Annotated in this window: 73 protein-coding genes and 2 pseudogenes (1 of these 75 only partly in view); 37 read left to right on the forward strand and 38 right to left on the reverse strand. The window is 58.5% G+C overall.

The features are described from left to right. From GJR96_RS16450 to GJR96_RS16475, 6 genes are all read right to left on the reverse strand, one after another. Nucleotides 1-540: the 5' end (the start) of an aldehyde dehydrogenase family protein gene (locus tag GJR96_RS16450; RefSeq protein WP_151164531.1), read on the reverse strand. The gene continues 987 nt to the left of window position 1, outside the view; the window shows 540 of its 1,527 coding nt (coding positions 1-540); its start codon is at nucleotides 538-540; its stop codon lies beyond the left edge, outside the window. 150 nt (nucleotides 541-690) lie between these two features. Next, complete coding sequence (locus tag GJR96_RS16455; RefSeq protein WP_151164533.1) at nucleotides 691-1,110, reverse strand: Zn-ribbon domain-containing OB-fold protein; 420 nt, start codon at nucleotides 1,108-1,110, stop codon at nucleotides 691-693. Further along, nucleotides 1,110-2,084 (reverse strand): 3-oxoacyl-[acyl-carrier-protein] synthase III C-terminal domain-containing protein, encoded by a 975-nt coding sequence (locus GJR96_RS16460; RefSeq protein WP_151164535.1) that lies wholly within the window; start codon nucleotides 2,082-2,084, stop codon nucleotides 1,110-1,112. The genes GJR96_RS16455 and GJR96_RS16460 overlap by 1 nt, the downstream gene beginning before the upstream one ends. Next, nucleotides 2,081-3,244 carry a thiolase domain-containing protein gene (locus GJR96_RS16465; protein ID WP_151164537.1) on the reverse strand — a complete coding sequence of 388 codons (1,164 nt, stop codon included), beginning with the start codon at nucleotides 3,242-3,244 and terminating at the stop codon, nucleotides 2,081-2,083. Before GJR96_RS16465 ends, GJR96_RS16460 begins: the two co-directional genes overlap by 4 nt. Continuing rightward, nucleotides 3,244-4,017 carry a CoA-transferase subunit beta gene (locus tag GJR96_RS16470; RefSeq protein ID WP_151164539.1) on the reverse strand — a complete coding sequence of 258 codons (774 nt, stop codon included), beginning with the start codon at nucleotides 4,015-4,017 and terminating at the stop codon, nucleotides 3,244-3,246. Before GJR96_RS16470 ends, GJR96_RS16465 begins: the two co-directional genes overlap by 1 nt. Continuing rightward, entirely contained in the window at nucleotides 4,014-4,931 is a 918-nt protein-coding gene (locus tag GJR96_RS16475; protein ID WP_191965915.1) for a CoA transferase subunit A, read from the reverse strand. Before GJR96_RS16475 ends, GJR96_RS16470 begins: the two co-directional genes overlap by 4 nt. Before the next feature lie 147 nt (nucleotides 4,932-5,078). Between GJR96_RS16475 and GJR96_RS16480 the strand changes: the two genes are divergently transcribed. Continuing rightward, a complete protein-coding gene (locus GJR96_RS16480) occupies nucleotides 5,079-5,345 on the forward strand; it encodes a ubiquitin-like small modifier protein 1 (protein ID WP_151164540.1) in 267 nt (88 codons plus the stop codon). A gap of 14 nt (nucleotides 5,346-5,359) precedes the next feature. On the opposite strand, the gene GJR96_RS16485 is transcribed toward GJR96_RS16480, so the two are convergent. Continuing rightward, the gene (locus tag GJR96_RS16485) at nucleotides 5,360-5,854 is read right to left on the reverse strand and encodes an Lrp/AsnC family transcriptional regulator (RefSeq protein WP_151164541.1); all 495 of its coding nucleotides are present in this window, start codon (nucleotides 5,852-5,854) and stop codon (nucleotides 5,360-5,362) included. Nucleotides 5,855-6,149: 295 nt separating this feature from the next. Between GJR96_RS16485 and GJR96_RS16490 the strand changes: the two are divergent. The 8 genes and pseudogenes from GJR96_RS16490 (at nucleotide 6,150) to GJR96_RS16525 (ending at nucleotide 15,623) form a co-directional block, all read left to right on the forward strand. Continuing rightward, nucleotides 6,150-8,044 (forward strand): annotated as a pseudogene (locus GJR96_RS16490) (aldehyde ferredoxin oxidoreductase family protein). 119 nt (nucleotides 8,045-8,163) lie between these two features. Then, nucleotides 8,164-9,444, forward strand: a complete 1,281-nt coding sequence (locus GJR96_RS16495) for an ABC transporter substrate-binding protein (protein WP_151164543.1) — start codon at nucleotides 8,164-8,166, stop codon at nucleotides 9,442-9,444. A gap of 53 nt (nucleotides 9,445-9,497) precedes the next feature. After that, on the forward strand, nucleotides 9,498-10,382 hold the full coding sequence (locus tag GJR96_RS16500; protein WP_151164545.1) for a branched-chain amino acid ABC transporter permease: 885 nt from the start codon (nucleotides 9,498-9,500) through the stop codon (nucleotides 10,380-10,382). Continuing rightward, nucleotides 10,379-11,437: a branched-chain amino acid ABC transporter permease gene (locus GJR96_RS16505; RefSeq protein ID WP_151164547.1), complete on the forward strand. Its 1,059-nt coding sequence runs from the start codon at nucleotides 10,379-10,381 to the stop codon at nucleotides 11,435-11,437. Before GJR96_RS16500 ends, GJR96_RS16505 begins: the two co-directional genes overlap by 4 nt. Next, nucleotides 11,434-12,231 (forward strand): ABC transporter ATP-binding protein, encoded by a 798-nt coding sequence (locus GJR96_RS16510; protein ID WP_151164549.1) that lies wholly within the window; start codon nucleotides 11,434-11,436, stop codon nucleotides 12,229-12,231. The genes GJR96_RS16505 and GJR96_RS16510 overlap by 4 nt, the downstream gene beginning before the upstream one ends. Then, nucleotides 12,231-12,935, forward strand: a complete 705-nt coding sequence (locus GJR96_RS16515) for an ABC transporter ATP-binding protein (RefSeq protein ID WP_151164551.1) — start codon at nucleotides 12,231-12,233, stop codon at nucleotides 12,933-12,935. The genes GJR96_RS16510 and GJR96_RS16515 overlap by 1 nt, the downstream gene beginning before the upstream one ends. 102 nt (nucleotides 12,936-13,037) lie before the next feature. Then, on the forward strand, nucleotides 13,038-14,375 hold the full coding sequence (locus GJR96_RS16520; RefSeq protein WP_154326379.1) for an acetyl ornithine aminotransferase family protein: 1,338 nt from the start codon (nucleotides 13,038-13,040) through the stop codon (nucleotides 14,373-14,375). 18 nt (nucleotides 14,376-14,393) lie between these two features. Continuing rightward, the gene (locus GJR96_RS16525; RefSeq protein WP_151164553.1) at nucleotides 14,394-15,623 is read left to right on the forward strand and encodes a M20 family metallopeptidase; all 1,230 of its coding nucleotides are present in this window, start codon (nucleotides 14,394-14,396) and stop codon (nucleotides 15,621-15,623) included. Between the two features lie 27 nt (nucleotides 15,624-15,650). On the opposite strand, the gene GJR96_RS16530 is transcribed toward GJR96_RS16525, so the two are convergent. Beyond that, nucleotides 15,651-16,823 (reverse strand): NAD(P)/FAD-dependent oxidoreductase, encoded by a 1,173-nt coding sequence (locus tag GJR96_RS16530; RefSeq protein ID WP_151164555.1) that lies wholly within the window; start codon nucleotides 16,821-16,823, stop codon nucleotides 15,651-15,653. A 171-nt stretch (nucleotides 16,824-16,994) separates the two neighbouring features. On the opposite strand from GJR96_RS16530, the gene GJR96_RS16540 reads away from it, so the two are divergent. The 8 genes from GJR96_RS16540 to GJR96_RS16570 all read left to right on the forward strand — a co-directional run bounded on the left by GJR96_RS16540 (nucleotide 16,995) and on the right by GJR96_RS16570 (nucleotide 23,960). Beyond that, nucleotides 16,995-18,164, forward strand: a complete 1,170-nt coding sequence (locus GJR96_RS16540; RefSeq protein ID WP_151164557.1) for an NAD(P)/FAD-dependent oxidoreductase — start codon at nucleotides 16,995-16,997, stop codon at nucleotides 18,162-18,164. A gap of 145 nt (nucleotides 18,165-18,309) precedes the next feature. Then, entirely contained in the window at nucleotides 18,310-19,506 is a 1,197-nt protein-coding gene (locus GJR96_RS16545; protein WP_151164559.1) for an ABC transporter substrate-binding protein, read from the forward strand. A 48-nt stretch (nucleotides 19,507-19,554) separates the two neighbouring features. Continuing rightward, nucleotides 19,555-20,643 carry an ABC transporter ATP-binding protein gene (locus tag GJR96_RS16550; RefSeq protein ID WP_151164561.1) on the forward strand — a complete coding sequence of 363 codons (1,089 nt, stop codon included), beginning with the start codon at nucleotides 19,555-19,557 and terminating at the stop codon, nucleotides 20,641-20,643. Further along, complete coding sequence (locus tag GJR96_RS16555; protein ID WP_151164562.1) at nucleotides 20,640-21,665, forward strand: ABC transporter permease; 1,026 nt, start codon at nucleotides 20,640-20,642, stop codon at nucleotides 21,663-21,665. The genes GJR96_RS16550 and GJR96_RS16555 overlap by 4 nt, the downstream gene beginning before the upstream one ends. After that, a complete protein-coding gene (locus tag GJR96_RS18340; RefSeq protein WP_225317774.1) occupies nucleotides 21,662-21,805 on the forward strand; it encodes a hypothetical protein in 144 nt (47 codons plus the stop codon). Before GJR96_RS16555 ends, GJR96_RS18340 begins: the two co-directional genes overlap by 4 nt. 38 nt (nucleotides 21,806-21,843) lie before the next feature. Continuing rightward, on the forward strand, nucleotides 21,844-22,467 hold the full coding sequence (locus tag GJR96_RS16560) for an ABC transporter permease (RefSeq protein ID WP_225317775.1): 624 nt from the start codon (nucleotides 21,844-21,846) through the stop codon (nucleotides 22,465-22,467). A gap of 111 nt (nucleotides 22,468-22,578) precedes the next feature. Next, complete coding sequence (locus tag GJR96_RS16565; RefSeq protein WP_151164564.1) at nucleotides 22,579-23,415, forward strand: hypothetical protein; 837 nt, start codon at nucleotides 22,579-22,581, stop codon at nucleotides 23,413-23,415. A gap of 179 nt (nucleotides 23,416-23,594) precedes the next feature. Beyond that, nucleotides 23,595-23,960 carry a thermonuclease family protein gene (locus GJR96_RS16570; protein WP_151164566.1) on the forward strand — a complete coding sequence of 122 codons (366 nt, stop codon included), beginning with the start codon at nucleotides 23,595-23,597 and terminating at the stop codon, nucleotides 23,958-23,960. A 113-nt stretch (nucleotides 23,961-24,073) separates the two neighbouring features. Here the strand turns inward: GJR96_RS16570 and GJR96_RS16575 are convergent, their stop codons facing one another. Both GJR96_RS16575 and GJR96_RS16580 read right to left on the reverse strand, forming a co-directional pair. Further along, nucleotides 24,074-24,412: a hypothetical protein gene (locus GJR96_RS16575; RefSeq protein WP_151164568.1), complete on the reverse strand. Its 339-nt coding sequence runs from the start codon at nucleotides 24,410-24,412 to the stop codon at nucleotides 24,074-24,076. 110 nt (nucleotides 24,413-24,522) lie between these two features. After that, a complete protein-coding gene (locus GJR96_RS16580; protein ID WP_225317776.1) occupies nucleotides 24,523-25,077 on the reverse strand; it encodes a hypothetical protein in 555 nt (184 codons plus the stop codon). 698 nt (nucleotides 25,078-25,775) lie between these two features. On the opposite strand from GJR96_RS16580, the gene GJR96_RS16585 reads away from it, so the two are divergent. Then, nucleotides 25,776-26,960, forward strand: a complete 1,185-nt coding sequence (locus GJR96_RS16585; RefSeq protein ID WP_151164570.1) for an AI-2E family transporter — start codon at nucleotides 25,776-25,778, stop codon at nucleotides 26,958-26,960. 135 nt (nucleotides 26,961-27,095) lie between these two features. Continuing rightward, nucleotides 27,096-28,493 (forward strand): metallophosphoesterase, encoded by a 1,398-nt coding sequence (locus tag GJR96_RS16590; protein WP_151164572.1) that lies wholly within the window; start codon nucleotides 27,096-27,098, stop codon nucleotides 28,491-28,493. 81 nt (nucleotides 28,494-28,574) lie between these two features. Here GJR96_RS16590 and GJR96_RS16595 read toward each other — a convergent pair whose 3' ends face one another. Then, entirely contained in the window at nucleotides 28,575-29,549 is a 975-nt protein-coding gene (locus GJR96_RS16595) for a formylglycine-generating enzyme family protein (RefSeq protein ID WP_225317777.1), read from the reverse strand. A 142-nt stretch (nucleotides 29,550-29,691) separates the two neighbouring features. Continuing rightward, nucleotides 29,692-30,924 carry a bactofilin family protein gene (locus GJR96_RS16600; protein WP_151164574.1) on the reverse strand — a complete coding sequence of 411 codons (1,233 nt, stop codon included), beginning with the start codon at nucleotides 30,922-30,924 and terminating at the stop codon, nucleotides 29,692-29,694. Between the two features lie 408 nt (nucleotides 30,925-31,332). Between GJR96_RS16600 and GJR96_RS16605 the strand changes: the two genes are divergently transcribed. The 3 genes from GJR96_RS16605 to GJR96_RS16615 all read left to right on the forward strand — a co-directional run bounded on the left by GJR96_RS16605 (nucleotide 31,333) and on the right by GJR96_RS16615 (nucleotide 35,143). Then, nucleotides 31,333-31,935 carry a hypothetical protein gene (locus tag GJR96_RS16605; protein WP_154326380.1) on the forward strand — a complete coding sequence of 201 codons (603 nt, stop codon included), beginning with the start codon at nucleotides 31,333-31,335 and terminating at the stop codon, nucleotides 31,933-31,935. After that, a complete protein-coding gene (locus GJR96_RS16610) occupies nucleotides 31,932-32,600 on the forward strand; it encodes a hypothetical protein (RefSeq protein ID WP_151164575.1) in 669 nt (222 codons plus the stop codon). Before GJR96_RS16605 ends, GJR96_RS16610 begins: the two co-directional genes overlap by 4 nt. 224 nt (nucleotides 32,601-32,824) lie before the next feature. Next, a complete protein-coding gene (locus GJR96_RS16615) occupies nucleotides 32,825-35,143 on the forward strand; it encodes an arylsulfatase (protein ID WP_151164577.1) in 2,319 nt (772 codons plus the stop codon). A 129-nt stretch (nucleotides 35,144-35,272) separates the two neighbouring features. Here GJR96_RS16615 and GJR96_RS16620 read toward each other — a convergent pair whose 3' ends face one another. From GJR96_RS16620 to GJR96_RS16630, 3 genes are all read right to left on the reverse strand, one after another. Then, nucleotides 35,273-35,620 carry a DUF7344 domain-containing protein gene (locus tag GJR96_RS16620; RefSeq protein ID WP_151164579.1) on the reverse strand — a complete coding sequence of 116 codons (348 nt, stop codon included), beginning with the start codon at nucleotides 35,618-35,620 and terminating at the stop codon, nucleotides 35,273-35,275. An 83-nt stretch (nucleotides 35,621-35,703) separates the two neighbouring features. Continuing rightward, the gene (locus GJR96_RS16625) at nucleotides 35,704-36,363 is read right to left on the reverse strand and encodes a helix-turn-helix domain-containing protein (protein ID WP_151164581.1); all 660 of its coding nucleotides are present in this window, start codon (nucleotides 36,361-36,363) and stop codon (nucleotides 35,704-35,706) included. A gap of 84 nt (nucleotides 36,364-36,447) precedes the next feature. Continuing rightward, on the reverse strand, nucleotides 36,448-37,650 hold the full coding sequence (locus GJR96_RS16630) for an AI-2E family transporter (RefSeq protein ID WP_151164583.1): 1,203 nt from the start codon (nucleotides 37,648-37,650) through the stop codon (nucleotides 36,448-36,450). Between the two features lie 132 nt (nucleotides 37,651-37,782). Between GJR96_RS16630 and GJR96_RS16635 the strand changes: the two genes are divergently transcribed. Next, nucleotides 37,783-39,522, forward strand: a complete 1,740-nt coding sequence (locus tag GJR96_RS16635; RefSeq protein WP_151164584.1) for a cation:proton antiporter — start codon at nucleotides 37,783-37,785, stop codon at nucleotides 39,520-39,522. A 65-nt stretch (nucleotides 39,523-39,587) separates the two neighbouring features. Here the strand turns inward: GJR96_RS16635 and GJR96_RS16640 are convergent, their stop codons facing one another. Both GJR96_RS16640 and GJR96_RS16645 read right to left on the reverse strand, forming a co-directional pair. After that, nucleotides 39,588-40,487, reverse strand: coding sequence for a bile acid:sodium symporter family protein (locus GJR96_RS16640; protein WP_151164586.1), 900 nt, complete (start codon nucleotides 40,485-40,487; stop codon nucleotides 39,588-39,590). A 2-nt stretch (nucleotides 40,488-40,489) separates the two neighbouring features. Continuing rightward, complete coding sequence (locus tag GJR96_RS16645; RefSeq protein ID WP_151164588.1) at nucleotides 40,490-40,732, reverse strand: hypothetical protein; 243 nt, start codon at nucleotides 40,730-40,732, stop codon at nucleotides 40,490-40,492. 439 nt (nucleotides 40,733-41,171) lie between these two features. Here GJR96_RS16645 and GJR96_RS16650 point away from each other — a divergent pair, with 439 nt between their 5' ends. Next, entirely contained in the window at nucleotides 41,172-43,571 is a 2,400-nt protein-coding gene (locus tag GJR96_RS16650) for a PGF-pre-PGF domain-containing protein (protein ID WP_225317778.1), read from the forward strand. 82 nt (nucleotides 43,572-43,653) lie between these two features. On the opposite strand, the gene GJR96_RS16655 is transcribed toward GJR96_RS16650, so the two are convergent. Next, the gene (locus GJR96_RS16655) at nucleotides 43,654-46,989 is read right to left on the reverse strand and encodes an HsdM family class I SAM-dependent methyltransferase (protein ID WP_151164590.1); all 3,336 of its coding nucleotides are present in this window, start codon (nucleotides 46,987-46,989) and stop codon (nucleotides 43,654-43,656) included. 190 nt (nucleotides 46,990-47,179) lie between these two features. Between GJR96_RS16655 and GJR96_RS16660 the strand changes: the two genes are divergently transcribed. Continuing rightward, nucleotides 47,180-49,900 (forward strand): cation-translocating P-type ATPase, encoded by a 2,721-nt coding sequence (locus tag GJR96_RS16660; RefSeq protein ID WP_151164592.1) that lies wholly within the window; start codon nucleotides 47,180-47,182, stop codon nucleotides 49,898-49,900. Between the two features lie 184 nt (nucleotides 49,901-50,084). Here the strand turns inward: GJR96_RS16660 and GJR96_RS18565 are convergent. Next, nucleotides 50,085-50,225: pseudogene (locus GJR96_RS18565) on the reverse strand (DUF2267 domain-containing protein); the annotation flags it as partial. Between the two features lie 378 nt (nucleotides 50,226-50,603). Between GJR96_RS18565 and GJR96_RS16670 the strand changes: the two are divergent. Then, entirely contained in the window at nucleotides 50,604-51,824 is a 1,221-nt protein-coding gene (locus GJR96_RS16670; RefSeq protein WP_151164594.1) for a CBS domain-containing protein, read from the forward strand. A gap of 373 nt (nucleotides 51,825-52,197) precedes the next feature. Here GJR96_RS16670 and GJR96_RS16680 read toward each other — a convergent pair whose 3' ends face one another. From GJR96_RS16680 to sod, 4 genes are all read right to left on the reverse strand, one after another. Beyond that, entirely contained in the window at nucleotides 52,198-53,076 is an 879-nt protein-coding gene (locus tag GJR96_RS16680) for a universal stress protein (RefSeq protein ID WP_151164597.1), read from the reverse strand. Nucleotides 53,077-53,231: 155 nt separating this feature from the next. Next, nucleotides 53,232-54,308, reverse strand: a complete 1,077-nt coding sequence (locus GJR96_RS16685) for a 2,3-butanediol dehydrogenase (protein WP_151164598.1) — start codon at nucleotides 54,306-54,308, stop codon at nucleotides 53,232-53,234. A 149-nt stretch (nucleotides 54,309-54,457) separates the two neighbouring features. Then, on the reverse strand, nucleotides 54,458-55,135 hold the full coding sequence (locus GJR96_RS16690) for an MBL fold metallo-hydrolase (RefSeq protein ID WP_151164599.1): 678 nt from the start codon (nucleotides 55,133-55,135) through the stop codon (nucleotides 54,458-54,460). Nucleotides 55,136-55,314: 179 nt separating this feature from the next. Beyond that, complete coding sequence (gene sod, locus GJR96_RS16695) at nucleotides 55,315-55,917, reverse strand: superoxide dismutase (protein ID WP_151164601.1); 603 nt, start codon at nucleotides 55,915-55,917, stop codon at nucleotides 55,315-55,317. 165 nt (nucleotides 55,918-56,082) lie between these two features. Here sod and GJR96_RS16700 point away from each other — a divergent pair, with 165 nt between their 5' ends. Further along, a complete protein-coding gene (locus GJR96_RS16700; protein WP_191965916.1) occupies nucleotides 56,083-56,835 on the forward strand; it encodes a pirin family protein in 753 nt (250 codons plus the stop codon). A 79-nt stretch (nucleotides 56,836-56,914) separates the two neighbouring features. Here GJR96_RS16700 and GJR96_RS16705 read toward each other — a convergent pair whose 3' ends face one another. Together GJR96_RS16705 and GJR96_RS16710 are read right to left on the reverse strand one after the other, a co-directional pair. Further along, a complete protein-coding gene (locus tag GJR96_RS16705; RefSeq protein WP_151164603.1) occupies nucleotides 56,915-57,952 on the reverse strand; it encodes a sodium:calcium antiporter in 1,038 nt (345 codons plus the stop codon). Between the two features lie 199 nt (nucleotides 57,953-58,151). Further along, a complete protein-coding gene (locus tag GJR96_RS16710) occupies nucleotides 58,152-58,583 on the reverse strand; it encodes a molybdopterin-dependent oxidoreductase (protein ID WP_151164605.1) in 432 nt (143 codons plus the stop codon). A 908-nt stretch (nucleotides 58,584-59,491) separates the two neighbouring features. Between GJR96_RS16710 and GJR96_RS16715 the strand changes: the two genes are divergently transcribed. Both GJR96_RS16715 and GJR96_RS16720 read left to right on the forward strand, forming a co-directional pair. Further along, complete coding sequence (locus GJR96_RS16715; RefSeq protein WP_151164607.1) at nucleotides 59,492-61,015, forward strand: helix-turn-helix transcriptional regulator; 1,524 nt, start codon at nucleotides 59,492-59,494, stop codon at nucleotides 61,013-61,015. Nucleotides 61,016-61,063: 48 nt separating this feature from the next. Beyond that, on the forward strand, nucleotides 61,064-61,456 hold the full coding sequence (locus GJR96_RS16720) for a tautomerase family protein (protein WP_151164609.1): 393 nt from the start codon (nucleotides 61,064-61,066) through the stop codon (nucleotides 61,454-61,456). Nucleotides 61,457-61,751: 295 nt separating this feature from the next. On the opposite strand, the gene GJR96_RS16725 is transcribed toward GJR96_RS16720, so the two are convergent. Next, nucleotides 61,752-62,246 (reverse strand): TRAM domain-containing protein, encoded by a 495-nt coding sequence (locus GJR96_RS16725; RefSeq protein WP_151164611.1) that lies wholly within the window; start codon nucleotides 62,244-62,246, stop codon nucleotides 61,752-61,754. Nucleotides 62,247-62,607: 361 nt separating this feature from the next. Between GJR96_RS16725 and GJR96_RS16730 the strand changes: the two genes are divergently transcribed. Together GJR96_RS16730 and GJR96_RS16735 are read left to right on the forward strand one after the other, a co-directional pair. Beyond that, entirely contained in the window at nucleotides 62,608-63,471 is an 864-nt protein-coding gene (locus tag GJR96_RS16730) for a ParA family protein (RefSeq protein ID WP_151164613.1), read from the forward strand. Continuing rightward, nucleotides 63,468-63,860 carry a hypothetical protein gene (locus GJR96_RS16735; RefSeq protein WP_151164615.1) on the forward strand — a complete coding sequence of 131 codons (393 nt, stop codon included), beginning with the start codon at nucleotides 63,468-63,470 and terminating at the stop codon, nucleotides 63,858-63,860. The genes GJR96_RS16730 and GJR96_RS16735 overlap by 4 nt, the downstream gene beginning before the upstream one ends. Before the next feature lie 818 nt (nucleotides 63,861-64,678). Here GJR96_RS16735 and GJR96_RS16740 read toward each other — a convergent pair. From GJR96_RS16740 to GJR96_RS16760, 5 genes are all read right to left on the reverse strand, one after another. Continuing rightward, nucleotides 64,679-65,911 carry a Cdc6/Cdc18 family protein gene (locus tag GJR96_RS16740; protein WP_151164616.1) on the reverse strand — a complete coding sequence of 411 codons (1,233 nt, stop codon included), beginning with the start codon at nucleotides 65,909-65,911 and terminating at the stop codon, nucleotides 64,679-64,681. 732 nt (nucleotides 65,912-66,643) lie between these two features. Then, on the reverse strand, nucleotides 66,644-67,210 hold the full coding sequence (locus GJR96_RS16745) for a TATA-box-binding protein (RefSeq protein ID WP_151164618.1): 567 nt from the start codon (nucleotides 67,208-67,210) through the stop codon (nucleotides 66,644-66,646). A gap of 133 nt (nucleotides 67,211-67,343) precedes the next feature. Then, complete coding sequence (locus GJR96_RS16750) at nucleotides 67,344-67,697, reverse strand: hypothetical protein (protein ID WP_151164620.1); 354 nt, start codon at nucleotides 67,695-67,697, stop codon at nucleotides 67,344-67,346. A 140-nt stretch (nucleotides 67,698-67,837) separates the two neighbouring features. Further along, nucleotides 67,838-68,230, reverse strand: coding sequence for a pyridoxamine 5'-phosphate oxidase family protein (locus tag GJR96_RS16755; protein WP_151164622.1), 393 nt, complete (start codon nucleotides 68,228-68,230; stop codon nucleotides 67,838-67,840). Between the two features lie 146 nt (nucleotides 68,231-68,376). Continuing rightward, nucleotides 68,377-69,198, reverse strand: coding sequence for a carbon-nitrogen hydrolase family protein (locus tag GJR96_RS16760; protein ID WP_151164624.1), 822 nt, complete (start codon nucleotides 69,196-69,198; stop codon nucleotides 68,377-68,379). A gap of 143 nt (nucleotides 69,199-69,341) precedes the next feature. Between GJR96_RS16760 and lrp the strand changes: the two genes are divergently transcribed. Next, nucleotides 69,342-69,800 carry an HTH-type transcriptional regulator Lrp gene (gene lrp / locus GJR96_RS16765; RefSeq protein WP_151164626.1) on the forward strand — a complete coding sequence of 153 codons (459 nt, stop codon included), beginning with the start codon at nucleotides 69,342-69,344 and terminating at the stop codon, nucleotides 69,798-69,800. Between the two features lie 20 nt (nucleotides 69,801-69,820). On the opposite strand, the gene GJR96_RS16770 is transcribed toward lrp, so the two are convergent. Next, nucleotides 69,821-70,612, reverse strand: a complete 792-nt coding sequence (locus tag GJR96_RS16770) for a helix-turn-helix transcriptional regulator (RefSeq protein ID WP_151164628.1) — start codon at nucleotides 70,610-70,612, stop codon at nucleotides 69,821-69,823. A gap of 211 nt (nucleotides 70,613-70,823) precedes the next feature. Between GJR96_RS16770 and GJR96_RS16775 the strand changes: the two genes are divergently transcribed. Then, nucleotides 70,824-81,029, forward strand: a complete 10,206-nt coding sequence (locus GJR96_RS16775; protein ID WP_191965917.1) for an Ig-like domain-containing protein — start codon at nucleotides 70,824-70,826, stop codon at nucleotides 81,027-81,029. Nucleotides 81,030-81,066: 37 nt separating this feature from the next. On the opposite strand, the gene GJR96_RS16780 is transcribed toward GJR96_RS16775, so the two are convergent. Continuing rightward, nucleotides 81,067-81,669, reverse strand: coding sequence for a transcriptional regulator FilR1 domain-containing protein (locus GJR96_RS16780; RefSeq protein ID WP_151164632.1), 603 nt, complete (start codon nucleotides 81,667-81,669; stop codon nucleotides 81,067-81,069). A gap of 4 nt (nucleotides 81,670-81,673) precedes the next feature. On the opposite strand from GJR96_RS16780, the gene GJR96_RS16785 reads away from it, so the two are divergent. Together GJR96_RS16785 and GJR96_RS16790 are read left to right on the forward strand one after the other, a co-directional pair. Continuing rightward, nucleotides 81,674-82,123 carry a DUF5367 domain-containing protein gene (locus GJR96_RS16785; protein ID WP_225317779.1) on the forward strand — a complete coding sequence of 150 codons (450 nt, stop codon included), beginning with the start codon at nucleotides 81,674-81,676 and terminating at the stop codon, nucleotides 82,121-82,123. A 252-nt stretch (nucleotides 82,124-82,375) separates the two neighbouring features. Then, nucleotides 82,376-83,221: a CPBP family intramembrane glutamic endopeptidase gene (locus GJR96_RS16790; protein ID WP_151164634.1), complete on the forward strand. Its 846-nt coding sequence runs from the start codon at nucleotides 82,376-82,378 to the stop codon at nucleotides 83,219-83,221. Between the two features lie 149 nt (nucleotides 83,222-83,370). On the opposite strand, the gene GJR96_RS16795 is transcribed toward GJR96_RS16790, so the two are convergent. From GJR96_RS16795 to GJR96_RS16810, 4 genes are all read right to left on the reverse strand, one after another. Beyond that, a complete protein-coding gene (locus tag GJR96_RS16795) occupies nucleotides 83,371-84,381 on the reverse strand; it encodes an aldo/keto reductase (RefSeq protein WP_154326383.1) in 1,011 nt (336 codons plus the stop codon). A gap of 115 nt (nucleotides 84,382-84,496) precedes the next feature. Continuing rightward, entirely contained in the window at nucleotides 84,497-86,191 is a 1,695-nt protein-coding gene (locus GJR96_RS16800) for a sensor histidine kinase (RefSeq protein WP_225317780.1), read from the reverse strand. Between the two features lie 117 nt (nucleotides 86,192-86,308). Further along, nucleotides 86,309-87,253, reverse strand: coding sequence for a UbiA family prenyltransferase (locus GJR96_RS16805; RefSeq protein ID WP_151164636.1), 945 nt, complete (start codon nucleotides 87,251-87,253; stop codon nucleotides 86,309-86,311). A 272-nt stretch (nucleotides 87,254-87,525) separates the two neighbouring features. Continuing rightward, nucleotides 87,526-88,683: a multicopper oxidase domain-containing protein gene (locus GJR96_RS16810; RefSeq protein ID WP_151164638.1), complete on the reverse strand. Its 1,158-nt coding sequence runs from the start codon at nucleotides 88,681-88,683 to the stop codon at nucleotides 87,526-87,528. A gap of 271 nt (nucleotides 88,684-88,954) precedes the next feature. Between GJR96_RS16810 and GJR96_RS16815 the strand changes: the two genes are divergently transcribed. Continuing rightward, nucleotides 88,955-89,329 carry a winged helix-turn-helix domain-containing protein gene (locus GJR96_RS16815; RefSeq protein ID WP_151164639.1) on the forward strand — a complete coding sequence of 125 codons (375 nt, stop codon included), beginning with the start codon at nucleotides 88,955-88,957 and terminating at the stop codon, nucleotides 89,327-89,329. A 32-nt stretch (nucleotides 89,330-89,361) separates the two neighbouring features. Here GJR96_RS16815 and GJR96_RS16820 read toward each other — a convergent pair whose 3' ends face one another. After that, entirely contained in the window at nucleotides 89,362-90,003 is a 642-nt protein-coding gene (locus tag GJR96_RS16820) for a helix-turn-helix domain-containing protein (protein WP_151164641.1), read from the reverse strand. Nucleotides 90,004-90,162: 159 nt separating this feature from the next. On the opposite strand from GJR96_RS16820, the gene GJR96_RS16825 reads away from it, so the two are divergent. Beyond that, on the forward strand, nucleotides 90,163-91,230 hold the full coding sequence (locus GJR96_RS16825) for a halocyanin domain-containing protein (protein WP_151164643.1): 1,068 nt from the start codon (nucleotides 90,163-90,165) through the stop codon (nucleotides 91,228-91,230). Nucleotides 91,231-91,396: the final 166 nt, after the last annotated feature.

Consider the following 91,396-nt stretch of genomic DNA (forward strand, 5'->3'; position numbering starts at 1 on the left):
CGACGTGAGGACAAGGGGATAGTTCCACGGCGTGACACAACCGACGACGCCGTATGGCTCACGTCGGGTGTAGATGTGGGCGTCGTTCGCTGCCGCAATCTGCTTTCCTCCTTCGGCCCGGCAGATGTTCGCGTAGTATTCGATGAAGTCGAGTCCCTTCGTCACCTCTCCTTCGGCGTAGGCGAGTGGCTTCCCGGTGTCGAGACTTTCGAGCAGCGCAAGTTCGTCGAGGTTGTCTCGGAGGACACCAACCCACTCTTGGAGTGTCCGCGAGCGTTCCGCGGGCGTCGTCTCGCCCCACTCACCGTCGTAGGCGTTCCACGCTGCTTCGACAGCGGCGTCCACGTCTTCGTGGTCACATCGGGGAACTGAGAGAATGGGTTCGTCGACGACTGGGTCGCGAGTCTCGAACGTCTCGCCACTCGCGGCGGCGCGCGATTCGCCGTCGACCCATGCCTCGAACGTCCCGAGGGAACCGGCCTCCTCGATTGCTTGCTGGTGGTTCTCCTGAACCGAGTCTGTGTAGTGTTCTACTTCCATGGAGTCTGTCCTCGTCTACCACACACCACAAAATAATGGCTAATAAACCTAACTACAGAGCAATATTAGGACCCATATTTTGTAACTGCTACAATATTTTGACCTCAAAATACGAACGAGGGAAATCGAACGTCCGCGGTCGAAGGTCTGTCAGTCCGAGGTGGGGACGAACTTGAACCCGTACCGGACGACGCCTTCTTCCTCGTAGATGCGACGAATCTGTCCCGTGACCGGCATGCCGATATCGACCGATTCGGGGTCGACATCCGTCACCTGCGCAGTGATACGCGGCCCTTCGTCTAACTCGACGATAGCGACGACGTATCGTCCCTCTGCGCGTGCCTGACCGGCGAACTCCGGCGGCGCACCACCGGGTGAGAGGACCGTGTACGAGTAGATGGTCCCGTCACCCGAGAGGTCGACCGTCTCGAACTCGGTGTTTCGGCAGTCGGGACAGGCACCTTTGGGCGGGAACGCGATAGTTCCGCACTCGGCACAGCGCTCTCCTTCGAACGCCAATCGTTGCCCGACCGTCCGTTCGTACATCGGTATCGAGATGTGTGCACCCATCAGTTGGACACCTCCTGCAATCGCGTATACTCTGCGTACCTCAGCGGTTCAGTCGAGTTCAATTTCTCATCGACACCAGCGTGAGTGTCGTCGAGTGCAGGGGTCGTTTCGAGAACGAACGCACTCGCGCCGTGACCGTAGCCGTATCCAGTGACGAGGATACGCGAACCCGGGTCTGCCTCGTCGAGTGCGGCAGCGAGACCAACGAGAGGCGACGCAGTGCCCGCAAAGCCCATCCGTTTGACGACGAACCCAGCACCCATCTGGTCGGCGTCGAACCCGAGTCGACCGCCACCACGCCACGACATCTTCACGTCGTCCTGTGGGAAGACGGCGTAGTCGATATCGTCGGTGGTGCACCCTGCGTCGCCGAGGGCGTCGGCAACGACTGCCGAGAGTGCTTCGACGAACCCTTCCGTGGTGTAGCCACCGAGTGAGAGGTCGGTCACGTTCCCGTCTGTTTGGAACTTCGCCGGGAGGTACGCATCGACGTAGTGCGCGCTCCCTTCGACTGTCGCGAGTGGGTCCTCAGTACCGACGGCGAACGCCGCCGCCCCTGCTCCGAGGATGTGTTCTGTGTCTTCGTCGCGTGGTGCGTCGGGAGCGTCGGACGCGACGACGAGGCCCGACCCGAACGAGAGTGCCGTGTCGAGCGCTTCGAGGCCTGCCTTCCACGAACTTCCGAACTCGACCGTTCGTCGAGCGCCGTCGAGGCCGAGCGTTCGTGAGAGCGGACCGCTGACGAGCGTTCCCACTTGCGGGTTAGCCGTCGTCGCGACGGCGAGTGTCTCCACGTCGTCAGCCTCGACGGTTCGTGCCGCGTCAGTCGCCATCGTGAGGGCATCTTCGTCGTACGCGAGGACGGTCTTTCGGTCGATTCGGGCGGCGAACCGGCCCCAGACCTGCTCGTACTCGTCTGCCGTGACGTGGTACGACGGCAGCGAGACGCCGTAGTCGGTGATACCGACGGTCATGCGTCCACCTCGTAGATGAAGACGGTCGCTGCACCGCCGGACCCTCCGACGTTGTGCGAGAGAGCCACGGTCCCGTCGACTTGCCGTTCGCCCGCGTCACCGCGGAGTTGGTCGAACACTTCGACGACTTGGCCGATACCAGTCGCACCCAGCGGGTGGCCTTTCGCCTTCAACCCACCACTGGTGTTGATTGGGATGTCGCCGTCTCGGCGCGTCCGTCCTTCTTCGATGAGTCGCCAACCCTCACCACGCTCGGCGAAGCCGAGGTCCTCGTACGCGAGGAGTTCCGCGATGGTAAAGCAGTCGTGCACTTCGGCGAAATCGATGTCGTCAGGGGTTCGGCCTGCTCGGTCATATGCACTCTCTGCCGCCTCGCGGACCGCCGAGAGCGACGTGATAGTGTCTCGGTCGTGGAGGGCAAGGTGGTCGCTTCCCCCGCCGAATCCCGTGATGTACACCGGGTCGTCCGTGTACTCGTGTGCCTCGTCTGCGGGAACGACCAGTGCGCACGCCGCCCCGTCAGTCGTCGGGCAGGCGTCGAAGAGGTTCAGTGGGTCGGCAATCTCGGGTGCGTTCGTCGCTTTCTCCAGCGACACTTCTCGCTGAAATTGCGCCTTGGGGTTGACCGCGCCGTTCTCGTGGTTCTTCACCGCGACTTTCGAGAGGTGTTCGTGTTCGGCGTCGGTCTCTGCGAGGTACCGCTGTGCAGCGATTGCGTAGACACCCGCGAACGTCATGCCCGCGAGTCGTTCGTACTCCGTATCACCGCTCACGCCGAGCCAATACTTCGACCGGTCACCGCTGAGGTCGAGCATCTTCTCGACGCCCGCCGCGAGGACCGCATCGCTCGCGCCAGACCCGACGGCGTGAACAGCGTCGAGGAGCGCGAACCCACCGGACGCACAAGCGTTTTCGACCCGCTGGACTGGGAGGCCAGTCAGACCGAGGTGGGAGGTGAGCGACGCCCCGGTGATGCCGAGTTGGTATCCGCCGACGCCGAGACTGCCGACGTACGCGGCGTCCAGTTCGTCGGCGTCGTAGCCGTCGTCCACGGAGTCGACCATCGACTCGTATGCCGTCGCGAACAGTTCCTTGACGCCCGCGTCGGCGTGTTCCCCGTACGGACTCTGTCCCGCACCGACGATGGCGACGTCACGCACTAGTCGCCACCCCCGGTGTAGATGCCGTCGGGGTCGAGTTCCTCACGGATGAGTCGAATCTCGTCTTCGTCTGGCGTCGGCGTGGGAGTCACGTCGTCGGCGAACTGAATCTCCCACCCTGTCGCCTCTTGGACTTCCTCTCGGGTGACGCCGGGGTGAAGCGTCTCGACGTACATCTCTCCGTTCTCGTCGAACTCCATGACGGCTTTGTCGGTGATGACTGCCTCTGGACCACCGCGGAGACCGAGTTCGTCGCGTCCCTCTCGTCCGTCGACGTAGCCCGGAGAGGTGATGAAGTCGACTTCTTCGGGGAAGCGACGCTTTTGATGCGGTGCGATGATGAGGGTTCGGTGAGCGTTACTGGAGATTTCACACGCGCCACCACTCCCCGGAAGTCGGACTTTCGGGTCGTCGTAGTCACCGATGACCGTCGAATTGATGTTCCCCTGTTTGTCTATCTGCGCACCGCCGAGGAATCCCACGTCGATGCGGCCACCCTGCAAGTACCGGCTGAAGCCCTCGTACATCGGAACGATGCTCCGCGCACCGGTTGCGAGGACAGGGTCTCCAATAGAGAGTGGAAGCGCGTCCGGGTTCGAATCGACCGTTCCCGACTCGTAGACCATCTGGAGGTCGGGTGCGTGCGTTCGCTTCGCCAAGTTACACGCGAGGTTCGGCACACCGACACCGACGAGGACGGTGTCGTCGTTCTGGAGTTCGAGTGCCGCCCGCGTAATCATCAGTTCCGTATCCGTGTACTCCCGGTTGCTCATGCGTATCGCCCCATGTCGATTGGTTCGGCGTAGTCGTGCGTCGGTTCGAGGTCCAGCAGTCGTTCGACGCCGAGTTTTTCGACGTACTCGCGCCGGTTTTCGACGCCATAGACCCACTCGTCGAGCCATTCCTGTGTGGACTCGTGTGTCTCAGATACCTCGTTCCAGTCGAGGTAGGCCGTGTTGTCACGCCCGTAGTAACCCTGCGTGTACGACGGATGCGACCCGTACGGTTCTTCGACGACGTAATCGACGACCGTTCCGGGGATTTCGGTCCGGTTCGGGTCGCTTCGGAGCGTCTCCGTGTCCACGATTTCTTCGACGGCGAGGACAACTGTGTCGGCGGCGAACGCCGCGTCGACCACGTCGCCCGAGATTCCCCAGATGTGTGCGTCACCTTCGGGACTCGCTCGCTGCGCCCGGACGATTGAAACGTCGGGCGTGAGCGGTGGGACGACACAGACCTCTTCGTCCGGGTCGAAGGGGTTCTGGACCGTTCGGATGTTCTCGTTGTGTTCCGGAAGGCTCGACCCGACGAGACTCCGGAGTGGCACGAACGGCATGTCCCGTGCGCCCGCGAACAGACGCGAGACGAGGCCGAAGTGCGAGTATTCGTCGATGGAAATCTCGTTTGGAACACCGTCTTCGACGGCCCGTCGGAAGGCACGAAGACTGCCGACGCCGGGGTTCCCTGCCCACGAGAACGTCACCGACGACGCGCACCCTGCGGCGACCATCTGGTCGAAGATGAGGTCCGGCGTGGCTCGAATGAGGTGGAGGTCCTCGTACTCCTGTCTAATCATCTCGTGGCCCGCAGCGAACGGGATGAGGTGGGTGAATCCACCGAGGTAGACGCTGTCCCCGTCGTCTACGGCGGACGAGATGGCATTCGTCATGTCTGTTACCTTCGTCATCGAGCGCATGGTTTGTAGTAATCCTATTTTTATCTTCCTCTCACGATAGTGATTCCAATTTGACTCACTGATTTTTGGTCTCAGTTGAGATAGTAGAGAACTCCCGTCGTCCCAAGAGGTAAAGAGGACGTATCGCCGAGTGAGCGCATGGTCACGGTTACCCTGTACGGACCAGTGAGGGACGCAGTCGGTGAGAAACGACTCTCTGCGGAGGGAGAGACCGTCGGTGACGTACTCGAGACACTCACCTCGGACTATCCGACGGTAGGAGAGCGAGTCCTCGCAGACGGCGAAGTTCGAGGGCAGGTACAAATCTTCGTCGACGGACGAAAAATCGGACCACTCGGGGGGTTAGAGACGCCGCTCGACGGCGTGGACACTGTTCAGATTACCGAGGCGATGAGCGGCGGGTAGCGTGCGCCCGAAAGTCAGGACCGAAGCGCTTCGAGGTCTTCGTCCTCGTAGTTGACGAGTAACCGCGGTTCGTCCTTGAACGTCTTCAGGACGATGTGCGTCGCCGAGTGCGAGACGCCCTCGGTGTGGATGATGTCGTCGATAAACTTCTGGAGGTGGTCGTGGTCCCTGAGGTGCGCGATGAGGATGAACGACTTCTCTCCGACCATGAAGTACGCAGTCTGGACGCCGGAGATGTTGGAGAGTCGTTCTCCGATTTCGTCGTATCCGGGACCGTACTCACTCTTGATTTCGCTGATGGCAGTGAGGTTCAGCCCGAGTTTTTTCTGGTCTAACTGTGGAACTTTGCCGTTGATAATCCCCTGTTCGCGGTACTTTTCCATCCGGTAGTACACCGTCGACGGACTGATACCGAGTTGGTCGCTCAACTCGTCGACGTCTACGTCGCCTTCGCTGTCCAACCACCGGAGAATCTCGAAGTCTTTCTCGTCGAGATTGACATCGGCCATGGTTGTAAATAGAAGAATTAGATATATAAATGCTTTCTAAAATGTAGAATTACCGCCGACAACTATCGAAGAACAGCCCGTGTCTGGTGGTCGTGTCTGGAATTCACACGTCTAACGTTCGGTCCCGACGACACAGGATTTGTCGTCCCGGGTGTGTTTTGGAATTATTTTTATCACGTAGTTAGAAATCGTTGGGACTCCAGTTTTCGTCTCATATTCCCCATTTCACTCGCAATATAGTCATCCATCAGTCATAATGCTTAATGGGGATTGTATTGAGTGTTCGGGTAATTACATGCCAGCTTTCGGAACCGCCCTTCGAGTCGACCTCGAAGCAGAGTCAGTATCGGTAGAAGAACTTCCGGACCGATGGATTACTCGGTACCTCGGTGGCACCGGGTTGGCTGCGCGACTGCTGTACGAGGAACTCGAACCGGGAGTCGACCCACTCGGTCCAGAGAACAAACTCGTCTTCGCGACGGGTCCAATCACCGGGACGCGCGCACCGACGAGCGGCCGACATTCGGTGAGTGCGAAGAGTCCGCTCACGGGCCTGCTCGGTGAGGCGACGAGTGGCGGTGACTGGGGGACCGTCCTCCGACGTGCTGGATTCGACGTCGTCGTCGTCGAGGGGCAGGCGGACGAACCCGTCTATCTCCACGTCGAAGACGGTGAGTTCGAACTCCGCGACGCGTCGGACATCTGGGGAGCAGACGTCCCGGAAGCGACCGAGAAGATTCAGGCCGAAGTCGGGGAAGACGCCGTCGTGAGTACCATCGGTCGAGCAGGAGAGAATCAGGTCCGCTTCGCCTCGGTGATGAACGACATCAAGCGTGCCGCTGGTCGGACCGGGATGGGCGCTGTGATGGGGTCGAAGAACCTCAAGGCAATCAGCGTCATCGGAACAGGCGACGCCCACCGTCACATTCCCGACTTCGAGGCGTACAAACAGTTGACGCTCGAACTTACGCAGACAGTCACCCAGACGCCGAGTACGAAGACGCGGCGTGACCACGGAACCGCCGCGGCAATCGAAGAAGAGTCCGAGGTGTTCCAGAACCTCCCGACCAAGTACTTCGAAGAGTCCGCATTCGACGGCGCGTGGGACATCAGCGGTCCACGGATGTCACAGGACTACCTGACCTCGACCTACGCGTGTGGCCAGTGTCCCATCGCCTGTGGCCGCATCGTCTCCATGGAGAGCGACAAATACGGGTCCCTCTCGGACCAGGGTGGCCCCGAGTACGAGACGCTCGCGTCGTTCGGAAGTCTGAGCAAGAACGACAACTTCGAAAGTATCGCCCGAGCGAACGAACTCTGTAACCGGTACGGTCTCGACACGATAAGCGCAGGACACGTCGTCGCCTTCGCCATCGCCATGCAGGACCGTGGGTTCCTCGAAGACGAAGACGTCAACCTCGACTTGGACTGGGGGAACGACGAGGCAATCGTCGAACTCGTCCACAGAATCGCAGACCGTGACGGCCTCGGTGAGATTCTCGCGGACGGCGTCCTCCGCGCTGCCGAGTCGCTCGACGCCGCCGAACACGCGGTCCACGTGAAGGGTCTCGAAGTTCCGATGCACGAACCACGTGCCCAGAAGACCATGGGACTCACCTACGCCACGTCGAACCGGGGCGCGTGTCACATGCGGGCGTTCACGGGGTACGTCGATATCTACGGATACGATATCACCGACCTCGAAATCTACTCGGACGACTACCCGCGGCACGCAACCGAAGGCAAGGCCGAATTGGAAGTCGTCATGCAGAACCTCTTCAGCGTCTACGACTCGATGTGCGGGTGTAAGTTCTCGTACCCACCGGGAACCGAGAATATCGAGGTCGCACAAGTTGGCAAACTCCTCGGATTGGCCCTCGGGACCGAGGTCGACACGGAAGACGTGCTGTCGTTCGGTGAGCGCATCTTCAACATGAAACGCCTGTTCAACGTCCGCGAGGGCGCATCCCGTGCAGACGACTCGCTTCCGAGTATCTTCACCGACGTCGCCTTCGAAGACGGGTCGAACGCGGGGAGGTTGTCGAACTCGACGAGATGCTCGAAGAGTACTACGACCTGCGCGGGTGGGGCGACGATGGCCGTCCGTCGCCCACTCGTCTCACCGAATTGGGCATGACCGACGTCGCAGAACCCGGTATCACCGACGGCGGAGTCGACAGAACGGAATAGCCTGTTTCGGTATTTCTCGTAAAAACGAGATTCGTTTTTACATCTGCTGTAGTCAATGGCATCTTCTATTGTAATTGTCCGTAATTCCTATATACCATTAGTAATACTGAATGTGATGTATGAGAACACCTATCACTCGCAGGGATGCGATGAAGGCGCTCGGTGCATCGGGAACGTTCGCGCTCGCCGGTTGTATCGGTGAGACTGGCGGCGGAGAGAACCAGACCGTCCTCCTCGGACAACCAACCGTCTCGACTAGCAAGTGGGACTTCCTGCAACCAGCGGTGACTGCGGCGACGGAGATGACCATTCAAGAGGTCAACGACGCCGGCGGTCCACTCGGAAACGACATGGAGTTCAAGCAACGCGAGACGGCACTGAAGCCACAACAGGCGCGCACCGTCGTCCAGCAGTTCAAGAACAACGACGGCGCGACGGTCATCGGGGGGCTCTTGTCGAGTGAAGTGACGCCGCTCGTCGACTTCCTCACGAGTCAGGAGATTCCAATCGTCTCGAACTGGCTTGGTACGACGGCAGTCGACACTCGCGGCGGCGACCACGGCACGCCCGACGACGTCAGCGACGACGAGTGGGTCTGGCGGACACAGATTAGTGATAGTATCCACACCGCCGGCGCGGCACAGAAGATGGTGTCCGAAGGATACGAGAACGTCGCAATCCTGAACGGTACTGCACAGGGCGAACGGTCGTGGGCGGACGCCTTCGAGAAGTGGTTCACCAACGGCGGTGGTGAAGTCGTCAACCGCATCGAAGTCGAAGAAGGCAAGTCGACGTACAAGGCCGAACTCGACCGCCTCTTCGAAGCAGACTTCGACGCGTGGGGCCTCGCAACCGGCCTGAACGACGTGGTCACCATCCTTCGTGAGTGGTCCAACGCCGGATACGGTGGACAGTTGATTCTCGAAGACGCGCTGCGTGACGAGGCACTCATCGAGAACGCCGGCGAACAAGCGGAGGGGGCGTGGATTGCCTCCCCGACTGGGCAAGGCCCCGCCTACGACGCGTTCGAAGAGAAGTACAAGTCGTTCAAATCCGACCCGCCGGCGCTCCACGCGTGGGCAGTCACCTGTTACGACATGGTGAATGTCGTCGCGTTGGCGGCCCATAGAGCAGGGAGCGCCGACCCGACAGAAGTCGAAAAGAACCTCGGGCCTGTGACGCGGCAAGGTGGCACGACGGTGTCGAACTTCGCCGACGGGAAGGAGGCACTCGACAACGGAGACGAAGTGCAATATCAGGGTGCGGCGACGCCGTGTACATTCACCGAGTACGGCAACGTCCTCGGCAACGTCGCCATCGAACGCGTCACGCCGAGTGCCTTCGAACAGGTGGACGTGATTCCGGCATCGGACCTCGAAAATGTGCTCGACGAGTACTGAATCAGGTGGTCGGGAGGGCAACCGAACGAGTGACGAGGAGGGAGAGCACTGAGATGGGCATTGCACAAAACGTCATCTTTGGACTGATAACAGGGTCCTACATCGCAATCGCCGCCGTGGGGTTCACGCTGATTTACGGCCTCATCAACATGATAAACTTCGCGTACGGTGAGTACATCACCATCGGAGGATACGTCGGGTTCGTCCTCGCGTCGGTGGCAGACCTGCAGATTCCTCTGGTCATCGTGCTCGCGGTTCCGCTGACTGCCGTCATCGGGTGGACCCTCTCACGGGCGTTCTTCACACCGATTCGCGAGACGGGACCGATACCACTCCTGTTGACTTCGATTGGCCTCGGTCTCATCCTCCGAAACGGTGTCCGGATGGTCGCCGGTGCGAAGCGCCGGTTCTTCGAGTTCCAGCAAGCGACTGTCTTCCAGTTCGACGTGCTCGGCGGCCTGCAGTTCAACACGTCGAGTCTCTCGGTGTTCGCCGTGGCAGTCGCCGTGTTCGTCCTCGTCCACGTCCTCTTGACGCGGACCCGCACTGGCATCGCGATGCGCGCGATGGGTGACGACGAGACACTCGCCGAAGTCGCGGGTATCGACACCAGCACGATTCGGAGTCGCGTCTGGTTGCTCGCGTCGGGCCTCGCAGGTCTCGCCGGTGTGCTCCTCGGCGTCCAGAACTCTGTCGGGCCGTTCCTCGGCTACGACCAGTTGCTGGTCGTCCTCGCTGCCGCCGTTCTCGGTGGCGCAGGGAGTGCCTACGGAGCAATCGTCGGGGCGTACATCCTCGGTATCGCGATGGCACTCACGGTCGGTATCCTTCCGACGTGGGCCTCGGAGTTCGGGACGACTGTCGCGTTCGTCGTCCTCATCGGCGTCTTGCTCGTCCGACCCGAAGGTATCGCAGGGAAAGAGGTGCGTCGCGCATGAGTCTCGACGCCATCACGTCCCTGAACCCGACCGATTCCGACAGTGGCATGCTGTGGCTTGGCGTCGTCTTGTCACTGGTTGGTGCGGTAATCGCCGTCTCGCCAGTTCCACTCGTCGTCCCGAACCAATCGCTCGTCTTCTTCGAGGTGGGCATCACCTTCCTCCTGTGGGGACTGTTGGTTCTGGGCCTCAACCTCCAGTACGGCTTTACTGGGTTAGTTAACTTCGGCCACGTCGCGTTCTTCGCAGTCGGCGCGTACGCGACTGCCATGCTCACGGCAACGGAGACGTTCAAAGGTATCGCACTCGGTCTCCCGTGGCCTGTCGGCGTGGCCGCGTCGGTCATCGTAGCGAGTCTTCTCGGCGGCCTCATCGGCCTCACAACGCTCCGACTCCGTGAAGACTTCCTCGCCGTTGCGACGCTGGCGACTGCCGAAATCGTCCACAGACTGCTCAGTAGTTTCCCGTCTGTAACCGGTGGCTCAGTCGGCCTGACCGGAATCCCGCAACCGATATTCGACCTCACGGGACAGTCTCCGAACACCTCGATGCTGGCGACGGCAGTCGTCTTCGCTGGTGTCCTCGCCGTGTTCTACGCGCTGTTAGTCCGAATCACCGACGCACCGTATGGTCGCGTCCTCCGGGCTATCCGCGCCGACGACCTCGTGACGAAGTCGCTCGGGAAGGATGTCTTCCAGTACCGGATGCAGTCGTTCGTCCTCGGGGCCGCGTTGGCCGGACTCGCCGGGTCCCTCTTCTCGCTCTACAACGGTGCCGTCTCACCGGGGTTCTTCACCCTCAACGTCACCGTCCTCGTGTGGGTCGGGATGCTCGTCGGCGGTCCCGGGAACCACCGCGGCGTCCTCGGTGGACTCGCGTTCATCCTTGGCTTCCGGTTACTCACCCGGTTCGCGAACAGTGCGATGTCGTCAGTAGCAATCGACTTCGCGTCGCTCCGACTCGTCGTCGTCGGTGCACTCCTCGTGGCAATCGTCCGCTACCGTCCGCAAGGACTGTGGGGTAACGCCGACGAACTGGGGGTGAACCGCGAATGACGCTGTTCGAGACGCGCGGGTTGCGGAAGGCCTTCGGTGGCCTCGTCGCCCTCGACGAACCCGACATCACCATCGAGTCCGGTGAGTTAGTGGGCATCATCGGCCCGAACGGCGCCGGCAAGACGACGTTCTTCAACTGTATCACCGGTGTCCTCGAACCCGACTCTGGAACCGTCTCTTTCGCAGGCGAAGACGTGACCGGCGAACCGATTCACGCCATCGCCCAACGGGGACTCGTCCGAACGTACCAGCACACGCGCGAACTCACCACGATGTCCGTCAAAGAGAACCTCAAACTCGCCGCCCCGGACCATCCGGGTGAACGACTCGGTCAGGCGATTCGTCGTCCCGACTCGGTTGCCGACCACGAAGCGGCAGTGGAGCGACGGGCGGACGACTTACTGGAGCAGTTCGACCTCACGCACGTTGCAGACCACTACGCAGGTGAACTGTCCGGTGGACAGCGAAAACTCCTCGAAATCGCGAGGGCGCTCATGTTGGACCCGGAGATGTTGCTCCTCGACGAACCACTCGCGGGCGTCAACCCGACGCTCGGACAGGAAATCGTCGAGTACATAGACGCGTTGAACGACGAGGGAACGACGTTCCTCGTCATCGAACACGAGATTCAGACCCTCGCCGAACTCGTAGACCGCCTCATCGTCCTCAACGAGGGGTCGGTGCTCGCCGATGGCGACCCAGAGACAGTCCTCGACGACGACGAGGTCATCGCCGCCTATCTCGGTGGGACGGGCGACGACGGAGTGACGACACCGCTGGGAGGCGAGTCCTGATGGCGCTTCTGGAAGCCGACGACGTCGTCTCGGGATACGGGGACGTCGAAATCATCCACGGTGTCTCGCTGGAGGTTCACGAAGGCGAAGTTGTCACCGTCATCGGTCCGAACGGGGCGGGAAAGTCGACGCTCATGAAGACACTCTTCGGCCTCGTCGACTGCTGGAGTGGGTCGGTCACGTTCGACGGCGTCGACTTGACGTCACTCGAACCGAACGAGATGACCGAACACAATCTCTCGTTCGTTCCGCAGAGCGACAACGTCTTTCCGTCGCTCACCATCGAGGAGAATCTCCGCCTGGGCGCGCCCTCGGACGACGAGTTCACACCCGAGCGATTGGCGTCGGTCTTCGAACACTTCCCTATCCTCGAAGAACGAAAAGCACAGAAAGCAGGGACGCTCAGTGGCGGACAACGGCAGATGCTCGCGATGGCGCGAGCGCTCATGGTCGACCCCGAACTCCTGTTACTCGACGAACCCAGCGCAGGACTCTCGCCCGACATGGTGGAACTCGTGTTCGAGAAAGTCGCGGCGATTGGGGCGACAGGGACGGCGGTCTTGATGATAGAACAGAACGCGAAACGAGCACTCGAACACTCGGACCGTGGCTACGTCCTCGACATGGGCGAGAACCGAATCGAGGCCGCCGCAGACGAGATACTCACCGACGACGAAGTGGTCGAACTGTATCTCGGCGGCTGAGCCACTGCGTGGCTGCTTTCTAACCAATTTACTCACCAACATATTCCACCCGTTCCAATTTTTTCCCCATAATTTAATACATAGTGCAACAGTGGCCGTGTCATGAGCAAGCAAGACAACCTGTCGGCCGATGGGCCGAACATCGTGACGGACTTACCCGGTCCCAAGGCGAAAGAACTCGTCGAGGCAGACGGCGAGGTCATCTCACCGAGTTCACCCCGCGCCTATCCACTCGCCGTGGAGAGTGCACAGGGACTGACCGTGACGGACGTCGACGGAAACACGTTCTGGGACTTCGCCAGCGGTATCGCCGTAACGAACGTCGGCCACCGCCACCCGAAAGTCGCCGAGGCGGCGCAGGACCAACTCGACTCGCTCATCCACCCCGCGTTCTGTGACTACTACTCGCCGGAACCGACGCGCCTCGCAGAGCGTCTCGAAGCCATCGCGCCGGGCGACTCTCCGAAGAAGGTCTTCTTCGGGAACAGTGGAGCAGAGGCCGTCGAAGCGGGGATGAAACTCGCACGGCACCACACGGGTCGTCACCGCTTCATCGCCTTCGAAGGCGCGTTCCACGGACGGACGATGGGCGCCCTCTCGCTCACCGCGAGTAAGACGAAATACAAACGCGGGTTCGGTCCCCTCGTCCCCGGCGTCGACCACATTCCGTTCCCGAAACCGTCGCGCTACGGGAGCGAGGAAGCGGCGATGGACGCGACGTTCGACGCGCTAGAGGACCTGCTTCGGACACGCGTCCCCGTGGACGAAATCGCCGGTATCGTCGTCGAACCGGTGCAGGGCGAAGGTGGATACGTCGTGCCGCCGGAAGGATTCCACCAGAAGCTTCGTGACTTCGCGGACGACCACGGCATCCTCCTCATCGCCGACGAAGTGCAAGCCGGGTTCGGACGGACGGGCGAGTGGTTCGGCATGGACAACTGGGACGTCGAACCCGACATCACCCTGATGGGCAAAGGCATCGCCAACGGTCTGCCGATGTCTGCGATGGTCGCCAAAGAAGACGTGATGACGTGGGGGGCGGGCACGCACGCGAGCACCTACCACGGCAATCCCGTCGCTGCCGCCGCGTCGAACGCCGTCATCGACGTCATCGAAGAAGAGAACCTCCTCGAAAACGCGAAAGAAGTGGGTGACCACCTGCAGGCCGAACTCAGAGCACTCGCCGAAGAGTACCCACAAATCGCCGACGTGCGTGGTCTCGGCCTGATGATTGGTGCAGAGTTCGTCGACCCAGAGACGGGCGAGAACGACGGGGACCTCTCAGAGGCAGTCATGCACACCGCGTGGGAACACGGCCTGATGATTCTCCCCTGTGGACAGAGCACCGTCCGGTTCGCACCGCCACTCACGATAACGAAAGCACAGGCGACCAAAGGTGTCGAAATCTTCGGCGACGCCCTCGCGGACGCACTGAAGTAATCCTCGCACACACATTCTATGTCTTCTGATACGACGACCGAAACAGACGCGGGTGTCGCCAGCGCGATCGACCCAGACGAGACCATCGAGGTCCTCCAGGACCTCGTCCAGATTCCTAGTCCCTTCTTCGAAGAAGAAGCGATTGCGACCTACATCTACGACTGGTTGGACGAACGCGGCCTCGACCCGGAGTACCACACCGTCTCGGAACCAGCTATCACTGGGTTCGAAGGAGACAACGTCGTCGCCCGTATCGAAGGGTCTGACCCCGAGGCACCCACTGTCCTCTTGAACGGGCACATGGACACCGTCCAGCACGTCGAGGGGTGGGACGAAGACCCCACGTCCGGACGAATCGAAGACGGCAAACTGTACGGACAGGGCGCGTGCGACATGAAAGGCGGTCTGGCCGCGATTCTCGTCGCATTCGAGGCACTCGCCGAACGTGACCTCGACGGAGACGTGCTCTTGACGGCCGTCGTCGACGAAGAGGGGCCCTTCGGACTCGGTACCGATGCGACGATTCGCGACGGAGTCACCACCGACTGTGACGTGGCTATCGTCACGGAACCGGCACCGACGATTACGCAACAGGACATCGAGAATCCCGCCATCGTCCTCGGTGCGCGCGGTCGGTTCCTCTACGAGATAACCGTCACCGGAAAAGCCGCACACGGCTCCCAACCGGACATGGGCGTCAACGCGGCACTCGACGCCGCTCGAATCGCAGACGCGATTTCCGAGATGGACCTCGGCCACCACGAAAAACTCGGGTCCGGGTCCGTTTGCCTCCTCTCCATCGAGGGGGGCGGTGAACCACTCTCCGTCCCCGACCAGTGTGAGCTTGAAATCGACCGTCACGTCGTCCCCGGAGAGACTGCAGAATCCGTTCTCGAAGACGCACAGCGGGTCGTCGACTCGCTCGACCTAGAGAGTGACGTCGATATCTCGCTCCGTGAGACGCCCGAACCGGACATGTACTTCCAACCGTACGTGACCGATGAGAACGACCCACTCGTGACGCCGTTCTTCGACAGTATCCGCGAGTTGTTCGACACCGAACCCGACGTGGGGTACTTCTCCAGTATCGGCGACTTCAATCACCTCGGTGGCCGTGCCGAGATTCCGACTGTCATCGTCGGCCCCGACGGGGCCAACGTTCACGGCACCGGCGAGTACGTCTACGTAGACGAAGTCGTCGAGACGGCACAACTCGTCGCCGACGCTACCAGTCGGTTGGTCGAGTAAACGGGGAGAAACCGTTCACTCTGGCATTCATTTCTCCCACGTTCTGAAGACGTCAGTGTATCCGTCGAACCGTGAGAGTCGAACGGCATCGTAGTATTCAGTCGGATTCCCTCGAACGAGTTGCTCGGCCACGACGTATCCGATGACAGGGGCGAGTTGGATACCCGCGGCGTTGAACCCAGTTGCATAGAATCCATCTACGCTCGTCCATCCCGCGATGGCGCCAGCATCGGGTGTCAGCGACCGAACGCCGACCCACTCGTCGGCGACAGGGGCCCCCTCGACCCACGGGAAGTACGCTTCGACCACGTCTCGGATTTTCGTCCGGAGGTCTGTTGGTACTGTCTGGGATACGTCGTCAGGGTCGATAGCACGTCCCGCGTCGTCATACCCACCCGGGTAGTGGCCCGCAAAGACAGTACCGTCTGGTTGCTGTCGGAAGTAGACGCCGGACTCGACGTGCTTGACACTGAACGTGTCGTACGGAACCGGTTCGTCGGGTTCGAAGACCAGAATCGGGCCGAGCGTGTGGCGTATCGGAAGGGCGAGTCCGACAGACTCAGCGAGGTGTGTGTTCCACGGTCCCGCCGCGGCGACGACAGCGTCGAACGGGCGCAGGTCGCCATCCACGACGATACCGGTCACTGACCTGTCGTCTGTCGTCACGTCTTCGACAGTGGTCCCCGTCTCGAACGTCACGCCGCGGTCCCTCGCTCTGTGGACGAATTCGGCCGCGAGTTCAGTCGCGTCGAGGAAGCCGAGGTTCGGCCGGTACACTGCTGCCTCGACGTTCGCGGTATCGAGTCCGGGATGCAGGAGTTCCGCACCGAGACGTTCACCGGGAACGTATTCGACGTTCCCGCGGACGCTCGCCCGCGAGGCGACTGCGGCCCGTAGTTTCGCCGCCCCCTCGGGTGTAGACGCGATTCCCAGACGCGGTGCGAGCGTGTACGACGAGTTTGCTCGTGGGGCAGACAAAAACTCGTTGTAGAGGCGAACGCCGTACTCCTTGAGTCTGCGGTACGCCGGGGGTTCGTCGCCCCAGAGTCCGACGAACGCGCCGGAAGCAGCAGTCGTCTCACCGGCAAGTTCGCCTCGTTCGAATACGGTTACGTCTATCTCAGGGTCGTCACCGAGGTGGTACGCGACACTCGACCCGACGATTCCGCCGCCAATGACTGCAACTCGTCTCGTATTCATCGAATGAAAGAACGCGAGGTCGTCTCCGCCTCGCCGTTCGTCTGTGCTGGACTCTCCGAGGCACCGTCGTTAATAATTACTCCCGATTCCACCGCGCGAGATAAGACAATACATAAATAGGTTGTGTGAAAATACGACGAACCGTCAAATATCGGGTTGACAGGGGCACTCATGACACACGCGACGATAATCGGGGCGGGCGCGGTTGGTGTGAGCGCCGCGCACCACCTCGCAGAACGGGGTATCGAGGTGACGCTGGTCGACAAAGGACACGCGGCAGGTGAGACCACCGGAAAAGCGGGCGGACTCGTGTTCTGCCAACTGCACGAGCCAGCGGACGTTCGCGCGATGGGGTACAGTATCGACTTCTTCCGTGACCTCTCGGCGGCAGAGAATCACTTCACCTACCACGAGGTGGGCTTTCTCCGCACCGGAACCGAGCGTGAACACTCGGCGTTCGAGCGAGAGGTGTCGATGCAACAGAACGAAGGTGCGAACGTTCGATTAGTCGACCCGCCGGAGATTAGTGAGATTTACCCGACGCTGTCACTCGACGGTGTAACAGTTGGAACGTACGCACCCGGAGACGGGTACGCAGACCCACACACGTTCACGACTACGCTTCTCGACGAAGCACGAGCGAAGGGGGTGACCTACAGGCCGGGAACGAAGGTGACGGATATCGACGTGTCCGACACACCGACTGTCGAAACCGAGGCGGGTCCGATTCAGACCGACACTGTCGTCATCGCCGCCGGGCCGTGGTCTCGCCGCGTTGCTGCTCTCACAGGTGTCGACTTGCCGGTGAAACCCTACCGAGCGCAGGCACTCGTCACGACGCCCGTCGCGTTCGATATCGGAACAGTCTACGACGCACACGAGGGCGTTTACTTCCGGTCAGAACAACGTGGGGGCCTCCTCGTTGGAGATGGTACAGAAGAGGTCGAGTCAGACCCAGACGGCTACACACAGACCGCAGACTTCGATTTCCTCGTCGAGACGAGTGACGTCGTCGAACGATGTCTCCCTGTCGACGACGTTGGGATTCAAAACGCATGGGCAGGGCTCTGCACCGCGACGCCCGACGGTCGTCCACTCGTTGGAAGGCCTGTATACGAACCCGGAAGCGACGGTGGACCGGACGACGTCGTCGTCGCTGCCGGATTGCAGGGTCACGGGTTCATGCGCTCACCAGCAGTCGGGCACGCAGTCGCGGACATCGTCTGTGACGGAGAGTCCGAGTATCCAGAGTGGCGACCAGACAGATTCGACGAACATCCCGGGGATTTCGATATCGAAGAGATGCTCAAGTTGGACGGCAAACACCCAGGCCTGCAATGAGTCGTATGAGGGAGGAGAGATTCAACCGACTCCATTAATCTGCATTCATTTTTAGAATTCAAACTAATTCGAGACCATAATATTCTACTGGGTCCATCGTAGCGCGAAAATTTTAAGTGGCATCGATGGGATTGCCGCACGTAGCATGATAGAGAAACTCAATCGCCGTTCGTTCCTCAAGGCCACGGGGGCAACTGCAACGGTCGGTTCGGCGGCACTGGCGGGGTGCACAGGGAGTAGTGGCAGCGATTCTACCGAGACCACGGCGTCGGGTGGCGACGACTCGGGAGACGCAGAGACGACGGAGGCAGAGACCACGTCGGAGAGCGAAGAGCTGTCTGACACCCTGAAGTTCTACTCGTGGGGTGGGTCGACCCAGGAAGCGCTCACGAAGCACGTCATCGAGCCGTTCGAAGAAGAGTACGGCGTGACGGTCGAACAGTCCAGTTTCGGTGGTCAGGACAAGATGCTGGCCAACGTTCGGTCCAGTCCCGAAGGGTCGTACGACATCATCATGCCGTCGACGTCGACGGCCTACGCGGCGTCGAAGCAGGGACTCGTCGAGCCCCTGCGTCTCGACAACATCGAGACGTGGTCGAACCTCCTGCCGGTGTTCCAGGACTTCAACATCGACCCCGGACAAAAAGCGCACGTCGCACCGCTGTACTACGGGACCATCGGGATGGGCTACAACAAAGACTACGTCGACGCCTCGAACGGCCTGTCGTGGGACATGACGTTCGACGACGAGTTCGAAGGTAAAGTCGCCATCGAGGGCGTCCCGTACGTCCGCGTGTTCACGACTGCGCTCAAACTGGGTATGAACCCGAACAAGATGGTCGGTGACGCCGGTTCGTACGAAGAAGGCGTCAAGAAGGTGTACGACGCGATGGCAGAACAGCACCCCCTCGTCAAGAAGTACTGGACGAGCGGCCAGGAGCTGACGTCGCTGTTCTCCAACGAGTCGGCCTACGTCGGAGAAGCGTGGGGCGGTCGTATCCTCTCGCTGCAGGACGAAGGCTTCGACAACCTCGGATACGGTATCCCGGAGGAAGGTGCCTACGGGTTCACCGACACGCTGGCGGTCGCGAAGGGCTCGAAGAACCGGTACACTGCAGAGAAGTTCATCGAGTTCGCCTATCAGGACGACATCATCAAGAAACTCGCACCCGACATCGGCTACCCGCCGGCGACGAAGGCGACGTCGAGCGACGTCAAGGCGCTTCCGGACTTCGACCCGTCGGGCGGTGAGCGGCTGATGTTCCAGGACCAGGAGTTCAAGAACGAACACAACCAAGAGTGGTCGCAAACCTTCGAGCAAATCAAGCTCGGGAACTACTGAGCTGTCGACGACAGCAGTTTATTTCAATACAATATACCCAATATAATAATGAGCTACGTACAAATCTCCGGTGTCACGAAGTCGTTTGGTGACGTCCTCGCTGTCGACGACGTCAGTTTCGAAGCAGAGCGCGGTGAGTTCGTGTCGCTTCTCGGCCCATCGGGGTGTGGGAAGACGACGACGCTCCGAATGATTGCCGGACTCGAAACGCCGACATCTGGAACTATCGAAATTGGTGGTGAGGTAGTGACGGAACAACCTCCTTACGAGCGCGACATCGGGATGGTGTTCCAGCACTACGCGTTGTTCCCGCACAAGACGGTGGGAGAGAACGTCGGGTTCCCGCTCAAGATGCGCGGTGTCGGGAAAGAAGAACGCCGCGAACGGGTCGCTGACGCGCTCGAGATGGTCCGGCTTCCGGGGATGATGGACCGTTCACCGACCGAACTCTCCGGTGGACAACAGCAGCGTGTCGCCCTCGCGCGTGCACTCGTCTTCGAGCCAAACGTCCTCCTGATGGACGAACCGCTTTCGGCACTCGACCGTGTCCTCAGACAGAAGATGCGTATCGAGTTAGAACGCATCCAAGAGGAGATTGGTATCACGACGATTTACGTCACGCACGACCAGATGGAGGCGTTCTCGCTTTCGGACCGGGTCATCGTCCTCGACCAAGGTGAACTCTCGCAGCAAGGGAGTCCCCTCGACATTTACGAGAACCCGCAGTCAGAGTTCGTCGGCGAGTTCATCGGGCAGTCGACGAAGCTCTCCGGAACAGTCGCCTCCGCCGACGACGGTGTCGCGCTCGAAACCGACTCCGGACTACTGCTGGAATCGACCGCTCGTGACCTCCCCGTGAATTCGTCAGCGCTCGCGTTCCTCCGCGCAGAGAAACTCAGTATTTCGAAAGAACCGACGGGAGTGGCAAACGAACTGAAAGCGACAGTGACGACGGTCAGTTACCTCGGTGAGAAGACGCTGTTCTTCTGTACGCTTTCGACTGGCGAGGAGATTACCGTCGCCGAACACGGGTTCACTGGCGTCGACAAGTACGAATCCGGTGACGAAGTGTACGTGACCATTCCGGCTGAGAAACTCCTCCTCGTCGAAGACGGACCCGACGGAGGGCCAAGATGAGCGGCGAACAGAAGTCATCGAGCACGGACCTGTGGTCGTCCTCGTTCGAGGCAGAGGACATGCGTGAGCGAGTCTTCGGACTCCGGACCGCGCTGCTTCGGTCGTCACCGGTCATGGGCGTATTCGACCGCATCAAGCGTAACGAGCGTATCCTCGCCACCGCGCAGGCAGGGTTCGGTCTCGGCTGGATGCTCTTTTTCCTGTTCGCACCGCTCCTGTACATCGTGACGCTGTCGTTTTGGCAGCGTGGTGCAGGTGGTGTCATCATCCAAGAGTTCACGCTCAGCAATTACGAGTTCATCTTGACCCAGAACGTCGAACTCGCCTCGTTGACGTTCAAGAACCTGTACTTGACCATCCTCTTCCAGTCCGTCAAGTACGGTGTGTTCGTCACGATTGGAACGCTGCTTCTCGGGTACGTCCCGGCGTACTTCCTCGGGCGGACCGTCTCGAAGTGGAAGGCAGCATTCCTCTTGTTAGTCGTCTTGCCGTTCTGGGTACCGCTCATCATCCGCTACTACGCGTGGATTCTCGTCCTCGGTAACAAGGGACTCCTCGTGTCGATGCTCGGGTGGTTCGGCATCGAGATTGGGGGGTTCCTCTACACGGAGATGGCCGTCATTTCGGGACTCACGCAGGCGTTACTGCCCTTCATGATTCTCCCGATATACAACAGCGTCAACGAAATCGATAGCTCGCTCATCGAGAGCGCGAAGACCATGGGTGCGACGCCCCTTCGGACGTTCTACGAGGTGACGCTCCCACTGACGATGCCCGGTATCAGTGCCGGCGTGATTCTCGTGTTCATCCTCTCTGTCGGGAGTTACATGGCACCGGCACTGCTCGGTGCGCCGTCGAACACGATGGTCGCGAACCTCATCGAGTCTACCTTCGGTCAGAACCTCAACTGGCCGCTGGCGAGTGCGATGGGCGTCGTCTACCTGCTCGTGTTGTTCACCATCATCAGCGTGTTCAACCGCTTCGTTGGCCTCGACGATGTCTTCGGAGGTGACGCAGAATGAGCAGTCGCGACCAACTCGGCTGGTCGGCAATCAAGGGGACGACGGGACTCGTGTACCTGTTCCTCTTGTTCCCACTGCTCGCCGTCGTCATCATCTCGTTCCAACCGTCGAAGTATCCGACGTTCCCCCCGAAGGGCTGAGTCTCACGTGGTACGAGTCGTTCATCAACAGCGACCGGATGCTGTCGGCGCTCAAGAACAGTTTCATCGTCGCACTCGGTGCGTCGGTGTGTGCAGGCATCGTCGGGACGATTACCGCACTCGGGTTCGTCCGTCGGTCCTTCCCCGGGAAGAACGTGCTTTCGAGCGTCCTCTTCCTGCCGATGATTATCAGTCCGGTCGTCATCGGTGTCGCCTTGACCGCCTTCCTCACGAAGATGGGGTTCGAAAAGAACTACCTGTTCCTCATCGCGGGCCACACCACGCTCGTGCTCCCCTACATCTTCGTCACGGTCCGGGCGCAACTGTACGGGTTCGACCGGGCAGTCGAGGAAGCAGCCATGACGCTCGGGGCGAACGAATTGGAGACGTTCTTCGAGGTGACGCTCCCCCTCATCACGCCGGGACTCGCCGCAGGGATGCTCCTCGCGTTCGTCATTAGCTTCGGTGAGTTCACGGCCACCCAGTTCTGGGTCCAACCCGCGACCACTACCGCGCCAATCGAAATCTACACCATGGTCCGCACGAGCATCACGCCGATGATCAATGCGATGGCGACAGTGTTGATGCTCATCACCGTCGCTGTGCCACTCGCACTGGACGTTCTCCTCGGCAAGAACCTCATCCTCAAATCGGGGCTCTGAGGAGACCGGTCGCATTTTCTGAACTACATTTTAGGTAGCTGACGACAAATAGTGTCAACGTGATAATAAATGGCGAGCGAGGTCAGTGACTACCTACGAGGAGTCAATAGCGTGTTCAGGTACATCCCGACGTGGACACCGGGACGTAATCGACAGTTAGGGGATATCGGCTATTTCGACCGCGGTGTATTCGAGCGTCGAACGTCGCTCGACGATTTCGATATCGGCTTCACTATCCGCACAGACCCTGCACCGGCCGACTACATCACTCAAGCGAGTCGTGGTGTGGATATCAAATTCTCTGCCAAGGGCGAACTAGACGAGAGTTTTCAAGCGATCACGAAAGCAGAAGCAGGCGCTCGAATCGAATTCTCACGGAGGAACGCGTTTGTCTTCTCTGCACCAAACTGCCACGAACACGAAATCGAGAATAAGACACAGGTGAAACGAGAACTCCTCAGAATCCTCGAAGCAGGAGAGGGAGACTGGGACGAAAATTATGCAGTCGTCACCGATTTAGTACAGGCAGCGTCAGCGACCATCATTATCTCGGGATCGTCGAATAGCGCCATCGAACTCCGGGCGACGGGTGACGTCGGTCAAGACTGGTACAGTCTGGCGGGAATCAGTGCCAACGCTGAGATGGCATGGTCGAGAGGGAGTCTGACGAAGGTCATCACAAGCGAGGGAATCACACCACTGTTTCAACCAATTCGCGTGAAGAAGCACTTCCTCTCTCGATTGTTCGAGTTGTGGCGGACCGACCGCCCCAGCGTGGATGAATACGAGGGGCGCGATGGTATCGGAGGGGTCGAGACTGGAATAGATACCTACGGGTGGTACGAGGAGGATGCCGGAGACTTGTTCGAGTGGGCGTACGAAGACGAGGAGATGACCGCCGACCTGTTCGAAGAACTGTCCATCGACGACATTCTCGAATCTCACTAGGTCTGCCTTCTTCTGGTTCTCTCGTTCATACTGGACTACTCACCCCGTTGCAGTCCGTGGATTTCTGCGGCCTCCCCAAAACGTCGTGGCCTCCACCACTGAATTCTCGCCGCAAACCACTCGAAAAGCGCCAACCTGACACTCAGGTACTTAGTTTTCGATGACATATGTGAACCGAGATGTACGAATACCAAGCACGTTTGATGAACGTCGTCGACGGCGATACGTTCGACGTGACAGTCGACCTCGGGTTCCGAATCCACCGTGAAATCCGGCTTCGGTTAGGTGGTATCGACACCCACGAAACACACGGTGTCCCGAAGGATTCCGAAGAGTACCAGAAAGGGATGGAAGAAAAACAATTCGTCGAAACCTGGTTCGAGAACGTCGGTCCCGACGAACAAGAGTGGCCGTTCGTGATTCGAACCGAGAAGACTGGAAAATTCGGGCGATACATCGCAGAAGTCGAACGAAAGGCCGACGGGGGTATCCTCAACGATGACCTCGTTACCGAGTTCGGCGACGAAATCCGCTATCCGGAGTGACACGAGAGTCCGGGCGGTGGGGCGACAGACGGCCCACGGTTCGCCGGTGACTTTTTCGAGGTAGTGGTGGGTTCCACGAGTCCAGAAATAGAACTGAACATCGGCCTGACCAATCAACGAAGTGGTGTTGCGATGACCTCCTGCGGCGTCACGAGGAAGTGAACGCCCCAGATCAAAAACGAAATCTGGAGGTGGTCATCTGTCCGGCACCCAACCGACCCACTCAGCGCCTCCAACGCTTCTGCGTCGAGGACGTCGTAGAGTGGGGTCGACTCTTCATCTGGCTCGATTCCCAGTTCGACCGCTGATTCGATGAGTGTCTCGACGATTCGCCCGACACCGCTTCGTACGCTATCGTTCGAGCCCGCATCGAATCTGTGTGTAATCTTCTTCAGTAGGACGGAGTTCGTGAGAATACGTACGGGCGTATTCTCGCATAGAAGACACGCCAAGATACCATATAGTTACACTCCATCAGAGTATCAGTTACCGAACTTTATTCCCGCAGCCAGAACGTCTCTACAACAATTAACACGGGAGTGTGATTGATTATGCGGCAATTTCACACCGAGAGCATCGCTCTGAATCCTCCGACGACGATTCGGTCGAGTGCGCGGACAGCACCTCCGAAGGTGATGAAAAAGATGACCATCACGACGAACTCGACTGGGTCGAATAGCGTACCGTCGAGAGTGCCAGCGATACGAATCATCGTAATTCCGGCGTCGACGGCGCGTTCGAACGTCCACGCTGCGACGACACCACCGACGACGACTACCGCGGCGTAGACGACAAACAACGGTGTGTCTGGCACACTCCGTCTGTGGAAGTTCTGTTCAGACTCACCGGTCGGGCGACTGGCGAGTGCCTCGTATTGACGACGGGCCATATCGACGAGTGTCACCACGAAGATGAACCAGAGCATCGCGGCGATGGCGAATCCGACACCAGAGGGAGATACCGCCGGGATGGCATCTGTAATCACGTCCACGATGGTCGGCGTCGCGCGGCCGACGAAGACGTAGAACATCGCGAAACTGAGGAGCGAATCGACCGGGCCGTATGCTGGAAACGGTTCTTGTTCGCTAGTCGAACCGGTGTCGGCATAATACCCCATATGCGACTAAACGCGCCAAAGTGTCATCAACTGATATTCTGATTGTCACGTGCCGAGAGACAGACGAGTCTACTCGGCTGAAAATCTGGTATAGCGTACTTGACAGTAGAGTCGATAGTACAATAATCTAGAGAAATCCGACTGACACAACAAGTACGCAGATGGAGTCTGTTTGTTTATTATTGGCCCCGGTTTGTCAGGATTCTACACTCCGGTATCGGTCAGTCTGACGGAAAGTTTCTGTATTCAGTTACTCCAAAGCACGCTCGACTGTGCGCCCCGTGTTCTCCCCAGGTGTGTCAGTGTTGCAGATATTACACAATTTCGAACAAGTGTACACTCGGATGAGTGTCTCTCTTCCTCCTCAGACGACTGGGACGTCTCTCGGTACGTCCTACAATTTCACGACGAGTTCGTGCAGTCGCGGCGACGCCCAACTACTGTTCACCGGCGTCGACTAGTCAGCGTTCGCATTATTTTGTGCTAACATATATCGACATTCTGGATTTACCATTACACGCGTACATCCGTAATAATTGATTGTCTGACGTTTCAGAAGCGAGTTGACACTTGGTGTCCAATATCCACCGCTTGGACTAGGTCAGTACGTTGGTAAATCGGGGGTGTGGGCAGGTAACAGAGCAACCAGTCTGATTTCCTCAACTAATCGTTATGCTTTGACACCTCGTACTTCGAACATGCAATTCAGTTCGTCTTCCGACTCGTGGAGTAGCGGCGCCCTTTCACGCTCGACAATCGGGTGGATTGCCGTTGGACTCCTGCTGTTAGGGGTCGTTGCGTGGGTTGCGTACTCTTATCTCGGGTGGGTTTTGTTCGGTCTGTTCACCTACTACGTTGGTCGACCCATCACGCGCCGTCTTAGCCGGTGGATTTCGTCACGGTCACTCGCCGCAGGTCTCACTCTCACGTTCATCATCGTTCCAATCTTACTGTTCATCGCTGCCTTCCTCTCAGTTGCCCTCGGACAAGCGCTCACGTTTCTCTCGTCCGATGCGGTTGCGACGGTCGTAGCCAACCTCCCAATTTCGACTACCGGCCTTCCCGAAGACCCCGTCGAACTCGTGGTCGCATTGTCCCAGAGCACGGACGTGTCATCAGCACTTGGGCAGTTTGGGGTCGCAGTCGGTGCGTTCGCGGCGACACTGTTCAACGTGTTTTTGATGCTCCTCTTTGCATTCTTCCTGCTCATCGAAGACCAAAAACTGTCGCGCTGGTTCCAGACGAACGTCCTTGGAACCGATTCGCTCGCCACCGATTACCTCCGCCGTGTGGACCGTGGCCTCACTTCCGTCTTCTTCGGATACACGCTCACAATCTTCGTCATCATCGTCCTCGCGGCCATCATCTACAGCGTGTTCAATTTCCTCTCACCTGCGAATCTCGACATCCCATCGGTGATGCTACTCGCCGTCGTCACCGGCGTGTTTACTCTGATTCCACTCGTCGGGCGGTCGGTCGTGTATGCGTTCATCGTTGGGATACTCGCAATCGATGCGCTTCAGATTAACCCAGCCTTGCTCTGGATACCCATCGTGTTCTTCCTTCTCATGGTCCTCGTCTTCGATAACGTGGTCAGGACCTACATCCGACCGTACCTCTCTGGAAAAACGTACGACATGGGACTCGTCATGTTCGCGTACCTCGTTGGGCCAGCACTCTTCGGGTGGTACGGTATCTTCATGGGGCCCCTCGTGATGGTTGTCGTCGTCGAGTTCATCGTCAACGTCTTACCACGGTTTGCAAACGTCGAACCTGAGGAGGGAGACAGTGTCGACGATGAACCACTGGACCACGAACTCGGTGGCGGTGCAGTCGAGTACGACGAGTCTCCCGATTCAGAAGGAGGTGTCTCTCCCAGCTAACGACTCCCGACCTCTCGGTCGTTCGAATACCATATCCAATCATATCCTCACGTGACGTATCTCGAATCAGGAATAGTTCGCCTCGACCCCGTCAGAACCAGTACATCGAGCGAGACGAACGAAGAGATGTCGACTATGTCCCAACACACGACTGGACGAGACGAACCGCGGTACTACTTCATCAGCGACTTGCACATCGGTGGCGACGAGCAACTGCAGAACGTCGAGTTCAAAGACGAACTCCTCGCGTTTCTTCGGACACTCGAAGCGGCCGACGAGAACGCAGAACTCATCGTCAACGGCGATGCGTTCGGGTTGTGGGAGTTCACCGAACTCGAAGGACTCGAGAAATTCGACGCACTGGTCGACCGATATCCAGACCTCTTCGAACAGTTTCGAGCCACCGGAGCGCAAATCCCAATCACGTTCATCCCCGGAAACCACGATTACGAACTGGCGTGTTACGCAGAGTACGTCGACAGACTCGCCGAGTACAACATCACCCTCGAACAGGAAGTCGTCATCACGCGCCCCGTCGGTGGCCGGACCATCTGGGTCGAACACGGCCAACAACGAGACCCGAACAACAAAAGCCCAGATTTCGGAAACCCGTACGCCAATCCACCGGGCTACTTCGTGAACCGCCACATCACGAGTCGCGCCGGGAAGCTATCGGGGCGCGGGAAGTTCAATTGGCTCAAAGACATCCAGTCGGTGACGCCGATGACCCAGATACCCGAGTGGATGATTTCGAAGTACTTCTACCGCGAGATGAGTCCGTTTCTCCGGTACGCGTCGCTCCCGTTTCTCCTCTTGTTCAACGTGAGTGTCCTGTACCTCGTCGCGTTCTTGCTCTCTCTGTTCGGAATCTGGTCAGAACCGTTGTCTATCGTGGATTCGTTTATCAGGTTCATCGGATTCGCCGGCGTGCTCATCGATATCGTTCTCGTCGTGAACATCGTCGTCATCGTGATTCTGCTGTTACTCTCGGTTCCACTCTTCTTCGTCGTGAGAGATATCCGAAAGACACTCCAGCGATTTGGGTTGGTAGAGGAAGCCGACCCACAGGACGTTTCGGACGCGTACATCGAAGGTGCACGAGAAGTGTTCGAGGAGAATCCCGACGTCGCGGTGTTCGTATACGGACACACCCACCGCGCCTCGCTCAACGAAGTCGACGATAGGGCAGTCGTCAACACCGGGACATGGTTGAAACGATTGCACCGAAAGTCTGTCCTGCTCGGAATCCTCCCATTGGTGTTCTACTCGTCGTTTCGCCTCAACTACTTCGTGATATCACCAGCAGACGGTGCAGTCGCCATCGAATATCATCGCATCGAAAAGGAAGACCCAAGAGACCTGACCCTGCTCGAAAAACTACTCACGCGAAAGCCGAAAATCGAGGATTCGATTCCGAAGCGGACCCTCGTCGGGACTGAATGGGAATCGGGGGCAGAACTCGAGACACAACCGACGCACCAAATGTCGGCAGACGGCCGCCGACCGACGGGTGAGACAACACCTGACGAATAGTGAACAGGGGATAGTCGCGCCTGTGACGTCCCCTCGTCCATCGAAAACACCATCCGTGCGGCGGGACACCCGAGTCCTCGGTCAGACCTCGGCGATGCATCTGAAACTCACGTGGTTAGTCGAGGTGTCGATGGGTTCAGGATAGCGCGCCGCCGGACGATATCTGAAGCAATAGTTCGGCGCACAGAGATGCGAACCGCCTTTGAGCACCTTTCGGGGGACCCTCGTTGGGTCCTGTGGGTGGATGCTCTGTTCTTCGGTGACCCCCCGCGGGTTCGTCGGCGTACAGCACGTCGGTGTCGCTGACGAACCCGCAGTCGGGTCGTCGCTGTACCAGTCACGGGTCCACTGCCACGCGTTCCCAGCCATGTCGTAGAGTCCGTACTCGTTCGGAGGGAATGCCCCGACTGGTGACGTCCGTTCGTAGCCGTCGAGTTTCTGATTCTCGTACGGGAACTGTCCTTGCCACGTATTCGCCATCAACTGTCCGTCGACGACGTGGTCGTCGCCCCAGACGAACCGCTTTTGTTCCAACCCCCCGCGTGCGGCGCGTTCCCACTGCGCTTCGGTCGGGAGCGTCTTGCCAGCCCACTCTGCGTAGGCGACAGCATCCTCGTACGCGACGTGGACGACAGGGTGGTCCATCATATCCTCGATAGAACTGTCCGGGCCGAGAGGGTGCCGCCAGTCGGCATCGGGGACGTACTCCCACCACTGGTTGGGGTTCTGAAGGTCGACGGGGTGATTCGGTTTCGTGAACACGGCGGACCCGGCCACGAGATTGTCCGGGTCAACGTCGGGGTAGTCGTCAGGGTTCGGCGGACGTTCAGCGAACGTGGTATAGCCGGTGTCGTCGACGAATGCCGAAAACTCCGCGTTCGTCACGTGGTGTCTCTCCATCCAGAACCCATCGACACTGACCTCACGAGTCGGGCTTTCCTCCGGGTAGAATTCGTCAGACCCCATCGTAAACGTGCCACCGGGAATCCAGACCATGTTCTCCTGAGGTGGGTCGGTCGGTGCGTCGTCGCTCTGTTGGTCGGGTTCGTGACTCATTGTGAAGGTTGAGGTGTGCGGTAGTCGGAAACGCTCATGATTGCCTGCGTGGAGACTGGTCGCTCGTGAGCAGCTACGTCAATTGTATAACACGTGGAGAGATAAATTTCCCCCCACCGTCCGATTCCTACGTCGTGGTGAGTCAGTCCTCTCCAAGCGGTTCCGAGGCATCCGTCTCCAGTCGTTCGGTCCGCTCGGTTCGGGCGTACGCGTCGTACACCAGTCGAGCGATTGCGCCGACTCCCAACACGGCGATAGCCGTGTCGACGACCGGTCCTATAACTGGAATCGACACGAGTATCCCCACGACGAAGACACCGACGAGGAGACTCACCCAGCGGTTCTCGATTGGTTCACGGTCGACGTCAGCGTACGCGAGCACTCGCGGGACTGCTTCGAGAAGCCACACACCGACGGCGAACCTGCCGTAGACTGCACCGACCCACCAGAGGACGAGGAAGATGGCCCCGCCGGCGAGTGCCAGTGGAAGACCGAAGAGACTGACACCTAACAACACGAGGGCGATTGGGGTGAGGATGGCCGTCGCCAGTCCGAACCCAGCGGTTCGAACCGGGTCTCGAACGACGTTCGACGCGACCCGGTCCGAGAATCTCGGCAGCAACCCGACCAACAAGATGCCGAGGAGCAGGGTGACGAAGAAACCGTACGCGTCGAGGAACGAGATACCGAAGGGAAGTATCTGCGCAGGAATCGGGACGAAAGCCGACACGAGCAGGAACGGGAGTTGGACCGAAGACTGCCAGCGAGACACTGCCACCGGTTCACTCGTCGGTCCTGGTGTCGGTTCGGTCACACCGGGAGAATCCGACAGACCAACCAGTGATTGGTTCGATGTCCTTCCTTCCCCACCGAGCACTGTCCCATTGACTTGCGTTCTGACCGCTGTCGTCCGCAGTTGACCGTCGACTCTCGCGTCGTCCTCGACGGTGACCAAGATACTGATGGTATCGACGGTTCCCGCAACGTCACCGGAGACAGTCAAGGCACCACCAATTGCGTCGATACCATCACCGACAGTCCCTGCGGCGGTTGTGACACCGCTAAAGGCGGTGACTTTTCCACCGACCTGACCGGTGACATCGACGCGCCCTGCGAGTGCGGTTACGTCCCCAGTGACTTCACCGGAGACGACGACGTCACCCGCAAGTGCAGTTACGTCGCCGTCGACCGTTCCCAGAATAATCACCGTTCCACCGGCGGTGGTCAGGTCGTCGCTGAGTGTCTCACCTCGTTCCACCACGACTGTTGGACCAACCTCTGTCTTGGCGACAGCAACCCCAGGGATTGTGGAGAGGAGAACTATCGCCACTAGAATAGACGCGAGTGCCCAGTGTGAAGACCCGTTACGTTGCATACACGGACCTCCGGGAGGTGACGCTGTTCGAAATCGGTACTCCTCTCATTGGCTTCATCTCGTGTCTCATCGTCGTTCACTGCAGTACACTGCTGTGAGCACAGGTCAACCACTCAGATGGTGCTGAATTTCCGCTGGTTGGGCACCAACCAGTTCCGTTCAGGCGTCGACGAGAGCGTTCGCTCTCGCACGGTACACGTCCCAACGAGTGTTCAGCTATCAAGCTAGATAACAGTCTGGCAGGGAATAAATATATGTTACAAATTCCAGCACATTCTGGACAATCAAACGATTATTAGATGTTCAAATCAATATGTGTACCAATCTTTATCTTAATGTGGAACAACTAGTATCATATTCCAGTCGGTGCCCTATCGACGCACTGGCGGGTGAACACGGAGTGTCATCATGAGTCAGCAGTTACCCGAAGAGTGGTTCGTTCGTGACAAAAAGATAAACGCCACCATCGCGTGGGTAATTACTGCGGTTCTGGTCATCCTCGCAGTGCTCGGCTTTTTCGCAGGGTTGCTCGTCTTCATGACGATTGCTGCAGTCGCGGCGTTCGTTGCTATCACACCAGCAGTCGTCAACCGGTCGTGGACGCGAACCGTCTCGTGGCCACTCTTACTCCTCGCATCGATTCCACTCGTGCTCGGTGTCGGTCGCCCATCGTTCTTCAGCGACGTCGTCACGAGTCTCAGCATCGCGATGCTCGCGATGCTCGTCGTCGTCGCGTTGCAGATGACGACGACAGTCCGGATGACGCCACGGTTCGCTATCTTCTTCGTCGCCCTCTCGACCATGGCGTTCGCGGGGTTCTGGGCCGTCGGGTCGGCCATCTCGGCCCGATACCTCGGGACCGACTTCGTCGAGACGAACGAAGAACTGATGATTGTCTTCACCGCAGCGGCACTCGCTGGAATCGCCGGCGGGGTCATCTTCCGGTGGTACTTCAGAGGACAACTCAAGGCGAACGTCGAGGCACAACCCGACGTCGAGGTGGTAGCATGATGTCCGAAACGGAGGTTCAGAAGTCAGGGCGAGTCGAGCGAACAGTCGTCCGCGTCCTCCAAGTGTTGATGCTCGTCATCTTCGGCCTCGGGGTGTACTACGGGAATAGCGGCGTCTTTGTCAATGCCGGCGTCGGACTTCTCGTGACCTTGCTCCCGGGTGTCCTCAAGCGTCGCTACGACTTCACGATGAACGTCGGTATCGTCCTCTGGATATCCGTCGCGATGTTCTTGCACGCCTTCGGCACACTCCCACTCCCGGGCCTCGACTTCCTGAGCCCCTACAAGGCCGTCTGGTGGTGGGACCACATGACGCACGCACTATCGTCGTCACTGGTCGCCGGTGCCGCGTACGCGGTGACTCGGGCATTGATGGAACACACCGAGTACATCAACATGCCACCACGGTTCATGTTCGCCTATCTCCTCGTCTTCGTGATGGCGTTCGGCGTACTGTGGGAACTCCTCGAGTTCTACATCGGCGTGGTTTCGCAACTGCTCGGCGCTGAAGAGGTTCTCACTCAGTACGGACTCGATGACACCGTTCTCGACTTGATGTACAACACCCTCGGTGGTTTGTTGGTCGCTATCTTCGGAACAGCACACCTGACTGGCATCTCCGACCAACTCCGTGGGAGACTGGAGGGGACGTCTACCGACCGGTGAGCGAGAACTACGGTAACACATCACCTCTATCTAACTATCTCGGTTTTCGTATTTATCTGTCGCCAGTACACTCCAGCAACACGTGAAAAACCATTATTATTTTTCCAGTTGATATTCCGCTTAACCCACACACCGAGAAAGGTGGTGAGCAAACGAACTCTCGTCGACTTCGAGAGGGTTCACTCTGTTGACAGCGCTCTCGGTTGCGGGGGAGAACGACGACAATGTCCAACCGAGAGTTCCACGGTCAAATCGGCCGTACGTACGACGAATCAGAACCCTGGTGGCCCGAAGAGACACGCGCCCCAGAAGATGCACCGAACGTCTTGATGGTGGTGTTAGACGACGTTGGCTTCGGCCAACTCGGCTGTTATGGTGGCCTCGTCGACACCCCGAACATCGACCGCCTCGCAGACAACGGCCTCCGATACAACAACTTCCACACGACGGCGCTCTGCTCGCCGACGCGGAGTTGTTTACTCACCGGCCGGAATCACCACTCGAACGGGATGGCAGGAATCACCGAGATATCGACCGGCTTCCCCGGATACAACGGCCACATTCCCCACGAAAACGGGTTCCTCTCTGAGATACTCGTCGGAGAGGGATTCAACACGTTTGCGATGGGGAAGTGGCACCTCGCACCGGCCGAGTCGACGAGTGCTGCTGGACCGTACGATGGATGGCCACTCGGACGTGGGTTCGAGCGATTCTACGGCTTCCTCGGTGGTGACACCGACCAGTACACGCCCACACTCGTGCACGACAACCATCAAACCGAGCCACCGGCGACCCCCGAAGAAGGGTACCACTTCACAGAAGACCTGGCCACTCGTACCATCGAATTCATCGGCGACGCAAAACAGGTCGACCCCGACAAACCGTTCTTCACGTACTTCGCACCGGGGGCGTGCCACGCGCCCCACCAGGTTCCACAAGAGTGGGCGGACAAGTACGAAGGCAAGTTCGATATGGGATGGGACGAAGCCCGAGAGAAGATTCTCGAACGACAGAAGAAGATGGGAATCGTCCCGGAGAATACCGCCCTCTCGCCACAGAACCCTGACGTGAACCGATGGGATTCGCTCTCGGAGGACGAACAACGACTTTACGCGCGGATGATGGAAGTGTTCGCGGGCTTCCTCGAACACACCGACGCCCAGATTGGAAAAGTTCTGGACTACCTCGACGAACTCGGTGAACTCGACAACACGCTCGTGATGCTCGTCTCGGATAACGGCGCGAGCGCCGAGGGAGGACACTCCGGGTCAGTCAACGAGAACCGTTTCTTCAACAACGTCCCTGAATCCCTCGAAGAGAACCTCGAGGCGATGGACGAACTCGGCGGCCCGAAGTACTTCAATCACTACCCGTGGGGCTGGACGTGGGCCGGCGACACGCCGTTCCAGCGCTGGAAGCGCGAGACCCACCGCGGCGGCACGTCGGACCCACTCGTGGTCTCGTGGCCCGATGGTATCGACACTCGTGGCGAGATTCGCGACCAGTTCGTCCACGCTATCGACCTCGTACCGACCATCCTCGAGACGGTCGGTATCGACGCCCCAGACGAAGTGAAAGGCTACTCACAATCACCTATCGAAGGCACGAGCTTCGTCTACTCGTTCGACGAACCCGACGCACCAGAGCAACACACGACGCAGTACTTCGAGATGCTCGGCACTCGTGCCATCTACCACGATGGCTGGCGTGCCGTCCGCCCGTGGCCGTTCGGCAAACCCATGACTGCCGAAGACCTCTCGGCGACCACGCTCGAAGAGTCCGGATGGGAACTCTACCACCTCGAAGAGGACTTCTCGGAAGCGCACGACGTCGCATCCGAGCACCCCGAGAAGGTACTCGAACTCGCACAGTTGTGGTGGACCGAAGCAGGCAAGTACGACGTGTTACCGCTCGATGGCCGTGGCATCCAGCGGTTCGCCGAAACGCGACCACAACCCGGGAAGGCCCGTGAGAAGTACGTCTACTATCCAGGCACCCAGCACGTCCCAGAGAACGCGGCGGTGAAAGTATTCAACCGGGACCACAGTATCACAGCTGACATCACCGTCCCAGAAGGAGGTGCCGAAGGTGTCCTGCTCGCTCACGGTGCCCGTTCTGGTGGCTACTCGCTGTACGTCGAAGACAATCACCTTCGCTACGTCCACAACTACGTCGGTATCGAAGAGTTCGAAATCGCCGCCGACGACCCGATACCGGAAGGTGAGGTTTCGGTTCGGATGGAGTTCGAGGTGACCGGAGAACCCGACATGAGTGAGGGGAAGGGAGCCCCGGGTACCGTCCGGCTCTACTACGGCGACGAGCAGGTCGGTGAGGGGGAAGTACCGATGACCATCCCGATTACGATGGGACTCACCGCTGGACTGAGTTGTGGCCGAGACGCCGTCAACGCCGTCAGCGACACCTACCGCGACCGGACTCCCTTCGCGTTCACCGGTGACATCACTCGCGTGACTGTCGACGTCAGCGGCGAACCCTTCGTCCACGAAGAAGCCGAGATGGACCAGATTATGGCGAGAGAATAGGTCACTCAGAACAGTTTCACATTCTTTCTTTGCAAGGGCTGGTCTCCGGACGTGGGACCGGACATCGAAACCACTGTCACTCGAACGAGAACACGTCCATCACAAGCACCGACGTCCCGCAAATCTGCTTCACAACACCCCTTCGGGGAATCGCTCCTCGTTCTCCCGAATCACGTCGAGAACCGGAGCGACGTCGTTCCACCCGTCACCGGTGCAAATCTGTCCGTTTTCGCGGTCCCAACGTATGAACCCAAACTCGTCGAGTTTTGGGAGGTGGACGTGGTACAATCCGATCTGGGTTCGTTCAGGTATGTCCACCTCGCCGTCCGAGGTGAGGAGTTCCGCCGGGTCGAGAGTCTCGTCATCCACTGGATTCGCATCGGCGAGCGCAAAGAGTAACTCGCGCTGGGCAGGGTTCGCGAGTGCTTCGAAGACGCCACCAGCGTCCGTCTCTTGGCCTCCCATTTCACGTGCCATTCTCACACGTCTCATTGTAGGATACGTATCCACACCTGTTGAGGTTCAAGGTTGACTCGTCAATTCGCTTAAGTCGGTGACAACTATTCGGTATCTGTCGACGAGGAGAGGAGCGTCCCGTAGAGGACTTTTTCGTTGCCGAGTCGAATTCGGTTCGAGAGTGCTTGCCGAGTGATTTCGAGTTCGTCGGCAAGTTCGTCGAGACTCACCTTACTCGGTGTCTCGAAATAGCCCCGCCGAAGTGCGAGGACGAGCGCCTCACGTTGTTCGTCCGTGAGACCGAATCTGTAGCCGTGTTCCCGGGATTTCGTCGACGTGAAGGTCCGTTCGACGGTGATGGGGATGTCGTGTTCCATGACGTAGGCGTGAAACGCCGAGAGCGTGTCTTGGTTAGGGAACCGAAGCCGGAAGAGCCAGTCTCTGTTACCGCGGGCCTCGAGGACAGTCGCATCTGACGCGACGATGATGTCGATGAGACGTGTGGCATCTTCGTTCCATTCGATACGGTAGAGTTGGCTGTCTTCGACCGAATCGAGGACGGTCACCCCTCTCACCGCTGGGTTCGCTCGCACGTTCTCTGTGAACTCGTCGTGGTCGTCACCGGTTGCCCACACGAATGGCAACACCATATTCCCCGTCGGAACGACCCGTTCTATTTCGAGATGCATCCCGGGGGGTCGCATCAACACCTGACCGAGTTCGAAGTCTGAGGCAGCAATCGAGAACTCCAATATGACACTCATACTCGTAGATACGGCGGCAGAATATGTAGACTTGTCACCTACGTTTCTGAACGTCCATGTGCGAACGGGTCTGCTCGACAGAACTCAGTCAGATGCCCCTGCCGGTTCGTCGATATCAGCACGAACCTCGTCGAGTCGCGTCTGGTCCTCGTCGAGTCTCAAGTCCTCACTCACTCCCACTCGGCGTAATGGCCCGTCGTCGGCAGTAGGGTGAAGCATTCTGGGGAACTTCAACTGTAAGAACAGCACGACGACCACCATGAGGAACGGCCCGTAGAAGATACCGTACCATCCGAACAGTGGTGGACCGACGAGATAGGCGAAGACGATGAGGCCCATCGGGAATAACCGACCAGAGAGTGCCGGTCGGATGTAGATTCGGATGAGGTTGTCGAACGGCAGTTCCATCACGGCGAGAAAGGCGAGGGGGAACCAGAGAGCCGATGGATTGGTCTGCAGGGCGACGAGAGCGAGGTACGCAGTGACGACGGCGTAGACGATACTCCGCCCGACGAGGGGAACAATCGTGAACAGTCCAGTGACGACCGCTAACGTGACTGGGGCCGGAATTTCGAGCCCCGACGGCGCAACGAAGTTGAATAGAGTGTAGACGATTGCTGCGAGGACGATGACGACGAAGATGGTGATAGTGTAGCCGAAGTAGACCGACTCTAGGCCCTCGTCGACTGCACGGAGGTACTGGACGAGGTCAGAGTCGTCGTCTGCGATGTTCCTGTGGAACCAGGAAGCTAGTCGGTCATCTTCTCGAAGGAGGAAGAACGCGAAGAGGAGTGAGAGGAACGCGTTGAACAACGCAGACGCGACAGACCCGACCGTTCTCGACACCGACCCGAAAACGTCCTGTATCGCACCGCCACTAACAACTTCGCCCAGTCCGCGTACGAGTTCAGTCGGGTCCTGTGGCAGTGCGTCGATTGCGAGAGGAAGGACAGCATTGATTCGCACGACGACTTCGTCTGTGAAGAACGAACTGAGTTCGGCGATGGTGACGAGAATCGCCCCACCCAGAATGGCGACGATGGGGACGACGACGAGAAGTAGCGTCACGACAGCCGAGATATTCTTCGACGGGAGTCGCCGCTCGAGGCGTCTCTGAATCGGACGGGCGACGTAGTAGATGAACAATCCGAAGACGACCCAAGGGAGGTACACCCAACCGACGAATGCGATTACAGCACCGACGACGAGTGCGAATATCCACCACCCAACCTCGAGTTGACCGAAAACGCGACGAATCCTGTCAGCGGCACCGCTCGCTCGGTTCATGCGACTGTAGTACGTCGTCCGAGGAAATAGCCGTATCCCCAGTCACAGACGGGGATGATGGTCTGGTTGAAAACCGTCGTCGAACGGTGAGAGTGGAAGAGTCTTTATCCAGATGTATGAGGTATAGTAGATATGTCCGGCGTCGAAGAGCAACTGCTCGTTCTTCTGTATCTCTTCACGATAGCCGCAGTCGTCGGTATCCTCACCACGAGATACTCCCGGGTGCAGTACACGACCGGACTCCTCGTCGCTGGATTACTCATCTCTCTTATCGGGTCACCGGTCGACGTCCCACTCACGTCTGACCTCATTCTGCTGGCGTTGCTCCCGGCACTCGTGTTCGACGACGCCCTCAACATCGACGTCAGGTCGTTCCGCGAAAACATCGTCCCTATCCTCACACTCTCAGTCGTCGGGTTACTCGTCTCGATTGGCCTCATCGCCCTCGTTGGAGGGACCGTCTTCGGCTTTTCGCTCGCAATCGCGGTGCTCTTCGGGGCGATTATCATGCCGACCGACCCGGTATCGGTCCTCTCCGTGTTCGAGGAACTGGGTGTCCCGAAGCGACTCAACACACTCGTCGAAGGCGAGAGTCTCCTGAACGATGGCGTCTCTATCGTCGTCTACTCGTCAGCGCTCGCTGTCATCGTCGAGGCAGAGACACAGGGAGTCGACCCGAGTGACTTCGTTACCCCATCGGTGTTCCTCGCCGACGTCGGTATCGGCATCTTCGAGGCACTCGTCGGTGGTGCAGTGGTCGGTGGTGCAGTCGGATACGCCGCGTACGAGGTCATCTCGCGGGTCGACGACGAATTAACTGCCGTCGTCATCTCGTTCATCGCTGCGTACGGCGTCTACCTCTTCTTGGACCTGTTGGGAAGCAGCGGTGTCATCGGAACCCTCGTCGCCGGTATCTTCCTCGCGGCCCGTCCGAGTCGCACAGAAATATCCCCGGCGACGAGTTTTACTGTCGAAGCAATCTGGGGATACGCAGCTTTCATCGCAAATACGCTCGTCTTCGTCACACTCGGAGTCGTCACGCCTTTCGACCTTCTCCTCGAATACGCCCCCCAAATCGTCGCCGCCATCGTTGTCGTCTTCGTCGCTCGTGCCATCGTCATCTATCCACTGGTCAGCCTCCTCAATCGGTGGTTGGACAGACCAATCTCCCGAGCGTACCAACACGTACTCTCGTGGAGCGGCATCCACGCGTCTGTCTCCATCGCGCTCGTACTTGGGTTCGCAGAGTCGTTCTCTGGACCCCTCACAGAGCAACTGTCTGCCCTCGTCTTCGGCGTCGCGGCCTTCACGCTTCTCTTCAACGGCACCACGATGGGACGAGTCGTCGACAGGGTTGGAATCAGCAAGCAGCGACCACCGGAACGGCTCTACGAGGCACTACTCGGTAGACTCAACGGTGTGGACGCTGCACTCGAAACTGCGGAACGACTCCTCGAAGATGACGAAATCCCGACGAGTGTCTTCGAAAACATCACTACGGTCTACAGACGTGAGCGTGCCGAACTCGACACCGCAATCGAGCGCCTCCTCGATATGCACCCCGACATCCGCGAACACGAAGAACGACTCGGCCAACACCGAATTCTCATCGCAGAATACGAGGCCATCAGTGAAGCGATGCAACGTGGGGAAATCAGTGACGACGTGGGAGAACGCCTCCTCGACGACGTGAAAGTCGAACTCGACCGTGTCTTGTCCGACGAGTGGACGATAGAAGACCCAACACCAGACGGATTCACACCCTACTGGCGACGGGAGTTGAACCGAGTGGGCGTCGAAGTCAGACGCGACGACCACGAGACAACCGGGGACGACGACGTTGCTGGAGGTACCGACCGGTCAGCGAAGTGAGATGCTGTCCAGTGGGGCCGCTTCGAGCCACGTCCACTCGCATCAACTATCACACCTGTGCACTCTTATTCTGGGGTCACCTGCTGGTCTCCGCGTTCTCCCGTGAGCCCACCGGTTTTGCTGGGGGCCTCACTGCGTCTTCCGAGTTCGCCCCCTGCGACCATGAGGACGACGAGCATCACCAAGGCACCGACGAGTAAGATGGTTACTACGTCCGGGTCCTGAAAGTTCTGTGCGGCGACGACGAGTGCAGCAGAGATGTTGCGTTGCCCAGTCCCGAGCCCAAGTACTGACTTGTTGTCCGCGACGGGTCCACCGAGTACGTATCCAACCGCGAACGAGACGGCGACGAACACAAACAAGGCGAGTATCACACCCGTCCCAACGACACTGACGAGGTTATCGAAGTTCAGCACCAACATCAGCACAGTCAGGAAGACTAACGCCGTCGTGGACGTCTGGGACATCACGGGTTCTACCGAAGTAGCGATGCCGTCGTACCGAGCCTTCACGACGAGGCCAATTGCCAGTGGAATCAACATCAAGACGACGAGTGAACTGGCGATGTCGAGTGGGTTCACCTGAACACCCGGCAGTAACAGTGGAAGGACGAGTGGTACGTAGACGACAGTCGCCACCATCAAGAGCACCATCAACCCGACACCGAACGCGATGCTCCCCTTCGCAACTTCGACGAGTTTCGGCAGGAACGGTGCGCCAGCGGCCGTCGCGAGAAGGATAATCCCGATGGATTGGCCTTCAGACAACGGGAAGACCAAGACGAGAGCGTACGCGACGGTCGGAATCAATACGAAGTTAGCGACCAGCGCTTTCGCGACCAGACTCGCGTCTCTCAAGGGGTCGAGAATCTGCGAGACAGTCAGGCTCAATCCCATCGAGAGCATACTCGTTACGACAAACACGAGGACCGACAGCGTGGCCAGCGATTCGAGGACGACAGCCACGGCTATTCACCCCCTCGCCGGGTGACAAGAGACATGCGGTACGAACAATTAGCGAGCGACTGGTACGAGGCGTCGGACCGCGATGTGAAACAGACGCCACCACGCGAGACTGCCAGCCAGTTCTTCGCTTCGTTGGAGTCTGTCTGTCTGTCGTCCTGTTTGTCGTTGGTGCCCTGCTGGAGGCCGTAGACGGACACGTCTTCTGCGATCGATTCCACTTCGCTGGTGAAATTGGTGGTTGCCATGGGGTCACTCTCCAAGCCGCGTGGTTCAGACACGTCTATAGACGAGGTGTTCGCTCATAATTCACTATTCTCAGATGACAGAAGAACTGGGAACGAGATATATTGCAGTTCACCGTTCGCCCACACCGAACCATTCAGTACTGCGATTTATCCCTTCCTACCGGAGACTGTCGATTGTCGAACCCAACTATTCAGCCACCAGCTACATTATGTCGTGAATAACCGATATTCTTCGGAAGAGAACTGTGGTTCTTCCGTCCATAACGGACTCTCTGCCAGCCCATAACCAAATTCCTCCAGACCTATCACTCAACAAGAATTCGGCTATGAATCCCTCGAGTCACTCCTCCGCCAAATCTTGTCCCCCGATTCAGTCCGTGGGACCAACCGGTTCAGACCGGGAATCGATGACGATTGCCACGGTTACTGCGAAAGGACAGTGACCCCCACGAAGCGGTTCCTCGTGGTCAGCATGGTCCTGATGCTCGTCCTCCCGACAGGGATGACTGGCGCCCTCGCACAACACGGCGAGGAGTCAGTCTACTCCATCGAGCAAGGCGGCATGTGTTACACCGCCGAAGCTCTCGGAGACGGAAACACATCTGTCGAATCGTTCTACGAATACCGAAACAACGAGACATCTCCATCCGGGATTTACTCGTCGTACGGCACGGGCTACCTCCAAGAGAACCAAGTGAGTAGTATCTTCTTCTACCATGGTTCGCAGGGAGTCAGCCTCGTCTTCCTCCACGACGAACTCGGTGAAGCGCCGTACGGTGGGACAGCGACGTTCACTATCCAGGGACTGCCTGCAGGTGGCGACTGGGCCGTCCAAGACGACTACTACGACGATGGAAACCAGGACGACGACTGGGAGCTCTCAGGGTCGTCTGCAAAAATCGACTGGAAGTGGGCACCAAATCGAACCGATGGTGGGGCGTACCGCGGATTCGAAAACCTCCAGTCAGGCGATACCGTCTCGATCACGCCAGCATTCAACGAAGACGCAGACCACTGGGGCGACTGGCTATGGTCCGAAGGGAACAACCGAATCAGCGAGTTCCAACTCATCTACGCGGATGGCACTACTGAGACACTCGACATGAGCGAACAGGTCACGATATCCGCAGGTCCATGTGAGGAACCAACGCCAACGCCAACTCCGACTCCAACGCCAACGCCGACGCCAACTCCAACCCCGACGACCACGTCTACCCCAACTCCGACTCCAACGCCAACGCCGACGCCAACTCCAACCACAACGCCAACGCCAACTCCAACGCCAACCACAACGCCAACTCCAACGCCAACCACAACGCCAACGCCAACTCCAACGCCAACCACAACGCCAACGCCAACTCCAACGCCGACGCCAACTCCAACCACAACGCCGACGCCAACTCCAACCACAACGCCAACGCCAACTCCAACGCCAACCACAACGCCAGAACCAACGCCCACGTCTACCCCGACACCAACGCCAGAACCAACGCCCACGTCTACCCCGACGCCAACGCCAACACCAACACCAGAACCAACACCCACGTCTACCCCGACGCCCAAACCGAGCCGTAACAGCGGCGGCAGTGGTGGAGGCGGTGGCGGCGGTGGTGGAAGCGGAAGTAGCAGCGGAAGCTCCGGCTCGTACGAACCGTCAGCGAAGACCAGAGCGACGGAAGTGACAGAGACGCAGGTGCAGTTCGACGTGTTCGGTGCCAAAGAGGGAGTGCCTGTCAAATTCCGCCCGCCGGCATCGATAGCCGGAGAATCCGGCACAGAAGTCCGTGAAATCTCAGTCACGTTGAACAAGTCTGCGAGCACGTTCCGCATGGAGATGCGGAAGTTCACGGAGAAACCCAGAGACATCGACGACGTTGCCGACGCCGACGACACCATGCTCTATCTCGAGATAGAGGGTGACGAGACGATGAAACAGTCTCTCGAGGAAGCCAGAATCAGGTTTACCGTCTCGAAAGACGACCTCGAGTCGAGGGGAACGACTCCCGGGAACGTCGCACTCTATCGGTTCCACAACGGTACGTGGGAGAAACTCGATACCAGGGTGGTTCAAGAGCGGGACGGCCAGTACCTGATGGAGGCGACGACACCGGGAACGTCGTACTTCGCAGTCGGCGTCCGACAACCAGTTGCGACTATCTCGAACATCACACCATCGACGACCGCAGTGGTCGACGAGCCGACGAACCTCACTGCCGAAGTTACCAACACGGGACGCGTCGACGGGAATATCACAGTCGACCTGACCGTCGATGGGACGGTCGTATCCAACCAGACGGTGGCGATACCGTCCGGTGAGACGGAAACCGTCGCGTTCGACTACCAGTTCAACAGGACCGGAACGTACCTCGTCACCATCGGCGGCGAGAGTCGAGAACTCCTCGTCGAAGAGCCAAGAACGGCACTCGGCCTCGCAGATGTCAAAGCAGATGCGACCACCATTGCACCGGGTGAAAGCGTCACACTCATCGCGACTGTCACCAACACCGGGAACCAAGATGGAACGGTCACCCTCACCTACGAGGCGTTCGGAACCGTTATCGAACAGCGAAATGTCTCTGTCTCCGGTGGCCAGACAGAAGTCGTCACGTTCGAACAGACCATCGAGTCACCCGGTGAGTACACCCTCAAAGTGAACGACCAGGTCATTACCGTGACCGTCGAAGAAGGACAATCGAAGTTCGGTACCTCAGTGACCGAACAGCCTAACCAATCTGAGTCAGGTCAGACTGGCGGGCTAAACTACGGTCTCATGGCTATCGTGTGGATTGCAGTGATTGCCGTCATCGCGGCCATCGGTATCCGCGCACGCACGCGGTAGTCAGGGCCTTCCGCTGGAATTTCTCGCCAGAGAGTCGGTGAACGTCGTCTTCCATCGGCACTTCCATTCGCGTCGTGTTGACTCACAGACTCCGAGACTTGGTAATTCGAGTATTGACCGTCTCCAGAATCGCGCGGTAGAGAGGAACCTGTTCACTGGGGGCCACATCGAGGTACGGTTCGAACAGTTCGCAGTCTATCGCGCGACGGTCGGAGACGACTGCGTCGAGGTCGAACTGCTCCGCCGTGGTGGCACCGAGTTCGTCGTGTAGCGAACCCATGGGTCGGTTGGCCATCCGACGGAAGGCACTACGAATGGTCTCCAGACTCGATTCCGAAAGCTTGGCAGGGTCGACAACGGGAATTTGGTCTAGAGTTCTCCCAGTGACGTCGAGGACACCTAACCCGAGTCCAGTGCTCGCCAGTACCTCTGTGAAGAGTGCTGTTGGTGAGAAGTTCAACAGTGCCGCTAACTCTTCGGAAGTCACGTCTACGCCGTCGTGGGGGTCGAGTCGGTAGAACCGATGGGTCACCGTCCGGTTCGGATTGTAGGCGACGAAGTGCCGGTTGTGCTGCCGATTCGGCCAGACGACGTTCGTATTCGTCTCGCCACGTGTTCCAATCGCCCACCACTCGCGTTTCCCTCGTCGACCCGACGCAGTGTGATACGTCCCCCGGCGTTCACCCCACGCGATGTACCGCCGAACGTGCGTGTCCGAGAGGTCCGTTCCCCGCGGAATCGAGACGAGATAGCTCTCGAACTCGTCGTTCGAGAGGTCGATGTTGGTGACTTGCTGAGGGGATTCGACGAACGGGACGACGAACGCTGACTCGACGGTGAACGTCTCGTCTGTCTCTCGGTTCCGAATCGTCACGTGTCGGTCAGTCCGTGGGTCGCCTTCTTCCAGTGCGACAAAAAAGAACCCATCTGCACCCCCGGTGTTCAGATACGAACCGACCGAGGCAATCGTCGAAAGCGGCGTGAAGATATCTGCACCTGCTTCCAAGACGTCGAAGTACGCCGACGGAGCACGGAGGAATTGACCCCACGAGTTCCCCGTGTAGGTTCCACCCGGGAGTGCAGGTGTGGACGCAGGGGACGACTCCGTTTCTCGCTCCCGACGGTGCTGTGTCGTTCCTCCACCAAGTCGCCAGAGCGCAGATTCTTCGAGCCAAACGACGCGGCCAGCGTCGAATCGTCGAATGCGTCCCCGTTCGCTCCCAAGTGCAAACTCGTCTGTTCTATCGTCTTCCCAACTGTCGACGAGGATGTCGGCCATCGTCGGTGGAGAGACCACACGTTCGTACGGTTCACTCAGTGCAACGAATTTGACGTCGCCAGCTAGTGACCGTTGTGACGTTCGATTTGCGACGGTGAGGGCAGTATTGATACTCGCCCCAGCGAAGCTTCGCTTCTTCCGATTGTCCACGATACACTCGATATCGGTGAGTTCGAGCAACCCTTGCTGGAGTCGCTTTCCGTACGCGGTGTCCAGCCACGTGTTGGACGTGAGGAACAGCAACGTCCCACCATCACGAAGCAGGTCGATTGCTCTGAAGAAGAAGTAGAGGTACAAATCGCTGCTTCGGTACGGCTTGATTCCGAACGTCTCCTGCACGTAGGTCACGAGGGCAGTCTTGTACGCCGCCTTACTCGAACGAACGTCGGCAGGGAGCATCTGACCTGCACCTGACTGTGTGCGGTTCTGTTGGGCGATGTGCTGATGGTCGACGTATGGTGGATTCGTTATCACGACGTCGAATCCACCTTCCCGTACGGCATCGAGGCCGTCTCCTTCCCGACCGACGACGCTGTCCCCCGTGTAGAGGTTGAACGAGAAGTCGAAGGGTGCAGACCCCTCAGTTGGGATTTCGGATTCGTTTTCGGCGAACCAGAGCCACAATCGGAACGCCGCGACACGAACGGCCCACGGTTTGATATCGGCACCGTAGAGAGCTCCGTCGAGAATCTGGGATTTCTGCTCGGCGTCGACAGTCCGACCCACCTTCTCGAAGAGTTCAGTCAGTACCTGTCCCATTCCGACGAGGTACGCACCGCTCCCACACGCAGGGTCCACGATACGGAGATTCCGAAGGATTCCTTCGAGTTCGTCGTCGAAGTCGCTTTTCGTTCGGTCCCACTCGTTCGGCGTACTGAAGAGAAACGCGACGAGTGCCCGCTTACGTGCAGTTTCGAGCGGGCCCATCTGGTCACAGAACTGCTCGTAGAGGGCTAGCCGGCACATCAAGTCGACTTCGACACGCGGTGTGTAGAAGATACCCGCCTCGTCGCGGTCTTCTTCGGTGATGAACGATTCGTAAATCTTCCCGAGCATCGAGGGGTCGACTGCGACGTCGACGTCGTACGAACTCGCTTCGGAGATGGTGTAGTTATACTGTTCGAGGAAGTCGAAGATGACCGAGGCCAGTGCAGAATCGGAGAAGTACCACTCACTCCGGTCGGCATCTGTCGGCTGGAAGAGTCCGTCGTTCATCGGTGGACAGTCGGTGAGGGCCGCCTCAACTTCGTCCGGGAGGGACGTGAATGGAGACGTACCTTCCGGGAGGTCCGATTCACAAAAGAACAGTGCCGAGAGCCACGTTTCGTGAAACTGCTCGTCCTCGCCGGACGCCCGATACTTGTCGTGGAACCAGCGAACAAAGTCCGTTCGTCCACCTGTCCAGCCTCGCCGTTGAAGATAGTAGAAACACAGCAATCGGGTGAGCGTGACGTGGGCGTACTGGTGGACGTCTTCGGTATCGACGCCGCTCTCACGAATGTCGTCCGAAAGCGTCTCGAACGCCCACTTGTAGTCGTCGTAGAACTCCTCGGTGAGAGTGTCGACCTGAAAGGCCTCGTCGATACGGTCAGCGAGTTGCCCATCGTGCACTCCGATTTTCGCCAGTGCATCCGAGACGTGGTGGTGTGTCTGTCCTTCGCCGAGTGTATAGCGTCGAAGAACTGGACGGCCAGTTCTGCCGTCGTCGACACCCGTTCGGAACGGTGTGACGAGGTGCCAAACGGTGCTATCGGGGGCGTGAAAGACAGCGATGAACGTGCCTTCGGTAGCCCAGTCCATCCCAAGACCAGTGTGTGTGAGACGCTGAACGAAGTCTCGTTCTGCAGTGCGAGTCAGCGCCGGGAGTTCGACGTAGAGAACACGGAAGTCGCCCGCCCGTGCGAGTAATCGGGCAGACACCTCCTCAGATACGTCCGATAGCGACTTCCTTTCGAGTTCCACCCACCCGGAGCAACCCTGCGATGATGCCGACGCCTCGAATCCGAGTACGTGAACGAAGAGGTGGTGAAAGAAGGCCGCCGCACCGGTCTCTGGAGACTGGTCGCACCCGGTAAACTCGTCCAGCGACAGTTCGTCGTCGAGCAGGTGGCGTATCTCTTCTGTCCTGTCGTCGTTCATGAGTGGAAGAGCGGAGACGAGTCCCCACCGATGCTGCAACCAGCCATGGTTGGTAATGACTCTCGAGAAGCGTAAACGTTAGGCTGGTTGACGTTATTGGCGGGGCATCGTGTCAATCGAGTTCGTGTCAGTAAGTGCTAATTTTAAAGTCGTCTGAAACGAAACAGTGACAGTATCGTCACCCGAGAATATGAGTTCCGCCATACAAAACCGACGTTCCACGGACAAGCAGAAGTGGCACACACGCTCGGTCGACCAGACACTCGCGGAACTCGAAACAGACGAGGAGGGCCTGTCACAGACAGAAGCAGCGAACCGACTCACAGAGTACGGGCCGAACGAAATCCAGAGAGAAGACGAGATTTCACCCCTCGAAATCTTCATTTCCCAGTTCGAAGACTTCCTCATCTACCTCTTGTTTTTCGCCGCTGGCCTCTCGTTGGCGGTCGGTCTACTCCCCGGAGAAGAACCCAACTACGTCGATGCAGGCCTCATTCTCGTGATATTGCTTGGAAACGGGATATTCGGGTTCGTCCAAGACTACCGTGCCGAGAAGGCCATGGAGGAGTTACGGGAACTATCGTCTCCAGACGCGACGGTGTTACGAGACGGTGAGAAGCGAACCGTCGCCGCGGAAAACGTCGTTCCCGGTGACGTGGTCGTCATAGAACAGGGTAGCGCGATTCCAGCAGATGCTCGACTTATCGAGGTTACGAACCTCGAGACGTTGGAAGCGCCGTTGACAGGTGAGAGCGCCGGCGTCAGCAAGACCACAGACGCACTCGATTCGGAGACACCGTTGGCCGAACGATCGAACATGGTCTACATGAATACGGACGCGGTCAAAGGCCGGGGCAAAGCCGTCGTCGTCGAGACGGGGATGCGTACCGAAGTTGGAGGAATCGCGACGCAGATTCACGAAGCAGACGAGGGCCAGACACCCTTCCAAGAAGAGGTGGACGAACTCGGGCGTCGAATCGGCTACGGTATCGTGGGACTAATCGCCCTCGTCGTCGTCGTGCAGTTACTCTTCACGCAAGCGAGTACCATCGCCGTTCTGTTGACGGCCATCACACTCGCTGTGGCCGCCGTCCCAGAGGGTCTGCCCGCCGTGGTGACGTTGACACTGGCGATTGGCGCACGGAAGATGGTCGACAAAAACGCACTCGTCCGTCGTCTTCCAGTCGTCGAGAGCCTCGGTTCTGTCGACGTGATTCTCACCGACAAGACCGGAACGTTGACCGAAAACCAGATGACTGTCACGCGCGTCGCGTTCGGGTCCGACGTGTACGAGGTGACGGGTACCGGCCTCGACACCGAGGGCGAATTCTTGCACGACGAAACGCACGTCGACCCAGACGTACTCGACCCCGTGTTGCGGTGCGGGTTGCTCTGCAACAACGCTGAGAAAGCCCCAGCATCTGAGGACAGAGAATACTACGGCGACCCGACAGAGGTTGCGTTACTCGTGTCTGCGAAAAAGGCCGGCATCGAGCACGACGCTGAACGGGTCCGCGAGATACCCTTCTCCTCAGAACGAAAGCGGATGACCGTCTTGGTCGCGGAAGGCGAGGTGCACACCGCGTATACGAAGGGTGCTCCAGAAACAGTCCTAGAGCGGTGTAATCGTGTAGCCGTCGACGGCGAAGTTCGGGAGTTGACAGACGAAAAACGCGCAGAAATCCTCGAAAAGACCGAAGCATTCGCTGGGGATGCACTCCGTGTTCTCGGGTTCGCCAAGAAATCGGTCGACGACCCTGACAGCGACGAGACCGCGCTCGAAGAGGATCTCGTCTTCCTCGGGTTGCAGGGCATGATAGACGTGCCTCGCGAGGAAGTCGACCGAGCGGTCTCTGACTGCCGAGACGCCGGAATCCGTGTCGTCATGGCGACCGGCGACAACCTCCAGACTGCGAAGGCTATCGGTGCCCAAATCGGGTTCGACCCCGAGGGTGCTCTGACAGGGACCGACGTAGAGAAGATGAGCGACACGGAACTGCGCGACGCCGTCGAAGACGTCGAGATATTCGCTCGTGCTGCACCCGACCACAAGGTCCGGGTCCTCAAAGCGCTTCAGTCGAACGGACACCGAGTTGCCATGACAGGCGACGGTGTGAACGACGCACCGGGCGTCCGGAATGCCGACGTGGGAATCTCGATGGGAATCCGCGGGACGGACGTCACGAAAGCAGCGTCTGACATGGTACTGCAGGACGACAACTTCGTCACGATTCGGGACGCAATCGCAGAGGGACGAGGTATCTTCGACAACATCAGGAAGTTCGTCAATCTGCTGCTCTCGGCGAACGCTGGCGAAGTACTCACCGTCTTCGTAGGCGTACTCATCGGGAGCGCACTCTTCCCCGAGCTCTTTGCGGCGCAGTCGGAAGCACTCATCCTGACGCCAGTGATGTTGCTCTGGATTAACCTCGTCACCGACGGCCTCCCAGCGCTCGCACTCGGCGTCGACCCGAAGGCACCGAACGTCCTCGAACGCGACCCTCGAAGTACAGACGAGTCCGTCATCGACACGCGAGTCGTCATGTCTATCCTCACTATCGGTGTGACCACGACCATCACTGGGTTGGTCCTCTTCTTCCAGACGTTGGGAACCACAGAGTCGATAGTGAGCGCTCAAACACTGCTGTTCACGTTCTTCGTGGTCGCAGAGATGGGAATCATTCAGGTCATCCGGCGGCGGTTCGGCCAGCGTCTCCTCTCGAATACGTGGCTGGTCGGTGCAGTCATAACCTCGCTGGTGCTCCAACTTCTCGTGCTGTACACACCGCTTGCTGGACTCTTCGGTGTATACGGACTCGGCCTCAGAGAGTGGGGCTACATCACTGTCGGCGTCCTCGCCGTCTTAGTCACGAACTACGTGATATCCCTCGTCTACGACCGAGTGTTGTAGTTCTCGGGCGTCGTCGGCGGTTCGGTCGGTAGCGCCTGTGTGCGAATTCGAACCGACGAGGCCTCTCGGCCACCTGCGTTCCAAGCAGGCGCATTTGTCCACTCTGCCACCCCACCGGTATCGAACTGTGTTCGCAACGGCGTGGTCCGTCGGATACCACTAGGTTGTGAAAGTAAGGAGTGGTCTACAACTGCGGCCCGCCACCGGTCGTAGCCTCCATCCCTTCGTTCCACCCGCCGGTGTCGATAACCTCGAACAGTTGACCTCAGTTCTCGTCGTCTTCGCTCTCTGGAAGTTGGTCACGACGGTACCTGAAGTCAGACGGGGAACGAGTTCACTCACTGGGTCGGCGATGGTGTCGCGACGGGGTCGACCATCAGAGCCTGCATCCGACACGTCCGAGATGAAGGTGCAGGCCACATCGTTGTCGGGATACTCGTCGGACCACCGGACACGATTCACGAACTCGAAGAGTTGGCCGACGAAGTGGTGTGTCTGAAAGCACCGAGTAACTTCATGGCCGTTGGTTAGTTCTATCGGACCTTCGACCACGTCTCCGACGAGGAGGCGATTGCGTATCTGGGAAGTGGCTCGTGAGAACGATAGGTACAGACTTGGCACCACGCGTTGAACTAGACGACACCGACCGAACAGCGCGGATGGACAGCGAGCAGACAGCAGAGACGACAATCGAGGGAGACCAATGGATATCAGCGAAATCGTGTCGAAAGAGTACGTCGAATTGCCCCCAGACGAACAGGTGTCGAAACTCGTCGGCGCGTTCGAAGACCCCACAGTCCAGGGAGTCGTCGTTCGCGGCGACGAGTTCGAAGGAATCGTCACGAGAAAGCAACTCGCAACCTCGCATCATCAACCCGAGAAAAAACTCAAATCGCTCGTCTGGCACGTCCCCCACCTCGCACCCGACGAGGACGTCCGAAACGTCGCACAACTCATGCTCGACAGTGATTCGAAGTTCCTCCCAGTATTCGACGGGCGCGAACTACTGGGGGTAGTCACCGCCGACGACATCCTCCGTGCAGTCACCCCGTTCCTCGACGTGGCGACTGTCGAAGACGTCCAGACGAGGAACGTCGTCACCGTCGACCCGACGTCGACGTTCGGTGAAGCGCTCCACATCTTCCGCGAGAATCGAATTACTCACCTGCCGGTCGTCGAAGGCGAGACAGCAGTCGGTATCCTCAGTCTGTACGACGTGGTGGGCCTCACAGTGCGGCCAGAACAGAAGAGCAAGGGAGGCGACATCAGTGGCACAGACTCGTTTGGTGGAGGGATTTCGAGCAGTGGCGGTCGTTCGCGCCGGGGTGGCTTCGGTGCCCGGGAAGGTGAGCTCCAGCGGATGCTCGACTTGCCGGTCCGAGATGTGATGACTGAACCAGTACGAACCATCGACCCCTCGGCTACGCTCGACACTGCTGTCGAGGTGATGCTAACCGATGGAGTATCGTCGCTCGTGGTTACGACGGATGGAAGCCCGTTTGGTATCGTCACGAAGTCCGATATCCTCGACTCACTCACGTGGGAAGCAGGCGGCAATCAGGCCGTCCAAGTCTACGGAACTGACCTGCTTGACGACATGTCGTACGCCGAAATCGTCGACATGGTCGAACGACTCGCGAACAAAGACCAGCGAATGAACGTTCTGGATGCGAAGATTCACCTCCACGAACACGACGAGAAGCTTCGTGGGACACCACTCTTGTTCGCACGAATCCGTCTGCACACTGACCAGGGGTTGTACCTCGCGTCCGGCGAGGGATACGGTGCGAGTCACGCCATCACCCAAGCACGGGAGGTCTTAGAACGCCAGATACGCGACAAGAAAACCCAAGGGCGAAGCAAGAAACCAAAAGACGAAGCGTACTGGGAGAAGCGCTTCGGCTGGATGCTGGAGGGAGAATAATTCAGGTGGGTAGATAGCCAGGCCGCAGGACCACACGCGCCTCGTACTGAGGCGCGACTGCTGCCGGTGAATTCACGCGCGCACACCGACAGGGAAGATGTACAGCGGCCGCTGGTCTGCCGGTGCACCGACGACATCCGCGACCATCTGGTCCCCAAACGCACCAATCGAGACAGTCGAGTCCAGACCCGACGCTTCCCCGCGTCACCGCCGCACTCCCTCGCCATCGGGAGGCCGAATCGCCGCTGCGCACTCGGTACAGAGACCGGCATCTCGGTCGTAGTGAGCGGTGCAAACGAGCGCCCCGCACCGTCTACACTGATATTCGGCCGGTGTTGCTTCACAGATAGTGCAGATGCCCTGAATGCTCATCTCACGTCGTCGTCAGCACTGCCATCTCTGCTCGGGCGACAAGACGGGCAGTCGTGCTTCCGAGGAATCGTTCGGTTCCCGCACTTCGACCACGCGTCCCCATCGTGATGACGTCGGTATCGACCCCGGTCGCATACGCGAGAATCTCGTCTTCGGGGACGCCGCGGAGGACATCAGTCGTCACCGGGAGGTTCCGGTCTCGGGCTTCTGCTGCAAGTTCGTTGACGGCCCGTTCCCCGCCTCGTTTGAGGAGTCCTACGATACTCCGCGGCGCGTCTTGGAACCCATACGTCGTCGTATCGACGACGTACACCACGTGGACGTGTGCACCGTATCGCTCGGCAATTTCCAGCCCGTGTTCTGCTGCGCGCATCGCGGCGTCGCTGCCGTCCGTCGGCACGACGACGTGATTGTACATCGTGTATCCATCACGTGAAAGCTCTGTCTCTGTATCGAGGCGCACGGCCAACACGGGAACATCCGAGAACGTCACCACACGCTGTGTCGTGCTTCCCAATCCAGATTCGCTGCGGCCGGTCTCACCGTGTGTCCCCATCACGACGAGGTCGATGTCGTTCTCACGTGAATAGTCGAGAATGGCGCGGTGAGGGATTCCTTCCGCGACGGTCCGAACCGTCTCGATTCCGTGGTTCGTCGCTTGGGTGGCGACTCGCTGTGTCGCATCTCTGCCACGCTTTTCAGAATACTGCCGGACTTCAGTTCGGTCCACGGAGGTCAACGTCGGCGGTTCGGGACTGGTGTCGACCACGTGGAGGACGTGGACAGTCGCATCCTCGATACGAGCGAAGTCGAGAGCACGGCCGATTGCCCCCTCGGCACCACCACCCCCGTCGATTGGGACGAGTATCTGGTCGTACATCACAGTTCACGGTAGGAGTGCGAGGGGCAAATAGACTCACCAACTGTCTGTCATTCTATTATTGTGGTCAGTTCGAGAGCGGACCCGAGACGACTATCGGGAGTTCAAAAAGAGACCGACGCGGCCGAAGCCGACGGCGATACAGCCCTAGTCGACTATTCGTTCGGTTTGACTAGGATTTTGACGTGGTCGCTCGCTGGGTCGATGAGTCGGTCGAACCCCTCTTCGACGAGTTCATCCAAGCCGATTCGGTCGGTGATGAACGGGTCGGGGTCGAGTCGGCCATCACCGAGCATCTCGATGACCATCCCGTACTCTTCGTCAGAGCGAGGTCCACCGAGGTACGCGAGCGTCCCGGTCACGGTTCGCTCCCCGAGAACGACGTTGTTCAGGTGCGTGCTCGCCTCCTCTTCCCAGATACTCACGACAGTCGTGGTACCGCTGGGACGCGTACTTTGAACGGCGTCGTTGAACGAGGCTTCGACACCCGCAACCTCGAACGATACGTCGACACCACCATCGGTGTTCGAGGTGATGTACTCGACAGCATTCGTGCTCGATGGGTCGACGAGTACATCGGCACCACAGTCCGCCGCACGTTCGCGTCTCGCCTGTCGTGGTTCGGAAACGTAGATGGTGCCTGCACCTGCCGCACGGGCGGCTTGAATCACTGCCAGCCCAATCGGGCCACTCCCGAAGACGGCGACCGAGTCACCAGCCTGCAATCCAGACCGACGGACTGCGTGTAAGCCGACACTCAACGGTTCGACCAACGCTCCGTATTCGACGGGCACGTCGTCGCCGAGCGGAACAGCGTGATGTTCGTCGACGACGACGCTCTGCGCGAACCCTCCGTTCCCCCCCGAGAGGCCGAGGAATCCTATCGAGTCGCAGATGTGGTAATTCCCCTCTCGGCACTGCCGGCACTCGCCACAACTGAGGATTGGGTTAATCGCTACTGCGTCGCCCGCTTCGAGGTCCGTCACCGACTCACCAACATCGGTGATGACCCCACTGTACTCGTGACCCATCCGAATCGGTGCCGTCTCCTGTGAGAGCGGGTGTGGTTCGTCCCGCGGGACGAAAATCGGTCCCGCAGTGTACTCGTGAAGGTCAGACCCACAGATGCCGCACGAATCAACCTCGATTCGAACTTGGCCTGGTCCGACGGTATCTTCCTCGACGTCCTCGACACGGATATCTTTCCGGTCGTAGTATAGCGCTGCTCGCATAACAGTTTATTATTGCTGTTATTCGCATTAAATGTTCTAGCAGGAACCAAACTATTATCTGACCGTTTTATTCAATAAATTAACACTGTCACGGGACACGGAACGATTGCTGACAACGGGTATCGTTGTTTTCCAAGACAGAGTTCCAACTAGCGCTGGTCGAGGAGCGTGTCTATTCGCTCGGTTCCAACCTCGACGTACCCGCCATGGAAGCAAAATGTGTGTTCGATTTCGAGGGAAGCGATTGCTTCGACACTCTCCCACGCCATCTCGAAGTCGAGAGTCACGTCCTCTCGTGGCCCGACGAGTTCCCCCTCTACCACGTTGAGTGCATCCCCTGCCACGAGTAGTCGGTCTTCGGGGAAGTAGTACGACGTGTGTCCGGGCGTGTGGCCCGGGGTGTGAATAGCGTTCATCGGACCAGCGATGGTTGCGAAGGTTTCGCCGCCAGCCAGTCGAACGTCGACTGTCGTTGGTTCGAGTCGTATCGACTGCCCACCGCCTGATTTGAGTGGTTCCATGTCTCCTTCCAAGTATGGCGTTTCATCTTCGTGGGTGAAGACGACGGCGTCGGTGTGGTCGACCACTGCTGCGAGACACCCAGCGTGGTCGAAGTCGTGATGCGTGACGACGACTGCCCACGTGTCGCCGACTTCGAGTCCATTCTCCGCCAGTGCAGCAGACAGGTCGTCGAGTCCGTCTGGAAGGCCGACATCCAAGAGGAGAACACCGTGTCGCGTCTCGACTGCAACAGGGCTAAGAGTTATTTTCTGATCACCGAGCGATACGTCGAGTGGGAGACCGTACACACCAGTCGTGAGTTCCATGTCACTGTATGGATGGCCATCCGCTTGAATCGTGACGCAGTTTGGGCGACAAGATAGCCACTCTCCGGCTCATCAGATGTCCGAGGTCGCTGTGTGACGGTTCCAAAAAACCGAAGTCGGTGACCCGCGCCCACGAGTACGGGTCAACGAGAAGTCGTGACGTGAGGTGACGACCTGAGCTATTCGAAGAGTTCGACGGCCTGCTCGTAGCGGGCCGACGGTTCGTCCCAGTCGACGACCTCGAAGAACGCACTGACGAAGTCGCCACGTGCCGGACCGTAATCGTAGTAGTAGGAGTGTTCCCAGACGTCGAGGGCGAGGATGGGGTGACTGCCCCAGAGCGCGCCCTGGTCGTGCTTGTCGACTACGACGTTGCGAAGTTGGTTCGAGAACGAGTCGTAGACGAGGAGCGCCCAGCCACCGGCAGCGCCGGCAGCAGCCTCGAACTCGCCCTTCCAAGCTTCGTAGGAACCGAAGTCCTCCGCGATGCGGTCCGCGAGCGCACCCACCGGTTCAGCACCACCGTCGGCGGACATGTTCTGCCAGAAGAGGTCGTGCAGAATGTGACCGGAGCCGTTGTGCGTGACGTTGCGGAGCGCACCTGCAGAGGAGCTGAAGTCCCCCGCATCGCGGTTTTCGGCCAGCGTTTCTTCGGCCGCGTTCCATCCGTTGACGTAGCCCTGATGGTGGGTGTCGTGGTGCCAGGTGAGAACTTGTTCGGAGATGTGTGGTTCGAGTGCGTCGTAGTCGTACGGAAGCGGGTCGAGTTCGTAGTCAGACATTGGAAATTCCATCTGATACACTGCACTGCAAGCACATGTAGCTTCCCTGAATTCGATTTACGTAGCCGTAGTGATATGTCCTGACCAGTGATTCTAGGGAGATGAGTCCCCAATAGCAACTTCCGGTAGCGCACCGATTAATTGTGGCCAGTACCAAGTTTACACGTGAATTTCGACGAGACACCGGACACACGGCGTACAGGGGCGATTTCTGGGGAGGACGTTCGCCACGGAACAGGAGTCAACTCGAATCGGGCCTTTCCGACGAACAACTACCCCTCAAACCTCGACCCATTTGTCCTGTTCGAGCGGTTCTACATCGACCCGGAGACTGGGTTCCCGATGCACCCGCACCGTGGGTTCGAGATCGTCTCGTACATGCTGGGCGGTGGAATGGACCACGAAGACTCACTCGGTGTCTCTCACACCGCATCCGAAGGCGACGTGATGCGAATTACGGCGGGGCGGGGTATCCGCCATTCCGAGTTTCCAGCCGGTGGCGAGGCGTGTAACGGCCTCCAACTGTGGGTGAACCTTCCCCGTGAAGCCAAGACTGTCGAACCGGACTACGCGGACGCGAGCGGTGACGAACTCCCGACTGAGCAAGTCGACGGCGCGACTGTTACGACCGTCATCGGGGACGGGTCTCCCATCGAACTCGAAACGCCGATGGAGTACCTGGACGTTCACGTCGACGACGCGTGGACGTGGGACATCTCCGAAGGGTGGACGGGGTTCCTCTACGGTGTCTCGGGGACAGGAACAGTCGATGAAGAGCACTTTGAAAGTGGAGACGTGTTCACCGTGCGCGACGCACAGAGAGTCGACATTCGCACCAACGACGCACTCCGCTTCGTCGCCGTTTCTGGCCGACCACACGGTGAACCGATACGTCAGCGCGGACCGTTTGTGCTGTGAGTCCAGTGTTCGGGACGCGGAGTCCTCTGGGACGAGTTAGCGTGAAGTATCCGAGGAGAATCCCAATCGCATCCGACACTCAGATTCCTTTTATCACGTTCGTCAGGCCAATCGTCTCGGCGACCACCCAGAAGATAAACAGAATATACGCGAGAAGGAGTGCGTAGGATTCGAGCCTCGTCAGCCTAAGGTCGGTTCGTAGGATAGCGAACAGGAACACGGTTGCGAGGGTCAAGACACCCATCATCGGGACTGCAACCGCGAAGTCGACTGGGACACTCCCAACGATGAGCACACCCACAGGAATCGCGACCAGCAGGTCGAACGTGTTCGACCCGAGAACGTTTCCGAGACTCGTCGCACCCCTGTTGTCCTGCGCAGACCGGACACTGACGATCATATCCGGGAGACTCGTCGCGGCAGCGATTATCGTCACTCCTGCGAGGAACTCCGGGATTCCGAAGGTCTGGCCGAGTGACTCGACGCTCCCGACCAGTTGTTCGACCGCCAAGAGGATGACGAGTAGTCCGACGGCGAGTCGTCCCCATTGGCGAGTTACAGTGATTCCATCGGTGACGAACTCACCCTCGTAGTCGCCGACATCCTGCCACTGTATGAACAGATACAGTCCATACAGGAGCAAGGGAATCAATGCGAGTGGGCGAGTAATCAACCCAGCAAGTTCTGGGCCGTCCGGGACAGGCACGTAGATTACCGCAAGGGCGAACGTGACCACGAGTGCCGAGACTGCAATCATGTAGAACTGCGCCTCCTTGTAAACGATTGTACGACTAGCTTCGAGGTCATCTTCGGTAGCCAACCCCGAGAGTGCTGGAATCACGAGTATATTGAAGATAGCAGAGCCAACGATTGCGCCGACACCCATGTTGAACGCACCGTTGAGGGCCGTGAAGACGACGCTCGTGAACTCTGGAAAGCTCGAACCGACCGCGACGACGACCGACCCCTGAACGACCGCTGGAAGCCCGTAATAAGCCGAGAGTTTCTCGGCAGATTCTTCGAGCCAACCACTCCCAAACCAAATCAACCCGCTCGCAACGAGAATCGTAACGACATCGAACAGTGGAGAGTCGGGGAGCACACCACCGAGAGGCATTGGTAGGTTCCGATACAGTGAATTGATAGAAGAAGCCACCGAGTCTCACGCTTCAGTCGTTTTACGCTGGTATCGAGGGGTGTGACGCTTCAGTCTTCGATGTAGATTTGTTCAGAAGGTACCTCGCCCAGTGAGTCGTTCGGAAGGTGCCATACAGTGAATAGACTTCATACGAGGGTTCGTCCAGATGTCGCACCACTCATCGCTTCGATTCGTCGATTTTCGGATGCCGCTCGAGTTGCTGTGGGTCCGTGTCGGGGGAGAGCGACACTGCCTCAATTTCGACGACGTCTTTCACTGTTCTCATTCCACCGATCCCTGGCACGACCAGTCGCGGGTTTTCTAACGCCTCACCATCTCGTTCGACCGCCAAGAGACCCGACATCGCATCCCCGATAGCGACGTAGACGTGACAGTCGTCAGCAGAGGTGACAGCGAGGTGGGTCGTTTCCGAAGGAGAACCGGCAACCTCGACGATGGACTCCAGAGGGACACCGACCCACGTGGACTCGTGCTGTGGACCGGACGCGCACGTGACTGCGACGTCTCGAGTCACGTGTGGGAGTTCAGATATCTCCTCTTGGTCGAGTTCTGCCTTCTCGCGCCCTCGAACGAGTACCGGCGTGGTCATTGTTGCGGTAATAATAGACACCAGTCAGTAAGTAGTTGCGGCCAAGTAGTCGTGTTGCACGACTTGCGAGGGAGGCGTTCTGAAAGTTGCGTCAGCGGGGGAGTGGAGGGGTCGTGTGTGGAGCGGTGGAGGGAGTGTGCGTCAGCGGAGGGGAGTGTGCGTCAGCGGAGGGTTTGGGGGGTTGCGTCAGCGGGGGGGTTTGGGGGATACGTCAGCGGAGGGCTTGGAGGGATACGTCAGCGGAGGGTTTGGAGGGTTGTCGTGTGTGGAGTGTTGGAGGGGGTTGCGTCAGCGGAGGGCTTGGAGGGGGGTGCGTCAGCCGGGGTCACGGGTTCGAAACTTCCGTTAGTGGTTTCGTTGGTTGCGTGGCCTGTCTCGCAAGTGTCTGTGCAACCCGCGAGCGCGTCCGATGTCGCGGTTACACCGAGCGAACGACGGTTTGTTGTGTTGCACATCGCATTCTCCCGTATTCGAGAGGAGTAGATAATGGGGGAGAGTAGTCCCGATAGTTTTCCAGACAACAACCGTTTCGACTGACTGTTTCGACTGTTTCATTTAGATTAACAGAATGTTTATTGGCCCATCCTTACCAATACATTACATTACACTAGATATCCTAATCACCACTCAATTCGGTTCAGTTGCGGATTTTCAATCGTCTCGAACTCGTGACCCTACCGAAAATACAAATTATTTACCCATTATAGTTAAGGTTCGTTGAAATATATTCGAGTGTCGATAGATAGCAGTTCTCGTCCGGGGCTGGAGAGATCGGGAGCTACCGAAAAACATTATTGAAGATGTGAATATAATACTGGGAAGAATGTTAAATAGTTATTCAAAATGGCCCTCAGACAAATAAACAAAACATTATACTCCAAGAGATTCGACAGTCATAGAACGAACACATGTCTCTCCGAAACGCCTCGTGGTCTGGGTACGCCCTCTTGGTGGCGTTCCTTCTCGTCTCCGCAGGCGTCACTCCGGTTGCCACTGCGGCGGTAGACGGCGCAGAGATACGTGACATCGAATACGCAGGACCAGGCGTAGTCGCGTCTGAGAACGAACAGACGTACGTCACAGCGTGGCAACCAGCGAGCATCACCGTCGTCGTTGCCGCCGAGCAGGGGACCTACGACCTCTGTATTGGAACCGAAGGCTCTGAGTCGACGATTCTCGAGTGCACGCAGATGCAAGCGACAGGGAGCGAACAGCGTGTCACGATAGACGTCGAACAGTGGCCGATGAATGCGACGGGCGAGCAGGTTCTCACTGCCGAGGTTCGGCCGGCAACCGGTGGCGAAGCACTCGCGACGGCGAGTCGACCACTGGTCGTCCTCCCTGCCGAAGGTGACGCAGACGGGGACGGCCTCGGCAACCAACGAGAACTCGAATACGGGACCAGCATCCGAGTCGCCGACACCGACAACGATGGATTAGAAGATGGGGCCGAAGTGAACCGGTTCGAGACGGACCCGACGAACACAGACACCGACGGTGACGAACTCAGCGACGGCGTCGAAGTGAACGAACATGGAAGTAACCCGACTGAGGTCGACACCGACGGCGACGGACTCGAAGACGGCGTCGAAGTGACGACGTACGGCAGTGACCCGACGAAAGGAGACACCGACGGTGACGGCCTCATCGACAACGAAGAAGTCGAGCAGTTCCAGACAGACCCGACTGTAGCCGACACTGACGAAGATGGTCTCGAAGACGGGCCAGAAGTGAACATCTACGAGACGAGTCCGACAGCGGTAGACACAGACGGTGATGGTCTCACGGACAGCGAAGAATTGACTCGGTACGAGACCAACCCCACCGAAATCGACACCGACGGTGACGGACTCGAAGATGGTCGTGAAGTGGCAGTCACCAATACGAACCCGAATCAGGGCGATACAGACGGTGACGGCATCGGCGATGGTACCGAAGTCGAAAACGGGACCGACCCGAACGATGCACCAGGTTCTGGTATCAATCCCCTCGGTGTCGGCGTCCAACCGACGGTGGCAATCCTCCTCATCGGTCTTCTCGCCGTCATCGGCGGTGGTGTCGCCCTCGCAAGTGGCAAGGTAAGTCTGCCGAGCAGAGAGTGGGTGTCGGGCCGTCAGGGTGAACACGGTGGAGAGACACCACCCACTGGGTCGACTCCGACTCAAGGACAGGTATCGACAGCACACGAGCAAGCCGACCAACCACTCAGCGACGAGGCCCACGTTTTCAAACTCCTCGACGAACACGATGGGCAACTTCGTCAGTCCGCAGTCGTCGAAGGGACCGGGTGGTCGAAATCGAAGGTCAGCCGGGTGCTCTCACGGATGGCAGACGACGGAGAGATCAAGAAAATCAACATCGGCCGCGAGAACCTCGTCACTCGACCAGACGCCGTCCCGGAACACGCGAAGTCACCGTTCGAAGATATCTAAGTCGCACCCCAGAGTCAGGCTTTTCAGGTACCTTCGATATTCTCTGCCGTGCCCCTATTACAGTTCGAAACGACCGTCGAGATGACTGTCCAGCAAAAGCGCTCGTTTGCAGATGCCGTCCGAACGTCGTACAGTAGACGCATGCAGACTGGTACGGGCCACGTCGCCGTCGTCATTCGACCCAGGGGAGCAGGAGAACTATCGATAGGGAGACAAACCGACGACGACCGACTGCTGTTCTTGGACGCAGAGATTCGGAGTGGTCGAACGTTCGAACAGAAGCGGTCGTTCGCGCTCGAAGTCATGGACCTCACCGCAGACGAGTTCGACGTTCCCGAGCCAAATATGAAAGTCGTCTTCACGGAACACGAGGGTCGGCAAATGATGGGCTACGACCGTGTTGGTTCCGATTGGAACCCAGACGAAGAGACAGATACCTGAGTTCGTGTGAGAGGGCTGGACTGGTAACTACTCGTGACTGAACAGGCGAAGAGTGGATAGCGAGTCGCGTCAATACACCAACCAGTGTGGCCCCACGCTGATTTTCCACGGGGCGACTGCTTGGTTCTGTGAGAACAGGTGTATCCCACAGACAGAGCGGATTCCGCTTTCGAGCGACACAGAAGTCGGCGAGAGTCGAACAAGTAATCCGGGTCCCACAAATCGCTATTCTACAGCGTTCGAGGCAGATGCCTCGCGGCTTGACCCCGAGGCAATTCACTCACGGCTGGACAGATTAGCGAACCGTCGGTTCTTCAGTCATCTCGGCGAACGCGACGGTCTGTTTGACGTCGGTTATCTCGACTTCGACGTTGTCACCGGGTCGGGTGTCGGGAACGATGATAACGAACCCTCGTTCTACCTTCGCGATGCCATCGCCCTGGTCACCGAGCGTGTCGATTGTAACCGAGCGGACGTCGCCTTCCTCGACAGGTGGACGCCGGGCACCATAACCCTGAGAGTTCGTTGGCTGCTGTTGCGAATTGGAGTTCTCCCACTCGTCTTCAGTTTGCGCCGATTCTGTCTCGTCCGTGTCAGTTGCCGACTCCGAAGTCTGCTCCGGCGGCGTCGACGTCTCGGCAGCGGTTAGCAACGCAACTCGGTACGCCTCTTCAGTAGAGAGAGAACCACTTTCGACGAGTTCCTTCGGAATCGGGACGACGTAGCGGTTCCCGTCACGTTCGATAGACGCCTCGAACAGTAGCCGTAGAGAGTCTGAAATACCAGTCACTAATCGGAGTATGAGCAACAGTGGCTTAAATCATGGTGAATTTCGGGGGCTACGTGCTACTCAAGGGTGGTTTCTGCACTTTTCGTCCCATAGCGTGGATTCCACATGATTAGAATTATTTAAATTTTGTAAATTATTGTGGTTCGAGCTATCTCTCGGGGACTCACTACACAGATTATTTGGATAATCCATTTTGGAGTTATCCAGCAATGAGAGGCACGAGAGGGCGCAATTAGACTGTCCCCATCATGTGGCAAAATTTAGATTATCCAGATTATTTGAGCTACTCTCCAATTCAAGATAACCATAATTATTTCAAGAATGCCGAGAATCACACAGTGCGATACAACCTCAACTCACCATGTCACGAGCAGTCAGCGTCTGTCTCCTCAAAGGCGGTATCGGAAAGTCGACGACTTCGATCAACCTCGCGCGCGAACTCGCCCACAGGGGCAACGACGTCCTTCTGATAGACTTGGACCCGAACGGGCACACGACCACTGGCCTCGGGTTTGGCGAAGAGTTCTATTCAGATGCGCACCTCGGCGACGTCCTCCTCGACGATGCCGAACTCGAACCGACAGAACTCATCCTCGAGACCGACTTCGAAATTGACCTACTGCCGGCGAACGACCGAATCGAGCAGGTAGAGTCAGACTTGGGCGGTGTCATGATGGGGTCTGCACGCCTCAAACAACGGGTGGTCGACCCGCTACTTGGTGACGAGTACGATTACGTCGTCGTCGACTGCCCGGCAGCACGTGGGAAACTCAACGACAACGCGCTCTACGCGACACAGAACCTCGTGTTGCCGATGCGCCCAGAATCCGGTGCGCTCTCTGGTCTCGAGAAGACAGTCAAACGACTCATCCAACCTGCTCGCGAACACTTCGACCTCGAAATTCTCGCCGTCGTGCCGACAGACCTCAGAGACCGAATCGACCACGAGCGACCGACTCGACGACTCATCGAAGCTCTCGTTTCGAAGCCAAACATCGCGTCGAAGATCCCGAACTTTGGATACGTCGACCCCAGTTTCTTCGAGGCTATCGACGACGGGTCGTGGGACGACGACCTGCCAAAGCCGGGGATTCGACACCGTTCCGCTATCGACGCGTCGATTCGGGAGCACATGCCGCTTCGGGATTACGATACTTCGTGTGACCAACTCGAGTGCTACGACGAGTTGGCGCAAATCGTCGAGACCGGTGAGGTAGACCGATGAGCGACGATCCCTTCGGAGACCTCGACGCCGCGATGGGAGACAGCGGCCCATCAACCCCAGATTCTGAAGCAGACGCAACTCAGGAACAAACGACAGAGACGGACGAACTACCAGAGACAGAGCAAGAGGTTTCAGAACGGTCCCCGCTCGAGGACCCTGCCTTCGAGTTCGACGAGACAGTTCACAAGGCACTCTACGTCCTCGAAGCCGTCGCAGCGGAGTTCGACGACATCATCACTTACGATGTCGAGCGTGAACTCACCAGAGACCACGGGCTGAAGAATGTCAAAAAGAGCGAATTACACAACGCTGCGCTCGCCGTGATCGCAGAACATCCCGACTTGATCGTCGACAGGGTACTCGAGCAACGCGGCATCGACGACGAGTGAAAGAATATCCAGATAATCCAAAGTACGCGAGTTATTCAAGGCAGGTGGGTTAGGACAATTATCACAAGTACGTTCAGTCGTCTTCTGACCGTGAGCCAACAGTCGGTTTGGGCACAGTAATCTAGGTTGCCCAAAGGATTGAACATAGGTGGGTTCTTCAAAGAATCTGTATTTTTCACATAATTCAGATTATTTAGATGGTGTAGGGCAATTGAGATGGATTGAAACCACAAGTCAAGCAGGACTGCGGAAGAACGCAAGTGTCTCGAATGATTTGAGTCTCCTGCATTACGCAGATAATCTATAATGAGTGAATAACGAAACGTCGACGGACGGACGACAGAGGGAGATAGAACAGGAGTCTCCACGAGTACGACGTACTCCTTTTCAGAGGAGGCCCCACACGTCTCGAACAGTATCCAGAGCAACACATTATGTAGATTATTTCTACTAGGGGTCTACTTCGAAGAGTCCAGATAATCGGCCCACCAAGACCAAAACACCCGATTGTAAAGTACGTGGATACACCAGACGATCAACAGAACCCAAATAATCTGCATTATTCAAACTATACAGATAGCGCGAGAGATATAGATTACCTCGCCCACTGCAGTCGTACTAGTAGCTGGGTGATTCACCCGGGAAAAACGATATCGTCGGTGGACGCAGAATAATTTGAATGATTCAGATTATACAAATTACATGAAGTACATGAACTACGTATCTCGAAAAGAAGAATCGGCAGCAAATTCCTACCGAGAGCGTCTGAGACACGAAGAGAAAAGTCGAGAATTACGAGCGATTCGGCGAGAGGGTCGTCATTCGAGTGTAGAGATACGACTATCCCTGAGTAACACCCGTTTGACGATGTCTGGGTCTTCGAGGAGTCGATGGGTTCCATGAACCCCCTGGCCACGACCACGACCCCGTACTTCAGATTGGATGACGTTGAGGAAGTCGAGTTCTTGAAGTAGTTCTTGGACTCGACGTTCAGAAAGTTGGTCCATGTCGAGGTCGTCCGCGACGGTGAGATACTGACGGTAGATTTTGTTCGTCGTTACCTCGGCAGTCTTCCGACCACCTGTCTGGAGAACGAGAGAGTACAGAACGGCTTTCGACTGTGTCGCGGTCCCCTCGAGGAGTTCACTGAATCGGTCGGCCTCACTTTTCTCTTTTGCCGCTCTCACGTGGTCGTCAGAGACGGTATCAGCACCCTCTTTCTGGGCAATTCGGCCAGCGTTGCGGAGGATGTCGATAGCCTTCCGGGCGTCTCCGTGTTCCTGTGCTGCGAGTGCACTCGCGAGTGGAATGACGTCGTCCGTGAGCACACCGGGCTTGAACGCGTCCTTCCGGTTTTCGAGAATTTCGCGGAGTTGGTTCGCGTCGTACGACGGGAAGACGAGTTCGTCGTGGGCGAAACTCGATTTGACGCGTTCGGTCAATTCCTCGGGGTAGTCGATCTTGTTCGAGATGCCGATAATGCCGAGACGAGAGTCGACGATTTTCTGATTCTCGCCTGCACGCGAGAGTTTTCGAAGAACCTCGTCGTCGCGAAGCATGTCGATCTCGTCGAGAATGACGATGGTCACGTCAGAACAGGTGTCGAGGACTTGCCACAGTCGGTTGTAGTAATCACCAGTAGAGAGTCCACGCTCTGGAATCGACATCCCACTCTTCGAAGGGTCGTTCACCTGTGAGGCGAGCGTCTTGATGACCGACGCCTCGGTGTGTTGTTCACCACAGTCGATGACCGCGATTTCCACGTTTACGTCTTCACGACGTGCTTCGCTCTGTAACCGTTCGCTCACGAGACGTGCACTAAGTGTCTTTCCTGACCCGGTCTTTCCGAAAATAAACAGGTGGGTCGGTTCACGCCCGAAGATAGCGGGGTTGAGTGCCTGTGCGACCTTGGACATGTGCTCGTCACGGCCGACAATCTTGTCGGGGCCAGGTAAGTGCGAGATTTTGAGGATATCCTCGTTGGCGAAGATGGGTTGGTCGTAGCGAAAAAGTGGGTCTCGACCACCCCCATCAGTCTCGTCCGATGTCATATGAGTTCGCTATTCATACCCATTCCTAATAAAAGTGTAGGGGGTAGCTCCGCGATTGTAACACCAACCAAATAGCGACTTAGAGAACCCTCACTCGACAGTTCAGCATGTACTTAGTAGATTAGTAGTATCGCGCGAGTAACCCCGTCAGACACCACCCTCGCGATTGTAACCGAGAATATGGGGGACTACCATCGCGTTTGTAACTGTGCACATCTCCGATGCGAGGGAGGGACCACCTTCGCGTTTGTAACCTTCGATACTGCACACCCTACTCGAAGAGGGAGTAGTGGGAGACCACAGTCGCGAATGTATTCAGAGCGACGAAAGTTCCGTGGCACGTGAATCGAGGACAGAAGTCGCGATACTCGATAGACTGACCGGGGAGGAGACCACCCTCGCGTTTGTAAACACGAGAATTGTTCACAGTGGTTTACTCACATCACGATTCTCAGTCTGATTGGAGGTATCCGGCGATGTCAGACACACCACCTTCGCGAATGTAACTCGAAAACAGAGGGGCAACCCTCGACGAACCACCCACAAAAGGATGTTATTGCCGCATGATTTACAAACGCGAGGGGGGTGTGTAGAATCTTTCTAGAGTCTCGCGTAGCCGTTACAAACGCGAAGGTGGTGTGTGTGTACTCAATGAGTGACTAGAAGACTAGTGCTGCTCTAGTACTAGAGACAAAACAACGACAACAACAGATTAGGACTAACTGAACTATGTTAACCGAGTAATCCTAAGTCGCTAACTCTCTCACCCACGACTTCAATCGCACGTTCGGCATCGGAAACCTCCTTCGCACCGGTGATCACGACCTTTCCACTCCCGAACATCAACACGACGACATTCGGTTCGTCGAGACGATACACGAGACCGGGGAATTGTTCAGGCTCGTACTCGACGTCTTCGAGACCGAGACCGACGGCGAGGGCGTTGAGGTTGAGCGTGTGCCGGAGGTCCGCACTCGAGACGATATTCTGGACTGTAATCTCGGGGTCGTCGGGAACGGGGAGTCCGAGTTCCTCGAACTCGTCGAACAAGATATCGAGAGCAGTGTTCACGCCAGCGACACTGTCTGCCCCAGTACAGACGATTTTCCCGGACCGGAATACGAGACACGCCGACTTCGGGTCCGTCGTTCGGTACACCAGCCCAGGAAAGTTATCTGGGTCGTAGTCTGTCCCCTCCCAGTCGAGGGACAACTGTTCTAAGTCCAGTTCGATTCCAATCTGTGTGGAGGCGACGACGTTCTGTATCTGGATTGACTCGGCGGCATCCGCTTGCGACATGATGTGGATTAATTGACATTCATTCTTGTTAAAGTACAGGGGTCGTTCCGAGCGTTCGACAGAGTAACACCAGATCCGCTAGTCTCATCTCTCTCGTTTGGTTTCGATGGACTCGATGAGTACCGCCTTGGAATTAGTATCGGCCCTGGAGTTCGTCCATTTGGCACTGTACACACCGGTCGTTGGCGAAACACGACACGCTATCGTACGGACAGTCGTATTCCTCGACCGACACGCTCATATTCCGTTTCCTGTCTTCCCACGCTGACTCCCACACGTCGATGTCCATCTCTGCAGAGGTAAACACGACGTCGTCGTCTCTATCGATGATTTTGACCGCAGCCACTTCGTCTCGATGCTCTCTGACGACCTCGATTGCTTTGGTATACGACGAACATCTCATCTCCGTGGTCCCGTCGGAATCATGCAAGAGACGGACCCTAATCCGCCCATCGTAACTCTCGGTCGGGCGTGTCTCATCGACCATGCGTAGGTTGTTAGAAAGCTAGCTCAAAAACCTGTGTCCGACTCGAGTTCCTGTCTCCTTTCGTCGTTCTCACCACCTTCTTTCGTCCTCCTTTCACCTAATACCGTCTGCCGTACCACTTCCACGACAACGTCGGCGACTCAGTACGTATTCGAGGTAACAGTCCCGACACGTATCCGTACGAGTTCGTTTTCTGGCCACGCGGACTCGTCGGCACCGTACTTGGTGTTGATTCGCCGAGTTGCATCACGTAATTGTTCGTCGTCGTCGACGACTGTCGCCGTCCCGAGTAACGTCACTCGCCACTGTGCCTGGCCGTCGATATCTTTCTGAATCGAGAGGGCGACGCGTGGATTCGACCGAATGTTCGAGAGTTTCCGTCCAGTAGTGAGGATTTCGACGACTGAATGCTCCGCGTCGAAGTAGTACCACACCGGTGCGACGTGGGGTCGTCCGTCGACGCACGTCCCTACGTGTGCCATCAGTGGTTCGCTCGTGAGCAGGTCGGCGACTTCCTCTGACACGTCCGTCATACATCGGATAGGCTCTCGGGCCGAAAAGGTCTATCTACGACATCGGTTGTCGACGCAACTCCCAGTCTAAGAGAGACGACTCTGCCGGAACTTTCGGGAGCTGATAATCGCTGAGCACGTGCTGAATACAGAGCGAAAGTCGGTCACTACAGGTCGTACACGTCGGGACGGGTGTGCCTGAGACTCTGCAGTTCCCGTCTCGTGTCTTCGAGATAGTCCATGTCGATAGTCGCCGTCACCACCTCTTCTGTATCTTTGGCTTTCGAGATGACGTTCCCCCACGGGTCGACGACCAGGGTTCGTCCGTATGTGGTCGGTGACGATGGCTTCTCGCCGATTTGTGCTGGTGCGATGACGTAGGACTGATTTTCTATCGCTCGCGCGCGGAGTAACGGTTCCCAGTGGTCTTTTCCGGTGAACATGGTGAACGCTGCAGGCACGAGAAGTACGTTGGCTCCGCGGTGTGCCATTGTCTGGTAGAGGTGTGGAAATCGAAGGTCATAGCAAATTGAGAGGCCAAACGTCGCGATATCGGTTTCGACAGTCACCGCTTCGGTCCCCGGAGCGACGCGTTCGGACTCTTCGTACTCGACGTCGCCGTCGAGTTCGATGTCGAATAGGTGTACCTTGCGATAGGTGTCCAGAACGTCACCCTCGGGGCCAATCATCACCGACGTATTGTACACACGGTCGGAGTCTGGGATGCGCTCGAAGAAACTCCCCGTGTGGATGTACAGGCCGTAGGCCTTCGCTTTCGCGGCAAATTGGTGGACTATCTCACCGTCTATCGACTCAGCTACGTCGGGGTACTGGTCCTTTGGTCCGATGTAACTCATCATCTCGGGGAACGCCACGAAGTCGGCCCCCACGTCTGCTGCTTGGTCGACGAACTCGAGTGCTCGTTCGACGTTGGCCCGTTTGTCGTCGTTCGAGTCCATCTGACATGCTGCGGCAACGAACTCACTCATCCTTGCTAGTCGGTGCGTTGGCGAACCGTATGGTTTTGACCCTCCACAGGACGTTCGCGTTCCTACATTGACGACTTTCGCAATATATGGCTCAAGATGGACATTCGCAAAGTTCTAATGGTTCTAGTAGGCTCGTATGTGTAATGACGTACGAAAATCTCGATTCCAAGCTTGTCAACGCACTCCTCGACGATGGCCGAACGAGTCTCCGGAACCTCGCCGAGCAACTCGACGTCTCTGTGACGACTATCTCGAACCACCTCCGTGACCTAGAAGAAGAGGGTGTCATCGAGGGATACACACCCCGCGTCAACTACAGTGCACTCGGGTACGACGTCACTGCAGTCATGCAACTAAAGGTCGAAGGTGACGCACTCGGCGATATCACCGACGAACTCAGAGAACAACCCCGAATGGTCTCAGTCTACGAAGTGACCGGGAATTACGACGTCATCGCCATCGGCAAATTCCGGAACACGGACGACATGAACGCCCAAATCAAGGAGATACTCGGTGAAGCGGCGATTCGCGAGTCGAACACGAGTGTCGTGCTCAACGCCGTTTCGGAGAACGAGCAGTTCGAACTCGACGTCGACGAATAAGACGTCTCGCTTCGGGATACTCACACGTCGTCTGACGATAGAGCGTCCAACTGTTCTGCTTCGTCTCTGTACCGCTGGTACGTCTCCATCGCCCAGTCACGTGCTTCTGAGGAATCTGTATCGACGAAGACCGAGAGCAGTCCTGTTTCGTCGTATCCCCCGAGTCCAACTCGGTCTTCGAAAATCGCGAGACCGAACGGAAGGTCGTCGTGTGTTGAGAGCGTCAGTTGGCCGGCATCGACCGCGTTTGCAATCGCATCGGGATACGTCTCGACCATCTCTTCGACGACGGCTGACAGATAGACGACGTCTGTCTCCATCCCTCCCAGTATCTCGTCTCGGATTTCTTCGACGTAGATTGGTGCAACCGTGGTCGTGTCGAATCCGTGGAGGCTCCGTGAATCACGAAGGAGTTCCATGAATCGAGCAACCGGGGCGTACGGGTTCGTGGGCTTCGATTCCGTCATCGTCGCACCATCGAACAACCCCGCTTCAAGTTCGACAGACCGGTCGGTTAGCGTCTCGAAAAACGGTTGGAGCCGTTGTGCAGCAGTGATTCGTCGCCGGTAGGCGGTCACCTCGCGTGCGACCGTTTCTCCGAACGGTGAGAGTTTGAACTCCACGCCGTCTTGGACGAGCAATTCTTTCGATTCGAGGCCGCGGACGATGCGATGAATCGTCGTCCGAGACACGTCCAGTGTCTCCATCAGGTCCGACCGTTCCAGAGGGCCATCCAGCAGTGCAGCGAGCGCGTCCGCTCGTTTCAAGGCCGCTATTGGAAGATTGTTGTCTTCGGACCCTCCGGTACCCATTGGGCGTGATAACTCGTCCAAGTCGACATAATTCTTCGGACATGAACTCCCGATAAACAAATTTCAATTGACAGTTGTTTCAGAGAGTGAAATCCTGTTCGCACTCCGGACTCTGCACGGTGAGTGCATATAGGATAGCTGACTGAGTGGGGAATTTATCAACATGCTTCAGTTTGGGACTCTCTATCGAAGTGGAACGATTCGGTCTACCGTGTCCGTTATCCTCGCGGTTTGTCTGGTCCTCTCTGTCGTCGTCGGGTCTGTTGGGGCAACGCTCGAATCCGCGGACCCGACCACATCAGAACCATCTTCCGTCGAGTCCATCGGTTCGTCCGGTGATACTGCGGAGGCAGCGAGTGGGTCGCTAACGTGGCCGTCTCTCGGTCCGGGAGACTGGCCGACGACCGGTCGCGACGCCGGTCGGTCGGGATACAATCCGAACTCGTCTGGTCCGAAGACGAATCCAACTGCTCGCTGGACGTACGAATTCACAGACGACGTGAGGGAACTTCCCGCAGTCGTCGCTGATGGCTTCGTGGTAGTGCCCGGCGAGACGAGTCTCCGAGCACTGGACAACGAGACGGGCGACGTGGTCTGGAACATCTCCGGCGTCGACCTCTCGTCGGTGTCCGTCTCCGATGGCGTGGTCGTAACGACCGAAGTCGACTATTCCGGTGACGAAATCCGCGCCTACCATCTCTCGAATGGAACCGAAATCTGGAACGAAACCAACTTCGAAACTGATGCGACGGTCGTCTCGGGGGGGACGCTCTACACAACCCGAGGGGCGTATCTCTACGCGTACGACGTACAAACTGGTTCCCAACGCTGGTCGACCGATATCAACGACGACGTCTCGATTGGGTTGTCGGCGGCGGGCGAGACGGTCTATGCGACCGGTCAAGTGAACAATCGGGACTACGCCATCTATGCCCTGAACGCTAGCGACGGAACCCGTCGGTGGAACTTCGAGATGGAAGGTCCGGTGTCGATGTCACCGGTCGTTTCGAACGGGTCGGTCTACGTCGGGAGTGGGTCACCGACGTACGATCCGAAATTCTACCGTCTGAACGCCACTGATGGACACATCGAGTGGGTCATCGATATCAATGCCCAACCGACGGGGGCGGCCGTCTCCGAGGGTTCAGTCTACGTCTCGTCGGGACACACAATCCGGGCGTTCGACGAACGCACGGGCACCCAGACGTGGCTTCACCGTCTCTCTGGGAGCCTCGAGTACGGGATTGCCCACTCGGAGATGCGAGCGCTCTCACCGACCGTCGCTGACGGCGTCGTCTACGCGGCGAGCGAACGAGGCCACCTCGTCGCGCTCGATAATGCAACCGGTGCCGAACAGTGGACGTATCGCATCGACGGCCGCGCAATCGACCTTGCGGTTGCAGACGACCGACTCTACGTCCTCGGTATCGACACCCGAGACACCACCGAGTTCACGCGCGTCTACGCGATAGAAGAATCTCCGTTCCAATTCTCCGGGTTTACTCTCTCGTCGACGGCGCTCACCCCGGGCGAACAGTTCACGGGGGAGGTGACAGTCGAGAACGTCGACGACGAGGCGCGGAGTTACAACCTCTCACTGATGGCTGACTCGCCACTTCCCGTGGAGTGGTGGGCGCTCGACCACGCGAACGGAACGTTGAACCCGGGTGAGTCCACGCCGCTCACGTTTACTGGACGGGTCGATACGAGCGGTTCGTGGAACGTCTCAGTTGCCCGCGAACTGGAGGATGACGCTGCTATCGGCCCAGTGACACTGACCGTCAGTCACCCAACCCGAGTCGACGATTGGCCCGGCATCGATTTCGACGCCGGTCGAACGAAGGCGAACCCGAATACGTACGGCCCGAAACAACACCTTCAGGAAGTCTGGAACCTCTCTTCGTTCGACGGGAGCGTTGCACCCGCTATCGCAAACGGAACGGTCGTGGCTGTCCACAACAGAGACGACAACGCCGACAACGCCGACATCGTCCGCGGATACGACGAGACGACCGGTGCCGAGAAGTGGGCGTTCAACGTCTCCGCGCAGGACCGAAATATCGCTGGGTCACCGACAGTCGACGACGGCACCGTGTTCCTCTACACGACGCCCTACAACTTCGACAACGCTGGACCGGATGTCGTAGATGCGTCCGTCTTCGCACTCGACGCCAGCGACGGCAGTGTCGAGTGGGTCCACGACACGACGATGAACGACACGTCGCTGAGTCGTGACCAAGCACCAGTCGTCTCGAACGGACAGGTGTACGTCGTGGGCGGCACGCCAGAGGACACCTACGACGCGAACGCGACGCTCCTGGTACTCGATGCCGACACGGGAGCGGTGAGTTGGCGGTACGATGTGAGCGACGACGGTGGCACTGAACTCTTCGACTGGGTTTCGGTGTCGAACGGAACGGTCGTCGCGTGGCTTCAAGACGAAGACTACGTCGACGGAGCATGGGAAGACCACGACCGACTGATTGCCTTCACCACGAGTGGGTCGAGTACGTGGTCGACGAGCGCGGTGGATTTCGACCCATCGGAACCGCCCGTCGTTCGGGATTCGCACGTGTACGTCGTCAACAGAACGACAAACGCCGATGGCGAGGCGGCACAGACACTCACGGCGCTCAACCTCGCTGATGGGAATGTCGACTGGGAGTTCGTTCCGTACGACCTCCACCAAACCGTCGATACGTGGCGTGTCTACGAACCGACTGTCACGAACGATGCGGTATACGTCCGACAGCAAGTCATGGAGGCGAGTTCACCTCGGCGAAACGAACTCTACCGCCTCGACCCGTCTACCGGCGCACTCGTCTGGAACCGGTCGATTCGGGACCTCGAAACGATATTCGCCGTGGATGGACTCGTCTATGGTGGCGACGGCGGCGGTGATTACACGTACGTCTACGACGCTTCGACCGGCGAGTTCTACGGAAACACCGACCTAACGTCTCGCGAGCGTGGGGCCGTGCAGGCACTGGCGAACGGGACGATGATTCTCTACGCCGACTCGACGACACCGAACGACTTCCGCGTCCTTCGAGAGGGAGGCGTAATCGAGTTCACGGACCTCACAGTCGACTCCCACGTCGTCTCCGTGGACGACAACGTCACCGTCACTGCGACGGTCACGAACCTCGGGTCGCACGCGCGCCAGTACGACGTGAACCTCGACATCGCCCCCGACGACGGGAACACCAACCACTACATCTGGGACTATCCGAACCGGGAGGGGACTCTCGAACCGGGCCAGAGTACGACGCTCACGTGGACGGTCACCCTCCGAGAACGCGGCGACGTCGTGTTCGTCTTGCAACCGTCAGGCGACGGTGATTCGATGGCACGGTACATGTACGACCGAGAGGGAAGCGCCACGGTGAACGTCGGCGACGCCGAGGATGGCACACTCGTCGCCCTCGGTGGCCCGCGTGACCTATCGCCGACTGCCGACTCGTGGCCAAAGGCGAGTTTCGACGCCGGCAACACCGGGAACAACTCCGCGACCCAAGCGCCGACTGCAGTCGGCTCAGACGTCACAGCGTGGGCAGTGAACCACAGTTCCGAGTGGACGACTGGACCGATTGTGGCCAACGACACCGTCTTCGTCGGCGGAACCGACAACAACGGCGACGCGGTGTTCGCCTACAATGCCACTGACGGAACGCTTCGCTGGAAGTACGAAACCATCGGAAGTGTCGAGGGTTCACCGACCTACGCGAGTGGCTACCTCTACACGGCAGACAGCAGAGACCGCGTCTACCAATTCGATGCGTCGACCGGCGAACGTCTCTGGACGTACGACGTTGGCGGCGACGTTGGCGGTATCACCGTCGTCGACGACGTCGCATACGTCACCGGGTCTGGATACGCGAATTCGAAGTACTTCGGCGTTCTCCACGCCCTGAATGCCACCACTCGTGAGGTCCTGTGGACGTTCGAGAGAGATAGCAGGATGTACGGCATGGAGGTAACTCCCGCAATCGAAAACGGGACTGTCTACGTAACGAGTGACGGCAATTCGACGCACGCAGTGGACGCCGCGACTGGGACCGAGATGTGGAGTCGACAGATTGCGGGCCGGTCGTCGGGACTTCACGCTCCTGTCGTCGCCGATGGCGTGGTCTACGTCGACAACCAGTCGAATGGGCGACTCTACGCGCTGGACGCGGCCGATGGTCGCACGCTGTGGAACACGTCGGCGAACGTCGATGGCTATACTGGTACCTCGCCCGCACTGGCAAACGAGACGCTGTTCTTCACGTCAGACGGCATCCTCCGTGCCATCAATGTATCGAGCGGCGAGAACCGATGGGCGACGAGTATCTGTACCGCTGCAGAGTTCTCTCCAACCTACGCCGACGGGACCGTCTTCGTACCGACAACGGACAGTTCGATTCGGGCGTACGACGCCGATACCGGTGGCCTCGTGTGGAAATATCAAGAAGACTACTACGAGGCGTTCACACCGGCGATTAGCGGTGGCGTCCTCTACGCTACGGGGTTGGAGAACGCCAACTCGGAGCACCCACTCCTCGCACTCGAGGGTGGCACGACGAATCAGTCAGACTCGTCGATTGGATACACCAATCTCGCAGTCTCGAAATCCAACGTGTCTACCGGTGAGTCGTTCTCCGTCTCTGCTGTGGCAGAGAACACCGGGGATGTCGCGTGTGGCTACACAGCCGAACTGTTCGTGGACGGGGCTGTCGCCGATACAGTGACCGGCACTGTCGGTTCCGGTTCCTCCAACACGGTTGAATTCACGCACGACTTTTCGACGGTCGGGACGCACAACGTTTCCATCGAGGGCCTCCCACCGAGTAACGTCACCGTCAGTGCACCCGTTGCGGAACCTGCCGTCTCACCATCGACACAGGATTTCGGTGACGTGGACCTCGGGTCGTCTTCGCAGCGATACGTGCAAATTTCGAACGAAGGGACCGACACGCTGTACGTCTTCGACGTAACGCTCACTGGGTCGAATACCGGTGACTACACGATTACGACGACGCCGCAGTCGAACATCTACGCTGGCGACTCAGACTATATCTGGCTTCGATTCGACCCGAGTGCGAGTGGACTCCGGACGGCAACGCTCGAATTCGACACTAATGTCGGAATCGTCGAGGCCACCCTGATTGGAACTGGAGTCGGACCTGCGGAAGTCGCCGTCTCGCCGACCAGCCACGACTTCGGAACGGTGGAAGTCGGTAACACCACGACGACGAACGTCTCTGTCTCGAACGTCGGCGGGTCACCGCTGTCGCTCGGCAGTTCGTCGGTGACTGGCACCAGTGCCGGCGCGTACACCGTCGTCGGTGGGTCTGGCACCGCGACCATCGCTGCGGGTTCGACTCACAACGTCACCGTCGAATTCGCACCGTCGGTCACGAGGGTCGCAGACGCGACACTCGAACTGGCAACCAATGATAGCGACGAATCGACCGTGAGCGTCGGAATTTCCGGGAACGGAACGATTACGGAACCGAATCAGAAACCGGTCCCCGGTGCCGACCAGTACGTCGTCGTAGAAGGCGAGACGCTCTCGGTAGACGCACCGGGCGTCCTCGAGAACGACCAGGACCCGGACAACGACAGTCTCTCTGCGACCCACCACGGAACTCCGGACAACGGCTCGTTGACGTTCGTGTCCGACGGGAGTTTCACCTACACTCCCGACTCCGGCTTCACGGGTACGGACTCGTTCGTCTACCGCATCCGAGATTCGGAAGGAACGTACTCGTCGTTCGTCACCGTCACCGTCGAGGTTCTCCCGGACCCGAACCGGAAACCGGAGGCTGTCGGGGACTCCTACGCTGTCCACGCAGGTGAGTGGCTGAACGTGAGTGCACCGGGACGGCTCGCGAACGACCGTGACCCAGACGGGGACGACTTCAGTGCCAGCCATCACGGCGACCCGAGTCACGGCACGCTTAAATGGTCTTCCCAGGATGGAAGTTTCAACTACACACCGGATTCGGGCTTCACGGGGACGGACTCGTACGTCTACCGGGTGCAGGATGAACACGGCGAGTACTCCGAGTTCGCCACGGTGACTATCGAAGTCCTTCCCGCGAAAAATCGCGACCCAACTGCTGTCGACGACACCTACACGGTTTCGCAGGGTGAGTGGTTGAACGTGAGTGCCCCCGGTCGACTCGCGAACGACTACGACGTCGACGGTGACTCGTTCAGTGCCTCTCACCACGGTACCCCCGACCACGGAACCTTGGTCAGGTCTTCCCAAGACGGCAGTCTCAACTACACACCGGACCCCGGATTCACGGGAACAGACTCGTACGTCTACCGGATTCAGGACGATCACGGTGCGTACTCAGGGTTCGCTACGGTGACTATCGAAGTCGTCCCGGACAACAGGGACCCGACGGTCGTCGACGACCACTACGCGACCCTCGCCGACGAGTGGTTGAACGTGAGTGCGCCCGGACGACTCTCGAACGATTACGACGTCGACGGCGACTCGTTCAGTGCCTCTCACCACGGAGACACCACGAACGGGACACTCGACCGGTCCTCACAGGACGGAAGCCTCGTGTACCTCCCGGACTCGGGATTCACGGGAACAGACTCGTACGTCTACCGCGTTCAGGACGGCCGGGGCGAGTACTCCGCGTTCGGGAACGTCACTATCGACGTGGTCGACCCGACTCGAACGGACCCGGTTGCAGTGCCTGACCACTACACGGTATCCGAAGGGCAGTGGTTGAACGTGAGTGGACCGGGAACGCTCGCAAACGACCTCGACCCGAACGGTGACAACGTCACTGCGCCGCACCACGGGACTCCCTCGAATGGTACACTCCACCGGTTCTACGGAAGTGGCGGCTTCCAGTACAAGCCAGACGATGGGTTCACCGGAACCGACACCTTCGTGTATCGAGTCGAGGACGACACCGGTGCGTTCTCGAACTACACCACCGTCACCGTCGAGGTTCTCCCGGACCCGAACACGACGGCGAACCGTGCTCCGACTGTCGTCGACGATACCTACACGGTGTACGAGGGACAGTGGGTGAACGTGAGTGCGCCCGGTCGCCTCGCGAACGATTACGACGTCGACGGTGACTCGTTCAGTGCCTCTCACCACGGCAATCCCGACCACGGGACGCTGGAGCGCTCCGCCCAAGATGGGAGCTTCAGATACAAGCCGGACTCGGGATTCACGGGGACGGACTCGTACGTCTACCGTGTCCGGGACGAACACGGCGAGTACTCCGCGTTCGGAACGGTGACTATCGAAGTCGTTCCGGACCCGAACAGACGGCCAGATGCTGTCGACGACCACTACTCGGTCTACGCGGGTGAGTGGCTGAACGTGAGTGCACCGGGACGGCTCGCGAACGACCGCGACCGGGACGGAGACTCGTTCAGCGCAAGTCATCACGGCACCCCCGACCACGGGACGCTCCAGTGGTCCTCTCAGGATGGGAGTTTCAGATACCTCCCGGACTCGGGCTTCACGGGAACAGACTCGTACGCCTACCGAATTCAGGACGAACACGGCGAGTATTCGACGTTCGCAACTGTCACCATCGACGTGCTCCCGAACCCGAACCGTGCACCGACCGCAGTCGCTGACAACTACGTCGTCCGGCAAGGAGAGACGCTCTCGGTGCCTGCACCGGGGCGACTTTCGAACGATTACGACGCCGACAACGACTCGTTCAGCGCGAGTCACCACGGGACCCCGGATAACGGTACGCTCCAGCGGTCTTCGCAGGATGGACGTTTCACGTACACTCCCGACCCCGGATTCACCGGCGTCGACAGCTACGTCTACCGGATTCAGGACGAACACGGTGAATATTCGTCGTTCGCACAGGTGTCCATCACCGTCGTCGACGCCTCGTCGTCCGGATTCGCCGACATCACGGTCTCACGGGACCGCGTCGACTTTGGAACAGTCCCCGCGGGAACCAACACCGCCGAGACGATTACCGTCGCAAACATCGGCGACCAGAATCTGACCTTCACCGAAGCGACAATCACTGGACCGACCGGCACGTTACTCGGTGGGGCCACAGACGGGTCGGAGTCCACGATAACCGAGATGACGCTCTCGAACCCGAGCGCCGTCCCGTTCGATGTGACCGGTGGGAACGAGTCGGTTGTCCTCGGGTTCGGCGGAACCCACGCCGTGACCGTCGAGTACGCACCGAACACTACGGGCACGGCAAACGCGACGCTCGTCTTGCGGTCCGACGACCCTGACGAGCCCTCCGTGTACGTTCCGCTTGCCGGAGAGAGCGTGGACGACACCGCCCCGACTATCGACACAATCTCTGTCAACGGTTCGTACCGGAATGGAACGACAGTTTACGCGAACGAGACGGTGGATGTCGAGGTGAACGCGTCCGACGAGTTCGGGAACGTCAGTGACGTCCAGGTCACACTCGACTCACGAACTTCGCAGTACCGAGAGACGACGGACGCGACATACAATGGCACGTCGAACAACTGGACGGCATCGTTCTCGTCGAGTCAGATTCACGACGATGGTCGCTACGACGTCGTCCTAACGGGCGACGACGACCGGGGGAATTCGGCGGACAAGACTGTGACCGACACTGTCGTCGTCGACCGAACTGCCCCCAATTTAGCAGCGACGATAACGCGCGTTGATGCGACGACGGCCAACGTGACCGTCGATACCACCGAGACGGTTCGGCCCGCCTCGATGGTCGTCGATGTGGAACACCCAGACGGCACTGTGGACGCCGTCACCATGGTCGACGAAGGAACCCACTGGAACGGGACGTTCTCACTCTCGACAGACGGACAGTACAACGTCTCCGCATCGGCAATCGACTTCGCAGGGAACCGTGGAACTGACAACGCGTCGAGCCTCATCGAATCTCACAGCACCGACAGCAACAACACCATCACTGCCCAGATACTCCCGTCTGAGCTGTTCGTCCGCTTTACGACCGACCAACCTGTCAACGACACGTTCGTCACGATGACCGAGCGTCGAGTGTCGGCCGAACCGCTCGTCCGCGGACAGGCAGGTGTGAAATTCCTGAACGCGGCGCTCGGCAAGCGTCTCTCGGACAACCTCAGTTACGCCGTCATCGGCATCCCTGTGGACCAGTCGCTTCTGACGAACACCAACACGGACGTCGACGACGTGACAATCCGGTACTTCAACGAGACCACGAACCAGTGGGAAGACGTTCAGACGAACGTCGAAAACGTCACAATCAACGGTTCGACCGGTCAGTACTGGGTCGCAAACGTCTCGCACTTCTCGACGTACGGTGCCGTCGCAATCGACAATGCAGCACCGACGATTACCGCGACGACTCCGGATGATGGTCGCACACTGTCCGCTGGCACCACCTCGCAGACGCTCCGCGTTGAGTACGAGGACACCCAGAGCGGTGTGGACGCGAGCAATGTTGCGGTCCTCTACGACGACACGCTCGTAACCGCGGATTCGGCGACCACGATTACGAGCGACTACGCCGAGTTCCAAGCGACCGGGTTGACCGATGGGACCAGTCATACGCTCGACGTGACCGTGGAAGACGAAGCGGGGAACACCCACACTGAGACCATCTCGTTTACCGTCGATACCGCGTCTTCGGGAGGGGGGACCAACCCATCGACTGGGAACGGCGGAACCGATGACACGTCGTCGACCGACGACGGCGGTTCTTCTGACTCCTCAAGAGACGACGACCCGGCCCCCGCCGGTGACGTGACTTCCGACCACTCGGCCGACACAACCCCGACTATCGACGTTTCGTCGCTCGAAGACGGTGGACTCGTGGTTCACATCCGAAATGCGTCTGTGGGTGAACCACTGTCGACTGCTATCGTGAACGGTGACCTCGGCACGACGGGTGTCACTGTCGAACACGTCAGCATCAGTCCCGACGCAGACGGCAATAGCACCATCCGTCTGATTGGAAGTGGGTCGTCGACTGGCCCTGCTCTCTCTTCGATGCAGGGTGAGTCCATGGCGTTCGTGACGATAGTGGGTGCCAAGGGCACCGATACGACAATTCGATTCTCTGTCGACCGAGGTATCCTCGCCGACCGAGACGTCGAATTCGGTGACGTGGTTACGTACAGTCTCTCTGACGGCACGTGGACGGCCGTCGAAACTGACCACGTCGAAACGACGGCAGCGAAAGTCGTGTTCGAAGTCGAGGGCACCGACCTCGGGTCCCTTGCTGTGGCGACTCACAAGCCACAGCAGACGACGCCGACGGCCACACCGACATCGACACCGACTCCGGACGAGACGTCGACACCGACGTCGACACAGACGACTACGTCCGAGACACCCGGATTCGGCGTGGGTGCCGCGATGCTCGCTCTGGGTATCGTCATCGGCTTGTTCGGACGACGGAGGAAGCACACCCGCTCAGGCAGGAAGTAAGCGGGACAATCCGGCCGTTTCGACACTCGGTCGGTGATTAAATCTTCGACGCGTCGTCTTTGTAGTGGGAAAACAGCGTCTCTGCCCAGTGGATACTCTCTGCAGTATCGTTCACGAGTATCCCAGTCATGAGCGCCTCGTCTCTGAATTCGATGGCCATCTGCACCGATTCTGGACCTTCGGCGACGTAGAATCCGAACGGGACGTCCGCAGTCGTCTTCCAGAGTGACAATCCGCAGTCCAGAACCTCCGCCAGTTCACCCATATTCTCTCGGTCTAAGTCGGCATATAGCTCCGTTCCGAGAACGAACTCCGCTCGTAACTGGCTCGCTTCGACCCGTACGCGGACGAGTTTTTCGTTGTCCGACGATGCTGCCGGAACGACTCCACGAACCGTCGTCGCAGATTCGAGAAGGTCTTGCGCACGGGCGAGATGCTTATCGATAGCGTCGGTCTCAGGCGCGACAAACTCTGACCCGACGAACACGATGGGGTCGATTGCATCCGGTCCCAGTCCTGCGAGCACCTGCCCGAGTGGTGCTGTTTGCGTCAATTCGTCGTAGCGTCGAAGGGCGGTGTGACCAAAGAGGGTCGGTCGCAGTCCCTCGGGAGTCTTCTTGACGAGTCCGAGGTCGACCAACTGCGTGACTCCTTTGTACACTGTCGATTTGGCGTCTGAAACCTCGGCCGAACGTGTCGACGCTCTTCCGTCACTAACTGAACCGACGATTCGTCAATTTCTCTCGTTTGGATTCCTCGCCTGGCTCGGGGCGACGGTTGCGTTCCGACTCGCTGGACACTATCTGCTCGACCCCGCATCACCACTCATCGTCGGTGCGTTGTACGTTGCAGTCGTCCCGGCGATGAGTGGTCTCGCATTGGCTCTGTACCGATGGAATGGTGTCACGGGAGCGAAGCGACTCGAGGCAGCAGTCGCGTTAGTTCTTCCGGGGATGTTCCTCGATACAGTTGCGATAGCGTTCTTCGGGTCCGTCTTCCCGAACATGGTTCCGGGTGCGGCCAAGCATTTCGGTGGGATGTTGCTTCTCGCCTATGCAACAGTCCTCGTGACCGGATTTGTTCGGCGGTGGTAAGCACGTCGAAGTCGAGAGGAACGGCAGGCACGGTACCCTCGCGGATGTAAACGTCCGATATCGACCTCGAGAGCCCTGATTGGTGGATGACAGATTCGTGTATTCATCTCGACTCCGCACGTTTGGTCCCCCTACTGTAGAAATTCGGTGGGTGCTACGCCTCGTCTAGTGGGTTCGTCGGGTATCTTGGAATACGGCGAGCATCGTGTGGGTCCCATATCTTTAACGCGTAACCGATGATTTAGACTGAGGATGACTACTGAGCCGCCACCAGCGAGTTCCGCAGAGGGAGCGGGGCCGAAAGTGGGTTTGTTTCTCCTGCTGACGTTTGGTTGGTCGTGGGGATTCTGGGTTCCGAAGGCTCTCGCTGCCGAAGGACTCGTCGAGGGCGTCCCCGTTCTCCCCGAACTGGGTGCGTTTGGTCCGACTGTCGCTGCCTTCATTCTCGTGACGTACACGAACGGCATCTCCGGGGCTCGACACCTCGCGCGACGCGCAATTCGACTCGACTTCCCGAAACGGTGGTTGATTCCGGCGTTGTTCCTCTCTCCCGCCATCGTCTTCATCTCGCTCGGCGTCGCCATCGCCACGGACGCCTCGCTGTCGTTTCCCTGGGCGGACAATCCAATCGTCCTTCCGGTTGCGTTCGTCGTCATCTTCTTCCTCGGCGGACCCGTCCAAGAAGAGTTCGGCTGGCGAGGGTATCTCCTCGACCCCGTACAAAAGCGGTTATCGGCGCTCGGCGGTGGTCTCGCTGTCGGCCTCGCTTGGGCAGTCTGGCACATTCCACTGTTTTACGTCCCGAGTGAGACCATCTACTACCAGAATCCATTCCTCGGCTTTGCGGTCTCTATCACGTTACTTTCCGTCCTCATGACGTGGGTGTACAACAACACGAACGCCAGTCTCTTGCCCGCCCTTCTGTTCCATGCATCGTTCAACTGGTCACAGGGGATGTTCCCGATACTCGACTCAGACCTGGCGAGCCTCACACTCGTTGGACTCCTCGTCTTCACGACGGTCGTTGTCGTCGTCTACTGGGGGCCGACCAGTCTCACTCGGGCAGACGGAGAGTCGGCGTCCCGTTCGGGGCTGTGAACCCCAACTGTGTGACTGGGAGATGGCGATTTCTTGACTGATACTCCCTTGTATGCTGCACGCGTCTTCCGACCGTAGTTACGTAGAATCCTGAAAAAATAGTCGCCAAGCTTCGTCTTCGTTCGTCGTTGCGCCCGGGTGGACGCTTTCTACAACCCTGCGTACGGACCGGCTTTCGCTTCAGTCAAGCGCTGGACTTGCTCTTTTGAGAGGTCTACCGTCGCAGCAGCGAGATTCTCCGTGAGTTGGTCGACAGTTCGAGCACCGACGATAGGTGCGGTGACGCCGTCACGGTGCATGAGCCACGCGAGCGCAGTCTGTGCAGGCGACGCGCCAACTTCGTCGGCGACTGCGTCGAGTTCGTCGTGTAGGTCGAAGTTCTCCTCGGTGAGGTACGCCGCTTCGAACCGACTCGATTCAGCGGCGCGTGACTCGCCCGTGAGTCCTTCTTCTCGGGTGTACTTCCCGGTCAGGAACCCTTGGCCGAGCGGACTCCACGGGCAGACGGCCATCCCATAGGACCGAGTCATCTCCAGATAGTCTCCTTCGATTTCGCGGTCGACGAGGTTGTACCGGGGTTGCGAGACGGTGAACGGTTCCCATCCCTCGGCACGGGCGATTTCGTTGGCCTTCGCCACCTTCCACGCGTTCGGGCGCATCGTCGACGCACCGAGGTAGTGGACCTTCCCGTCTTCGACGAGACGGTTAAGCGTCTTCATCATCTCGCGCGTCGGCGTGTCGTCGTCCCAGCGGTGGATGTACAGCACGTCCACGTAGTCGGTGTCGAGACGGTCGAGGAGGGCATCGATTCGGTGTCGGATGTTCTTTCGGTTGGTGCCGCGACTGTTGGGGTCTCCCTCTCGAATCTGCCAGAAAATCTTCGAGGCGATAGTGAACCGTTCGCGGTCACGGTCGGAAAGCCAGTCTCCAATCCACTCTTCGCTCTTGCCGCCACCGTAGACGTCGGCAGTGTCGATGAACCGACCGCCTGCTTCCTCGTACGCGTCTAACAGTTCGTGGGCGCGTTCCTCGCCGATTTCGACGTTCCCTTCTTCAGTCTCTTTTCCGAACCGCCAGGTGCCGAACTGGAGTTCGCTCGTCTGTAATCCTGTCTCGCCGAGCGGAACGAAGTCTAGGTCGACGTCTTCGAGAGTGCTCATTATCCTCTTAGTGTACGGCGATTTGTACGAAAAGTGTTGGGTACTCGGTGGTGGTCTCCGCTTCCAGTTCACGACCCGTCGTCTCCTTCGACGCGTGTTTGCTGTCGGAAACGGTTCAGTCCGACCGTTCCGAGGGGGCGACCTGAGCGTCTCGTGAGAGAACAGGAACCTCGATGGTAACGACAGACCCCTCTGGGTCGTTCTCGGTGAATCGAACGTCGCCCCCCGCGATGTCGGTCCCCCACTTGACAATCCAGAGGCCGAGCCCACTCCCGTGTTTGAGTGGGGTTTCGGTTCCGTCTTCGAGGACCGCCAGTTCGTACTCCGCGATGCCGGGACCATCGTCTGCAACCTCGACGTGAACGGTGTCTCCTTCGACCTCGACCGTAATCCACACGTGCGGTGTCTCACTCGGGTTGTGCTCGACCGCGTTTTCGATAGCGTTCGAAAAGACTGGTCGCAGTAACCCCGCGACAGCGACGTCTTCGTCCGGGTGGCTTCGTTCTATCGTAGCCTTCGGATACGAGTCACGGGTGGATTCGATACATCGGTCGAGGAGCGATTGGAGTGATTTGGGCTCCGTTCTGTCGCGGGTCTTGTCGAAGAGTTCGATCGCTTTCCGGCCCTTCTTCCCGATTTCTTCGATACGTAACGCCCGTTCTTTGACCGTCCGTGCGTTCTCGTCGTCTTCGAAGCGGCTGACGTAGCCGTAGATGACGTTCGTCTCGGTGCGGATGTTGTGTCTGAGTACTCGGTTGAGCACTTCGAGACGTTGTTGTTGGCGAAGGTGCTCGCCGATATCGTGGAACGTTATTACCCGGCCGATGGGTGTTCCACGGACGTTCGTGATTCGCGTCGCCACCACGTCGTACGGGTGGCCACCGAGTTCGTCACCGATAGTGAGGTGTCCCGGGAGTGCCCCGTCTTCGGGGAGACGGTCGTACTCGGGGATAATCTCGTTCGCAGGTGCCCCGAGAACGTCTGTCGAATCGACGCCGAGAATCCTGACGGAACTGTCGTTCATGTCGACGACGTAGTCGTTGGCGTCGACGACGATTGCGCCGCCTTGCATCCGGTCGAAGAGGAACTGCCGAGCGCGCTTGTTTGGTGCGGGACTCGTCCCGAGGAGTCGAAACTGCGTGAGTGCCGCGAGGTAGACGATACCGGAGACTGAAAACGCGATTGGCGTCGGGTCGACGCCAGAGGTCGGTAAGAGGCCAGCCAGAAACAGGATGTTGGTCACCCACGGTGCGAGCAATCCGACGACGAGCGCGGCGCTCTGCCCCCGGAAGGTGACTGCGTCACTCGTGAGCAAGCCGAGAATCGGTATCATCCCGAAGATGCCGAGAATGTACGTGTACGCCGCGGTAATCCAGAACCATGGTCCACCCTGTTCGAACAAGACGACACCGTTCAGTTCGACACCAGTCGGTCGAACGTAAAGCAGGTCGTGGTACTGTCCCGTGAGTGCGAGGATGACGGTCAGAACGGGGACGACCGAGAGTGCTCCAACGTATCGGGGTTGGAGATACTCGTCGCGCCCGGTGTATTCGAGTGCGAACAGGAACCAGGCGACGGGAATCGCAACGACGCCAATCCACGCTAGATTCGCCCAGAGTAGTTTCGCATCGAGCGTGGGTGCACGGAGTTTGAAGATGATGCACGTGGACCACCAACTCTGTGCCACGAGGAGTGCGACGAGCGGTTTCGACCCCGGTTCAGGCCGCGCCCGCCATGCCAGTATAGTCGCTGCCGACCCGATGGCGATAGAGATGAACAACAACGGTACCAGAGATATCGCAGTCGCCACAGATACCGCATACAACCCTGCCTTGATATATGAAATGTCGCATGCACCAAGACAGCAGCTGAAATGACAGTGTATCTTCAGACGAGAAAACGACGAATAGAATCTACCGAAAGTAGATTAGAATCCACCCGCGGTGAGTGCGAGAATGACCGCCATCACCACGAGGTGTTTGGCTTCACCTGCGATTCCGAGACGACTTTCGTGGTCGGTTCGGCCGACGAACGCGGCTAGCACCAGAGCGTAGCCGAGCCCGACGAGAATCGCGAGAGTCAGGATACTACCAAGGAGTCCGCGCAGGTACGCGAAGACGACGAACCCGACGAGGAAGATGTCGAGTCCGTAGGCAATCTGGCGTGTCCGGTCGACGCCGAAGACGACTGGGAGCGTCGACACGCCGATTGCTTCGTCAGCCTCCACGTCGTTCACGTTCGGAATCTCGGTGTTGACGAACGTGTCGAGGAAGTAGTAGAAGAAAATGACGGCAGCGACGGGCGTGAAGGCAGCGTCGGCGAACGCCAGCGGCAAGAACACCAACGAGATAGCCCACGCGAGGGCGACGATGACCGAGTTGACGACGAGTATCTCCTTCAAGCGCTTGAAGTACGACCCGATGGTCGGGAGCCAATCTGAAGCGTAGAGAACCCAGAACACTCCGGGGATGAGTGTGACGCCGAGCGCAACGGGACCACCGAGCACGGATATCGCTATCGCCAATCCGTACGTTGCGGCGGTCAACACCGAGAGGGCACTCTTGTGCCTTCGCACGAACGACGACTGCTCGGGGTTCGAGACTTCGTCGGTGTCGACGTCGGCGATTCGGTCACCCGTGTAGACGGCGAAGGTGACGAGTCCGATGATGAGGAGTGCCGGATTCGGTTCGATGGAGAGGGCGGCCATGACCGTCGCGACTTGGACCATCGCGATGAAGACGAGATACGTCGAGGTGTGAATGAGGACGTCTTTGGTTCGTTCTAGATGTGTCAACAACGTAGAAACGAACTGGCTGTGCTGGTGGTCGGCACCGTCCGAGTAAATGGACAGTCTTCGTGGTTCGCTAGACATGATTTCTCCGACGACTGATGGACGATTCGCTTGGCCCACCACCCGTCAGATTCTACGATACTCCTCAGAACCGTCAATTGAACGGCCAAATCGTGTCAGTAACCCGTCTATTGATGTCCGTTTGGGAGAATTCTCCACGCAAAACATTTGGATAATCCAAATCACTCAGATACTGTCGTCGCTCCCTACGCCGAGAACGTTCGAAGCGTCCCGTGAATGCTCAGAGTGCTCCGTGAATTTGAGACAGGGCCGACCGAGTTACCTCGGACCTGTCACGCGTCGTACCCCGCGTACTCCATCAACTTCGAGAAGATGTCAGTCTTCATCGCGTCCTTGTAGACGACACCGTTGAGCATGCCGCCGGGGTAGAAGTTCCCGTTCATGACGTGGTTGACCTTGTGGCAGTGCATGAGGTAGATTCCCGGGTCGGCGTCGGCGGTGAACTCTACTGTGTGGCGTTCGGCGGGTGCGATGTTGGTCACGTCTCTCTCGTACCGTGCCGCGTCAGGGATGACACCGCCGTCTTTTTCCACGAGTTGGAATCGATGGTTGTGAATGTGCATCGGGTGGCTCATGTACCCCGCGTTCACGTAGTGGACGCGTACCTTGTCTCCCTGTTCGACGATGATGGGTGACCCGTCTTCGGGGTGGAGCGTTCGTGGTGCACTCTTCCCGTTGACTGTGAACACGTCTGGATTGCGGTTGCGCGGACTGTAGGTCACGTCTTCGCCAGCCATCTGTCTTGGAAGCCGTGAGTCCCAGTCCTTGACCGTCATGAAGTACTCTTTGTCCGCCGGTTCGTACCCCTTCGGGTCGACCCGGAAGATGCCGAACATCCCCATGTCGATGTGGCGGTGCGTCTGGTAGTGGCAGTGGTAGAAGTGGGTCCCGGGAACGTTCGCCGGGATGGTGTAGGTGTGCTTCTCACCGGGGTCGACGCGGATTCCAGTGGTCGTGGGGACACCGTCGTCTTCCCACGCCTTTTGTACCCCGTGGAAGTGGACCGTGTGTGGGCGCATCCCGTGAGTGTTGTCGAGGGTCACCTCCACGTCGTTCCCTTCTGTCGTGCGGAGAATCGGTCCTGGAACACTCGGTGACCCGTCGTCTGCTTGGAACGCCCAGACCTGTGGGAACTCGATGGGGCCACCCATCGTCTCCTGTGGATGGACGGCGTGGCGGGCGGGCGTACTCTTGAGCGTCACCGACCCACCCTGTTCGTCTACTTGCACGACTTCGGGTGAGGACGTATACGGCAACGTCGAACTGCTCGCCGACGCTGTCGCCGTGTCGCCGTCATCGATTGCCGCGTTCGCATCCCCGTTCGTTGGTGCGGTACATCCTGCGAGTCCAAAGAGGCCTGCACCACCAGTGGCGGCGAGGAACTCGCGACGAGACATCGTCGAACCGGGGGCACCGACGTACTTGCTCATTGCATTCGGGCGTTGGCCGGGGGGGTCGGTATAACGTCTCGACGGTTCCCGCACCGGCGGAGACTGTTCGAACATGTTCGGCAACGACCCTACGGTTCTCCCACCGAAACGAGCACCGTGGGCGTACCAGTCAGAATCGACGGCCATCGATTCGGTTCACCATTCCACTGCGCCCCATACACCTTTCACGTCTACCGTCGAGATAGGTATCGGAGACCCAGTACAATACTCACGAACTCCCTGCTGTGTGACCCCTCCTAAAACTGAGACGATGTCCACGAATCCGCTCTCTGAGGCGTTCGAACCGGACTTCCAATCGGTGTTCGACTCGCTCACGAGTACCCAGTGCCGAACTGTGCTTCGAACACTCGATAGTCCCATGACCGCCAGCGAAATCGCAGACGTGTGTGAGATGCCTCGGTCGACCGTCTACCGGAAACTCGAACAGATGGTCGACGCGGGGCTTCTCACCAAACGTGACAATGGCCAATCCGCCGCCGAATACTCACTCGGATTCCGAGAGGTAGTCGTCACACACCACGCTGGCGGGTTGGAACTCTCAGTCAGTTCGCAGTCTCGCTCCGCGTCTGACCAACTCTCTGAGTTGTGGGCAGAAGTAAGGACAGAGGCGACCCGGGACGAATAGCTCTCATTCGGTCGGGACCAGACCCCTCGTTCTCACGCGACTGAGACGGTGTCGCGGGCGAGGAACTCTTTCATGACTTTTCCTTCCGCCCGGTGAAGCTTCTCGCTCGTCGTCGACTTCGCCAGTCCGACGGCCTCGGCTAACTCGGTGAGGGTACACGTCCGCGGCGTATCGTAGTATCCTCGCTCGATTGCCGTCTCGACGAGTTCGTACTGGTCGTCGGTGAGGAGCGTCTCGGTGTCGATGGACTGGTGAATCGAGAGGAGGTCGAACGGGATTCCGAACTGAGTGAGTTGCTCACCCAACTCTGAGAGGTTCTCTCTCGGTGCTGTGACCTCGACGACGACTTCGCTGTCGACGATGGTAATCGGGAGTTCGAGTGGGATTCCGACTTCGCTGAGCGAGAGAATCAAGAGTGGTTCTGTCGTCTCGAACTGGACCAACGCTCGGTCCGAACGGGCCTCGAGAATCGTCACCGAGACGACAGTGTCGTACTCGTCCAACGCGGTCACGATGGGTTCGATGTCTGTCGCGTGAATCTCGACGAGTCCAACGCCCGTCTCCTCGGCGGGCATCGCGGCGAGGACCGTGAACTCGGCCTCGGGGTATCGACTGGAGAGGTCGGACACCCAGATTTGCTCGGGAAGCGTGAGTGAGAGTGTCGCTCGGGGCATCTGTATGTTGTACCTCTCGGCTGTTAGAGTCAAAAGTGTGTGCGAACATGTTCGGCCATCCGGTCGGCGTTCGGGAACGAGCGTCCCCGGTTTTCCATCACAATGCCGTCGATTCGACTGTCGGGCGAGGTGTCTCGACACCATCGCCACGAAAAACTCATGACCACGAACGATTCACCTTCCACAGCGGTCGGCCGACGGAGTGTCCTTCGACTACTCGGCGGCGCTGCAGTCTCTGGGTCTGCCCTCGGAACCGTCGCCGAGACAACGACTGCACAGACGAGCGAAGCAGCCCTCGACACGTGGTTCGAAAACACATCGAACTACGACGGCGTCGTCGACAAGACTGGCACGTCTACCGTGACGGTGACCGTCGGCGCAGATGGCAACGGCGGTGCGTACGGGTTCGGGCCTGCTGCCATCCGCGTCGACCCGGGAACGACAGTCGTCTGGGAGTGGACCGGCGACGGAGGCGTTCACGACGTGACCGCCGAAGACGGGTCGTTCGCGAGCGAACTCGTCGGCGACGCTGGACACACGTTCGAGCACACCTTCGACGGTGAGGGTGTCTCCAAGTACGTCTGTTCACCACACGTATCGCTGGGGATGAAAGGTGCAGTCGTCGTCGGTGGCAGTGTCACCCAATCGTCCACAGGCACCGCCGAGTCGGAGACTGCATCCTCACAGGGTGAAGACGTCGACGCGTGGTTAGAGAACACGTCGAACTACGACACAGTCACCGACCAGACGGGCCTCGAACGAGTGACCATCGACGTCGGTGCCGAGGCGAACGGCGGGGCGTTCGGATTCGGTCCGGCGGCCGTTCGCGTTTCACCGGGCACGACAGTCGTCTGGAAATGGACTGGCAAGGGCGGGTCACACAACGTCGTGGATACGGACGATGCCTTCGAGTCACAACTCACCAGCGAGAGCGGCCACACCTTCGAACACACGTTCGAGGAGGCAGGTACGCACACGTACGCCTGCACGCCGCACGAGACGCTCGGTATGAAAGGAGTCGTTGTCGTCGCCGAGGGTGGTGACGGTGGAAGCAATGCACAGGTTGCCGAACCGTTCGACGACCCGAAGATGGAAGACTTCGGTGGACTCGCACTCGCCGGGACGTTCGGCGCGGCAATCGCGTCGCCGGCGCTCTTTGGCGTGTTCCTCTGGTTGAAAGAAGATGAGACGGGTGGCAAAACCTACCCGGAGAAAAAACCTGAGTAATCTCCGTAATTCGTCTGCGTTCTTTCGGTCATTTGGCTGCCACGAGAACTGCAGGTTTTTGACATTCGACAGTTGAAGGGAACGCCCCGAACATCTTCGTCCGCCGTGACGTGTTCCGGGAAGCGTCGTATCCGACCTAAACCCTCGACAGTGAACCACCTCCTGT

Source organism: Haloferax litoreum (assembly GCF_009674605.1).
In the GTDB taxonomy this organism is placed as follows: Archaea; Halobacteriota; Halobacteria; order Halobacteriales; family Haloferacaceae; genus Haloferax; species Haloferax litoreum.

What these genes read in the sequence shown, in the direction of transcription:
- GJR96_RS16455 (WP_151164533.1), bottom strand. Translation starts at nt 1,110, where the DNA reads ATGGGTGCACACATCTCGATACCGATGTACGAACGGACGGTCGGGCAA.
- GJR96_RS16460 (WP_151164535.1), bottom strand. Translation starts at nt 2,084, where the DNA reads ATGACCGTCGGTATCACCGACTACGGCGTCTCGCTGCCGTCGTACCAC.
- GJR96_RS16470 (WP_151164539.1), bottom strand. Translation starts at nt 4,017, where the DNA reads ATGAGCAACCGGGAGTACACGGATACGGAACTGATGATTACGCGGGCG.
- GJR96_RS16475 (WP_191965915.1), bottom strand. Translation starts at nt 4,931, where the DNA reads ATGACGAAGGTAACAGACATGACGAATGCCATCTCGTCCGCCGTAGAC.
- GJR96_RS16480 (WP_151164540.1), top strand. Translation starts at nt 5,079, where the DNA reads ATGGTCACGGTTACCCTGTACGGACCAGTGAGGGACGCAGTCGGTGAG.
- GJR96_RS16485 (WP_151164541.1), bottom strand. Translation starts at nt 5,854, where the DNA reads ATGGCCGATGTCAATCTCGACGAGAAAGACTTCGAGATTCTCCGGTGG.
- GJR96_RS16495 (WP_151164543.1), top strand. Translation starts at nt 8,164, where the DNA reads ATGAGAACACCTATCACTCGCAGGGATGCGATGAAGGCGCTCGGTGCA.
- GJR96_RS16500 (WP_151164545.1), top strand. Translation starts at nt 9,498, where the DNA reads ATGGGCATTGCACAAAACGTCATCTTTGGACTGATAACAGGGTCCTAC.
- GJR96_RS16505 (WP_151164547.1), top strand. Translation starts at nt 10,379, where the DNA reads ATGAGTCTCGACGCCATCACGTCCCTGAACCCGACCGATTCCGACAGT.
- GJR96_RS16510 (WP_151164549.1), top strand. Translation starts at nt 11,434, where the DNA reads ATGACGCTGTTCGAGACGCGCGGGTTGCGGAAGGCCTTCGGTGGCCTC.
- GJR96_RS16515 (WP_151164551.1), top strand. Translation starts at nt 12,231, where the DNA reads ATGGCGCTTCTGGAAGCCGACGACGTCGTCTCGGGATACGGGGACGTC.
- GJR96_RS16520 (WP_154326379.1), top strand. Translation starts at nt 13,038, where the DNA reads ATGAGCAAGCAAGACAACCTGTCGGCCGATGGGCCGAACATCGTGACG.
- GJR96_RS16525 (WP_151164553.1), top strand. Translation starts at nt 14,394, where the DNA reads ATGTCTTCTGATACGACGACCGAAACAGACGCGGGTGTCGCCAGCGCG.
- GJR96_RS16530 (WP_151164555.1), bottom strand. Translation starts at nt 16,823, where the DNA reads ATGAATACGAGACGAGTTGCAGTCATTGGCGGCGGAATCGTCGGGTCG.
- GJR96_RS16540 (WP_151164557.1), top strand. Translation starts at nt 16,995, where the DNA reads ATGACACACGCGACGATAATCGGGGCGGGCGCGGTTGGTGTGAGCGCC.
- GJR96_RS16545 (WP_151164559.1), top strand. Translation starts at nt 18,310, where the DNA reads ATGATAGAGAAACTCAATCGCCGTTCGTTCCTCAAGGCCACGGGGGCA.
- GJR96_RS16550 (WP_151164561.1), top strand. Translation starts at nt 19,555, where the DNA reads ATGAGCTACGTACAAATCTCCGGTGTCACGAAGTCGTTTGGTGACGTC.
- GJR96_RS16555 (WP_151164562.1), top strand. Translation starts at nt 20,640, where the DNA reads ATGAGCGGCGAACAGAAGTCATCGAGCACGGACCTGTGGTCGTCCTCG.
- GJR96_RS18340 (WP_225317774.1), top strand. Translation starts at nt 21,662, where the DNA reads ATGAGCAGTCGCGACCAACTCGGCTGGTCGGCAATCAAGGGGACGACG.
- GJR96_RS16560 (WP_225317775.1), top strand. Translation starts at nt 21,844, where the DNA reads ATGCTGTCGGCGCTCAAGAACAGTTTCATCGTCGCACTCGGTGCGTCG.
- GJR96_RS16570 (WP_151164566.1), top strand. Translation starts at nt 23,595, where the DNA reads ATGTACGAATACCAAGCACGTTTGATGAACGTCGTCGACGGCGATACG.
- GJR96_RS16580 (WP_225317776.1), bottom strand. Translation starts at nt 25,077, where the DNA reads ATGGGGTATTATGCCGACACCGGTTCGACTAGCGAACAAGAACCGTTT.
- GJR96_RS16585 (WP_151164570.1), top strand. Translation starts at nt 25,776, where the DNA reads ATGCAATTCAGTTCGTCTTCCGACTCGTGGAGTAGCGGCGCCCTTTCA.
- GJR96_RS16590 (WP_151164572.1), top strand. Translation starts at nt 27,096, where the DNA reads ATGTCCCAACACACGACTGGACGAGACGAACCGCGGTACTACTTCATC.
- GJR96_RS16595 (WP_225317777.1), bottom strand. Translation starts at nt 29,549, where the DNA reads ATGAGTCACGAACCCGACCAACAGAGCGACGACGCACCGACCGACCCA.
- GJR96_RS16600 (WP_151164574.1), bottom strand. Translation starts at nt 30,924, where the DNA reads ATGCAACGTAACGGGTCTTCACACTGGGCACTCGCGTCTATTCTAGTG.
- GJR96_RS16605 (WP_154326380.1), top strand. Translation starts at nt 31,333, where the DNA reads ATGAGTCAGCAGTTACCCGAAGAGTGGTTCGTTCGTGACAAAAAGATA.
- GJR96_RS16610 (WP_151164575.1), top strand. Translation starts at nt 31,932, where the DNA reads ATGATGTCCGAAACGGAGGTTCAGAAGTCAGGGCGAGTCGAGCGAACA.
- GJR96_RS16615 (WP_151164577.1), top strand. Translation starts at nt 32,825, where the DNA reads ATGTCCAACCGAGAGTTCCACGGTCAAATCGGCCGTACGTACGACGAA.
- GJR96_RS16620 (WP_151164579.1), bottom strand. Translation starts at nt 35,620, where the DNA reads ATGGCACGTGAAATGGGAGGCCAAGAGACGGACGCTGGTGGCGTCTTC.
- GJR96_RS16625 (WP_151164581.1), bottom strand. Translation starts at nt 36,363, where the DNA reads ATGAGTGTCATATTGGAGTTCTCGATTGCTGCCTCAGACTTCGAACTC.
- GJR96_RS16630 (WP_151164583.1), bottom strand. Translation starts at nt 37,650, where the DNA reads ATGAACCGAGCGAGCGGTGCCGCTGACAGGATTCGTCGCGTTTTCGGT.
- GJR96_RS16635 (WP_151164584.1), top strand. Translation starts at nt 37,783, where the DNA reads ATGTCCGGCGTCGAAGAGCAACTGCTCGTTCTTCTGTATCTCTTCACG.
- GJR96_RS16645 (WP_151164588.1), bottom strand. Translation starts at nt 40,732, where the DNA reads ATGGCAACCACCAATTTCACCAGCGAAGTGGAATCGATCGCAGAAGAC.
- GJR96_RS16655 (WP_151164590.1), bottom strand. Translation starts at nt 46,989, where the DNA reads ATGAACGACGACAGGACAGAAGAGATACGCCACCTGCTCGACGACGAA.
- GJR96_RS16660 (WP_151164592.1), top strand. Translation starts at nt 47,180, where the DNA reads ATGAGTTCCGCCATACAAAACCGACGTTCCACGGACAAGCAGAAGTGG.
- GJR96_RS16670 (WP_151164594.1), top strand. Translation starts at nt 50,604, where the DNA reads ATGGATATCAGCGAAATCGTGTCGAAAGAGTACGTCGAATTGCCCCCA.
- GJR96_RS16680 (WP_151164597.1), bottom strand. Translation starts at nt 53,076, where the DNA reads ATGTACGACCAGATACTCGTCCCAATCGACGGGGGTGGTGGTGCCGAG.
- GJR96_RS16685 (WP_151164598.1), bottom strand. Translation starts at nt 54,308, where the DNA reads ATGCGAGCAGCGCTATACTACGACCGGAAAGATATCCGTGTCGAGGAC.
- GJR96_RS16690 (WP_151164599.1), bottom strand. Translation starts at nt 55,135, where the DNA reads ATGGAACTCACGACTGGTGTGTACGGTCTCCCACTCGACGTATCGCTC.
- sod (WP_151164601.1), bottom strand. Translation starts at nt 55,917, where the DNA reads ATGTCTGACTACGAACTCGACCCGCTTCCGTACGACTACGACGCACTC.
- GJR96_RS16705 (WP_151164603.1), bottom strand. Translation starts at nt 57,952, where the DNA reads ATGCCTCTCGGTGGTGTGCTCCCCGACTCTCCACTGTTCGATGTCGTT.
- GJR96_RS16710 (WP_151164605.1), bottom strand. Translation starts at nt 58,583, where the DNA reads ATGACCACGCCGGTACTCGTTCGAGGGCGCGAGAAGGCAGAACTCGAC.
- GJR96_RS16715 (WP_151164607.1), top strand. Translation starts at nt 59,492, where the DNA reads ATGTCTCTCCGAAACGCCTCGTGGTCTGGGTACGCCCTCTTGGTGGCG.
- GJR96_RS16730 (WP_151164613.1), top strand. Translation starts at nt 62,608, where the DNA reads ATGTCACGAGCAGTCAGCGTCTGTCTCCTCAAAGGCGGTATCGGAAAG.
- GJR96_RS16735 (WP_151164615.1), top strand. Translation starts at nt 63,468, where the DNA reads ATGAGCGACGATCCCTTCGGAGACCTCGACGCCGCGATGGGAGACAGC.
- GJR96_RS16740 (WP_151164616.1), bottom strand. Translation starts at nt 65,911, where the DNA reads ATGACATCGGACGAGACTGATGGGGGTGGTCGAGACCCACTTTTTCGC.
- GJR96_RS16745 (WP_151164618.1), bottom strand. Translation starts at nt 67,210, where the DNA reads ATGTCGCAAGCGGATGCCGCCGAGTCAATCCAGATACAGAACGTCGTC.
- GJR96_RS16750 (WP_151164620.1), bottom strand. Translation starts at nt 67,697, where the DNA reads ATGGTCGATGAGACACGCCCGACCGAGAGTTACGATGGGCGGATTAGG.
- GJR96_RS16755 (WP_151164622.1), bottom strand. Translation starts at nt 68,230, where the DNA reads ATGACGGACGTGTCAGAGGAAGTCGCCGACCTGCTCACGAGCGAACCA.
- GJR96_RS16760 (WP_151164624.1), bottom strand. Translation starts at nt 69,198, where the DNA reads ATGAGTGAGTTCGTTGCCGCAGCATGTCAGATGGACTCGAACGACGAC.
- lrp (WP_151164626.1), top strand. Translation starts at nt 69,342, where the DNA reads ATGACGTACGAAAATCTCGATTCCAAGCTTGTCAACGCACTCCTCGAC.
- GJR96_RS16770 (WP_151164628.1), bottom strand. Translation starts at nt 70,612, where the DNA reads ATGGGTACCGGAGGGTCCGAAGACAACAATCTTCCAATAGCGGCCTTG.
- GJR96_RS16790 (WP_151164634.1), top strand. Translation starts at nt 82,376, where the DNA reads ATGACTACTGAGCCGCCACCAGCGAGTTCCGCAGAGGGAGCGGGGCCG.
- GJR96_RS16795 (WP_154326383.1), bottom strand. Translation starts at nt 84,381, where the DNA reads ATGAGCACTCTCGAAGACGTCGACCTAGACTTCGTTCCGCTCGGCGAG.
- GJR96_RS16805 (WP_151164636.1), bottom strand. Translation starts at nt 87,253, where the DNA reads ATGTCTAGCGAACCACGAAGACTGTCCATTTACTCGGACGGTGCCGAC.
- GJR96_RS16810 (WP_151164638.1), bottom strand. Translation starts at nt 88,683, where the DNA reads ATGAGCAAGTACGTCGGTGCCCCCGGTTCGACGATGTCTCGTCGCGAG.
- GJR96_RS16815 (WP_151164639.1), top strand. Translation starts at nt 88,955, where the DNA reads ATGTCCACGAATCCGCTCTCTGAGGCGTTCGAACCGGACTTCCAATCG.
- GJR96_RS16820 (WP_151164641.1), bottom strand. Translation starts at nt 90,003, where the DNA reads ATGCCCCGAGCGACACTCTCACTCACGCTTCCCGAGCAAATCTGGGTG.
- GJR96_RS16825 (WP_151164643.1), top strand. Translation starts at nt 90,163, where the DNA reads ATGACCACGAACGATTCACCTTCCACAGCGGTCGGCCGACGGAGTGTC.